Source organism: Pantoea sp. M_9, from assembly GCF_008631385.1.
Classification (GTDB): domain Bacteria; phylum Pseudomonadota; class Gammaproteobacteria; order Enterobacterales; family Enterobacteriaceae; genus Pantoea; species Pantoea eucrina.
Genome location: NZ_VWUF01000004.1, coordinates 114,831 through 227,710 on the forward strand (window position 1 = coordinate 114,831; position 112,880 = coordinate 227,710).

114 protein-coding genes, 1 other RNA gene, 1 pseudogene and 1 other annotated feature (2 of these 117 cut by a window edge) are annotated in these 112,880 nt (G+C 57.2%); of the genes and pseudogenes, 50 read left to right on the forward strand and 66 right to left on the reverse strand.

The features are described from left to right. From copA to ybaK, 3 genes are all read left to right on the forward strand, one after another. Nucleotides 1–682 carry the 3' end of a copper-exporting P-type ATPase CopA gene (copA, locus tag F3I15_RS09215; RefSeq protein WP_150017596.1) on the forward strand. It extends 1,826 nt beyond the left edge of the window, so only the last 682 of its 2,508 coding nucleotides appear in the window; its start codon lies off the left edge, out of view; its stop codon occupies nt 680–682. A 71-nt stretch (nt 683–753) separates the two neighbouring features. Continuing rightward, entirely contained in the window at nt 754–1,563 is an 810-nt protein-coding gene (locus tag F3I15_RS09220) for a TraB/GumN family protein (RefSeq protein WP_150017597.1), read from the forward strand. A 207-nt stretch (nt 1,564–1,770) separates the two neighbouring features. Then, a complete protein-coding gene (ybaK, locus tag F3I15_RS09225; RefSeq protein ID WP_150017599.1) occupies nt 1,771–2,250 on the forward strand; it encodes a Cys-tRNA(Pro)/Cys-tRNA(Cys) deacylase YbaK in 480 nt (159 codons plus the stop codon). On the opposite strand, the gene F3I15_RS09230 is transcribed toward ybaK, so the two are convergent. Next, the gene (locus F3I15_RS09230) at nt 2,247–3,119 is read right to left on the reverse strand and encodes a LysR family transcriptional regulator (protein WP_039383034.1); all 873 of its coding nucleotides are present in this window, start codon (nt 3,117–3,119) and stop codon (nt 2,247–2,249) included. The two genes, ybaK and F3I15_RS09230, sit on opposite strands and share 4 nt — an antisense overlap. 90 nt (nt 3,120–3,209) lie before the next feature. Here F3I15_RS09230 and F3I15_RS09235 point away from each other — a divergent pair, with 90 nt between their 5' ends. Then, nucleotides 3,210–3,641, forward strand: a complete 432-nt coding sequence (locus tag F3I15_RS09235; RefSeq protein WP_150017601.1) for a multidrug/biocide efflux PACE transporter — start codon at nt 3,210–3,212, stop codon at nt 3,639–3,641. A 45-nt stretch (nt 3,642–3,686) separates the two neighbouring features. Here F3I15_RS09235 and ushA read toward each other — a convergent pair whose 3' ends face one another. Beyond that, nucleotides 3,687–5,435, reverse strand: coding sequence for a bifunctional UDP-sugar hydrolase/5'-nucleotidase UshA (gene ushA, locus F3I15_RS09240; RefSeq protein ID WP_150017755.1), 1,749 nt, complete (start codon nt 5,433–5,435; stop codon nt 3,687–3,689). 354 nt (nt 5,436–5,789) lie between these two features. Between ushA and ybaL the strand changes: the two genes are divergently transcribed. Further along, nucleotides 5,790–7,478: a YbaL family putative K(+) efflux transporter gene (gene ybaL / locus F3I15_RS09245; protein WP_039383029.1), complete on the forward strand. Its 1,689-nt coding sequence runs from the start codon at nt 5,790–5,792 to the stop codon at nt 7,476–7,478. Between the two features lie 53 nt (nt 7,479–7,531). Here the strand turns inward: ybaL and F3I15_RS09250 are convergent, their stop codons facing one another. The 4 genes from F3I15_RS09250 to F3I15_RS09265 all read right to left on the reverse strand — a co-directional run bounded on the left by F3I15_RS09250 (nt 7,532) and on the right by F3I15_RS09265 (nt 11,586). Next, nucleotides 7,532–8,833, reverse strand: a complete 1,302-nt coding sequence (locus F3I15_RS09250) for an inosine/guanosine kinase (RefSeq protein ID WP_039383027.1) — start codon at nt 8,831–8,833, stop codon at nt 7,532–7,534. 61 nt (nt 8,834–8,894) lie between these two features. Beyond that, nucleotides 8,895–9,854, reverse strand: a complete 960-nt coding sequence (hemH, locus tag F3I15_RS09255; RefSeq protein ID WP_150017603.1) for a ferrochelatase — start codon at nt 9,852–9,854, stop codon at nt 8,895–8,897. Between the two features lie 114 nt (nt 9,855–9,968). Next, the gene (adk, locus tag F3I15_RS09260; RefSeq protein WP_150017605.1) at nt 9,969–10,613 is read right to left on the reverse strand and encodes an adenylate kinase; all 645 of its coding nucleotides are present in this window, start codon (nt 10,611–10,613) and stop codon (nt 9,969–9,971) included. Between the two features lie 151 nt (nt 10,614–10,764). Beyond that, nucleotides 10,765–11,586, reverse strand: a complete 822-nt coding sequence (locus F3I15_RS09265) for a DUF6024 family protein (RefSeq protein ID WP_150017607.1) — start codon at nt 11,584–11,586, stop codon at nt 10,765–10,767. Between the two features lie 185 nt (nt 11,587–11,771). On the opposite strand from F3I15_RS09265, the gene F3I15_RS09270 reads away from it, so the two are divergent. Beyond that, a complete protein-coding gene (locus F3I15_RS09270) occupies nt 11,772–12,641 on the forward strand; it encodes a LysR substrate-binding domain-containing protein (protein ID WP_150017609.1) in 870 nt (289 codons plus the stop codon). Nucleotides 12,642–12,700: 59 nt separating this feature from the next. Here F3I15_RS09270 and htpG read toward each other — a convergent pair whose 3' ends face one another. The 6 genes from htpG to F3I15_RS09300 form a co-directional block, all read right to left on the reverse strand. Next, the gene (gene htpG, locus F3I15_RS09275; RefSeq protein WP_150017611.1) at nt 12,701–14,575 is read right to left on the reverse strand and encodes a molecular chaperone HtpG; all 1,875 of its coding nucleotides are present in this window, start codon (nt 14,573–14,575) and stop codon (nt 12,701–12,703) included. 100 nt (nt 14,576–14,675) lie between these two features. Next, complete coding sequence (gene recR / locus F3I15_RS09280; RefSeq protein ID WP_039383019.1) at nt 14,676–15,281, reverse strand: recombination mediator RecR; 606 nt, start codon at nt 15,279–15,281, stop codon at nt 14,676–14,678. Next, nucleotides 15,281–15,610, reverse strand: coding sequence for a YbaB/EbfC family nucleoid-associated protein (locus F3I15_RS09285; RefSeq protein ID WP_031377860.1), 330 nt, complete (start codon nt 15,608–15,610; stop codon nt 15,281–15,283). The genes recR and F3I15_RS09285 overlap by 1 nt, the downstream gene beginning before the upstream one ends. Before the next feature lie 50 nt (nt 15,611–15,660). Further along, complete coding sequence (gene dnaX, locus F3I15_RS09290) at nt 15,661–17,664, reverse strand: DNA polymerase III subunit gamma/tau (RefSeq protein ID WP_150017613.1); 2,004 nt, start codon at nt 17,662–17,664, stop codon at nt 15,661–15,663. Then, nucleotides 16,255–16,316 (reverse strand) — a sequence feature (DnaX frameshifting element). Its footprint overlaps the gene before it by 62 nt. A 225-nt stretch (nt 17,665–17,889) precedes the next feature. Continuing rightward, nucleotides 17,890–18,441 (reverse strand): adenine phosphoribosyltransferase, encoded by a 552-nt coding sequence (gene apt / locus F3I15_RS09295; RefSeq protein ID WP_150017615.1) that lies wholly within the window; start codon nt 18,439–18,441, stop codon nt 17,890–17,892. Between the two features lie 153 nt (nt 18,442–18,594). Further along, nucleotides 18,595–18,972 (reverse strand): DUF454 family protein, encoded by a 378-nt coding sequence (locus tag F3I15_RS09300; protein ID WP_150017616.1) that lies wholly within the window; start codon nt 18,970–18,972, stop codon nt 18,595–18,597. A gap of 52 nt (nt 18,973–19,024) precedes the next feature. On the opposite strand from F3I15_RS09300, the gene priC reads away from it, so the two are divergent. Genes priC through rsmS form a run of 3 tightly spaced genes read left to right on the forward strand, consistent with a single transcriptional unit; the run spans nt 19,025 to nt 19,991 of the window. Beyond that, nucleotides 19,025–19,537, forward strand: a complete 513-nt coding sequence (gene priC / locus F3I15_RS09305) for a primosomal replication protein PriC (protein ID WP_150017757.1) — start codon at nt 19,025–19,027, stop codon at nt 19,535–19,537. Between the two features lie 44 nt (nt 19,538–19,581). Further along, nucleotides 19,582–19,827: a GlsB/YeaQ/YmgE family stress response membrane protein gene (locus F3I15_RS09310; protein WP_150017618.1), complete on the forward strand. Its 246-nt coding sequence runs from the start codon at nt 19,582–19,584 to the stop codon at nt 19,825–19,827. 8 nt (nt 19,828–19,835) lie between these two features. Continuing rightward, nucleotides 19,836–19,991, forward strand: coding sequence for a pleiotropic regulatory protein RsmS (gene rsmS, locus F3I15_RS09315; RefSeq protein ID WP_150017620.1), 156 nt, complete (start codon nt 19,836–19,838; stop codon nt 19,989–19,991). Here rsmS and acrR read toward each other — a convergent pair. Then, complete coding sequence (gene acrR / locus F3I15_RS09320) at nt 19,988–20,623, reverse strand: multidrug efflux transporter transcriptional repressor AcrR (RefSeq protein WP_094111511.1); 636 nt, start codon at nt 20,621–20,623, stop codon at nt 19,988–19,990. The two genes, rsmS and acrR, sit on opposite strands and share 4 nt — an antisense overlap. 143 nt (nt 20,624–20,766) lie before the next feature. On the opposite strand from acrR, the gene F3I15_RS09325 reads away from it, so the two are divergent. The 4 genes from F3I15_RS09325 (at nt 20,767) to ykgO (ending at nt 25,666) form a co-directional block, all read left to right on the forward strand. Beyond that, nucleotides 20,767–21,963 carry an efflux RND transporter periplasmic adaptor subunit gene (locus F3I15_RS09325; RefSeq protein ID WP_039383010.1) on the forward strand — a complete coding sequence of 399 codons (1,197 nt, stop codon included), beginning with the start codon at nt 20,767–20,769 and terminating at the stop codon, nt 21,961–21,963. Nucleotides 21,964–21,979: 16 nt separating this feature from the next. After that, nucleotides 21,980–25,132, forward strand: coding sequence for an efflux RND transporter permease subunit (locus F3I15_RS09330; RefSeq protein WP_150017622.1), 3,153 nt, complete (start codon nt 21,980–21,982; stop codon nt 25,130–25,132). 123 nt (nt 25,133–25,255) lie between these two features. Further along, nucleotides 25,256–25,513 carry a type B 50S ribosomal protein L31 gene (locus F3I15_RS09335; protein ID WP_150017624.1) on the forward strand — a complete coding sequence of 86 codons (258 nt, stop codon included), beginning with the start codon at nt 25,256–25,258 and terminating at the stop codon, nt 25,511–25,513. 12 nt (nt 25,514–25,525) lie between these two features. Further along, a complete protein-coding gene (gene ykgO / locus F3I15_RS09340) occupies nt 25,526–25,666 on the forward strand; it encodes a type B 50S ribosomal protein L36 (protein WP_071668939.1) in 141 nt (46 codons plus the stop codon). A 293-nt stretch (nt 25,667–25,959) separates the two neighbouring features. On the opposite strand, the gene F3I15_RS09345 is transcribed toward ykgO, so the two are convergent. The 3 genes from F3I15_RS09345 to F3I15_RS09355 are packed head-to-tail and all read right to left on the reverse strand — an operon-like array spanning nt 25,960 to nt 28,337. Beyond that, a complete protein-coding gene (locus tag F3I15_RS09345) occupies nt 25,960–26,838 on the reverse strand; it encodes a metal ABC transporter substrate-binding protein (protein WP_150017626.1) in 879 nt (292 codons plus the stop codon). A 21-nt stretch (nt 26,839–26,859) separates the two neighbouring features. Continuing rightward, a complete protein-coding gene (locus F3I15_RS09350; protein ID WP_150017628.1) occupies nt 26,860–27,699 on the reverse strand; it encodes a metal ABC transporter permease in 840 nt (279 codons plus the stop codon). Further along, complete coding sequence (locus F3I15_RS09355; protein ID WP_150017630.1) at nt 27,696–28,337, reverse strand: metal ABC transporter ATP-binding protein; 642 nt, start codon at nt 28,335–28,337, stop codon at nt 27,696–27,698. Before F3I15_RS09355 ends, F3I15_RS09350 begins: the two co-directional genes overlap by 4 nt. 318 nt (nt 28,338–28,655) lie before the next feature. On the opposite strand from F3I15_RS09355, the gene F3I15_RS09360 reads away from it, so the two are divergent. The 3 genes from F3I15_RS09360 to F3I15_RS09370 all read left to right on the forward strand — a co-directional run bounded on the left by F3I15_RS09360 (nt 28,656) and on the right by F3I15_RS09370 (nt 29,775). Further along, nucleotides 28,656–29,009, forward strand: a complete 354-nt coding sequence (locus tag F3I15_RS09360; protein WP_150017632.1) for a hypothetical protein — start codon at nt 28,656–28,658, stop codon at nt 29,007–29,009. A 145-nt stretch (nt 29,010–29,154) separates the two neighbouring features. Continuing rightward, nucleotides 29,155–29,532: an Hha toxicity modulator TomB gene (gene tomB, locus F3I15_RS09365; RefSeq protein ID WP_039383003.1), complete on the forward strand. Its 378-nt coding sequence runs from the start codon at nt 29,155–29,157 to the stop codon at nt 29,530–29,532. A gap of 24 nt (nt 29,533–29,556) precedes the next feature. Next, the gene (locus F3I15_RS09370) at nt 29,557–29,775 is read left to right on the forward strand and encodes an HHA domain-containing protein (RefSeq protein WP_039383002.1); all 219 of its coding nucleotides are present in this window, start codon (nt 29,557–29,559) and stop codon (nt 29,773–29,775) included. A gap of 103 nt (nt 29,776–29,878) precedes the next feature. On the opposite strand, the gene ffs is transcribed toward F3I15_RS09370, so the two are convergent. Continuing rightward, nucleotides 29,879–29,975, reverse strand: an RNA gene (gene ffs / locus F3I15_RS09375) — signal recognition particle sRNA small type. Nucleotides 29,976–30,132: 157 nt separating this feature from the next. On the opposite strand from ffs, the gene F3I15_RS09380 reads away from it, so the two are divergent. Next, nucleotides 30,133–30,444, forward strand: coding sequence for an MGMT family protein (locus F3I15_RS09380; RefSeq protein WP_150017634.1), 312 nt, complete (start codon nt 30,133–30,135; stop codon nt 30,442–30,444). 36 nt (nt 30,445–30,480) lie between these two features. On the opposite strand, the gene F3I15_RS09385 is transcribed toward F3I15_RS09380, so the two are convergent. After that, entirely contained in the window at nt 30,481–31,038 is a 558-nt protein-coding gene (locus tag F3I15_RS09385; RefSeq protein ID WP_150017636.1) for a YbaY family lipoprotein, read from the reverse strand. A gap of 203 nt (nt 31,039–31,241) precedes the next feature. On the opposite strand from F3I15_RS09385, the gene tesB reads away from it, so the two are divergent. Further along, nucleotides 31,242–32,105: an acyl-CoA thioesterase II gene (tesB, locus tag F3I15_RS09390; RefSeq protein WP_039382999.1), complete on the forward strand. Its 864-nt coding sequence runs from the start codon at nt 31,242–31,244 to the stop codon at nt 32,103–32,105. A gap of 41 nt (nt 32,106–32,146) precedes the next feature. Here tesB and amtB read toward each other — a convergent pair whose 3' ends face one another. The 5 genes from amtB to F3I15_RS09415 all read right to left on the reverse strand — a co-directional run bounded on the left by amtB (nt 32,147) and on the right by F3I15_RS09415 (nt 38,058). Continuing rightward, nucleotides 32,147–33,439 carry an ammonium transporter AmtB gene (gene amtB, locus F3I15_RS09395; RefSeq protein WP_150017638.1) on the reverse strand — a complete coding sequence of 431 codons (1,293 nt, stop codon included), beginning with the start codon at nt 33,437–33,439 and terminating at the stop codon, nt 32,147–32,149. Between the two features lie 23 nt (nt 33,440–33,462). Continuing rightward, complete coding sequence (gene glnK, locus F3I15_RS09400) at nt 33,463–33,801, reverse strand: P-II family nitrogen regulator (RefSeq protein ID WP_003850469.1); 339 nt, start codon at nt 33,799–33,801, stop codon at nt 33,463–33,465. A 232-nt stretch (nt 33,802–34,033) separates the two neighbouring features. Continuing rightward, a complete protein-coding gene (locus F3I15_RS09405; protein WP_150017640.1) occupies nt 34,034–35,797 on the reverse strand; it encodes a SmdB family multidrug efflux ABC transporter permease/ATP-binding protein in 1,764 nt (587 codons plus the stop codon). Then, nucleotides 35,790–37,574 carry a SmdA family multidrug ABC transporter permease/ATP-binding protein gene (locus F3I15_RS09410; protein ID WP_150017642.1) on the reverse strand — a complete coding sequence of 595 codons (1,785 nt, stop codon included), beginning with the start codon at nt 37,572–37,574 and terminating at the stop codon, nt 35,790–35,792. The genes F3I15_RS09405 and F3I15_RS09410 overlap by 8 nt, the downstream gene beginning before the upstream one ends. Nucleotides 37,575–37,596: 22 nt before the next feature. After that, a complete protein-coding gene (locus tag F3I15_RS09415) occupies nt 37,597–38,058 on the reverse strand; it encodes an Lrp/AsnC family transcriptional regulator (protein ID WP_108569664.1) in 462 nt (153 codons plus the stop codon). A gap of 115 nt (nt 38,059–38,173) precedes the next feature. On the opposite strand from F3I15_RS09415, the gene F3I15_RS09420 reads away from it, so the two are divergent. Then, nucleotides 38,174–39,208, forward strand: a complete 1,035-nt coding sequence (locus F3I15_RS09420) for a PLP-dependent cysteine synthase family protein (protein ID WP_150017644.1) — start codon at nt 38,174–38,176, stop codon at nt 39,206–39,208. A 35-nt stretch (nt 39,209–39,243) separates the two neighbouring features. Here F3I15_RS09420 and cof read toward each other — a convergent pair whose 3' ends face one another. Next, complete coding sequence (gene cof, locus F3I15_RS09425) at nt 39,244–40,065, reverse strand: HMP-PP phosphatase (protein ID WP_150017646.1); 822 nt, start codon at nt 40,063–40,065, stop codon at nt 39,244–39,246. A 157-nt stretch (nt 40,066–40,222) separates the two neighbouring features. Between cof and F3I15_RS09430 the strand changes: the two genes are divergently transcribed. Beyond that, nucleotides 40,223–40,453 (forward strand): hypothetical protein, encoded by a 231-nt coding sequence (locus F3I15_RS09430; RefSeq protein ID WP_150017648.1) that lies wholly within the window; start codon nt 40,223–40,225, stop codon nt 40,451–40,453. 4 nt (nt 40,454–40,457) lie between these two features. Further along, a complete protein-coding gene (gene queC / locus F3I15_RS09435) occupies nt 40,458–41,153 on the forward strand; it encodes a 7-cyano-7-deazaguanine synthase QueC (protein ID WP_039382992.1) in 696 nt (231 codons plus the stop codon). Between the two features lie 42 nt (nt 41,154–41,195). Here the strand turns inward: queC and F3I15_RS09440 are convergent, their stop codons facing one another. From F3I15_RS09440 to bolA, 9 genes are all read right to left on the reverse strand, one after another. Further along, nucleotides 41,196–41,600 (reverse strand): thioesterase family protein, encoded by a 405-nt coding sequence (locus tag F3I15_RS09440; protein WP_150017650.1) that lies wholly within the window; start codon nt 41,598–41,600, stop codon nt 41,196–41,198. A gap of 101 nt (nt 41,601–41,701) precedes the next feature. Beyond that, nucleotides 41,702–42,025 carry a helix-hairpin-helix domain-containing protein gene (locus F3I15_RS09445; protein ID WP_150017652.1) on the reverse strand — a complete coding sequence of 108 codons (324 nt, stop codon included), beginning with the start codon at nt 42,023–42,025 and terminating at the stop codon, nt 41,702–41,704. A gap of 139 nt (nt 42,026–42,164) precedes the next feature. Next, nucleotides 42,165–44,033 (reverse strand): peptidylprolyl isomerase, encoded by a 1,869-nt coding sequence (ppiD, locus tag F3I15_RS09450; protein ID WP_150017654.1) that lies wholly within the window; start codon nt 44,031–44,033, stop codon nt 42,165–42,167. 235 nt (nt 44,034–44,268) lie between these two features. Continuing rightward, nucleotides 44,269–44,541, reverse strand: a complete 273-nt coding sequence (gene hupB, locus F3I15_RS09455; RefSeq protein ID WP_039382989.1) for a nucleoid-associated protein HU-beta — start codon at nt 44,539–44,541, stop codon at nt 44,269–44,271. Nucleotides 44,542–44,752: 211 nt separating this feature from the next. Beyond that, nucleotides 44,753–47,107 carry an endopeptidase La gene (lon, locus tag F3I15_RS09460; protein WP_150017656.1) on the reverse strand — a complete coding sequence of 785 codons (2,355 nt, stop codon included), beginning with the start codon at nt 47,105–47,107 and terminating at the stop codon, nt 44,753–44,755. 189 nt (nt 47,108–47,296) lie between these two features. Further along, nucleotides 47,297–48,568, reverse strand: coding sequence for an ATP-dependent protease ATP-binding subunit ClpX (gene clpX, locus F3I15_RS09465; protein WP_039382987.1), 1,272 nt, complete (start codon nt 48,566–48,568; stop codon nt 47,297–47,299). 129 nt (nt 48,569–48,697) lie between these two features. Then, complete coding sequence (gene clpP, locus F3I15_RS09470) at nt 48,698–49,321, reverse strand: ATP-dependent Clp endopeptidase proteolytic subunit ClpP (protein ID WP_010616837.1); 624 nt, start codon at nt 49,319–49,321, stop codon at nt 48,698–48,700. Between the two features lie 335 nt (nt 49,322–49,656). Continuing rightward, nucleotides 49,657–50,961, reverse strand: a complete 1,305-nt coding sequence (tig, locus tag F3I15_RS09475) for a trigger factor (RefSeq protein ID WP_094111500.1) — start codon at nt 50,959–50,961, stop codon at nt 49,657–49,659. Nucleotides 50,962–51,262: 301 nt separating this feature from the next. Then, on the reverse strand, nt 51,263–51,577 hold the full coding sequence (gene bolA, locus F3I15_RS09485; protein ID WP_039382985.1) for a transcriptional regulator BolA: 315 nt from the start codon (nt 51,575–51,577) through the stop codon (nt 51,263–51,265). A 265-nt stretch (nt 51,578–51,842) separates the two neighbouring features. Here bolA and F3I15_RS09490 point away from each other — a divergent pair, with 265 nt between their 5' ends. From F3I15_RS09490 to F3I15_RS09525, 8 genes are all read left to right on the forward strand, one after another. Then, a complete protein-coding gene (locus tag F3I15_RS09490) occupies nt 51,843–52,421 on the forward strand; it encodes a lipoprotein (protein ID WP_039382984.1) in 579 nt (192 codons plus the stop codon). 55 nt (nt 52,422–52,476) lie between these two features. Then, entirely contained in the window at nt 52,477–53,964 is a 1,488-nt protein-coding gene (ampG, locus tag F3I15_RS09495) for a muropeptide MFS transporter AmpG (protein ID WP_150017660.1), read from the forward strand. Between the two features lie 436 nt (nt 53,965–54,400). Further along, nucleotides 54,401–55,324, forward strand: a complete 924-nt coding sequence (cyoA, locus tag F3I15_RS09500) for a cytochrome o ubiquinol oxidase subunit II (protein ID WP_150017662.1) — start codon at nt 54,401–54,403, stop codon at nt 55,322–55,324. 4 nt (nt 55,325–55,328) lie between these two features. After that, nucleotides 55,329–57,311, forward strand: a complete 1,983-nt coding sequence (gene cyoB, locus F3I15_RS09505) for a cytochrome o ubiquinol oxidase subunit I (protein WP_065649951.1) — start codon at nt 55,329–55,331, stop codon at nt 57,309–57,311. Beyond that, entirely contained in the window at nt 57,311–57,925 is a 615-nt protein-coding gene (locus F3I15_RS09510) for a cytochrome o ubiquinol oxidase subunit III (RefSeq protein WP_039382980.1), read from the forward strand. The genes cyoB and F3I15_RS09510 overlap by 1 nt, the downstream gene beginning before the upstream one ends. Next, nucleotides 57,925–58,254 carry a cytochrome o ubiquinol oxidase subunit IV gene (locus F3I15_RS09515; protein ID WP_039382979.1) on the forward strand — a complete coding sequence of 110 codons (330 nt, stop codon included), beginning with the start codon at nt 57,925–57,927 and terminating at the stop codon, nt 58,252–58,254. Before F3I15_RS09510 ends, F3I15_RS09515 begins: the two co-directional genes overlap by 1 nt. A gap of 13 nt (nt 58,255–58,267) precedes the next feature. After that, nucleotides 58,268–59,155 carry a heme o synthase gene (cyoE, locus tag F3I15_RS09520; protein ID WP_039382978.1) on the forward strand — a complete coding sequence of 296 codons (888 nt, stop codon included), beginning with the start codon at nt 58,268–58,270 and terminating at the stop codon, nt 59,153–59,155. 202 nt (nt 59,156–59,357) lie between these two features. After that, nucleotides 59,358–60,722: an MFS transporter gene (locus F3I15_RS09525; protein WP_150017664.1), complete on the forward strand. Its 1,365-nt coding sequence runs from the start codon at nt 59,358–59,360 to the stop codon at nt 60,720–60,722. A 98-nt stretch (nt 60,723–60,820) separates the two neighbouring features. On the opposite strand, the gene F3I15_RS09530 is transcribed toward F3I15_RS09525, so the two are convergent. Continuing rightward, the gene (locus F3I15_RS09530; RefSeq protein WP_150017666.1) at nt 60,821–61,312 is read right to left on the reverse strand and encodes a YajQ family cyclic di-GMP-binding protein; all 492 of its coding nucleotides are present in this window, start codon (nt 61,310–61,312) and stop codon (nt 60,821–60,823) included. 124 nt (nt 61,313–61,436) lie between these two features. Between F3I15_RS09530 and panE the strand changes: the two genes are divergently transcribed. Both panE and yajL read left to right on the forward strand, forming a co-directional pair. Continuing rightward, entirely contained in the window at nt 61,437–62,357 is a 921-nt protein-coding gene (gene panE / locus F3I15_RS09535; protein WP_150017668.1) for a 2-dehydropantoate 2-reductase, read from the forward strand. Continuing rightward, the gene (yajL, locus tag F3I15_RS09540) at nt 62,311–62,922 is read left to right on the forward strand and encodes a protein deglycase YajL (protein ID WP_150017670.1); all 612 of its coding nucleotides are present in this window, start codon (nt 62,311–62,313) and stop codon (nt 62,920–62,922) included. The genes panE and yajL overlap by 47 nt, the downstream gene beginning before the upstream one ends. 488 nt (nt 62,923–63,410) lie before the next feature. On the opposite strand, the gene thiI is transcribed toward yajL, so the two are convergent. Further along, entirely contained in the window at nt 63,411–64,859 is a 1,449-nt protein-coding gene (gene thiI / locus F3I15_RS09545) for a tRNA uracil 4-sulfurtransferase ThiI (RefSeq protein WP_150017672.1), read from the reverse strand. A 234-nt stretch (nt 64,860–65,093) separates the two neighbouring features. On the opposite strand from thiI, the gene xseB reads away from it, so the two are divergent. The 4 genes from xseB to F3I15_RS09565 all read left to right on the forward strand — a co-directional run bounded on the left by xseB (nt 65,094) and on the right by F3I15_RS09565 (nt 69,163). Then, a complete protein-coding gene (gene xseB / locus F3I15_RS09550) occupies nt 65,094–65,336 on the forward strand; it encodes an exodeoxyribonuclease VII small subunit (RefSeq protein ID WP_039382972.1) in 243 nt (80 codons plus the stop codon). Then, complete coding sequence (gene ispA, locus F3I15_RS09555; protein ID WP_150017674.1) at nt 65,336–66,235, forward strand: (2E,6E)-farnesyl diphosphate synthase; 900 nt, start codon at nt 65,336–65,338, stop codon at nt 66,233–66,235. The genes xseB and ispA overlap by 1 nt, the downstream gene beginning before the upstream one ends. Before the next feature lie 19 nt (nt 66,236–66,254). Next, nucleotides 66,255–68,120: a 1-deoxy-D-xylulose-5-phosphate synthase gene (gene dxs, locus F3I15_RS09560; protein ID WP_065649961.1), complete on the forward strand. Its 1,866-nt coding sequence runs from the start codon at nt 66,255–66,257 to the stop codon at nt 68,118–68,120. A 68-nt stretch (nt 68,121–68,188) separates the two neighbouring features. Next, nucleotides 68,189–69,163, forward strand: coding sequence for an aldo/keto reductase (locus F3I15_RS09565; protein ID WP_150017676.1), 975 nt, complete (start codon nt 68,189–68,191; stop codon nt 69,161–69,163). Between the two features lie 294 nt (nt 69,164–69,457). Here the strand turns inward: F3I15_RS09565 and F3I15_RS09570 are convergent. The 7 genes and pseudogenes from F3I15_RS09570 to nrdR all read right to left on the reverse strand — a co-directional run. Further along, a pseudogene (locus F3I15_RS09570) lies at nt 69,458–69,607 on the reverse strand (phosphatidylglycerophosphatase A); the annotation flags it as partial. A gap of 81 nt (nt 69,608–69,688) precedes the next feature. After that, nucleotides 69,689–70,180: a phosphatidylglycerophosphatase A gene (gene pgpA / locus F3I15_RS09575; RefSeq protein ID WP_065649963.1), complete on the reverse strand. Its 492-nt coding sequence runs from the start codon at nt 70,178–70,180 to the stop codon at nt 69,689–69,691. Then, entirely contained in the window at nt 70,167–71,144 is a 978-nt protein-coding gene (thiL, locus tag F3I15_RS09580; RefSeq protein WP_150017677.1) for a thiamine-phosphate kinase, read from the reverse strand. The genes pgpA and thiL overlap by 14 nt, the downstream gene beginning before the upstream one ends. Before the next feature lie 45 nt (nt 71,145–71,189). Then, nucleotides 71,190–71,609 (reverse strand): transcription antitermination factor NusB, encoded by a 420-nt coding sequence (gene nusB / locus F3I15_RS09585; RefSeq protein WP_039382966.1) that lies wholly within the window; start codon nt 71,607–71,609, stop codon nt 71,190–71,192. 19 nt (nt 71,610–71,628) lie between these two features. Then, nucleotides 71,629–72,099, reverse strand: a complete 471-nt coding sequence (gene ribE / locus F3I15_RS09590) for a 6,7-dimethyl-8-ribityllumazine synthase (RefSeq protein ID WP_039382965.1) — start codon at nt 72,097–72,099, stop codon at nt 71,629–71,631. Nucleotides 72,100–72,193: 94 nt separating this feature from the next. Further along, entirely contained in the window at nt 72,194–73,297 is a 1,104-nt protein-coding gene (gene ribD, locus F3I15_RS09595; protein ID WP_150017679.1) for a bifunctional diaminohydroxyphosphoribosylaminopyrimidine deaminase/5-amino-6-(5-phosphoribosylamino)uracil reductase RibD, read from the reverse strand. 3 nt (nt 73,298–73,300) lie between these two features. Next, on the reverse strand, nt 73,301–73,750 hold the full coding sequence (gene nrdR / locus F3I15_RS09600) for a transcriptional regulator NrdR (protein WP_039382963.1): 450 nt from the start codon (nt 73,748–73,750) through the stop codon (nt 73,301–73,303). A 172-nt stretch (nt 73,751–73,922) separates the two neighbouring features. Here nrdR and lysM point away from each other — a divergent pair, with 172 nt between their 5' ends. Both lysM and F3I15_RS09610 read left to right on the forward strand, forming a co-directional pair. Further along, the gene (gene lysM, locus F3I15_RS09605; RefSeq protein ID WP_039382962.1) at nt 73,923–74,360 is read left to right on the forward strand and encodes a peptidoglycan-binding protein LysM; all 438 of its coding nucleotides are present in this window, start codon (nt 73,923–73,925) and stop codon (nt 74,358–74,360) included. 15 nt (nt 74,361–74,375) lie between these two features. Continuing rightward, the gene (locus tag F3I15_RS09610; protein WP_150017681.1) at nt 74,376–74,927 is read left to right on the forward strand and encodes a DUF3251 domain-containing protein; all 552 of its coding nucleotides are present in this window, start codon (nt 74,376–74,378) and stop codon (nt 74,925–74,927) included. 49 nt (nt 74,928–74,976) lie between these two features. On the opposite strand, the gene secF is transcribed toward F3I15_RS09610, so the two are convergent. The 5 genes from secF to queA form a co-directional block, all read right to left on the reverse strand. After that, nucleotides 74,977–75,945, reverse strand: coding sequence for a protein translocase subunit SecF (secF, locus tag F3I15_RS09615; RefSeq protein WP_065649969.1), 969 nt, complete (start codon nt 75,943–75,945; stop codon nt 74,977–74,979). 10 nt (nt 75,946–75,955) lie between these two features. Beyond that, on the reverse strand, nt 75,956–77,803 hold the full coding sequence (gene secD, locus F3I15_RS09620; protein WP_150017683.1) for a protein translocase subunit SecD: 1,848 nt from the start codon (nt 77,801–77,803) through the stop codon (nt 75,956–75,958). A gap of 25 nt (nt 77,804–77,828) precedes the next feature. Further along, complete coding sequence (yajC, locus tag F3I15_RS09625; RefSeq protein WP_039382958.1) at nt 77,829–78,161, reverse strand: preprotein translocase subunit YajC; 333 nt, start codon at nt 78,159–78,161, stop codon at nt 77,829–77,831. Between the two features lie 25 nt (nt 78,162–78,186). Then, nucleotides 78,187–79,311, reverse strand: coding sequence for a tRNA guanosine(34) transglycosylase Tgt (tgt, locus tag F3I15_RS09630; protein WP_039385736.1), 1,125 nt, complete (start codon nt 79,309–79,311; stop codon nt 78,187–78,189). 71 nt (nt 79,312–79,382) lie between these two features. Then, on the reverse strand, nt 79,383–80,462 hold the full coding sequence (queA, locus tag F3I15_RS09635; RefSeq protein ID WP_150017685.1) for a tRNA preQ1(34) S-adenosylmethionine ribosyltransferase-isomerase QueA: 1,080 nt from the start codon (nt 80,460–80,462) through the stop codon (nt 79,383–79,385). Between the two features lie 103 nt (nt 80,463–80,565). On the opposite strand from queA, the gene F3I15_RS09640 reads away from it, so the two are divergent. The 3 genes from F3I15_RS09640 to F3I15_RS09650 all read left to right on the forward strand — a co-directional run bounded on the left by F3I15_RS09640 (nt 80,566) and on the right by F3I15_RS09650 (nt 83,342). Then, a complete protein-coding gene (locus tag F3I15_RS09640) occupies nt 80,566–81,147 on the forward strand; it encodes an ACP phosphodiesterase (protein ID WP_150017687.1) in 582 nt (193 codons plus the stop codon). Nucleotides 81,148–81,309: 162 nt separating this feature from the next. Next, nucleotides 81,310–82,116, forward strand: a complete 807-nt coding sequence (locus F3I15_RS09645) for an inositol monophosphatase (RefSeq protein WP_150017689.1) — start codon at nt 81,310–81,312, stop codon at nt 82,114–82,116. Continuing rightward, nucleotides 82,113–83,342 carry a histidine-type phosphatase gene (locus F3I15_RS09650; RefSeq protein WP_150017691.1) on the forward strand — a complete coding sequence of 410 codons (1,230 nt, stop codon included), beginning with the start codon at nt 82,113–82,115 and terminating at the stop codon, nt 83,340–83,342. The genes F3I15_RS09645 and F3I15_RS09650 overlap by 4 nt, the downstream gene beginning before the upstream one ends. 284 nt (nt 83,343–83,626) lie before the next feature. On the opposite strand, the gene proY is transcribed toward F3I15_RS09650, so the two are convergent. From proY to phoB, 6 genes are all read right to left on the reverse strand, one after another. Continuing rightward, nucleotides 83,627–84,982, reverse strand: coding sequence for a proline-specific permease ProY (gene proY / locus F3I15_RS09655; protein WP_150017693.1), 1,356 nt, complete (start codon nt 84,980–84,982; stop codon nt 83,627–83,629). A 69-nt stretch (nt 84,983–85,051) separates the two neighbouring features. Further along, the gene (brnQ, locus tag F3I15_RS09660) at nt 85,052–86,371 is read right to left on the reverse strand and encodes a branched-chain amino acid transport system II carrier protein (protein WP_145339265.1); all 1,320 of its coding nucleotides are present in this window, start codon (nt 86,369–86,371) and stop codon (nt 85,052–85,054) included. Between the two features lie 401 nt (nt 86,372–86,772). Beyond that, nucleotides 86,773–87,879, reverse strand: a complete 1,107-nt coding sequence (locus F3I15_RS09665; protein ID WP_150017695.1) for a cobalamin-independent methionine synthase II family protein — start codon at nt 87,877–87,879, stop codon at nt 86,773–86,775. Between the two features lie 169 nt (nt 87,880–88,048). Further along, nucleotides 88,049–88,969 carry a PstS family phosphate ABC transporter substrate-binding protein gene (locus tag F3I15_RS09670; protein ID WP_150017759.1) on the reverse strand — a complete coding sequence of 307 codons (921 nt, stop codon included), beginning with the start codon at nt 88,967–88,969 and terminating at the stop codon, nt 88,049–88,051. A 68-nt stretch (nt 88,970–89,037) separates the two neighbouring features. Further along, entirely contained in the window at nt 89,038–90,348 is a 1,311-nt protein-coding gene (gene phoR / locus F3I15_RS09675; RefSeq protein ID WP_150017697.1) for a phosphate regulon sensor histidine kinase PhoR, read from the reverse strand. Nucleotides 90,349–90,363: 15 nt separating this feature from the next. Beyond that, nucleotides 90,364–91,053 carry a phosphate response regulator transcription factor PhoB gene (gene phoB / locus F3I15_RS09680; RefSeq protein ID WP_039382949.1) on the reverse strand — a complete coding sequence of 230 codons (690 nt, stop codon included), beginning with the start codon at nt 91,051–91,053 and terminating at the stop codon, nt 90,364–90,366. Between the two features lie 192 nt (nt 91,054–91,245). Between phoB and sbcD the strand changes: the two genes are divergently transcribed. From sbcD to F3I15_RS09695, 3 genes are all read left to right on the forward strand, one after another. Beyond that, nucleotides 91,246–92,463: an exonuclease subunit SbcD gene (gene sbcD / locus F3I15_RS09685; RefSeq protein ID WP_150017699.1), complete on the forward strand. Its 1,218-nt coding sequence runs from the start codon at nt 91,246–91,248 to the stop codon at nt 92,461–92,463. Beyond that, nucleotides 92,460–96,137: an AAA family ATPase gene (locus F3I15_RS09690; RefSeq protein ID WP_150017701.1), complete on the forward strand. Its 3,678-nt coding sequence runs from the start codon at nt 92,460–92,462 to the stop codon at nt 96,135–96,137. The genes sbcD and F3I15_RS09690 overlap by 4 nt, the downstream gene beginning before the upstream one ends. Nucleotides 96,138–96,240: 103 nt before the next feature. Beyond that, nucleotides 96,241–96,630, forward strand: coding sequence for a cell envelope integrity TolA C-terminal domain-containing protein (locus F3I15_RS09695; RefSeq protein WP_150017703.1), 390 nt, complete (start codon nt 96,241–96,243; stop codon nt 96,628–96,630). Here F3I15_RS09695 and mak read toward each other — a convergent pair. Continuing rightward, complete coding sequence (gene mak, locus F3I15_RS09700; protein ID WP_150017705.1) at nt 96,625–97,548, reverse strand: fructokinase; 924 nt, start codon at nt 97,546–97,548, stop codon at nt 96,625–96,627. The two genes, F3I15_RS09695 and mak, sit on opposite strands and share 6 nt — an antisense overlap. Before the next feature lie 147 nt (nt 97,549–97,695). On the opposite strand from mak, the gene rdgC reads away from it, so the two are divergent. Continuing rightward, nucleotides 97,696–98,607, forward strand: coding sequence for a recombination-associated protein RdgC (rdgC, locus tag F3I15_RS09705; protein ID WP_150017707.1), 912 nt, complete (start codon nt 97,696–97,698; stop codon nt 98,605–98,607). 56 nt (nt 98,608–98,663) lie between these two features. Here rdgC and ppnP read toward each other — a convergent pair whose 3' ends face one another. From ppnP to aroL, 3 genes are all read right to left on the reverse strand, one after another. Beyond that, nucleotides 98,664–98,948 (reverse strand): pyrimidine/purine nucleoside phosphorylase, encoded by a 285-nt coding sequence (gene ppnP, locus F3I15_RS09710; RefSeq protein ID WP_039382944.1) that lies wholly within the window; start codon nt 98,946–98,948, stop codon nt 98,664–98,666. A gap of 143 nt (nt 98,949–99,091) precedes the next feature. Then, entirely contained in the window at nt 99,092–99,283 is a 192-nt protein-coding gene (locus F3I15_RS09715) for a YaiA family protein (protein WP_150017709.1), read from the reverse strand. Between the two features lie 111 nt (nt 99,284–99,394). Further along, the gene (gene aroL, locus F3I15_RS09720; protein WP_150017711.1) at nt 99,395–99,919 is read right to left on the reverse strand and encodes a shikimate kinase AroL; all 525 of its coding nucleotides are present in this window, start codon (nt 99,917–99,919) and stop codon (nt 99,395–99,397) included. A 283-nt stretch (nt 99,920–100,202) separates the two neighbouring features. Here aroL and F3I15_RS09725 point away from each other — a divergent pair, with 283 nt between their 5' ends. Continuing rightward, nucleotides 100,203–100,865 carry a DUF2076 domain-containing protein gene (locus F3I15_RS09725; RefSeq protein ID WP_150017713.1) on the forward strand — a complete coding sequence of 221 codons (663 nt, stop codon included), beginning with the start codon at nt 100,203–100,205 and terminating at the stop codon, nt 100,863–100,865. Here the strand turns inward: F3I15_RS09725 and F3I15_RS09730 are convergent, their stop codons facing one another. Next, nucleotides 100,866–101,309 carry a YaiI/YqxD family protein gene (locus tag F3I15_RS09730; protein ID WP_039382940.1) on the reverse strand — a complete coding sequence of 148 codons (444 nt, stop codon included), beginning with the start codon at nt 101,307–101,309 and terminating at the stop codon, nt 100,866–100,868. Between the two features lie 142 nt (nt 101,310–101,451). Here F3I15_RS09730 and proC point away from each other — a divergent pair, with 142 nt between their 5' ends. Continuing rightward, nucleotides 101,452–102,264 carry a pyrroline-5-carboxylate reductase gene (gene proC, locus F3I15_RS09735; RefSeq protein ID WP_113654941.1) on the forward strand — a complete coding sequence of 271 codons (813 nt, stop codon included), beginning with the start codon at nt 101,452–101,454 and terminating at the stop codon, nt 102,262–102,264. A gap of 68 nt (nt 102,265–102,332) precedes the next feature. Here proC and F3I15_RS09740 read toward each other — a convergent pair whose 3' ends face one another. The 3 genes from F3I15_RS09740 to iraP all read right to left on the reverse strand — a co-directional run bounded on the left by F3I15_RS09740 (nt 102,333) and on the right by iraP (nt 104,637). After that, nucleotides 102,333–103,859: an FAD-dependent oxidoreductase gene (locus tag F3I15_RS09740; RefSeq protein ID WP_150017715.1), complete on the reverse strand. Its 1,527-nt coding sequence runs from the start codon at nt 103,857–103,859 to the stop codon at nt 102,333–102,335. A 134-nt stretch (nt 103,860–103,993) separates the two neighbouring features. After that, complete coding sequence (locus tag F3I15_RS09745) at nt 103,994–104,302, reverse strand: PsiF family protein (RefSeq protein ID WP_150017717.1); 309 nt, start codon at nt 104,300–104,302, stop codon at nt 103,994–103,996. Nucleotides 104,303–104,382: 80 nt separating this feature from the next. Beyond that, nucleotides 104,383–104,637, reverse strand: coding sequence for an anti-adapter protein IraP (gene iraP, locus F3I15_RS09750; RefSeq protein WP_094112120.1), 255 nt, complete (start codon nt 104,635–104,637; stop codon nt 104,383–104,385). A gap of 254 nt (nt 104,638–104,891) precedes the next feature. Between iraP and F3I15_RS09755 the strand changes: the two genes are divergently transcribed. Together F3I15_RS09755 and F3I15_RS09760 are read left to right on the forward strand one after the other, a co-directional pair. Continuing rightward, nucleotides 104,892–107,984: a beta-galactosidase gene (locus F3I15_RS09755; RefSeq protein ID WP_150017719.1), complete on the forward strand. Its 3,093-nt coding sequence runs from the start codon at nt 104,892–104,894 to the stop codon at nt 107,982–107,984. Between the two features lie 152 nt (nt 107,985–108,136). Further along, entirely contained in the window at nt 108,137–108,391 is a 255-nt protein-coding gene (locus F3I15_RS09760; protein ID WP_094112121.1) for a biofilm development regulator YmgB/AriR family protein, read from the forward strand. A gap of 8 nt (nt 108,392–108,399) precedes the next feature. On the opposite strand, the gene F3I15_RS09765 is transcribed toward F3I15_RS09760, so the two are convergent. The 3 genes from F3I15_RS09765 to F3I15_RS09775 all read right to left on the reverse strand — a co-directional run bounded on the left by F3I15_RS09765 (nt 108,400) and on the right by F3I15_RS09775 (nt 109,580). Continuing rightward, nucleotides 108,400–108,714 (reverse strand): hypothetical protein, encoded by a 315-nt coding sequence (locus F3I15_RS09765; RefSeq protein WP_150017721.1) that lies wholly within the window; start codon nt 108,712–108,714, stop codon nt 108,400–108,402. A 169-nt stretch (nt 108,715–108,883) separates the two neighbouring features. Then, nucleotides 108,884–109,183 carry an I78 family peptidase inhibitor gene (locus F3I15_RS09770; protein ID WP_150017723.1) on the reverse strand — a complete coding sequence of 100 codons (300 nt, stop codon included), beginning with the start codon at nt 109,181–109,183 and terminating at the stop codon, nt 108,884–108,886. A gap of 94 nt (nt 109,184–109,277) precedes the next feature. Then, nucleotides 109,278–109,580 carry a hypothetical protein gene (locus F3I15_RS09775; protein ID WP_150017725.1) on the reverse strand — a complete coding sequence of 101 codons (303 nt, stop codon included), beginning with the start codon at nt 109,578–109,580 and terminating at the stop codon, nt 109,278–109,280. A 37-nt stretch (nt 109,581–109,617) separates the two neighbouring features. On the opposite strand from F3I15_RS09775, the gene F3I15_RS09780 reads away from it, so the two are divergent. Both F3I15_RS09780 and F3I15_RS09785 read left to right on the forward strand, forming a co-directional pair. Further along, entirely contained in the window at nt 109,618–110,265 is a 648-nt protein-coding gene (locus tag F3I15_RS09780; protein WP_150017727.1) for a CPBP family intramembrane glutamic endopeptidase, read from the forward strand. A gap of 91 nt (nt 110,266–110,356) precedes the next feature. Next, nucleotides 110,357–111,379, forward strand: a complete 1,023-nt coding sequence (locus F3I15_RS09785; RefSeq protein WP_150017729.1) for a LacI family DNA-binding transcriptional regulator — start codon at nt 110,357–110,359, stop codon at nt 111,377–111,379. Here F3I15_RS09785 and F3I15_RS09790 read toward each other — a convergent pair. Together F3I15_RS09790 and F3I15_RS09795 are read right to left on the reverse strand one after the other, a co-directional pair. After that, nucleotides 111,373–112,812 carry a glycoside hydrolase family 1 protein gene (locus F3I15_RS09790; protein ID WP_150017731.1) on the reverse strand — a complete coding sequence of 480 codons (1,440 nt, stop codon included), beginning with the start codon at nt 112,810–112,812 and terminating at the stop codon, nt 111,373–111,375. The two genes, F3I15_RS09785 and F3I15_RS09790, sit on opposite strands and share 7 nt — an antisense overlap. Before the next feature lie 9 nt (nt 112,813–112,821). Beyond that, nucleotides 112,822–112,880: the 3' portion of a PTS lactose/cellobiose transporter subunit IIA gene (locus F3I15_RS09795; protein ID WP_150017733.1), read on the reverse strand. 259 nt of this gene lie beyond the right edge of the window; the window shows 59 of its 318 coding nt (coding positions 260–318); its start codon lies beyond the right edge, outside the window; its stop codon occupies nt 112,822–112,824.

Below are 112,880 nucleotides of genomic sequence, written 5' to 3' on the forward strand. Positions count from 1 at the left end.
TGAGCAGCAGATTAATTATGACGCCGCGCGGGCGGATATCGAACGCATCGCGGCAAGCGGTGCTACGCCAGTGCTGCTGGCCAACGCGCACCAGCTGCTGGGCCTGATTGCGCTGCGCGATAATCTGCGGCCGGAGAGTAAAGCGGCGCTGCAGCGACTGCATCAGGCTGGCTACCGGCTGGTGATGCTGACGGGCGATCATCAGGTCACTGCCCGCGCTATCGCTGCTGAAGCGGGAATTGATGAAGTGATCGCCGGCGTGCTGCCAGAGGGTAAAGCAGAAGCCATAAGCCGCCTGCAGCAGCAGGGGCGCCGGGTGATGATGATAGGAGATGGCATTAACGATGCGCCGGCGTTAGCGCAGGCGGATACCGGTATTGCGATGGGCAGCGGCAGCGATGTCGCGGTCGAAACGGCGCCGCTGACGCTGATGCGTAACAACCTGCATGGGGTAGCGGATGCTCTGGCGATTTCGCAGGCCACGCTGCGCAATATGCGCCAGAATCTGCTGGGCGCATTTGTGTATAACAGCCTGGGTATTCCGATTGCGGCGGGCGTGCTCTATCCCTTTACCGGCCTGCTGCTGAGCCCGATTGTCGCGGGAGCAGCGATGGCCCTCTCTTCCATCACCGTCGTCAGCAATGCAAACCGCCTGCTGCGTTTCACTCCGCCCGACCGGTAATAACAGCCAGTGCGCTGTTTTTAACCGAAATAAATCGTTAGCATAACGGTTTAACCGTAACAGGAGCGGACATGAACAGCCCTATCTGGCAACGTCTCTGGCAGCGGATCGCCGCGCTTTTTCCGTCTGCCTACCGCTGGCCGGCAATGGATATGCGTCTGGGCGACCGGCTGCTGCATCTGACCGGCAGTATTCATATGGGCACACGCAACATGCAGCCTCTGCCAGCCGGCCTGCTGCGTCAGCTGCAGAAAGCGGATGCGCTGATTGTTGAAGCGGACATCACGCGCGGCGGCTCTCCTTTTGCGGATACCGCAGATTTGCCGCCGCTGCACACCCGGCTGGAGAGCGCCACGCTGACGCGGCTGCAGGCGCTCTGTCAGGATCTGGGGCTGGAGAGTGACCTCTTTGATACCCTGCCCTGCTGGCAGATAGCGCTGATGCTGCAGGCGCACCAGGCGCAGCGGCTCGGACTGCGTCCGGAGTATGGTATCGATTATCAGCTGCTGCAGGCCGCAAAGGCAGCGGGCAAGCCGATCATTGAGCTGGAGGGGCCGGAGACGCAAATCGCGCTGCTGAAATCCCTGCCGCAGGAGGGTCGGGCGCTGCTGGTGGATACGCTTGAGCACTGGCATACCAATGCGCGGCTGCTGCAGACGATGATCAGCTGGTGGCTTGAAGCGCCGCCCGCGCAGCAGCCGGTGGCGCTGCCCGCGACCTTTGGCAGCGAGCTGAGCGATACGCTGATGCGTAACCGTAACCAGCAATGGCGCGAACAGCTGCTGGCACTGCCATCGGGTCGCTATCTGGTGGCCGTCGGCGCGCTGCACCTCTATGGCGATGATAATCTGCCCGGCCTGCTAAAACAGAAGCAGCCGTAACGCGTCGCCTGCGCTGCTCAGGAGTGGCCGAAGGATAAGACAAAAAAAGAAGGCCGATATCACTATCGACCTGTCAAAGAGGAATTTGTTTATGATTTTGGTTATCGCCAGGGTGAGTGGCGCGGGACAATTCTCGCGCAAAGTTCAGATTTTCGCCACTGATATTAGCGCAATCTTTGAGAAGAATTTTTGTCGTAAGGATTAACGATGACCCCTGCAGTCAAACTTCTGGAAAAAAACGGCGTGGCGTTTACGCTGCACCCCTATGAGCATGACAGCCATGAAACGCATTTTGGTGATGAAGCGGTGCGCAAGCTCAACCTTGATGCGTGCCAGGTCTTTAAAACGCTGCTGGTCGCGCTGAACGGCGATGCGAAAGCGCTGGCGGTGGCGGTTACGCCGGTTGCATCCCAGCTCGATCTGAAAAAAGTGGCGAAAGCGCTGGGCGCCAGGCGAGCAGAAATGGCCGATCCGCAGCTGGCGCAGCGCGTCACCGGCTACCTGCTGGGCGGCATCAGTCCGCTGGGTCAGAAAAAGCGCCTGCCAACGGTGATCGATCGGCAGGCCGCAGAGTTTTCCACCATTTTTATCTCCGGCGGTAAACGCGGCCTCGACATTGAGCTGGCTGCAGAAGATCTGGCGCGACTGCTGAATGCCACACTGGCCGACGTGGCACGCTGCGATTAATCGGGCTGCTGCGCGCAAAGCTGATCGATCATCCAGCGCCCGGCCGGGCCGGGCGGATTGCGTCGCGACCAGACCACATCTACCGCAATATGCTGCGGCCAGCCGGGCACGCACAGCTCTTTCAGGACCTGATGACCAAACTGATCCACCAGCCAGCGCGGCAATACGCTCCAGCCAAACCCCTGCTCCGCCATCTCCAGCAGCAGCAGATACGTCGGCGCTGACCAGGTTCGTCCGGCAGCCGGCAGCGGTCCGCGCGTCTGTACCCAGGTGTTCAGCCGCAGCTGCCGCAGCTCGCTGAGCTGCGCCTCACTCACCTGAGCCAGCTGCGACAGCGCGTGATCCTGATGCAGAAAAATCGCCATCTGCGCCTCCACCTGCAGCCGGGCTACCGCCAGATCGGGCGGCAGCGCAGGCTGAGTGCGGACCACGCCCAGATGCACCCGCCCCGCCTGCAGCAGATCCAGTACATCCTCATCCTCTGCAATCATGCATTCAAAATCGATATCAGGGTAGCGGGCATCAAACCGCGTCAGCAGATGTTCATGGTGATCGGCCTGCCAGAAATCGGAAATAGCCAGACTCAGGCGCGGCTCAACGCCCTGCGACAGGCGCAGCGCCAGTTCATCCAGCCGCTGACTGGCGGCCAGGATCTGCTGCACCTGAGCCAGTGCGCGTTCACCCTGCGGTGTCAGCACCGGCTGACGGCCGCGACGGTCAAACAGCGCAAAGCCTAAATCGATTTCAAGGTTAGCGATGGCAGCACTGATGGTGGACTGGCTTTTTGCCAGCGCGCGGGCAGCAGCAGAGAAAGAGCCGCTTGCAACGGTCTGGACAAATGCCTCAAGGGATTCCGGAGAGTATTTCATGGTTTACCATCGTTTTTTTCGATAGACACTCATTTTATCTCAGATGCGTGCAGTGCGAAAATGCGCGTTATTACGTAACCGGAGGTATTTATGCGTACCCGTTCGCTGAAAGAACGCATTCTGCACGCCGTGGGCTTTGAGGGCCTGGCTATTGTGACTATCGCGCCGCTGGCAGCATGGATTATGGACAAGCCGCTGTTCCAGATGGGCACGCTGGCGATTGCCCTTTCTACCGTCGCGATGCTGTGGAACATGATCTATAACACCCTGTTCGATCGCATCTGGCCGCCGCATCAGAAGCGCGGGCTGGGGCTACGTGCTCTGCACGCGCTCTGTTTTGAAGGGGGATTTATCCTGATTGGCCTGCCGATCGCCGCCGGTATGTTGCATATTTCGCTGCTTAACGCCTTTTTATTAGAGGTAGGATTCTTTCTGTTTTTCCTGCCCTACACCATGGTTTACAACTGGGTATGGGATAAGCTGCGCCTGCGCTGGTTTGCGCAGGCATCCTGCCGCGCCTGATGCCGGGCGCGCTGCCTCCGGCCGGAAGCAGCGCGCCGGCAACGTTTAATCCTGCGCCGCGCGCGGCCAGATCCACGCCAGGAACATTCGTGGATAGCTGCGCTTACGCTGCTTTTCCAGCGCTTTGTCGCGTTCGCGTACCTGCTCGTCGGTCAGGTGCACAACGGCTGGCGGCACAAAATCAGCGATTTTTAGCGGCGAATGCTGGGTAATATAGTCGCGCAGCACATCAGCATCGCGCAAACCGCTGTTGCGGTAGCCCGCATGCGCCGTCAGCAGCGGATAGCCGTCGCCGCCGCTGGCGTTAAAGCTGTTAGTGGCAAGGCGATAGGTTTTTGCCTTCTCCAGCGGCTTACCGTTGATTTTGACATCACTCACTGAGGTGCCGTCGGCCACCAGGCTGATGCCGGCCAGCTGCGCAAAACCGCCGGAGTTAGTTTTGATATTGGCGATGCGGGCAAGATATGCCTGCAGTTCCTCTCCGCTCAGCGTAACCGATACCACCTGATTGCCAAACGGCTGCACCTGCAGCAGATCGCGCAGGCGCAGCTCGCCTGCCGGAAGCGACGTGCGGATGCCGCCGCCGCTGATTACCGCCACATCCGCTTTGGTCGCGGCCATCTGCGCACGCAGGATCAGCTGCGCCAGATTGGTCTGCTCAAAGCGGACTTTATTGCGCTCGCCCACAAACAGCCCGTCACTGCGGCCAACGGCGACATCCAGCTGTTTACCGGCGCGCAGCTGGAAAGGGGTCAGCAGCTTCATCATTGCGGTATTGGGTACAATTGGCTCCTGATAAGGCAGCCAGGTTTCGCTGCCATCCTGGTTCGTGACTTTATGCTTCAGGTTAACCGGGATAAGCTGATAATTTTCCAGCGTCAGCTCACCGTTGCGAAAGGTAAAGTCGCCGCGCCCCACATATTTGCCCCACTCTTTAGCCTGCATGATCCAGACGCCATTCTGCCGATCGGGCTGGCAGGGCTGGCCTGGCTGATAATCGGGCACGCTGCGGTTAGCCTGCGCCATACAGACGGCATCGTGCGAGTGGCCGCCCACGATAACACTCAGGGTGCCGGGCGGCAGGCTGCGCGCCAGCTCAACGTCGCCCGGTGCATTACTGCCGTGCTGACCGTCGTCATAATGCCCCATATGCGTCAGCGCAATGATCACATCAGGCTTTTCCGTGGCGCGCAGCTCCGCTACCGCTTTTAGCGTCTCTTTTACCGGATCGCGGATCTCAAGCTCTGCGACATTTTCCGGGTTGGTAATACGCAGCGTATCCGTCGTGGTCAGCCCGATAACCGCTATTTTCAGGCCCATACGGTTAAATATGGCCCAGGGCGAAAACAGCCGCCGATCGCTGCCTTTTTGATAGATATTTGCCGCGAGAAAGGGAAAACGCGCCCACTTTTGCTGCTGTTCCAGCACGCTCAGAGGCTTGTCAAATTCGTGGTTTCCCAGCGCCATAGCGTCATAACCCACCAGATTCATGCCGCGAATGTCAGGCTCTGCGTTCAGCACATCTGACTCCGGCACGCCGGTATTGATATCCCCGGCGGAAAGGATGAGGGCACCTCCTCCGCGCGCCTGGACATCATAACGCTGCTGGTCCATCAGGCTCTTTTGTGCTGCCAGCCCATACTCACCCTGCGCGTTACTCCAGAAATGGCCATGATGATCGTTGGTATGCAGGATGCTGAAGCGATAGCTGCGATCGGTTTGCCACGCCTGTGCCAGCATCGGCACCAGCAAAACCAGCAGCGCCAGCCAGCGCTTTTTCGGGGTAAGTAACAACACAACGCTCTCCTTGTTCGTTTTTTTCCACTGCATCGTGGACCTGACAGATTTCTGCCCTCTGTGTCGCACAGTTCCCTGCTTAACTCAAGTTGAAAGGCAATATTCGCTGCTATTTTCATCTGCTCTCTCCAGCTTCGCCCGCCGGGGGATGCTGCGTTTTTTAACGCTGCCGTAATGCATTATCACTATCTGCACGCCAGGATAACTGCTGAAAATAGCGCTTCGGCAGGTTTTTTATCGCATTTTTTCAGTTTATTCAGCTTTCATCCCGCAAATGTCTAAACGCTGCAGCAGGATTTGCATTACACTTGGTTGTTACAAGCGGACACATTTGCACACAAGGAGACAGGCATGCATCACACCACACCGTTGATCACCACTATTGTCGGGGGCCTGGTCCTCGCGTTTCTCCTTGGCATGCTGGCTAATCGCCTGCGCATCTCTCCGCTGGTGGGCTATCTGGTCGCCGGCGTGGTCGCGGGCCCTTTTACGCCGGGCTTTGTGGCGGATACGAATCTGGCACCTGAACTGGCAGAGCTGGGTGTCATTCTGCTGATGTTTGGCGTCGGACTGCACTTCTCACTAAAAGATCTGATGGCGGTAAAGTCGATCGCCATTCCCGGCGCCGTAGCGCAAATTGCGGTGGCGACGCTGCTGGGAATGGGGCTCTCCTGGACCATGGGCTGGTCATGGATGACTGGCCTGGTGTTTGGCCTGTGCCTCTCTACGGCCAGTACCGTAGTGCTGCTGCGGGCGCTGGAGGAGCGACAGCTGATTGACAGCCAGCGCGGCCAGATTGCGATCGGCTGGCTGATTGTGGAAGACCTGGTGATGGTGCTGACGCTGGTGCTGCTGCCTGCCATCGCCGGCATGCTGGAGCAGGGCAACGCCAGCCCGACCCTGCTGGCATGGGATCTGCTGCTGACCATCGGTAAAGTGGCCGCCTTTATGGTGCTGATGATGGTGGTAGGCCGCCGCGTTATCCCGTGGATCCTGGCAAAAAGCGCGGCTACCGGCTCGCGTGAACTCTTTACCCTGTCGGTGCTGGCGCTGGCGCTCGGTATCGCTTTTGGTGCCGTAGAGTTCTTTGATGTCTCCTTTGCCCTTGGCGCCTTCTTCGCCGGCATGGTGCTGAACGAATCTGAGCTGAGCCACCGCGCGGCGCGCGACACGCTGCCGCTGCGCGACGCCTTTGCCGTATTGTTCTTTGTATCGGTCGGCATGCTGTTCAACCCGATGATCCTGATTGAACAGCCGCTGGCGGTACTGGGCGCGCTCGCCATCGTGGTGCTGGGTAAATCAATCGCCGCTTGGGCGCTGGTCACTCTGCTGGGACACTCACGCCGTACCGCCCTGACCATTTCGGTCAGTCTGGCGCAGATTGGTGAGTTTGCTTTTATTCTCGCCGGCCTCGGCATTTCACTCGATCTGCTCAGCGAAGAGGGACGCAACCTGGTGCTGGCGGCGGCTATTCTCTCCATTATGCTGAATCCCATTCTCTTCTCGCTGCTGGAGCGCTATCTGGATAAAACTGAAACCGCTGAAGAGCAGACGCTGGAAGAGGCGATGGCGGAAGAGAAACAGATCCCGGTGGATATCTGTAATCACGCAGTGATTGTGGGTTATGGACGCGTCGGCAGCCTGCTGGGGCAGCAGCTGCTGGAAGCAGATATCCCGCTGGTGGTGGTGGAAAACTCCCGCCCGCGCGTTGAAGCGCTGCGTGAACAGGGTATCAGAGCGGTGCTGGGCAATGCAGCACGCGCAGAGACCATGGAGCTGGCGCGGCTTGACTGCGCCCGCTGGCTGCTGCTGACCATTCCGAATGGCTATGAAGCGGGTGAAGTGGTGGTGGCCGCACGTGAGAAACGCAAGGATATTGAGATTATCGCCCGTGCGCATTATGACGACGAAGTCGCCTATATCATGGATCGCGGCGCTAATCAGGTCGTGATGGGCGAGCGTGAAATTGCCAGCAGCATGCTCAATGTGCTGAAAAAGGAGATCGCCGTTGAGCCGATCTCCCGCGAATGCCCGATTTGATCGTGGAACGCTGACTGCAGGGGCGCACTGATGCGCCCCTTTTTACTGCGCCCTTATCTGTCCCAGTAGGACTCTTCCAGGCTATCTTCCCGCTCCGGCAGGCCGCGCGTCAGGCGCGGTGAATGCTGATTCAGCACCTGATAACTCACGCGGTTAGCATATTTGCACACCTGCGCCAGCGAGGAGTAGGTCAGATATTCACGCGCATGTTTGCTGGAGTTGGGGACTTTGAGGCGATGGAAGTTGTTCGCTGTGATATCGTGCAGCAGCGCTGCCAGCGCCCCGTCCCCCGCCCCGTTGGTATTCATGATCTTTTCCGGTCCGCCCATGTAAGGTGCGATATGCGAGAAGATGCGCAGCGGCTGCTGGCAATCCTGCTGGCGCATCGCCCGGCTGAACTCATACTGGTTGAATTCCGCAATCGCGCCCGGCAGCAGCGGGTGATTTGTTTTGCGCTTAAATTCATCTTCGGTAAAGCCCGCCATGTAGAGCCCGGTCGGACCGGCGGTGCAGAGCACCAGATCGACCCACTCCAGCGCCATATCGGCTGCCAGCAGCGGATCCTGTTCACCGGTCAGCGCAAACGCTTCTTCTTCGTTCATCGCGACAATAGAGACGTGATCGCGCAGGAAATCGCGCCAGAACTGCGGATTATCCTGAATGACATATTTTGTACCCAGCGTTAACACCACTGGCACATTATGCTTTTTCGCATACGCAATGGCGCGCAGCGTGGCGTCCGGCATCGGTTCACCAGGCTGGCAGCGTACCAGATAGGAGGTCAGCACCAGCGCTGACGCCCCGGCAATCACCTCTTCCGGGATACTCTCCGCCTGCAGCCGGTTCATCAGCCCCGGACTGATCGCGAAGGTCCGTTCACCGTGCTCGCCAATCAGGGTAAAGCAGCGGCCAATCGCGCCGTCCACGCCCTGCAGGAAGTTCAGATCCATACGGCTGGAGGTGTTGCAGAGATAGCGATAGGCGTAGCCGCCAATCTGGATGTTATTGCACATGACGCCCAGCAGCACGGAACGATCGTCAGCCAGCACCGAGTAGTTGTGCAACGTGTTGCCAATGGTGCCGCCGGCAAACTGGTGGCTGATCAGCTGCTCGCGCATCAGCTCGTTATAGAGCGCTTCCGCCGTCGCGTCGTCAATCACCAGCGAATGCCCGGCGCTCAGGCCGTAGCGCTGCAGGAACGCATCATCAACTTTGGCTTCGATATCCACCAGCGTCTGGTCGATACCCACCACCCAGCTGCCCTCCTCCTGCTCCTGCTGAATAGCCTGCAGCAGCGGATCGCGCGCGTTGACGGGAAAATAGTGTTTGGATTTACGTTTGCCGGGAAATTTCATGAAAAGCAGTCATCAGGGAAAATCAGGCAGAGAAGCATATCATACTCTCTGCCTGATGCGCTTAGCGGCGCGCGTTGACCAGCTGTACCATCATCTCAATGTGCTCGTCATCGGCGTTAAGCGCGGGAATATATTCAAATTTCTCGCCGCCTGCATGCAGGAAAATTTCGCAGTTTTCACCGCTGATCTCCTCCAGCGTTTCAAGACAGTCCGCCGCAAAGCCGGGGCTCATGACCTGCACGTGCTTAATGCCTTTGGCCGGCAGACTTTTCATGGTCTCATCGGTGTAGGGCATCAGCCACGGCTCACGCCCGAAGCGCGACTGGAAAGTCATCATGATTTTTTCAGGGGCAATGTTCAGCGCCGCCGCCAGCGCGGCGGTGGTATCTTTACAGCGCTGCGGATAATCATCACCTTCATTGGCGAAACGCTGCGGGATGCCGTGGTAAGAGAGTACCAGCAGATCCGGCTCGCCGTGGCGGGCAAACGAACGCTTTACGGAGGCTTTCAGCGCGGCAATATAGGCCGGATGCTCAGCATAGTCGCGAATAAAGGAGACCTGCGGCAGCGAGCGCAGCGGTTTAAAGCTGCTGGCCAGGCCATCCCACACGGCGGCAACGGTAGAACAGGAGAACTGCGGATAGAGCGGCAGCACAATCAGGTGCGTGACGCCCTGATCCAGCAGGCGATGTACCGCTCCGTCCAGGCTCGGCTGGCCATAGCTCATGCCCAGCTCGACCGGCATGTCCACGCGCTGCGCCAGCGCGGCACGCTGCCGCTTGCTGAATACCATCAGCGGCGATCCCTCGTCCATCCAGACGGAGGCGTAGAGTTTCGACACGCGCGGCGAGCGAAACGGCAGAATAATAAAATTAAGAATGGGCCACCATAGCCAGCGCGGCGTATCAACCACGCGCGGATCGCCGAGGAACTGCTTCAGATAGCGTTTCACCGCCGGGGTGGTAGGTGCTTCAGGTGTGCCTAAGTTAACCAGCAGAACACCGGGCTTATCTTGCCTCATTGTATTTCCTTGATGTCGCAACGAAGAGTGGTGAATCGGGGGAAATTGTAGCGGAAATCACGGGCGGGAAAAGCAATTGCTGTAAAAGGGCCAGGCGTCCGGCCCTTTTGGTACTTAACCGAGGATACGGCGCAGTTCTTCACTGACGTCAGCCACCGGACGGGTGCCGTCAATTTTGTGATAGGCGGTGTTACCCGCTTCCGCTTCTTTGCTGTAATAAGCGATCAGGGGCGCTGTCAGATCATGATACTCAACCAGACGCTTACGCACGGTCTCTTCCTGATCGTCTTTGCGCGTGGTCAGCTCTTCACCGGTCACATCATCTTTACCTTCCACTTTTGGTGGCTTGTTTTTGATGTGATACACGCGGCCAGAAGGCGCATGTACGCGGCGGCCCACAATGCGATCGACGATCAGCTCGTCCGGCACGGCAAATTCCAGCACATAATCGACTTTGATGCCCGCTTCTTTCATCGCGTCAGCCTGCGGGATGGTGCGTGGGAAGCCATCGAGCAGGAAGCCGTTTTTGCAGTCTTCCTGCGCGATACGCTCTTTAACCAGCGCAATCACCAGTTCATCAGTCACCAGTTTACCGGCATCCATGATGGCTTTCGCCTGCTGGCCCAGTTCAGTGCCTGCTTTTACTGCGGCGCGCAGCATGTCACCGGTAGAGATCTGCGGAATACCGTAGTTCTCCATAATATACTGAGCCTGAGTGCCTTTACCTGCGCCCGGTGCCCCGAGCAGAATAATACGCATTGCGTAATTCCCCTTGCGAATCGCATTGATCAATCTATGAAGGCCAAGAACATACCATTATGACCCGCCAGCCACAAGGCAACGGGCACGCTATCACTGGCCCGCCTACTGTGACCTGCTTTGGGATGAAGCGCCAGATGAGGGATTGATTTTAGGAATTCAGGCTACGCAGCAGCAACGCTTTCAGCTGCTTTTTCAGCGTCGCGGTGACATTTGTATGTTTGCTGCCGCTGCCGCGCAGGCTGGCCGGGATCAGCAAACGCCCGGGCAGCCGCCGGATCTCCGGCGGCAGGGTAACATTATACAGCGCCGGCGGCAGATCGATCAGGGCAAACGGCAAACCGGGCTGCTGCAGTGAGGCGACCGGTAGCGGCGTTTCGAGCGCAAACCGATCAACCATGGCGATATTAAACGGCTTCCACTCAGCGCTCTCCATCATCGTTAGCGCCTGCTGCGGCGCGCTTCCCAGCGCCAGCCCCTGCTCAATAAGCCGCAGTTTGCTGCGCACCAGGGTGCTGAATTTTGTCGTGCGCAGCGCAATCAGTACCAGATCGTCGCTCAGCGCTGCGTGGCGGTTCAGGTGCGCGACAAACAGATGAGAGCCGGCAATCAGCGTTTTGTGCAGCGCGCTGGCAAACGACCCGGAAGCGTCGATCACGCCCTGACTCTGGCAGGCGTCGAGCGCTCGCACCCGCCCCTCCGCCAGATCCACATGCTCTATCAGGGCGATATTTCCCGCCATCATCGGGACGGCGGGCAGCACGCTCAGCTCGCTGACCGGATGGTGCGAGGCGTAGCGCGTCTGATTGCGCGCCTGCTCCTGGCGTAAAAAAAGCTGAGAGAGCACCACCCGCGCAATATGCAGCGTGGGCGCAAAGAAGAGATCGTAATTTTCCAGCCGGTAGTAGCGGGATAGCTGGCTGCGCAGCCTATCGCATATCGCCGCCCTGGCAGAGGCGTATTGTGAGGCCATCGCGTAACGTTTCCCTGTATTGACTGCGAAGTGGTGCTTTCCGGCAGATAAAACGCGTGGCTGATACATAGCCAGCCCGCCTCGTCAACCTGCCAGAATCTGGAGCAAAGGTTAGGGCAATGCGGCTGGACATTAAAATGATATAAACTGACAATCCCTGTTAGGTTTTTACACAAGGGACGAGTATGACCGCGCTTCCGTCACTTCGGGCGCTGCGCTATTTTCATCAGGCAGCGCTGCACAGCAGTTTCAGTACGGCAGCGGAAACCCTGCATGTCACCCACAGTGCCGTCAGCCATCAGGTGCGCCAGCTGGAGAGCTGGATGGGCAAGCCACTGTTTGTACGCACTAACGGACGCGTCAAACTCACCTCGCATGGCGAACGCCTGCTGGTCAGCTGTCAGAAAGCGTTCAGCGAACTTGCCACCAGCTGCGAAAGCATACGTACCGGTATGCGGCATCATCTCTCTGTTTCCTGTGCGCCCAGCTTTCTCTCTCAGTGGCTGATCCCGCGTATCAGCAGTTTCTATCAGCGCTACCCGGATATTGACGTGCAGTTTCAGTCACTGGTTGAGATCGACCAGCTGCGCAGCGAACACACCGATGTGCTGATCCTGAGCTATGAGCAGCAGCCCGATGATGATATTGAAGCCACGCTTATCAGCGATGACGCGATTGGGCCGCTCTGCGCGCCCCACTACGCCGAACGCCTGCAGAGCGCGCGCGATCTGCACACGCTGCCGCTGCTGCATGCGGATACCCGGCTGCACGCCTGGGCAGAGTGGGCAAAAAACAGCGGGGTACGCGGTGATTTCTGGCGAGGCAAACACTTTGATAATCTGATGCTGGCTATTCAGGCCGCCAGAAGCGGTCTGGGGATCATTATGGCACCGCGACTGCTGGTGCAGCAGGAGCTGGAAGCGGGCGCGCTGATTGCGCCGCTGGGCTTTGTGCGCATCGATCGCGCGACCTGGATGATGGCCAAACGCTCGCGCGAGCAGAATACAGAGATCCGTCTGTTTCGCACATGGCTTAGCGAGCAGGCGCAGTGCTGACGCCATAAGAAAGGGCGCCATCGATGGCGCCCTTTTTATTCGCTTCGCGCTGCGCGGCGTTATGCCGTCAGCAGCTGGTTCATGCGGCGGATAAACTGGTTAGGATCGTCCAGCGTACCGCGCTCAGCCAGCAGCGCCTGATCCAGCAGCAGCTCAACCCACTCGGCAAAGCGCGCTTCATCCTGGGTCTCCGCTACGCGTTTCACCAGGCCATGCTCCGGATTGATCTCAAAGATATATTTCACTTCCGGAACATCCTGACCGGCGGCGGCAAACAGTTTCGCCATCTGGGTGGTCATTTCGTTAGCGTCAGTGGTGACGATGGCAGGCGTATCGGTCAGACGATGCGTCAGTCGCACCTCTTTTACGCGCTCGCCCAGCAGCGTTTTCACGCGCTCAACAAACGGCTCCAGCGCTTTTTCCGCTTCTTTCTGCTCTTCGGTCTCTTCATCCGCCAGCTTGCTCAGCGACTCATCGGCTTTGCTTACTGACTGGAACGTTTTACCGTCGAACTCGGTGAGATAGCTCATCATCCACTCATCGATGCGATCGGAGAGCAGCAGTACCTCAATGCCTTTTTTGCGGAACAGCTCCAGATGCGGGCTGCTTTTCGCCGCGGCGTAGCTGTCCGCCGTGATGTAGTAGATCTTCTCCTGCCCTTCAACCATGCGGCTCAGGTAGTCATCCAGCGATACGCTCTGCTCGCTGCCTTCGCTCTGCGTGGTGGCAAAACGCAGCAGTTTAGCAATCGCCTGCTGATTGGCGCTATCTTCCGCCGGACCCTCTTTCAGTACCAGACCAAACTCTTTCCAGAACTGCTGATACTTCTCTGCATCATCTTTTGCCAGTTTTTCCAGCATCTGCAGGCTGCGCTTGGTCAGCGCGGCGCGCAGGCTCTGGGTTACACGGCTATCCTGCAGAATTTCACGTGAGACGTTGAGCGGCAGATCGTTAGAGTCAATCAGGCCGCGCACAAAGCGCAGGTAGTTCGGCATGAACTGCTCAGCGTCATCCATGATAAACACGCGCTGTACATAAAGCTTGAGGCCATGCTTGCTGTCGCGGTTCCACATATCGAACGGAGCACGCTGCGGGATGTAGAGCAGGCTGGTGTACTCCTGCTTGCCTTCCACGCGATTATGGCTCCAGATAGCCGGATCGCTGAAGTCATGCGCAATGTGCTTGTAGAACTCGTTGTACTCGTCGTCGCTGATCTCCGCTTTGTTACGCGTCCACAGCGCCTGAGCTTTGTTGACCTTCTCCCAGGTTACGGTGTCGTTCTCTTCATCTTTGGTTTCGATCTCTACCGGCAGTGCGATGTGATCGGAATATTTGCTGATGACGTTACGCACGCGCCAGGCGTCGAGGAAATCATCTTCACCGGCGCGGAAATGCAGCGTGATCTCGGTACCGCGATCGGCTTTTTCAATTTCTGCCAGGGTATATTCGCCCTCGCCTTCTGACTCCCAGAACACGCCCTCACTGGCCTGTGCGCCGGCAGCGCGGGTGCGCACGGTCACTTTGTCAGCAACGATAAAGGCGGAGTAGAAACCCACACCAAACTGGCCAATCAGCTGGCTGTCTTTCGCCTGGTCAGAGCCCATAGACTCCAGAAACGCTTTGGTGCCTGATTTAGCGATAGTGCCGAGGTTTTCAATCACCTCATCGCGACGCATACCGATACCGTTGTCGCTCAGCGTCAGCGTCCGTTTCTCCTTGTCGACCGAGATACGTACGCGCAGGTCGCCGTCGCCTTCATAGAGATCCGGCGTCGAAAGCGCGCGGAAGCGCAGCTTATCAGCGGCATCAGAGGCGTTGGAGATCAGTTCACGCAGGAAAATCTCTTTGTTTGAATAGAGGGAATGGATCATCAGGTGCAGAAGTTGTTTTACCTCTGACTGGAAGCCACGCGTCTCTTGTCCTTTCATGGTCATTGCTACCTCAACAGAATCGGGGTTGATCGAACGTTGAGGAAGAGATGGGGATGGCGGGAAAATTTTCAAGCCGGTTTCAGTGAATGAAACCGGCGAGTGCTTAGAATTTAATCTTATGACGCCCGGCAAGAGAGTGCGACAGCGTGGTGCCATCAACCATCTCCAGCTCGCCACCTACCGGCACACCGTGCGCGATACGGCTGGCGTCAACGCCATACTGACCGCACAGCTCAGCGATATAGTTGGCGGTCGCTTCACCCTCTACCGTGGGGTTGGTCGCCAGGATTACCTCCTGCAGCGTCTCATGTTCCAGACGCTGCTCCAGGCGATCGAGCCCGATATCCTGCGGACCAATCCCATCCAGCGGCGACAGATGTCCCATCAGCACAAAGTAGCGCCCGCCAAACTGGCCGGTCTGCTCAATGGCGTGAATATCTGCCGGGCTTTCCACCACGCAAATCTGCCCGTTCTGCTGCCGACGGGCGTTAGCGCAGATGGTGCAGATCTCCTGTTCGGTGAAGGTACGGCAATCGGCACAGTGGCCGATTTCCGACATCGCGCGCGTCAGCGCCTGAGCCAGACGCATGCCACCGCTGCGATCGCGTTGCAACAGGTGAAACGCCATGCGCTGCGCTGACTTCGGGCCTACACCCGGCAGACAGCGCAGTGACTCCATTAAGGTTTCAAGCAGTGGACTGGTCTGCATCAGAACGGCATCTTGAAGCCGGGCGGCAGCTGCATACCGGAAGAGACAGAAGCCATCTTCTCTTTCTGCGTCTCATCGATGCGACGCGCCGCATCGTTAAAGGCTGCAGCAATCAGATCTTCCAGCATATCTTTGTCATCTTCCAGCAGGCTGGGATCGACTTCCACGCGACGGCAGTTGTGCGCGCCGTTGATGGTGACTTTAACCAGACCCGCACCCGATTCGCCCGTAACTTCCAGCGCGGCGATCTCTTCCTGGACCTTGGCCATTTTATCCTGCATCTGCTGGGCCTGTTTCATCAGGTTGCCCAATCCGCCTTTACCAAACATAGTTTTCTCTCTCTGCTGGGGCTGCGCGCAACCTCTGCGCGACAGCGTGATCATACGGGTCGGATACTCTCTTCATCCAGATCGGCATCAAAAAACTGCTGCAGCATCTGAATGTGGGTATCACTCGCGAGCGACTGGCGCGCCTGCGCCAGCTTCTCTTCATAGATGGCCTGTCGCCACTCCAGCGGCGTCAGCACCGCCGGATTATCATCTTCCACGATGGTCAGTTCAACTTCCTGACCCGCCGCCTGGCTTAGCGCAGCCTGAATGGCCTGCCGGGCTGCCGCAGAATTGAGGTGTCGCTGGCTGCTGCGCAGATGCAGCGTCACGCTCTGTTCATGCTGCTCTTTCCACGCGTTGAGTGCCACCTGCTGCACCAGCTTTGGCAGCGTCAGCCGGGCAATTTCAGCGGTCCAGGCATCACGCTGCTGTGCTTCCTCGGCCAGCCGCGCAGCCAGCTCCGGCGTTTTCTCATGCTCCAGCGCTGAACGCAAGGCTTTTGGCGTTGCGACCGGCTCCGCTTTCTCCTCACTCTGCTGCTGCGCTTTCCAGCGGTACGCCTCCGGTTTTACCGGCGCGCTCACGGCTTCGGGTGCGCGCTGCTGAACGCGCTCCGTCACCGTAGCCAGACGCTCCAGCGCCTGATTTGCCGGCCGCGCGGGACGCGCTGCCGGCTCACTCTTTTTTACTTTACCTGCCCCCTGACGCAGCAGTTGCGTACGCGCCTGCAGCAGCTGGCTGGTGGTGTCCGGCAGATTGCCGGCAGGCGGTGCCTGCGGTTCTGCCGGAGCCGGCGCAGCGGGCGGCGCCATCTGCGGTTGCGTAGCCGGCGCCATCTGCGGTTGCGTAGCCGGTGCCATCTGCGGTTGTGTAGCCGCAGCGGGCTGCTCAGCCGGGGCGGCGGCAGGTACCTGCGGCGCCGCCTGCGGTGCCAGCGACGGACGCGCCACCGGTTCAGCAAGTGTAGCCTGTGGATGGAAAGCCAGCGCGCGCAGCAGCGTCATTTCCACGCCCAGGCGCCGATCGGGCGCCAGCGGCAGATCTTTGCGTCCCATCAGCAGCGTCTGATAGTAGAGCTGCACGTCAGCGGGCGGCAGGGTACGCGCCAGCTCACGCAGGCGCTGCGCTTCACTGAACTCTTCATCATTCAGGGAGCCAGGCAGCAGCTGCACCATTGCGATGCGATGCAGCAGCCGCAGCATCTCAACCAGCAGCGCTTCCCACTCTACACCGCGCGAAGCGGCCTGATTCAGGCGCGCCATTACCTGTTCGCCGCTGCCTTCTGCCAGCGCTTCAATCAGCGCCAGCGGCTGTTCGTCATCCAGCGTACCGAGCATCTGCGCGACGGTGTCGCGCGTGACGCTGCCCAGCCCGCTGGCGATCGCCTGATCGGTCAGGCTCAGCGCATCACGCATACTGCCATCGGCAGCACGCGCCAGCAGATGCAGCGCACGTGGCTCTGCGGCAATCTGCTCCTGCTCCAGCACATAGCTCAGCTGCTGCTGAATCTGTTCAACGTCCAGCGCCTTCAGATGGAACTGCAGGCAGCGCGACAGGATAGTGATCGGCAGCTTCTGCGGATCGGTAGTGGCCAGCAAAAACTTAACGTGGGACGGCGGCTCTTCCAGCGTTTTCAGCAATGCGTTAAAGCTGTGGCGCGACAGCATGTGCACTTCATCAATCAGATAGACCTTGAAGCGACCACGCGCTGGCGCGTACTGCACGTTATCCAGCAGATCGCGCGTATCTTCCACTTTGGTACGGGAAGCCGCATCGATCTCAATTAAGTCAACAAAGCGGCCCTGCTCAATTTCCCGGCAGTTGTCGCACTTGCCACAGGGCGTAGCGGTAATACCGGTTTCGCAGTTCAACCCTTTCGCCAGCAGGCGGGCAATAGAGGTTTTCCCTACGCCACGGGTGCCGGAGAAAAGATAGGCATGATGAATACGTCCCAGTGATAACCCGTTGGCGAGCGCAGTCAGCACATGTTCCTGACCCACTACGTCTGCGAAGGCCTGGGGACGCCATTTTCGCGCAAGTACCTGATAGCTCATGTGGATGTGGTCACTGGATTGTATTGAGTTGGCACAGCAGCGCGGCAATCAGCCGGCAGCCACCGTCAGAAAAAGGGAAAAAATGCAGCTTCGCAAACCCTGTGTATTTGGGCAGTAGTTTACCAGCCACAGCGAAATATGCCTATACCCGTCTCGGGCAGGCGCAGGCAGAGTAACGTAAGGGGTAAGCACTGCGCTCCGCAAAACAGCAGAGCGCAGCAGGCCTTAGTGGCCGGGGAAGCTGACGAGGCTGTAGCAGTTAACGCCCAGCGCGGTCAGGCGCGCTTCGCCGCTGAGATCAAACAGATTAATCACAAAAGCGGCATCATTGACTTCGCCACCCGCGCGGCGGATCAGTTTTACCGTCGCCTCAATGGTGCCACCGGTTGCCAGCAGATCGTCGATGACCAGCACGATATCGCCAGGTTTAATCGCATCTTTATGCAGCTCCAGCGCATCCGTACCGTACTCCAGCTCATAGCGCTCCTGCCAGGTTTCACGCGGCAGCTTGCCCGGTTTACGCACCGGTACAAACCCTACGCCCAGCCCCAGCGCTACGGGTGCACCAAACAGGAAGCCGCGCGCTTCTGTACCCACTACTTTGGTGATGCCTTTGTCACGATAGCGCTCAACCAGAATGGAGATTGCCGCCGCATAGGCCTGCGGATCTTCCATAAGGCTGGTTACGTCGCGGAACAGAATGCCCGGCTTCGGATAGTCGTGAATACTTTTGATGCTGTTTTTGATCAGTTCAAGCTGCTGCGCAGTTGCGGTCATAAAGGTTACGCCTGGAAAAATATCTAAAACGCGCAGCTTCAACAGCGCCAATACCCGGAGACCGGGTTAAGCGAAGTCGTTTCACAGAGGGAAGCCACGCACGAAGATGCCCAAATCTAAGCAAACAGCAGCCTAAATGCAACCCTGACGCGGTTAATGTTGCGTTGTCTCTTCTTCTACTACCGGAATACGCCACATAAAGAGCAGCAGTATTGCTAACAACACCAGCAGCAGCAGACGCAGCCAGAACAGCTTCACCAGCCAGAGCGAAAACGCAAAGGTGATGATAATCAGCACTATTGCCCGCCCCTTAGCGCCTGGCGGCATGGCCCGATGACGCTGCCAGTGACGCAGATAGCGGCCAAACGGCGAGCGCCACAGCAGCCAGTGGTGAAAGCGCGGCGATGAACGGGCAAAACACCAGGCGGCCAGCAACACAAATGGCGTTGTCGGGAGTAAAGGTAATACAATGCCCAGCGTGCCCAGCACTATCGCCAGCCAGCCAAGGCTCAACAGTAAAAAACGCTGCATGCCAGATGCCTGAATACTGAATATGCTCTTACGTTAACATGGAACCGAAGTGATGCCTCTCCTTTCCGCGCCTGAGCGGCTGCAAAAAATCGTTGAAACGCTGCGCCAGCGTATAGCACAGCAGCCGGACGGCGCCTGCAGAGTGCCGCGCTTTGATGCCGCCCTGTTTCAGACTAAAGGCACCCGCCTGAGCGACTATTTGCAGGAGCTGGAGCGAAATCTGCACCATCTGCAGCAAAAACAGCACAGCGCCGTGCAGCAGCAGTGGCTGGCGCAGCGGGTGCTGGATCAGCTGGCGGCGCTTCAGCGCGAATGCGAAAGCCAGCAGCTGCGGCCGTGGCGGGAGCAGCCGCGGCGTGATATCCGCCAGCAGAAGCGTGTTGAGTATCAGGGGTATGAGACGCGGCTACTCGCTATGCTGCGCCAGCGTGAGGCGCATCTTGCGCAGGCAGAAACGCTGAGCGTGCAGCAGCAGCTGATGCGGGAAGTAGAACAGCTGCAGGCGCGATTAAGCCGCTGTCGCGCGGCGCTTTATCAGCTCGAACTGCCCGCCGCGCAGGCGTAGCGCCGCACTTCTATACTCAACGCATAAGCCAGAAGGAGGAAACGGTGACGCTGATTGTCTGGATAGTAACGGGCCTGGCCGCGGGCTGGCTCAGGCGCCTGCTGCTGCCCGGCAGGCCCGGCGGGATGATCCCCGGGCTGGTACTGGCCGCGATTGGCGCGTTGATTGGCGGCTATATTGCCACCTACTTTATGAATGGCGAAATCGGCACGCTGCATATCGCCGGCGTGGCTGCCGCCCTGGCGGGCGCAGTGCTGATGCTGCTGGTTGCAATAAAACTACGGATTTAGGAGAGAGTATGTCGCTTGAAAGCGCACCGGATGAGATTAAGCTGGCGGTAGACTTGATTCAGCTGCTGGAGGAGAACCGGGTGCCGCCCGCGACGGTGCTGGCCGCGCTGGCGATCGTCCGGCGCGACTATGAACAGAAGCTGGCCGCCGCGCATGCAGATTAACGCGCGCTCAGGGTCGGGCTCAGCCGCAGCATATCGAGAAACGCATCAACGATCTGCGGCGCTTCCGCTGCCAGGTCAAAACTGTGCGGATTAAACAGCCAGCTCTCCATCATGCCATTGATATAGCCGCGCATCAGCAGCGCCGCCTGGCGGGTATTCAGCGCACCGGGCAGCTGCCCCGCCTCAATACAGCTGCGCAGCACGGTTTCAATGCGGTCATAACACGCCTGCAGTAAACCCTGCTGCATTGCTACCAGCGTCGACATTTCGCCCACAAACTCACATTTATGGAAGATAATCTCCATAAGTGCGCGTCTTTGCGCATCCTTTGCCGTGGCGTCAAGGATATAGATCAGCATCGAACGCATTACAGAAAGTGGATCGTCCGGATATTTTGTCTGATACTCAAGTTCCACATCGTCCAGCCCGGCGTCGCAGCGCAGCCAGATTTCCTGTAACAGATCGGCTTTATTTTTAAAGTGCCAGTAAATGGCACCGCGCGTGACACCAGCCGCTGCGGCGATATCAGCCAGCGACGTGGCGGCCACACCCTGTTCAGAAAAGTGTGCTAATGCGGCATCAAGAATTTGATTACGCGTTTCAAGTGCTTGCGCTTTGGTTTTTCGTGCCATAGGGAGCTGTTTTTACAAACTGGCAAGTTTACATACATTTGTGAATGTATGTACCATAGCATGACCCGTGTTTTAACGCAGCAATGGGTTTATCGGTTTGTGATCCATTGATCATTTGATATCGGACACTAGAGGTTTTATTTATGAATAAAAACAGAGGGTTAGTGCCTCTGGCGGCCGCCGTGATGCTTTCAGGCAGCTTTTTGTTAACAGGATGTGATGATGATAAATCTCAGCAAGCCGGCCAGCAGCAGCAGCAACCGCCGGAAGTCGGGGTGGTCACATTAAAAGCTGAACCCCTGAAGGTCACGACTGAACTGCCCGGTCGCACTTCCGCGTTTCGCGTAGCAGAAGTCCGCCCTCAGGTGTCGGGTATCATTCTGAAGCGTAATTTTGTTGAAGGCAGTGATATTAAAGCGGGTCAGTCGCTTTATCAGATCGATCCTGCCACCTATCAGGCAGCTTACGACAGTGCTAAAGGGGATTTAGCGCAGGCGCAGGCTAATGCCCGCGTAGCGCAGCTCACCATCAAACGTTATAAACCGCTGCTCGGCACCAAATATATCAGTCAGCAGGATTACGACAACGCAGCGGCCACTGCGGCTCAGACCGCGGCTGCTGTACAGGCCGCCCAGGCTAACGTTGAAACTGCCCGTATCAATCTCGCCTACACCAAAGTTACCTCGCCTATCAGCGGCCGTATCGGCAAATCCTCTGTGACAGAAGGTGCCCTGGTCTCCAATGGTCAGACTAACGCGCTCGCGACCGTGCAGCAGCTGGATCCTATGTACGTCGATGTAACGCAGTCCAGTGACGATTTTCTGCGCCTGCGCGCCGAGCTGGAAGCGGGTCAGCTGAAACAGACCGATGGTAAAGCTAACGTTACGCTGCTGATGCAGGATGGTAGCCCTTACAAGCAGTCGGGAACACTGGAATTTTCCGATGTCACCGTTGATGAAACCACCGGTTCGATTACGCTGCGCGCTATCTTCCCAAACCCGGATAACCGTCTGCTGCCAGGTATGTTTGTGCGTGCGCGTCTGGATGAAGGCGTGAACCCAACCGCGCTGCTGGTGCCGCAAACCGGTGTGACCCGTACGCCAACCGGCGATGCCAGCGCGATGGTTGTTGGCGCAGATAACAAAGTAGAAGTACGTAAGATCACTGCAAATCAGGCGTTTGGTGACAAATGGCTGGTTACCGATGGTCTGAAAGAGGGCGACCGCGTGATTACCGTCGGTATTCAGCGCGCGAAAGCGGGTGCGCAGGTTACGCCAAAAGAGGTCTCAGATGATGCTAAAGCAGCCCAGGAATCTCAGTCTGCTAAATCGTCGTCATAACAGGAGCCGTTGATACATGGCTAAGTTCTTTATCGATCGCCCCATTTTTGCATGGGTGCTTGCCATCATCATTATGATGGCGGGTGCGCTGTCGATCATCAGCCTGCCGATTGAGCAATATCCCAATGTTGCGCCACCGGCGGTTGAGATCCAGGCATCTTATCCGGGTGCGGATGCAAAAACGCTGCAGGATTCTGTTACGCAGGTTATTGAACAGAATATGAACGGCATCGACGGGCTGATGTATATGTCCTCGAGCAGTGACTCATCCGGTACGCTGACGCTGACGCTGACCTTCCAGTCCGGTACCGACGCGGATATCGCGCAGGTGCAGGTGCAGAACAAGCTGCAGCTGGCGATGCCGCTGCTGCCGCAGGAAGTACAGCAGCAGGGGATTCAGGTTAAAAAATCCTCCAGCAGCTTCCTGATGGTAGCCGGTTTTGTCAGTGATGATGGCAGCATGACGCAGAACGACATTGCGGACTATGTCGCCTCTAATATCAAAGATCCTATCAGCCGTACCACAGGCGTAGGTGATACTCAGGTGTTTGGTGCACAGTATGCGATGCGTATCTGGCTCGATCCGCACAAGCTGAACAACTATCAGCTGACGCCGGTTGACGTGATCAGTGCGCTGCAGACGCAGAATACCCAGGTCGCCGCCGGTCAGCTAGGCGGTACACCGCCGGTGCCAGGCCAGCAGCTTAACGCCTCTATTATTGCTCAGACCCGCCTGACCTCAACCGATGAGTTTGGCAACATCATGCTCAAGGTGAACCAGGATGGCTCGCAGGTGCGTCTGCGCGACGTGGCAAAAATTGAACTGGGTGGTGAAAACTACGAAGTTATTGCCCGTTACAACGGCAAGCCTGCATCCGGTATCGGTATCAAGCTGGCGACCGGGGCTAACGCACTGGATACCGCAGAAGCGGTTAAAGCAGAGCTGGGTAAACTGGAGCCGTTCTTCCCGTCAGGCATGAAGACCGTCTACCCGTATGACACGACTCCGTTTGTAAAAATCTCCATTTTCGAAGTGGTTAAAACGCTGTTCGAAGCGATTGTGCTGGTGTTCCTGGTTATGTATCTGTTCCTGCAGAACTTCCGCGCCACGCTGATCCCCACCATCGCCGTACCGGTGGTGCTGCTGGGTACCTTCGCTATCATCAATGGTTTTGGCTACTCCATTAACACGCTTACGATGTTTGGTATGGTGCTCGCCATCGGCCTGCTGGTTGATGACGCCATCGTGGTCGTCGAGAACGTTGAGCGCGTTATGGCAGAAGAGGGACTGCCGCCGAAAGAGGCGACCAAACGCTCCATGGAGCAGATTCAGGGCGCGCTGGTCGGTATTGCGCTGGTGCTCTCTGCGGTATTTATTCCCATGGCGTTCTTTGGCGGCTCAACCGGGGTTATCTACCGTCAGTTCTCGATCACCATCGTTTCAGCGATGGCGCTGTCGGTGCTGGTCGCGCTAATCCTCACCCCTGCCCTCTGTGCCACCATGCTCAAACCGATTAAAAAAGGTGAGCATGGTAAAACCACCGGCTTCTTTGGCTGGTTCAACCGCATGTTCGACAAAAGCACCAATCACTATGTCGACAGCGTCAGCCATATTATCCGCAGTACCGGCCGCTATCTGGTGATCTATCTGGTCATTGTTCTCGGCATGGCGTGGCTGTTCCTGAAGCTGCCGACCTCCTTCCTGCCGGAAGAAGATCAGGGGCTGTTACTGGCACAGGCGCAGCTGCCAGCCGGTGCGACCCAGGAACGTACTCAGAAAGTGCTGGATCAGGTAACGGATTACTTCCTGACCAAAGAGAAAGATAGCGTCAATTCCGTGTTCACCGTTAACGGCTTTGGCTTTGCCGGCCGTGGTCAGAACACCGGTATCGCGTTTGTCAGCCTGAAGCCGTGGGATGAGCGTGGCAGCGCCGATCTGAAAGTACCCGCTATCGCCGGACGCGCCATGGGCGCACTGGGTCAGATTAAAGATGCCATGGTCTTCCCGTTCAACCTGCCGGCTATTATCGAACTGGGTAACGCCACCGGTTTTGACTTCCAGCTGATTGATCAGGGCAACCTGGGCCATGAAAAGCTGACCGAAGCGCGAAATCAGCTGTTTGGCATGATCGCCCAGCATTCAGATACGCTGGTTGGCGTACGTCCGAACGGCCTGGAAGATACGCCGCAGTACAAGCTAATTATCGATCAGGAAAAAGCGCAGGCGCTGGGGGTATCGCTCTCTGATATCAACACTACGCTGGGCGCCGCCTGGGGTGGCTCCTACGTCAACGACTTTATCGATCGCGGTCGCGTGAAGAAAGTGTACGTTATGGGTAAAGCGGATGCGCGCATGCTGCCGGATGACATTGGCAAATGGTATGTGCGTAACAGCGCCGGCAATATGGTGCCCTTCTCCGCCTTCTCCTCTGCGAAATGGCAGTATGGCTCACCGCGCCTGGAGCGTTACAACGGTCTGCCTTCCATGGAGATCCTCGGTCAGGCTGCACCGGGCAAAAGCTCGGGTGATGCGATGGATATGATGGAGGAGCTGGCGTCGAAACTGCCAACCGGTATTGGCTACGACTGGACCGGCATGTCCTATCAGGAACGTCTGTCAGGTAACCAGGCCCCGGCGCTCTATGCGATCTCGCTGATTGTCGTCTTCCTCTGCCTGGCGGCACTCTATGAGAGCTGGTCTATTCCGTTCTCGGTGATGCTGGTCGTGCCGCTCGGCGTTATTGGCGCGCTGATCTTCACCACCCTGCGCGGGCTCAGTAACGACGTCTACTTTGTAGTCGGGCTGCTGACCACGATTGGTCTTTCCGCTAAGAACGCCATTCTGATCGTCGAATTTGCGAAAGATTTGATGGATAAAGAGGGCAAAGGCCTGGTGGAAGCGACGCTGGAAGCGGTACGTATGCGTCTGCGCCCGATTCTGATGACCTCACTGGCGTTTATCCTCGGCGTACTGCCGCTGGCGATCAGCAGCGGTGCCGGCTCCGGCGCTCAGAACGCAGTAGGCACCGGCGTAATGGGAGGAATGGTCACCGCTACCGCGCTGGCGATCTTCTTTGTACCGGTCTTCTTCGTCGTGGTGCGTCGCCGCTTCAGTAAGCATAAAGCGGAGCTTGAAGGCAGCCATCCGGCTGAACACGCGAAACACTAATTGACTCCTTAATGAAAAAGGCCGCAGATGCGGCCTTTTTTTATGGTGCCTGATGACAGTTGCAATCGCGCCAAAACGGGCGCATAATAATGTAATATTATAACATTACATAGGAGCCTTCATATGAAGCCTGATATCCACCCGCACTATCGTCCGGTTCTGTTCCATGACACCACCGCTGATGAGTATTTTAAAGTGGGATCAACCATTAAGACTGAACGCACCATCGAGTTTGAAGGCGAGGTTCTGCCTTACGTGACGCTGGATGTCTCCTCCAAATCGCACGTTTATTATACCGGCAAACAAAAAGAGTTTGCCAAAGAGGGCAGCGCGGCGCGCTTCAACAAGCGCTTTGGCAGCTTCCTGACGCGCACCAGATAAAGGAGCAGTACGATGCAGGTCGTGAGTTCACTTCGGTCGGCTAAAACCCGCCACCGGGATTGCAAAGTGGTACGACGTAAAGGCCGTATTTATGTGATTTGCAAATCCAATCCACGTTTCAAAGCGGTTCAGGGAAGAAAGAAAAAGCGTTAATGCGTTGTGAGAGTCTGGCCGGGATGCTCCCCGGCCTTTTTTATCAATTTGCGCGTAAGACCTCGCCCAATCGGGCGGGGATATAAGCGCGGTAACATATAAAAGCGGCCGGGCTGACCGCGTTAGCCCACGGAGCGACTGTAAACCCTAAANGATATAAGCGCGGTAACATATAAAAGCGGCCGGGCTGACCGCGTTAGCCCACGGAGCGACTGTAAACCCTAAAGCCGCGTAATGCGGCTCAGGTAGGTTGCGTTGAAGTGGGAATCCTCGCCCTTTAGGGCGGGGAGCAGTCAATGCATGCTTTTCAGCATCGCTTCCGCGTTATGCCGGAATGCTGCCGTATAGGTCGCAGCCGGACCGCCAGCAGCGGAGAGCGCCTCCGGATAGAGTTCGCCGCCGGGCTGCGCGCCCGATTCACTGGCTATCTGTTTAACCAGGCGCGGGTCGGTCTGATTTTCAATAAAGTAGCGGTGAATATGCTCACGCCTGAGCTGCTTGATAATCTGCGCAACGTCACTGGCGCTGGCTTCTGCTTCGGTAGAAAAGCCGACCGGAGCCAGGAAGGTAACGCCATAACGCTGTCCGAAGTAGCCAAAAGCATCGTGGCTGGTCAGCACTTTGCGTGCGCTGCGCGGCACGGCGTTAAATGCAGATTTAGCCCAGCTGTCGAGCTGCTGCAGCTGCTGAATATAACGCTCGCCGCTGCGCCGGATGTCGGCGGCGTCCTGCGGATCGGCTTTTATCAACGCCTGCATTACGTTACGCGCATAAATTTCACCGTTCTGCAGATTGTTCCAGGCGTGCGGATCGGTGACGGTACTGCCCTCCTCTTCCATAGTACGCGTGCTGATGCCGCTGGACGCCACCACCACATCGCCGCGATAGCCTGAAGCCGTAATCAGCCGATCCATCCACCCTTCCAGACCGAGACCGCTGACAAACACCACGCTGGCCTGCGCCAGCGCCTGGCTGTCCTGTGGCGTAGGCTCAAAGGTATGCGGATCGCCATCCGGCCCGACCAGCGAGGTGACACGCACATGATCGCCGCCAACCTGTTTTACGATATCGGCCAGCACGGTAAAACTGGCTACGGTATTGATAGTACTGGCCTGCGTAAACGGGCTGACCAGCATCGCGCTGGTTATCAGGCTCAGTGCAATAAACTTCATTTGTATCCCCTTATCAGTATATTAACGACGACGCAGCACGCCGCCGCATGGCCCTGTCAGAACAGAGAGCAGAAACAGCCCGGCAGCACTCAGCACCACGGCGGGTCCGGCAGGCAGTGAGTAGTACCAGGAGAGCAACAGACCGCTTAGCGCAGCAGCGATCGCCAGCAGCATAGCGATAAACAGCAATGGGGTGAGCCGACGGCTCCAGAAGCGGGCGCTGGTAGCGGGCAGCATCATCAGCCCGACGGACATCAGCGTTCCCAGAATCTGAAAGCCAGCAACCAGGTTCAGTACGATCAGCAGCAGAAAAAGCCCCTGTACCAGCGGTGCGCTCCAGCGGTTCTGCACCCGCAAAAAGTCGGGATCGAAGGCGTCAATGACCAGCGGGCGGAAAATCAGCGCCAGCGTTAGCAGCGTAAACGCGGCGATAGCGGCAACCAGAACCAGCGCAAGAGTGTCGACTGCCAGCAGCGAACCAAACAGCACGTGCAGCAAATCCACACTGGAGCCGCGCAGCGAAACCAGCGTGACCCCCAGCGCCAGCGAGCCAAGATAAAATCCGGAAAAGCTGGCATCCTCTTTTAACGGGGTATAGCGACTGACAGCACCGGAGAGCAGCGCTACCACCAGCCCCGCCAGCAGTCCGCCTGCCCCCATTGCCACCAGCGACAGACCTGAGAGCAGATAGCCAACCGCTGCACCCGGTAATATCGCATGCGATAGCGCGTCGCCTATCAGGCTCATCCGGCGCAGTGACAGAAATACGCCCAGCGGAGTGGCGCTTAGCGCCAGCGCAATACAGGCCACCAGCGCGCGGCGCATAAAGCCAAATTCGATAAAAGGCTGCAGCAGCGTCATGACGTCACCTGCACGCTCTCTGGTGAGTGATCCAGCGATAATTCTGTGCTGAAGTAGCGGCTGACCAACGGCCTGTCGTGCAGGACCACCAGCAGCGTCGTGCCCTGCTGATGCTGCTGCCGGAGCAGCGCCATCAGCAGAGTAGTGGTGGATGCATCGATAGCGCTGAAAGGTTCATCCAGCAGCCAGACCCGGCTCTGCTGCATCAGAAGCCGGGCAAAAAGGACCCGCTGCAGCTGGCCACCAGAGAGCGTGGCGGGCTGCGCATCAGCAAATGCCCGCATCTGTACGGCGTCCAGTGCGGCGTCGATCTCTCTGTGCAGCGCCCGGTTAATGCCGCCAAACCAGCCGCAGCGCGGCCAGCAGCCGGTGGCAACCAGCTCATATACCGTAAGCGGAAAACGCGTCTCCAGTTCGCTACGCTGTGGCAGCCAGCCAATAGCACGGGCGGGCACGCCGATCGGGCAGGAGCCGGAGACCGGTGCAATCACGCCAGCCAGCGTTTTCAGCAGCGTTGACTTGCCGCTGCCGTTTGCGCCGGTCAGCGCGGTCATACTGCCGGCAGCCAGTTTTCCGTCGGGGATCGCGGTTATCGCCTGCCCGCGATAGCCGACCTGGAGCTGATTAAAGTGGATCATGCCGAGGTGCCCCAGAAGACGCAGAGCATCAGCAGAGTAATAAGTATCATGACAACCATCAGACGACTGCCGACGGAAAGTAACAGACCGCTGTTGCGCATCGCATTCCCCATTATGTTATAACATAACAATACACTAACGAATTTAACGGCAAAGCGCGTGCAGAGAAGTGTTTCAAAAATTGATCGTCCGTGCCCCCGGGCAGATCGCCAGTGGCATTACCCATCGCAATAATCGCTGGTAGCGTCAATCACCTGCTTGCATTACAACCAGCAAGACTCAATGATAGCGGTACGATCTTTTTTTACGGAATACGCTATGCAGGCTATTATTAATGTGGACGTTGCGGCAGATGAACATGACTGTGACAAACTTCGCAGCGTCATCCAGGGGAATATTCTTAAAATAGCTGAAGCGCTGGCCGGAGAGTTAGATTGGTATTCGCAGAGTGCTCAATTAGTTCCTGAAAGTTTTCAGGTACTATCTATTAAAACCATTAATCCAGATAGTTTTAAAATGCTTTATGAATTTTCCTGGGATTTATTTAATCCCTGCCTCGATTTGAACGAAACATTTACCCGACATGAAGAAGTTATGTTCCACGTAAAGCCCGGCGCGCTGGTGTTTGATGTGATTGACAATACGCGCCTCTCCCCTGCTGATGAATTGTAATATTTGGTAATTGAGGTGAGCAAAACTAATGATTGTGGATTACATTTAACAGGTCGCTGAATTATTTTTATTCGTGATCGCTCCCTGGTAGCTCTTTTAAATCTCGCCGCGCTGCGGCTCCTGTGCTCGCTATGGAGGGAAAAAGATGGACGAATACTCACCGAAACGGCATGATATTGCCCAGCTTAAATTCTTATGTGAAAACCTGTACGACGAGAGTATGGCTACCCTGAGTGAAAATCATCGCGACTGGGTTAATGACCCTGCCTCCTCTGCTAATTTACAGCTCAACGATTTTATTGAGCATATAGCCTCTTTCACAATGAATTACAAAATTAAGCATACGGAAGATGAGTCGCTGATTTCTCAAATCGATGAATATCTTGATGATACCTTTATGCTTTTTAGCAGTTACAGTATCAATGCAAAGGATCTTCAGCGCTGGCAGCGATCCGCTAAACGCTTATTTAATATTTTCGCCGAAGAGTGTGCTTATCTTCAGCAACCGAGCCATTCCTTTTAGCATCAGAGTGAGAAAATTTTTTTCATGAGCAATCAAACCCTGACCAAGACCGACTATTTGATGCGTCTGCGTCGTTGTCGTTCAATTGATACCCTTGAACGGGTCATCGAAAAAAATAAGTATGAATTACCGGATAGCGAACTGGCAGTATTCTATTCAGCAGCAGATCATCGCCTTGCTGAACTGACCATGAACAAGCTTTACGATAAAGTGCCAGGCTCTGTGTGGAAATATGTTCGCTGATACAGCGTGCAGTGCTGTTGAGTGATTAAAGCGGAATAAGGCAAGGGAGTGCCGTAAAACTCTGAAGAGGCGCGGCTGGTTGCTGGCCCGAAATGGGTGGAGGCCCTGCCAGCTACATCCCGGCACACGCGTCGCCTGCTGCGGCTGCTTCCTTCCGGACCTGACCGAGTTCACAAGTTAGCGTTGCGGGAGAACCAACAGGGCCTCCATTGAGTGCTCTCTTATCAAAGAGCGGGGGCATTATCAGCGAACGCCTGTGCAATTGCAAGGGTGAGCCAGACAACCGTTGTTTTCTTGAACAGGCGTACTCTGTCAGCTACCCTGCTTCAGGTTTCCCTCTGTTTCTTACTCCCGATAATGAATGATTCTCTGAATTTTGCCGCACGCGTCTGGCACATTGTAGCCGCAATACCGCGCGGTCAGGTAACCACCTACGGTGATATCGCTTTACTCGCCGGTTCACCGCGCGCTGCGCGTCAGGTAGGCGGTGTACTGCGTCGCCTGCCGCCGGAAAGCACGCTGCCCTGGCATCGCGTTGTTAACCGTTACGGGCATATTTCCCTGCAGGGTGACGATCTGCTGCGTCAGCGTGATGCGCTGGAGGCTGAAGGGGTCATTGTCAGTGAGGAAGGCGGGATTGATATGGCACGCTATCGCTGGGAGATTTAATCAGCAGGCCCGCAACGGGCCTGCTGATGCTGCAGATTACAGGCTGGTCGGCGCCGGTACGGAAGCCGATGGCGTTACCTGAGTAGGTGACGTCGACGGAACCGTGGTCGCGGCACCTGTCTGCGTCGGCATTGCGCGATTGGCAACCGGCACCAGCAGCAATTCAGCTTTGGTGCCACCCTGATTGATCACTGGCTTCACCGTGTCCGTAACAAACGCCAGTTTGCCATCCATAGTGATGGCTGCGCTCAGCAGAATGCGCGCGTCTGGCTTAATGTCTGCCGGATTAAAGGGCAGAATAAACTGGAACGGTGACTGTTTGCCTTCGGTACGCACGGCACGCTGTGCCAGCACTTTAGAAGGCGCGTCCGCCAGCGACGCATCTGCCAGCGTAACGGTCAGTACCGCATCCGGCGGCAGCGCGATGCGCTGACGGATATAAACAGAACCGCTTACGTTAGGCTGCTTGATGGCCGACTGCTGGCCGGCAACCGCCGAGCCAAGCGTAGGCGTCGGAACCGGTTTGCTGTGGTCAGCACACCCTGTAATCGCCGCCGCCAGTGTCATACCGCTAATAACCTGCCAGAGTTTCATCGATGTCGTCTCCTTATGAACACTATGATTGTCGGCGGTTAATTTTTTAGCTGGCATTTCAACCGCCGATTGCTCTTAATTCTGGCACAGAAATCCGCATTGCGCCTGGAGCCTCACCCGTCATCAGAAATCAGCGCAAATCCGTTGCGCAAACTGGTCGGATCTTTCACACTTGCGCCATATCTGCTGATGAGGACATGATTATGAGCCAGGCGCTGACTAACCTGCTTACGCTATTAAATCTGGAAAAACTGGAAGAAGGCCTGTTCCGCGGGCAGAGTGAAGATCTCGGTCTGCGTCAGGTGTTTGGCGGTCAGGTGGTGGGCCAGGCGCTCTATGCCGCTAAACAGACGGTGCCGGAAGATCGCATTATTCATTCATTTCATAGCTATTTTCTGCGTCCCGGCGACAGCCATAAAGCGATTATTTACGATGTCGAAACGCTGCGCGACGGCAAAAGCTTCAGCGCGCGCCGCGTCAGCGCTGTCCAGAATGGCCAGCCTATTTTCTATATGACCGCCTCCTTTCAGGCGCCTGAAACCGGGTTTGAGCATCAGAACAGTATGCCCCCGGTGCCGGGGCCGGATGAGCTGCCTTCTGAACGCGATCTGGCGCAAAAACTCGCCGCGCATCTGCCGCTGAAGCTTAAAGAGAAGTTTCTCGCTGAGCGGCCGCTGGATATCCGTCCGGTTCAGATCCACAACCCGCTTAAGGGCCACGTGGCTGAGCCAGTTCGCCAGGTCTGGGTGCGCGCCAATGGCCAGATGCCTGCCGATCGCCGCATCCATCAATATGTGCTGGGCTACGCCTCCGACCTTAACTTTTTGCCGGTGGCGCTGCAGCCGCACGGTAAAGGGTTTCTGGAAGCGGATATGCAGGTGGCCACGATCGATCACTCGATGTGGTTTCACCGCCCGTTTGATCTCTCAGAATGGCTGCTTTACAGCGTGGTGAGTACGTCTGCCTCTGGTGCGCGCGGCTTTGTACGCGGCGAGTTCTATACGCAGGAGGGTACGCTGGTAGCGACCACGGTACAGGAAGGTGTTATGCGTCAGCGCGACGCATAAAAAAAGGGGCGATCCGATCGCCCCTTCTCTTCGTTTTTAGCTTACTGGTTATACGCGTTTTCGCCGTGGCTGTTTACATCCAGGCCTTCACGCTCCTGCTCTTCCGGTACGCGCAGGCCGACAATCACATCCGCCAGCTTGAAGCCGATAAAGGCCACCACACCGGACCAGACCACGGTGACGATACAGCTGAATATCTGGATCCAGACCTGATGCCCCATAGTGACGCCTTCCGCATAGCCAACGCCACCCAGCGAGCTGGAGGCGAAGACGCCGGTCAGGATGCAGCCGAGGATACCGCACACGCCGTGCACGCCAAACACATCACAGGGGTCATCGACGCGCAGCCATCTTTTCAGCGTCGTAACGCCCCAGATGCCCGCGAGTCCGCCCGCCAGACCGATGATCAGTGCGCCGCCAACGCCCACGTAGCCACAGGCTGGCGTAATGGCGACCAGGCCGGCGATAAAGCCGGAGCAGGCACCCAGCAGCGAAGGCTTACCGCGCAGCGCCCACTCACCAAAGACCCAGGAGAGCACTGCACCTGCGGTAGCGACAACGGTGTTTACAAACGCCAGCGCAGCAATTTCGTTCGCCGATGACGCTGAACCGGCGTTAAAGCCAAACCAGCCGACGTAGAGAATGGCCGTGCCGAGAAACACCATCGGCAGGTTATGCGGTTTAAACGCCTCTTTGCCAAAACCGGCACGCTTTCCGACCAGATACGCGCCTACCAGCCCCGCGACAGCGGCGTTGATATGCACCACGGTACCGCCGGCAAAGTCCAGCGCGCCATCCTGCGCCAGATAACCGCCGCCCCACACCATATGCGCAATCGGCAGATAGGAGAGTGTCAGCCAGACGCCGACGAAAATCAGCACCGCTGAGAAGCGAATACGTTCAGCCAACGCGCCTACGATCAATCCGACGGTAATACAGGCAAACGACGCCTGGAACGCGACGTGAATATATTGATAGAAGCTGCCCATGACGGCTTTCAGCTCAATGTTTTTCAGCATCACCCACTGGAAGTTGCCGAAAAAGGCGTTGCCTTCGCTGAAGGCCAGCGAGTAGCCATATACAACCCACAATACGCAGACCAGGGCAAAGGTTACGGCAACCTGTGTGAGCATGGACAAGACATTTTTACCGCGGATCAGGCCGCCATAAAACAGCGCGATGCCGGGAATTGTCATAAAAAGTACCAGTGCGGTACAAATCATCATAAAGGCGTTGTCCGCTTTATCTGCGACCGCAGGGGCAGCAGCCAGCGTCAGAGTGGGTAACAGCGCCAGGCTGGCAAGGCCCAGTTTCATCATCATTTTTTTNTTCATCCCATCTCAAGTCAGAACCCGGATCAGAGCGCCGCTTCGTCAGTTTCACCGGTACGGATACGGATCACCCGCTGCAGCTCAGCAACGAAGATTTTGCCGTCGCCGATTTTGCCGGTGTAAGCCGCTTTACTGATGACATCAACCACTTCATCCAGCTGGTCATCTGCAATCGCGATATCAATTTTTACTTTTGGCAGGAAGTTAACGCTGTACTCGGCCCCGCGATAGAGTTCGGCATGTCCTTTCTGACGGCCAAACCCTTTAACTTCAGATACCGTCAGCCCCTGAATGCCAATGGAGGATAGTGCCTCACGGACATCCTCCAGCTTGAATGGTTTGATTACCACGGTAACCAGCTTCATACGTCCCCTCCGGATTAAACACAACTGCGCGATGTATACGCAGTGGCTGAAGCAAAGGGTGTGCCAGAAGTGCAAAACGCGTTTTAACGCGGCGGCGGTACAGGCTCAGCGCGGGGCGGCATCGCCGGAGAGAAAGAACGGTGCGGAGGTCTGCACCTCTTTGGTGCTCAGGGCGTCAAAGAGGTGCAGAAGTGAGAAAGGAACGGGTCAGCATGAACAAAAAAGGTGCACCTCAGGCGGATGCGCCGGCCGCCAGCTGCTCGCCAGCCTGCTGCAGCTGATACATCTGCCAGTAGCGCCCCTGCTGCGCCAGTAGCTCTGCATGCGTACCACGCTCGGCAATATGGCCGCGATGTAACACCAGGATCTGTTCCGCCTCCATAATCGTCGAGAGCCGGTGCGCAATGACCACCAGCGTGCTGTGCTGGCGCAGGGTGCGCAGCGCCTGCTGAATCGCCTGCTCGGTGCCGGAATCGATGTTTGCGGTAGCTTCATCGAGGATCAGGATCTGCGGCGGCGCGACCAGCACACGAGCCAGCGCCAGCAGCTGTTTCTGCCCGACCGACAGCGTATTGCCCTGCTCTCCCAGCCGCGTATGAATACCCTCCGGCAGCGCACGGGCCAGCGTAGCGAGCTGCACGCTATCCAGCGCCTGCCACACCCGCTCTTCAGGGATCGCCCGTCCCAGCTGTACGTTAGCCAGCAGCGTATCGGCCAGCACCACTGGATCCTGCTGCACCATGGCAATGCCGGTGCGCAGCGCATCGTGCGAGAGCGAAGAGACCGGACGCCCGTCCAGCACAATCGACCCGTGCTTTACCGGATAGTAACCCATCAGCAGGTTTGCCAGCGTGCTCTTGCCGCTGCCGGTATGCCCGACCAGCGCAACGAAGCCCCGTGACGGCACGGTAAAGGAGATATTGCTCAGCACGTCGCGATCGTCGCGATAGGCGAAACTGACGTCGTGCAGCGCGATTTCGCCGGAACGCAGCGGAGCACTTTCGCTGCCATACCCCTGCTGATGCGCATCAACCAGTTCAAAGATGCGTTCACCCGATACCACCGCCTGCTGCAGCATCGACTGCTGCGTCGTCAGTTCGATCAGCGGCTCATTCAGCCGGCCCAGGTAGGTGATAAAGGCATAAAGCACGCCGACTTCAAATGCGCCGGGTGAAGCAAAACTGAATAGCAGTAACAGGCCGCACAAAATCAGTGCAGAAAAGAGGCTAAGCAGCGGGCGCAGCAGAAATCCGTCCAGCCGCAGCGTCTGCATGCGCGCCATATAGTGGGCGCGACTCGCTTCGCTCATGCGGGCCCCGAAACGCGCCTGCTGCCTGAACTGCTGGATCACGCTCATGCCGTTGATCACTTCGTTAAAGCCGTTGTTGATATCCGCCAGATAGCTGCGAACCCGGCGGGCAATCGGGGTACTGTAGCGCTGATAAATCAGCATCACGGTCAGCACCAGCGGGAAAATAACCAGCGCCACCAGCGCCATACGCCAGTCGAGCGAAAACATGGCGACCAGCATCGCGCCAATCAGCGCGGCGCTGCGCAGCACGGTGGCGACTACGGTGACATAGAGATCTTTAATAACCTCGGTGTCATTAGTGACGCGCGAAATAATCTGCCCTACCGGCTGGGTGTCGAACGCGCTCAGCGGCTGGCGCAGCGCCGCGTTCATGACATCAACGCGCAGCTGCTGCACCACTCCGATTGCCGCACGGTTAAACAGCAGCGCCTGAAAATAGTGCAGCGCCGCCGCCATGAGCTGCAGCAGGATAAAACTCACCAGTAATCCCGCCACGATGCCCCACGGCATCTGATGTCTGGCGATCAGGCGATCGATAAAATAGCTGACCAGCACCGGGCCGGTCACCTCGGCCGCCGCCGCCAGCCAGAGCATACCGGTTGCTAGCCACAGCGAGCGGCGCCAGGGTTTTCCGTATGCCAGCAGCCGTTTCAGCGTCGGCCACAGCCGCTGCGACTTAGCCATGCTGCGCTCCTGTTGCGGTTTCATCTTTGTTTTCACTCTCATCATCCAGCGCCGCTTCCAGCTGCTGATAGCGGTACATATCGCGATACCAGCCCGGCTGCGCCGCCAGCTGGTCATGCTCGCCACGCTGCGCAACGCGCCCCTGCTGCAGCACCAGAATTTCACTCGCTTCCGTTAACGCCGAGAGACGGTGCGCGCTGATAATCAGCGTACGGTTCTGCCCCCAGATGCGCAGGTTATGCAGGATGTCATGTTCGGTACGTCCATCTACCGCGGAGAGCGCATCGTCCAGAATCAGGATCTCCGCCTCCAGCAGCAGCGCGCGGGCAATCGCGATGCGCTGCTTCTGCCCGCCCGAAAGCATGACCCCACGCTCTCCAACCTCTGTCTTATAGCCCTGCGGCAGGCGCAGAATATCCTCATGCACGCAGGCCATTCTTGCCGCCTGCTCAATCTGCTGCTGCGTGGCGTCGGGACGTCCCAGCGCCAGATTGTTTGCCACGCTGTCAGAAAACAGAAACGGCGTCTGACTCACTACCGCCAGGCGGCTGCGCCAGCTGTCCAGCTGCAGCTGCGCCAGCGGCAGCTCGCCGTAGCGGATCTCTCCCCGATCGATATCGAAGTGGCGCTGGATGAGACTGAGCAGCGTGCTTTTACCACAGCCGGTCGGGCCACATAATCCCAGCATCTGCCCTGGCTGCAGCTTCGCATGGATATCCTGCAGTACGGCATTTTCTGTCCCCGGGTAGTGAAAGGCGTCGATGGCGAGCTGCAGCACAGCCGGCTCAGGCGGTAACGTCAGGGTGCCGTCAGCCACTGCCGGCGCTTCAGCCAGCAGCGCGCGAATACGGCTCCAGGCCGCACTGCCGCGCTCCACGATGTTGATCATCCACGCCAGCGCCAGCATCGGCCAGATCATCAGCCCCAGATACATCACAAAGCTGGTAAGCTGGCCCAGCGTCAGGATACCGTGCCATACCATCCAGCCGCCGCCTGCGATCGCCAGCAGGTTGGAGAAGCCAACGGCGACGTAAATAATGGGATCAAATCGCGCATCTACCCGCGCAACATGCAGATTTTTACGTCCGGTATCGCTGGCGATGTCAGCAAACTGCTGCGACTGGTGATCTTCCAGTCCAAATGCTTTGATCATACGGATGCTGGTCAGGCTCTCCTGCGTCTGATCGTTAAGACTGGAGAACGCCGCCTGCGCAACTTTAAAACGCTGATGCAGCCGGGAACCATCCCGCTGGATCGCCAGCGCCATAAAGGGCATCGGGATCAGCGCCAGCAGCGTCAGCTGCCAGCTTATCTGCGTACTCATGACCGCCAGGACCACCAGCCCCATGACCAGGGAGTCCACCAGCGTCAGCACTCCCTCGCCCGCCGCAAACACAACGCGGTCGACATCATTCGTTGCGCGTGCGATGAGATCGCCGGTGCGATGGCGCAGATAGAACGCAGGATGCTGTCGGCTCAGCTGACGATAAAAGTCCTCGCGCAGTTCTACCGCCAGCTGATACGAGGCGCCAAACAGCAGCACGCGCCAGACATAGCGCAGCAGATAAACGATAATGGCGGTCAGCAACATAACGCCGATCCACATCATAATCTGTCCGGCAGAGAGCCGCTGCTGCGTGACGCCATCGACAATTACGCCGACCAGATGCGGCGGGATCAGCTGCAGCAAGGCGATGATAATAAGCAGGCAGACAGCACCGGCATAGCGGCGCCACTCACGCAGGAAATACCAACTAAGCTGGCTGAATAATCGCACAATCTCTCTCTTTATTTACGCTTCAGGGCACAACGGGCAGCGCGGTTGAATATTTAATCTCTTCCATCGCAAAGCTGGAGGTGACATCTATCAGACCCGGCACGCCATTAACCAGCCGCTTATAAAACGCGTCGTAGCTCTTCATATCCGCAACCTGTATTCGCAGCAGATAGTCATACTCACCGGCCATACGGTAGAACGCCATAACTTCCGGCATTGGTTCAACCACGGCGACAAACTGCCTGAACCATTCGCTGCTGTGCTGCTGCGTTTTGATCAGCATAAACGCGGTCAGGGACAGACCGAGTTTTTCACCATCCAGTAGCGCTACGCGCGCCCGGATGATGCCATCATCTTCAAGCTTTTTCAGGCGCTTCCAGCAGGGCGTGGTGGTCAGATTGACCGCCTCTGCCAGCGCCTGCAGCGATAGCGTGCAATCCTTCTGCAGAAGGGCGAGCAGCTTGCGGTCAATTTTATCTATCATCACGCCTCACCGGAGAATATTTTTCTCTGAACAATCGATTATACCCTGGTTTTAGCAACCTCTTTTTCCTGCCCGTGCCGTACACTGGCGACAATGAAAACCGGAGAGAATCGCCATGCAAACCCCCTGGATCCGCCACGCCATTAATGAGATCAACGCTGATATCCAGCGCTCGGCTGACACACACCTGATCCGCTTTACGCTGGACGATTTTCCGGGCATCTTTTTTTATCTCAAGGATGAGAGCACGCACCCCAGCGGCAGCCTGAAACATCGCCTCGCACGTTCGCTGTTTCTGTATGGGCTGGCTAATGGCTGGATCGGTGAAAAGACCCCAATTATCGAAGCGTCATCTGGCAGTACCGCCGTGTCGGAAGCCTACTTTGCCCGGCTGCTCGGCCTGCCGTTTATTGCGGTTATGCCGGTCAGCACCGCAAAGCGCAAAATTGAGATGATCCGTTTTTACGGCGGAGAGTGCCATTTTGTGGCTGACCCGTGCCAGCTCTACGCGGAGTCTGAGCGCCTGGCGCGTGAACTCAATGGCCACTTTATGGATCAGTTTACCTATGCCGAGCGCGCGACGGACTGGCGAGGCAATAATAATATTGCGGAAAGCATTTTCCGGCAGATGGCACATGAGCCGTTTCCGGTGCCGCATACGCTGATCATGAGCGCCGGCACCGGCGGCACTTCCGCCACGCTGGGCCGCTATATCCGCTATCAGGGCTACTCCACCCGCCTGCTGGTTACTGACCCGCAGCATTCGGTATTTTTTGACTACTGGCACAGCCGGGACAGCAGTTTGCGCAATGCACGCGGCAGCCTGATTGAAGGAATCGGCCGCCCGCGCGTCGAACCCTCTTTTATGCCCGACGTGATTGATGAGATGATCAAAGTCCCCGATGGCGCCACGCTGGCGGCTATGCTGCGGCTGGAGCAGATCCTCGGGCGGCGCCCCGGCGCTTCAACCGGCACCAACTTCTGGGGCATGATACAGGTGGCGAAACGCATGCGTGCCAGCGGTGAACGGGGCGCGCTGGTTACGCTACTCTGTGACAGCGGCGAACGCTATCCTGACACTTATTACAACCCGGCGTGGGTTGCGGCGCAGATTGGCGATATTCAGCCCTGGCTGCAGGCGCTGCAATAAAAAAACCGGACATCCGGTCCGGCTCACGGCAAGACTCAGCCCCGGGGGGAGTAATCAAGGTGGGGCGTGGTCAGCCAGTGATTTAAATAGTGAGACACCGCCTGTGTCTCGCAATGGCCGATAACCGGCAAATGCGGCAGCGCGGCTTTAAGCTGATGCATCGCGTTGCCCATAACAAAGCCTTTACCTACCTGCTCCAGCATCTCGCGATCGTTCATCGCATCGCCAAAGGCCATACACTCCGCCAGCGGCAGATCGAGATGTTCGCACAGTCGCGCCAGCGCCGCGCCTTTATGGCAACCTGTCGGCAGAACCTCAAGACAGTCCCAGGCGGAAAAACAGATAGTGGCACGCGCGCCCAGCGCCTGCTGCAGCTCTTCCTGCAGCGCCAGCAGCATCTCGTGGGGTGCGATAAAACAGATTTTGGTGATGTTATTTCCTGACATCCGCTGCAAATCGCACAGCTGATAGCTAAACCCGCTGAGCGAGTGCGCCTCCAGCGCGCCAGGCAGCGGCTTATCAGTGAACCAGCCCTCGTCGGTAAACAGATGAATGGAGGCTGGCGTTTCCCAGCGGGTTCGCATGACCTGCTCTGCGACGTCCGCCGGCAGATCGCAGCCATACAGCTGGTTGCCCTGCGGGTCGTGAATCCGCGTGCCGTTACCGGTTATCAGCCACGCAGGCAGCGTGATCTGTGTACGGATCACCTGCATATCCAGCAGATGGCGGCCGGTGGCAAAGGCCAGAATCACATTGCGCTGCTGCAGCGCGTGCAGGGTTTCCAGCGTCTCTTTACCTAACTGATGCGTGGGCAGCAGCAGCGTGCCGTCCATATCAAATGCTGCAAGACGAGCCATGCCTGTTCTCCTGTCGGGGGATGCCTTTTACTATCGCCTGGTCATTGCGGAACAAAAAGTGAATACTTTTTGAAAACGGTTCCCGGTTTAACTATGCGTGAACTTCATCGTGTCAGCCAGTTTTAGCGGCTGCGCGGCAGCTTTCAGCAGATCGCCCGTGAGCGTAGGATCGTCCGCCGCTCAGCAACTTTTCCATACGCCAGTGAGCAAAAGTTATCTGCTGCCACTGTTCCACTGGCGTTATCAGGTATGGGCGCCCGCGGGCGTTGAAGGTGTGCGGCTGACTTCACCGGGCTGGTCTGGCTTTACCCGGGCATGGATCCCGCCACCTGCCCTGTTCACTCTGGCGCTGACGCAGTACCATAAGGCACCACACCAGGAGAGATAAGTTAATGAAACGCGCCGTTGTCGTTTTCAGTGGTGGACAAGACTCCACCACCTGCCTGATTCAGGCTCTGCAGCACTATGATGAAGTTCACTGCGTCACCTTCGATTATGGCCAGCGCCACCGTGAAGAGATCGAAGTGGCGGCGGAGCTGGCGCACAAACTGGGCGCGCGCGCGCATAAAGTACTGGATGTTACCCTGCTTAACGAACTGGCGATAAGCAGCCTGACGCGCGATAACATCCCGGTACCGGCCTATGAGGCTGATGCCAGCGGATTACCCAGCACCTTTGTTCCGGGCCGTAATATTCTGTTTCTGACGCTCGCCTCTGTCTACGCGTATCAGGTAGAAGCTGAAGCCGTTATCACCGGCGTCTGCGAGACCGACTTCTCCGGCTATCCCGACTGCCGCGATGAGTTTGTTAAAGCGTTAAATCACGCGGTCAGCCTTGGCATGGCTCGCGAAATTCGCTTTGAGACGCCGCTGATGTGGCTGAATAAAGCAGAGACCTGGGCGCTCGCGGATTACTGGCAGCAGCTGCCGCTGGTGCGGACGGAAACGCTGACCTGCTATAACGGCATCAAAGGGGATGGCTGCGGAACCTGCGCCGCCTGTCATTTACGTGCCCGCGGGCTGGCGGAGTATCAGGACAATGCCGCCGCGATAATGACGGCAATGAAGCAAAAAAGCGGCCTGCGCTAAGTCAGCATGCCGCTGGCGTGGCGTCAGCGGTGACGCCACGGTTTACCGTCCGGTCATGAGAGCGGCCAGACGTTCGCGCAGTTCTCCCTCCAGCGGCACCGCTTTTTGCGTCCGTAAGTCGATACAGACAAACGTCAGCAGAGCGTCAGCCACCACAGTGCGATCGTCTGCAAGCAGCACACGCTGTGCGATGATCCCGCTGCGGCTGCTGAGCTGTGACACATCGCTCTCAATGACCAGACAATCGCCCAGAACCGCAGGCCGGCGATAGTTGATATTGATGTTTACCACCACGAACGCCAGTTTTTGCGCCATCAGCCAGTTAAAGGCGTCCGCTTCTTCCAGCCATTGCCAGCGCGCCTCCTCCAGAAATTCGAGATAGCGCGCGTTGTTAACGTGCTGATAAACATCCAGATGATAACCGCGCACTTTTATTGTGGTTTGCATCAACGCTCCTGAACAGGCTGAAATCACTAACTGGTTGGACCTGTTGAGCATAGCACAGCCTGTTGCCGGTCTTCACGGATTCTTCAGCGTCGCGAAGTGCTTCACAGTTTGAGCCGATCGCTGTTGCGTTCTACCAGCGCGCTGCCAATACCCGGCACCTCTTTGAGCTGATCCAGCGCGGTAAAGCGCCCGTACTCTTCGCGATAGCTGACAATCGCCTGCGCTTTTTTCAGCCCGATGCCATTCATGGCGCTCGCCAGCTGCTCCGCAGTAGCGTCGTTGATGCTGACCGGCCCGGCCGTCAGCGATAGCGGCTTCGACTGCGCTTCCGCAGGCTCTGCCGCCGCAAGCGCAAGGCTGCTGCTGCAGAGTGCGCCGCCCAGCGCCAGTGTCAGACAAAATGCGTGAAAAGTAGATTTGTTCATGCTGTTTTTCTCCTTGTGTTTGACAGCATCAGCAGCGTGTCACAGCAGGGGATGTCCAGCAAAAGGCGAAGCGCAGAGATGGAAAAGGCCGCAGAAGCGGCCTTTGATTGTTGCAGAATATTACCTGATTTTGTGAGGCTTACTGGGTTTGTGCCGCTGCCCCGTATTTGATCTTCGCCTCTTTGCGCAGATTCTCCAGCAGCGCTTCAAACGCGATCTGCGCATTATTCTGCGTCACGCCTTTGATCATCTCATCGACCTGGTTCTGCGGCAGGCTGCCGGCAGAGACTTTATCCAGTGCGACCAGCACAACGTTGCCCTGCATATCTTCGCTTACGCCCCAGGACGATTTATTCTCTGCCGGCTGCGGCAGTGAAAATGCGGTCCGGGCGACCGGATCCTGTGCGTTACGATCAACCACTTTGCTGCTGCTCAGCGTCAGTCCTGCCGCGCTAAGCGCCTCACTCTTGCCCGCTTTCAGCTCGGCCAGCAGTTTATCTGCCTGCGCTTTAGCCTGCTGCGTCGCCTTATCGTGTTTGACGCGATCGGTAACCTGTGCTTTCACCTGGTCAAGCGGTTTTACCGCTTCCGGTTTGTGTGCGCTGATGCGCAGTACAAATGCGCGATCGCCATCCACGCTGATAATATCGGAGTTGCTACCCGGAGCGCCGTTCTGCCCGATTAAGCTACCGCTGAAGACCGCCTGTTTAACCGCGTCAAAGTCGAGGTCGGCAGGCATATCATCGCGGGTAAACCAGCCTGTTTCACTGACCTTAAGACCCGATGCCTGGGCTGCACCCGCCAGCGACTCATTGTCGTTGCTGGCGGCCTCGCTGACTTTCTGCTGCAGCTTGTAGAACGCGTCGAGCGCTTTCTCCTGCTTAACTTTATCCGCGATAACGTCGTGCACCTGCGCCAGCGGCTTCACCTGCTCCGGCTGGATATCGTCCAGACGTACCACCAGGAAACCTACGGAGGATTTGATGACGTCTGAAAGCTGGCCCTTCTGCGTCAGGCCGGCATTTTTCAGCTCATCCGGCGTGGTTGCAGGCTCCAGCCAGCCCATATCACCGCCTTTACGCGCGGAGATAGGATCGGCAGATTTGCTTTTCGCCAGGCTGGCAAAATCGCCGCCCTGCTTCAGCGCATCCAGTACTGACCGGGCTTCCGCCTCGGTTTTGGTCTGAATGATGCTGTAACGGCTGCGCTGCGGCTGTGAATAGTCCGCTTTGTGTTGATCATACCAGCTCTGAATGTCCGCTTCGCTGACCGGCTGCTGCATCGCTGCTGCATCCATTTTGATGTAGCTGACGCGGAACTGCTCCGGGGCCATAAAGCTGTTCTGATGCTGCTGATAATACTGCGCGATCTCGTCGTCATTAACCGTCTGCTTCGCTGCCAGCGCATCCACGTTAATCACCGCCTGACGAATTTCCCGCTGCTGTGAGACTAAATCTGTCAGCTTTGTGGTCTCATCTTTCAGCATAAAATCAGTGTTAGCGATGGCGTTGATCAGCTGCTGATTAAGCAACTGCTTGCGCAGCGCTTCTGCATATTGATCGGCTGAGAAGCCCATGCTGGTGATCAGACCGTTATATTTGGCATTATCAAATTTGCCGTTGGTCTGAAACGCTTTCTGGTTGAAAATGGCCTGCTTTACCTGCTCATCACTGATGCCGAGATGCAGCTCGCTGATGTACTGATCCAGCAGCGCCTGATCCACCAGCTGTGACAGCGCCTGCTGGCGCATCTGCTGGATATATCCATCATTGCTCGCCAGCTGCGAGAACTGATCGCCCAGCATCTGCTGCTGACGGTTGCGCTCGCTGTTAAACGCCTGCTCCAGCTCAGCCCGGCTGATTTCGTGGCCGTTAACTTTCGCAGCGTAATCGCCATTGCCACCTATCAGGTAGTTGCCCACCCCGGTAAGCACAAAGGACAGGATAATCAATCCCAGAATAACCTTGAGCACGACATGATTCGACGCCGCGCGTAAATTGTCCATCATGGTATGACAACACTCCGCTGTAGTGTGAATGTAAAGCTCAGACACGATGCCATCATCGTGCAGCTGCAGTTCAGGCTGGCAGCTGGCAACCATGCGGAGACTGAAGCCACTGGCTTAAGCTACGCATCAAATAAAAAAGGCACATCAGTAATGATGTGCCCGTATGTTACATGAGAACGGCTTTTTCGTCCTCAATCCAGAGAAGAAAATGCTTCACTGGTTAATCCTGACTGGCTTAATTAACGGCGTCTTTCAGCGCTTTACCCGCGCGGAATCCCGGTACTTTGCCAGCCGGGATAGTGATCTCTTTACCGGTTTGTGGATTACGGCCGGCACGCTCAGCGCGCTCGCGCACAGAGAAAGTACCGAAACCCACCAGGGCTACTTCATCGCCCTCTTTCAGCGCGCCAGAAACAGATTCGGTAAATGCTTCCAGTACACGTCCGGCTGCTGCTTTTGAAATATCCGCTTCTGCAGCGATTTTGTCGATCAACTGTGACTTATTCACTCTCTTCATCCCCTCTTTTATTATTCACTTTGCCCGGTCTCTTGATGCCGGAGCAAACGCGCTGCCAGTTATAACAAGCCTGTGGTGCTGAAACAACGGTATTCATCTTAATCGCAGATCCAGCAGCCCTCTAACTTAACAGGCAAAAAAAAGCTGGCAAGCCTGATTTGACCTGCCAGCTTCGCTTTTTAGCCGCGTTTGCTGCTTAGCGCTATTTTACCGTCACAACCTGCACACCGGATGGCGCATTTTCCAGGGCCAGATTCAGCACCTCTTCAATGCGTTTAACCGGATGAATGCTGAGATCGGCAATCACGTTTGCCGGGATCTCTTCCAGATCGCGTTTGTTTTCATCCGGGATCAGTACAGTTTTAATCCCGCCACGGTGTGCTGCCAGCAGTTTCTCTTTCAGACCGCCGATAGGCAGTACCTGACCACGCAGCGTGATCTCGCCGGTCATCGCCACATCGGAACGGACCGGGTTACCGGTCAGACAGGAGACCAGCGCCGTACACATCGCAATACCGGCACTCGGACCATCCTTCGGTGTAGCCCCTTCCGGCACATGCACGTGGATATCACGCTTCTCATAGAAATCGCCGTTAATACCCAGTTTCTCTGCCCGGGCGCGAACCACGGTTAATGCAGCCTGAATCGACTCCTGCATGACCTCGCCGAGAGAACCGGTATAGGTCAGCTTACCTTTACCCGGTACACATGCGGTTTCGATGGTCAGCAGATCGCCGCCCACTTCGGTCCACGCCAGGCCGGTCACCTGTCCTACGCGATTTTCGCTGTCAGCGCGACCGTAATCAAAACGCTGTACGCCGAGGAAATCTTTCAGGTTGTCGCCATTAATTGTGATGCTCTTCTGAGTTTTATCCATCAGCAGCGCTTTAACCGCTTTACGGCATAACTTAGAGAGTTCACGTTCCAGGCTACGTACGCCTGCTTCACGCGTGTAATAGCGGATGATGCCGATGATTGCGCTATCGTCAACGCTGATCTCTTTCTCTTTCAGCGCATTGCGCTCAATCTGTTTTGGCAGCAGATGCTGCTTTGCAATATTGAGTTTTTCATCTTCGGTATAGCCCGACAGGCGGATCACTTCCATACGATCCAGCAGCGGTGCCGGAATATTCATGGAGTTGGAGGTCGCGACAAACATTACGTCAGACAGATCGTAGTCGACTTCCAGGTAGTGATCGTTAAACGCGATGTTCTGTTCCGGATCCAGCACTTCCAGCAGTGCCGAAGCGGGATCGCCGCGCATATCAGACGACATTTTATCAATCTCATCCAGCAGGAACAGCGGGTTTTTCACGCCCACTTTCGCCATTTTCTGGATCAGTTTGCCCGGCATTGAACCGATATAGGTGCGACGATGTCCGCGGATTTCTGCTTCATCACGCACGCCACCCAGCGCCATACGCACATATTTACGTCCGGTCGCTTTCGCAATTGACTGTCCCAGAGAGGTTTTACCCACACCCGGCGGGCCAACCAGACAGAGGATTGGGCCTTTGATTTTGCTGACGCGACTCTGCACCGCAAGATACTCAAGGATGCGATCTTTGACACGCTCAAGACCAAAGTGATCGGTATCAAGCGTCTCCTGCGCTTTGCGCAGATCTTTCTTCACCTTACTGCGCGCGTTCCATGGAACCTGCACCATCCAGTCGATATAGCCGCGCACCACCGTCGCTTCTGCCGACATCGGCGACATCATCTTCAGTTTCTGCAGCTCAGCTTCCGCTTTTTCACGCGCTTCAGCCGGCATTTTAGCCGCGTCGATTTTACGCTTCAGCGCTTCATACTCGTCTGGTGCGTCATCCATCTCGCCCAGCTCTTTCTGAATCGCCTTCATCTGTTCGTTCAGATAATATTCGCGCTGGCTTTTTTCCATCTGCTTTTTGACGCGATTGCGAATACGTTTTTCAACCTGCAGCAGGTCAATTTCCGATTCCATCATCGCCATCAGATATTCCAGACGCTCGTTAACGTCGGACATCTCCAGCACGGACTGTTTATCCGCCAGCTTCAGAGGCATATGCGCCGCCACGGTATCGGCCAGGCGCGCCGCATCATCAATGCTGTTCAGCGACGTCAGCACTTCAGGCGGGATCTTTTTGTTCAGCTTGATATAGCCTTCAAACTGATTAATCGCGGTGCGCACCAGCACTTCCTGCTCGCGCTCTTCAATTTCTGGCGAAGTCAGATATTCAGCCTGAGCGACAAAGTGATCGCCATTGTCAGATAGCGTGGTAATGCGGGCACGCTGCAGGCCCTCCACCAGCACCTTAACTGTGCCATCAGGCAGCTTCAGCATCTGCAGTACGGACGCCACTGTCCCTACGGCAAAGAGATCGTTAATTCCAGGTTCATCCGTTGAAGCCTCTTTCTGGGCAACCAGCATGATCTTCTTGTCATGATCCATTGCTGCTTCCAGGCAACGAATCGATTTTTCCCGACCAACAAACAACGGAATTACCATGTGCGGATAAACCACCACGTCGCGCAGCGGCAACACGGGGATTTCAATGCGTTCAGAACGCTCAGGATTCATAGAGCTCTCTCTTAGTTTAATGTCCGCCAGGTGATGGGTACCGCGTAATACAGGCTGTATGCAGTTAAACCCACAGGATTATGAGTATATGGGGATGCTTGTCCGACATTCAATGTCACAGGAGTGAGAAAAGTAAAAGGGGAATAGAATTCCCCTTTTTTAAGATAACAACGTGATTTGGCTGCTTATTTATTCGCCAGAAGCTTGTGCTTCATGCTTTCCGTAAATCAGCATTGGATCGGACTCGCCATCAATCACCGAATCATCGATAACCACTTTCTCAACATCTTCCATTGAAGGCAGGTCATACATGGTTTCCAGCAGGGCTGCCTCAACGATAGAACGCAGACCGCGCGCACCGGTTTTGCGCGACATCGCCTTTTTAGCGATAGCCGTCAGCGCTTCGTCGCGGAACTCCAGCTCAACGCCTTCCAGGTTGAACAGCGCCTGATACTGCTTGGTGAGCGCATTTTTCGGCTCGCGCAGGATCTGGATCAGGGCTTCTTCGCTCAGCTCGTTCAGCGTGGCGACCACTGGCAGACGACCGATAAATTCCGGAATCAGACCAAACTTGATCAAATCTTCCGGCTCTACCTGTGACAGCAGTTCGCCTTCGCTGGCTTTTTGCGATTTGCCTTTTACTGTCGCGCCAAAGCCGATACCCGATCCGGTTTCTACACGCTGCGAAATCACCTTATCAAGGCCGGCAAATGCACCGCCGCAGATAAACAGGATTTTCGATGTATCAACCTGCAGAAACTCCTGCTGCGGATGTTTGCGACCACCCTGAGGCGGGACAGCGGCAACGGTGCCTTCGATCAGCTTCAGCAGCGCCTGCTGCACGCCTTCGCCTGACACATCACGCGTAATAGAAGGGTTATCAGACTTACGGGAGATTTTATCAATCTCATCGATGTAGACAATCCCGCGCTGCGCCTTCTGCACATCATAGTCGCACTTCTGCAGCAGCTTCTGAATGATGTTTTCCACATCTTCGCCCACATAACCCGCTTCGGTCAGCGTGGTGGCGTCCGCCATGGTAAAAGGCACATCCAGCAGGCGCGCCAGCGTTTCTGCCAGCAGTGTCTTACCGCTACCGGTTGGGCCGATCAGCAGAATGTTACTTTTGCCCAGCTCGATACCGTTGCTGGTATCGCCATTGCGCAGGCGTTTGTAGTGGTTGTAAACAGCAACCGCCAGCACTTTTTTCGCCTTTTCCTGACCAATAACATAGTCATCGAGATGGTGACGAATTTCATGTGGCGTTGGCAGAGCGCTACGCTCGCGATGGGGCGCAACCTCTTTAATCTCTTCACGAATGATGTCATTACATAAATCGACACATTCGTCGCAAATATAGACTGACGGCCCGGCAATCAGCTTACGGACTTCATGCTGGCTTTTGCCGCAGAAAGAGCAGTACAGCAACTTACCTGAACCGTCTTTGCGCTTATCTGTCATCAGCTAACCTCTTTTCGTTCTCAGACCTACTCTGGTGTACGGCACTGGCCGTACAACAACGGCCGGTATGCATGCAACTCACCTGCCTGCCCCCCGTTAACTATAGCGTAAGGGCCAGGCAGGTGCGTCTTATTGACGGTGTGTCAGGATAGAGTCAACCAGACCATACTCTACCGCTTCGCTGGCAGAGAGGAAACGATCGCGTTCGGTATCGCGCTCAATCTGCTCCAGTGATTTGCCGGTATGCTCAGCCATCAGCTCATTCATGCGCTGTTTTACTTTCAGAATTTCACGCGCGTGAATTTCAATATCCGTTGCCTGTCCCTGATAGCCGCCCAGCGGCTGGTGAATCATCACGCGGGAGTTAGGCAGGCAGAAACGTTTACCTTTGGTTCCTGCCGTCAGCAAAAACGCGCCCATTGAGCACGCCTGACCCATACAGATGGTGCTGACGTCCGGCTTGATGAATTTCATGGTGTCATAGATCGACATACCAGCCGTAATCACGCCACCCGGTGAGTTGATGTAGAGATAGATATCTTTTTCCGGATTCTCTGCTTCCAGAAACAGCATCTGCGCCACAATCAGGTTCGCCATGTGATCTTCAACCTGACCGGTCAGAAAGATAACGCGCTCTTTAAGCAGGCGGGAATAGATGTCGTAAGAACGCTCGCCGCGCGAGGTTTGTTCGACCACCATTGGCACCAGCGCATTAGTTGGTGCAGTAAATTCACGATCGCCACTGTATGACATTACCGTCTCCTGATAAATTTCATTGGCAACATTCTGTACCGATTCTACGTGAGACGCGCTGCGAAAACTATGCACAGCCGCCTCGTTCCGACATTTCAGGACGGTTAATCAGCCAGCCTCACGGTTCTCTCGCATTCTTCCTCTATCTGGGGATGCTGCCCGGTTGTTTCAAGCATAACAACCTTTTCTCTATTCGCTAACCTGGAAAAAGAGCATAACGGATAATTTGCCGCTTAATTAGTCAAATAGCGGTGCAGGAAGGGGGGTTTTATCATAACTATAAAAAAGCCCGCGACAGGAGGTCGCGGGCTGAGCACATTCCGTTAAGTGATTAATCAGGCCGCAGAGGTCTGGTTCATCAGCTCCTGGAAAGAGGTCGCTTTGTCGGCGACTTTGGCTTTCGCCAGCAGAGCCTCGACCGCCTGCTCTTCCAGTGCAACGTTGCGCATGTTGTTCATCAGCTCGCTGTTCTTGCTGTAGAACTCGATAACTTCCTGCGGATCTTCATACGCAGAAGCCATCTCTTCGATCAGCGTCTTAACGCGATCTTCGTCAGCTTTCAGCTCGTTGATGCGGATCACTTCGCCCAGCAGCAGACCGACAACCACGCGACGTTTTGCCTGCTCTTCGAACAGCTCACGTGGCAGTTCCAGCGCCTGCTTCTCATTGCCACCAAAGCGCTGAGCAGCCTGACGACGCAGCACGTCGATTTCGCCATCAATCAGAGCGGCCGGTACGTCGATGTTGTTCGCTTCAACCAGACCATCCAGAACCTGAGACTTCACGCGGTTACGGATAGCGCCTTTGAGCTCGCGCTCCATGTTTTTACGCACTTCTGCACGCAGGCCATCAACTGAACCATCTTCTACGCCGAAACGCTTGATGAAATCAGCGGTCAGTTCTGGCAGCTCACGGGTTTCAACTTTCTTCAGAACGATATCAAACTTCGCATCTTTCCCTTTCAGGTTTTCTGCGTGGTAATCGTCCGGGAATTTAACGTCGATAGTGAAGGTGTCACCCGCTTTCTTACCGGTGATGCCCTCTTCAAAACCAGGGATCATACGACCCTGACCCATCGCCAGAACGAAGTCAGATGCTTTACCGCCTTCAAACTCTTCGCCATCAACAGAACCGTTGAAATCGATGGTAGCGCGATCTTCAGCGGTAGCCGCTGCGTCAGTCTCTTTCCAGGTAGCCTGCTGCTTCTGCAGAGTATCCAGCATCGCATCAACGTCTGCATCGGTCACTTCAACAACCGGTTTTTCAACTTCGATTGCGTCCAGACCCTGCAATTCCACTTCCGGATAGACTTCAAACTCAACCGCATAGGTAAAGTCTTCGCCTTCTTTGTACTCACCCGGCACATAGTCAGGCGCGCCCGCTGGATTGATTTTCTCTTTGATGATGGCGTCAACGAAGTTACGCGTCATCAGCTCACCCAGCACATCCTGGCGAACAGAGGCGCCGTAGCGCTGATTGATGATATGCGATGGCACTTTCCCTTTACGGAAACCATCGATACGGACTTTCTTAGCCACTTCAATCAGTTCTTTCTTAACTGCAGCGTCAATGCTGTCAGCTGGAATAGTAATCGAAATGCGGCGGCCCAGACCCTGGGTGGTTTCTACTGAAACTGTCATTTTGTTACCTCAAAAAATCACGTGCTCGGTCAACTTCAGACACCACACAATTAATGCGCCGTATCCAATAACCGGGACGGCCTCTGCGGGCAGAATCACATCCCTGTCACCAGAAGCGTCCCGAAGACATTCCGGAAAAATAGACGCCGCATTATAGCGGCATCGCCGGAATGAGTCGAGGCTGCAAACTCACCACTTTTTAACGACTTTGCTGCTTTTTTGCGCCGCAGATCGCGTTTAGCGTCTGAGAAACGAAAAAACGGCCCGCAGGCCGTTTCAGGAAAGGTTAAAGATGCCAGCATCAGGCAAGCGTACCGGCACCCCGGCAGTTAGGCGAAGCCAGGACCGTATCCTGCAGCCCGTGCCACTCTTTTTGCGTGTAGGTATGCAGCGCCAGCGCGTGTACGCTGCCTGCCAGTTCCGCAGACAGTTCGCCATAGATGGCGCGATGCCGCTGTAAAAAACGCTGGCCGGTAAAGTGATCGCTGACAATCACCACTTTAAAGTGACTTTCAGAACCGGCAGGCACGTTATGACGATAGCTTTCATCATGCACTTCGAGGTGTGCAGGTGTGAAAGCGTTGCGCAGCTTTTCTTCTATTTGTTCGCGAATCATTGTTTACACCCTCTCCGGCGAGCGCTGTGCCCCATCTGTTTAAATATTAGTAGGTTTTGCATTACTGCCCGGTAAAAATCAGAAAATATTCCCGCTCTGCAGCGCATCATAACCGGCAATCCGGGCGGGTCAACCTGCGGGTTTTCCTCCGGGCTGAAAAAAGCCTTTACAATCAATTTCCCGATGGCTGGGGCTTTTTTCACCTCGCTGCAATGCTATGATGATGCCGGATTTATCTCCTAACCTAACGCTAACGAGAATGAGTATGTTGAAGAAACTGTTATTCCCTCTGCTGGCTGCTTTTGTTTTAGCCGGCTGTGCCAGCAACAGTACAACCCTGAACATTCAGCCAAAAATCCAGCTGCCACAGCAGGATCCGAGCCTGATGGGCGTTACCGTCAGCGTAAACGGTGCCGATCAGCGCAGCGATCAGGCACTGGCGAAGGTGAACCGCGATGGACAGCTGGTTACGCTGACGCCGTCACGCGACCTGCGTTTCCTGCTGCAGGAAGTGCTGGAGAAGCAGATGACCTCCCGCGGGTATATGATCGGCCCGAACGGCGCCGTGGATCTGCAGATTGTGGTGAACGGCCTTTACGCTGACGTTACGCAGGGCAACGTGCGCTACAGCATCACCACAAAAGCGGATATCTCTATTATTGCCACGGCGAAAAACGGCAATAAGCAGGTGAAAAACTACCGTCAGACCTACAGCATTGAAGGCGCTTTCAATGCCACTAACGACAAAATCACCAACGCTGTGAATGCGACGCTGAGCGATGTGATCGCCGATATGGCGCAGGACACCAGCGTAAACAACTTCATTAAACAGAACGCACGCTAACCGCTCCGCTGTCATCTGCCCGGCCATCTGTGCCGGGCACTACCTCAGGCTGGCTATGACCTCTCACTATCTGCGAATATTTACCCAACGTAACGCGGCGGTACTGCTGCTGCTTGGCTTCGCTTCCGGCTTGCCGCTGGCGCTGACCGCGGGCACGCTGCAGGCATGGATGACCGTAGAGAATGTCGATCTCAAAACCATTGGTTTCTTTTCTCTGGTAGGACAGGCTTACGTTTTCAAGTTTCTCTGGTCGCCGGTAATGGACCGCTATACGCCGCCGTTTCTGGGACGTCGCCGGGGCTGGTTACTGCTGACTCAGCTGGCGCTGATTGCCGGTATTGTCGCGCTCGGTTTTATGCATCCGGCTCAGGATTTAACGCTGCTGGCGGCCATCGCCGTGCTGGTCGCCTTCTGCTCCGCCTCTCAGGATATCGTCTTTGATGCGTGGAAAACGGATATCCTGCCGCCGGAAGAGCGCGGCAGCGGCGCAGCGATTACGGTGCTGGGCTATCGTCTGGCAATGCTTATCTCCGGCGGGCTGGCACTCTGGCTTGCCGATCGCTATCTGGGCTGGCGCGCAACCTACTGGCTGATGGCGCTGCTGATGATTCCGGGGCTGATCGCCACGCTGCTGGCTCGCGAGCCCGCTGCGGCTAAACGCGAGCCGCATACGCTGCGCCAGGCCGTTACGTTTCCTCTGGCGGACTTTTTTCAGCGTAACAATGCCTGGCTACTCATTACCCTGATCATCCTTTATAAGCTGGGAGATGCCTTCGCGGCGTCGCTGACGACAACCTTTCTTATCCGCGGCGTCGGCTTCAGCGCGGGCGATGTTGGCCTGGTGAATAAAACGCTGGGGCTACTGGCGACAATTATCGGCGCACTCTATGGCGGCGTGCTGATGCAGCGTCTGAGCCTGTTTCGCGCCCTGATGCTGTTTGGCATTCTGCAGGCCGTGTCTAACGCCGCTTACTGGCTGCTGGCGGTCACCCCGCCCCACCTCTGGAGCATGGCCAGCGCGGTGTTTATTGAAAATCTGTGTGGTGGCATGGGAACAGCGGCCTTTGTGGCGCTGCTGATGACCATGTGTAATAAAGCGTTCTCGGCCACCCAGTTCGCTCTGCTCTCAGCGCTGGCTGCTGTTGGCCGCGTTTACGTGGGCCCGGCCGCCGGCTGGCTGGTTGAACTATGGGGCTGGTCCGCTTTCTATGCGTTTACCGTTGTGGCTGCGCTGCCGGGACTGCTGCTGCTGTGGCTTAGCCGCAACACGCTTCTTCAGATGCAGCAGAGCGGCACGTTTATTACGCGCACCAGCTGGCCTGTGGGCTATCGCTGGATTGTCCGCCTGTTTACCGCAGGCTGTGCGTTACTGGCCTGCTGGCTGCTGACGCTGGCGCTAACGGCTGCAGGCGCAGAATCGCTGACTGCACTGCTGACGCCGCTGTTTAAGGCGGGCATCAGCGTTGCCGTTCTGGCCGTTACGCTGGGCGTGGTACTCGACTGCCTGGCGCTGAGGAAAACCCACCGGCTCGCTGAACGATAGCCAGACACTATTTGCAGGCGCTATTTATTTTGTTTAAAAATAGCGCCTGCGAATTCGCGCAAATAGCATTTTTTTCATCGCGAAATAAAAACATTAATTTAACAACATCGGGCGATATTTAAATCCGGTGAGCAATCAGTTTGTGGAAAAATTATCGCTCAAATGATGCATAATTGTTAAATAAGTGAGCATTAAAAGTACGGTTTATGCTTTCCCTGTTTTTTCTGCGGTTTCTGTCATTGCTTTTTGTTATATTGCCGCCAACTGCTTGTCGCGGTTAATAATTTGTCACTCTGCGTAACATCTGTGACTCCCTTAGCAAAAGGTGTCAACACCCTTCTGACACATCCTTAAGCTGGTTTACACTGCATAAACCTTACCGTAAAATGCGCGCACACTTAAACGACAATAGAGCCCTTGTCATTGAGGTCGTTAAATGAGACTCATGAAATACAATAAATGTTTGGGGATTTTGTCATTAATCGCAGGCGCTGTATTACTCAGCGGCTGCGATAGTGCGTTGTTAAATCCCAAGGGACAGATTGCAATGGAGCAACGTTCACTGATTCTGACAGCCTTTGGCTTGATGATGATTGTCGTTATTCCGGCAGTCTTAATGGCTGTTGTGTTTGCCTGGAAATATCGGGCGACCAATACCGAAGCGAAGTACAGCCCTAACTGGTCACACTCTAACAAAGTGGAAGCCGTGGTCTGGACCATTCCGATCCTGATCATCATCTTCCTTGGCGTGCTGACCTGGAAATCAACGCATGCGCTGGAGCCGGCTAAGCCGCTGGTCTCTGACGTCAAGCCTGTTGAGATCGATGTGGTTGCACTGGACTGGAAATGGCTGTTCATTTACCCGGAACAGGGTATTGCCACCGTTAACCAGATTGCCTTCCCGGCAAATACGCCAGTTAACTTCAAAATCACCTCTAACTCCGTGATGAACTCGTTCTTCATTCCTACGCTCGGCAGCCAGATCTACGCCATGGCGGGCATGCAGACCAAACTGCACCTGATCGCCAATGAGCCAGGAACGTTTGACGGTATCTCATCAAACTTCAGTGGTCGCGGTTTCTCTGGCATGAAGTTCAAGGCCATTGCAACTAAAGATGATGCGGAATTCCAGCAGTGGGTTGCCAAAGTTAAAGCGGCACCTAACACGCTGACCACCATGGATGAGTTTGAGAAACTGGCTTCGCCAAGTGAGAATCATCCGGTGGAATATTTCTCAACTGCGAATCCTGAACTCTTCAAGCAGGTTATTGATAAGTTCAAGATGAGCCACGGGAAAATGGACATGTCACACGAAGGCATGGACATGAATCACGCCGCTGCTGCGGGAACCGGGGAATAATACGATGTTCGGAAAATTAACACTGGATGCAGTGCCGTACCATGAGCCTATTATCATGGTTACGGTCGCCGCTATCATCATTGGTGGTCTGGCGCTGGTTGCCGCCCTCACCTATTTTGGTAAGTGGAAGTATCTGTGGTCAGAATGGCTTACCTCCGTTGACCACAAAAAACTGGGTATCATGTATATCATCATGGCATTCGTCATGCTGCTGCGCGGCTTTGCCGATGCAGTAATGATGCGTACCCAACAGGTTATGGCTTCTGCCGGTGAGGCGGGTATTCTGCCTCCGCACCACTACGATCAGATCTTCACCGCTCACGGCGTGATTATGATCTTCTTCGTGGCAATGCCATTTGTTGTAGGTCTGATGAACATCGCGGTTCCGCTGCAAATCGGTGCCCGTGACGTTGCGTTCCCGTTCCTGAACAACCTGAGCTTCTGGTTTACCGCGGTCGGTGTGATCCTGGTGAACATCTCTCTGGGTGTGGGCGAGTTCGCGCAGACTGGCTGGCTGGCTTATCCGCCGCTTTCTGGCGCGGAATATAGTCCTGGCGTCGGGGTCGACTACTGGATCTGGAGTCTCCAGCTTTCAGGGATCGGGACCACGCTGACCGGTATCAACTTCTTCGTGACCATTCTGAAGATGCGTGCGCCGGGCATGGACCTGTTCAAAATGCCGGTCTTTACCTGGGCATCACTCTGCACCAACGTCCTGATCATCGCTGCGTTCCCGGTTCTGACCGTGACGCTGGCACTGTTGACGCTTGATCGTTACCTCGACTTCCATTTCTTTACTAATGATATGGGCGGTAACATGATGATGTACGTCAACCTGATCTGGGTCTGGGGTCACCCGGAAGTGTACATCCTCGTTCTGCCGGTCTTTGGTGTCTTCTCTGAAGTTACCGCGACGTTCTCGAAAAAGCGTCTCTTTGGTTACACCTCACTGGTGTGGGCGACCATCGCCATTACCGTACTGTCGTTCATCGTCTGGCTGCACCACTTCTTCACCATGGGTGCGGGCGCTAACGTTAACGCCTTCTTCGGTATCATGACGATGATCATCGCGATTCCGACCGGGGTGAAAATCTTTAACTGGCTGTTCACCATGTATCAGGGTCGTATTGAGTTTAACTCAGCGATGCTGTGGACCATCGGCTTCCTGGTGACCTTCTCAGTCGGTGGTATGACCGGCGTACTGCTGGCCGTACCGGGCGCAGACTTTGTCCTGCACAACAGCCTGTTCCTGATTGCACACTTCCATAACGTTATTATCGGTGGTGTTGTCTTCGGTTGCATGGCCGGTGTGACCTACTGGTTCCCGAAAGCATTTGGCTTCACGCTGAACGAAACCTGGGGTAAACGCGCCTTCTGGTTCTGGATCATCGGCTTCTTTGTTGCCTTTATGCCGCTGTACGCACTGGGCTTCATGGGTATGACCCGTCGTCTGAGCCAGGATATCGATCCACAGTTCCACTCGCTGCTGGTTGTTGCAGCTGGCGGTGCGGCGCTGATTGCCTGCGGTATTCTGTGCCAGCTGGTTCAGTTCTGGGTATCGGTACGTGACCGCGATCAGAACCGCGATCTGACTGGTGACCCGTGGGGCGGTCGTACGCTGGAGTGGGCAACCTCTTCACCACCACCGTTCTACAACTTTGCTGTTATCCCTCATATCCACGAGCGTGATGCGTTCTGGGAAATGAAAGAGAAAGGCGAAGCGTACAAGCAGCCAGAAAAATATGAAGAAATTCATATGCCGAAAAACAGCGGCGCGGCCATTGTTATCGCTGCATTCGTAACAGTCTTCGGTTTCGCCATGATCTGGCATATCTGGTGGCTGGCGGGTCTCACTTTCCTGGGCACCATCGTGACCTGGATCGTGAAGAGCTTCGATGAGGACGTGGATTACTACGTTCCGGTTGCTGAAATCGAGCAGATCGAGAAGAAGCATTTTGATGACATCAGCAAAGCAGGTCTGAAATAATGTCGACTCAAACCGTAAAACACCACCACGACGCCCATGCGGAGCATGGGCATCACGATGCAGGAGCCAATAAAGTCTTTGGCTTCTGGATCTACCTGATGAGTGACTGCATTATCTTCGCAACGCTGTTTGCGACCTATGCAGTAATGGTCAACAACACTGCCGGTGGCCCGGCAGGTAAAGATATTTTCGAACTGCCGTTTGTGCTGGTTGAAACCGCGCTGCTGCTGCTGAGCTCCATCACTTATGGAATGGCAGTGATTGCGATGAACAACCAGAACAAAGGTTCGGTCATTGGCTGGCTGGCCCTGACCTTCCTGTTCGGTGCCGGATTTATCGGGATGGAAATCTATGAATTCCATCACCTGATCGCGGAAGGCTTCGGTCCAAACCGTAGCGGCTTCCTTTCTGGCTTCTTTACTCTGGTTGGTACGCACGGTCTGCACGTTACCTCTGGTCTGATCTGGATGGCGGTTCTGATGTTCCAGATCGCTAAACGTGGTCTGACTGAGAGCAACCGTACCCGTATCATGTGCCTGAGCCTGTTCTGGCACTTCCTGGATGTGGTGTGGATCTGCGTATTCACCGTTGTCTATCTGATGGGGGCCATGTAATGAGTCATTCTGTAAACGAACATGGTGCATCACACGGTAGCGTGAAGTCTTACATGATCGGCTTCATCCTCTCTATCATCCTGACGGCAATCCCGTTCTGGATGGTAATGGATGGCAGTGCCTCACACGGCACCATCCTGGGTGTGGTTCTGGTGTGTGCAGTGGTTCAGGTGCTGGTGCACCTGGTTTACTTCCTGCATCTGGACAGCAAATCAGAGGGTGGCTGGAACATGGTGGCCATTGTCTTCTCAGCAATCATCATTCTGATTGTTGTGATCGGTTCACTGTGGATTATGTGGAACCTCAACTACAACATGATGGCCCACTAAAGAGTCACGCGTAATGATTAAGCAATACCTGCAAGTAACAAAACCAGGAATTATTTTCGGAAATTTAATTTCTGTCATCGGTGGATTTCTGCTGGCCTCTAAAGGCAGCATCGATTATCCCCTGTTTCTCACCGCGCTGGCTGGCGTGTCGCTGGTGGTCGCATCGGGTTGTGTATTCAACAATGTGATTGACCGCGATATCGACATCAAAATGGAGAGAACGCGGAACCGGGTTCTGGTCAAAGGCCTGATCTCGGCGAAAGTAAGCCTGGTTTATGCCACTGCGTTGGGTATTGCTGGCTTTGCGTTGCTGTATTTCGGCGCCAACCCGCTGGCCATGTGGCTGGCGGTCATGGGCTTCGTGGTCTATGTTGGCGTTTACAGCCTCTATATGAAGCGTCATTCGGTCTATGGAACGCTGATCGGCAGCCTCTCCGGTGCTGCGCCACCGGTGATTGGCTACTGCGCAGTCACCAATGAGTTTGATGCTGGCGCATTAATTTTGCTGGCTATCTTTAGCCTGTGGCAGATGCCGCACTCCTACGCGATTGCCATCTTCCGCTTTAAAGATTACCAGGCCGCCAACATTCCGGTTCTGCCGGTGGTGAAAGGCATCTCTGTGGCGAAAAATCATATTACGCTCTACATTCTGGCGTTTATGATTGCCACGCTGATGCTCTCGCTGGGTGGTTATGCGGGCTACAAATATCTGATCGTGGCTGCGGCGGTCAGCGTCTGGTGGCTGGGTATGGCACTCTCAGGTTACAAAACCTCAAACGATAAAGTCTGGGCGCGTAAACTGTTTGTGTTCTCTATCATCGCCATCACCGCGCTGAGCGTCATGATGTCAGTTGACTTCATGGCTCCCGCATCCAAAGACCTGCTCACTTACGTCTGGTAAGCGGGCACCGTCACTCTGAGAAAGGGCGCGATTTTCGCGCCCTTTCTTTTTGTTACCACTGCTTAAAAACAAATGTTTTACCCGCCCTCCCCTGCTCCCTAAAATGGGCGCTAAATGCCCGAAATAAATCAGTTTGCAGCAACAGAGTGTTACTGGCTGCTGCAGCATGGTGCATGACAGGCAGACACTTACAGAGGTTGGAATGAACGACAATAAAATGACGCCGGTAGAGCTGCGCGCTACATGGGGTTTAGGTACCGTTTTTTCCCTGCGTATGCTCGGAATGTTTATGGTTCTGCCGGTACTTACCACTTACGGCATGGCGTTGCAGGGTGCCAGCGAAACCCTGATTGGTCTGGCAATTGGTATTTATGGTCTGGCACAGGCCATTTTTCAGATCCCGTTCGGGCTGCTCTCCGATCGCATCGGACGCAAGCCGCTGATCGTCGGCGGCCTGCTGCTGTTTGTCCTTGGCAGCGTGATTGCCGCCACGACCACCTCAATCTGGGGCATTATTCTTGGTCGCGCGTTACAGGGCTCCGGCGCTATTGCCGCTGCCGTAATGGCGCTGCTGTCCGATCTCACCCGTGAGCAGAACCGTACTAAAGCGATGGCGTTTATCGGTATCAGTTTTGGCGTGACCTTTGCGATTGCCATGGTGGCCGGGCCCATTGTGACGCACGCGCTGGGGCTGCATGCGCTGTTCTGGATGATTGCGCTGCTGGCAACGCTGGGTATCGTTATTACGCTGCTGGTCGTGCCGAACGCGCGCGGTCACGTGCTGAACCGCGAGTCCGGGATGGTAAAAGGCAGCATTCGCGCCGTGTTGGCCAATCCCAGACTGCTGAAGCTTAATACCGGCATTCTCTGTCTGCACGTGCTGCTGATGTCGAGCTTTGTCGCCCTGCCCGGCCAGTTTGAACTGGCAGGCCTCCCGGCAGCGGAGCACTGGAAAATCTATCTGGTGACCATGCTGGTTGCCTTTGTCGCCGTAGTGCCGGTCATTATCTATGCCGAAGTAAAGCGTCGTATGAAGCGGGTTTTTGTCAGCTGCGTGGCGCTGATTATCATTGCGGAAATCGTTCTCTGGGGAGCAGAGGGTCACTTCTGGACGCTGGTGGCTGGCGTTCAGCTCTTTTTCCTCGCGTTTAACGTAATGGAGGCCATTCTGCCCTCGCTGATCAGCAAAGAGTCACCGGCTGGTTATAAGGGCACCGCCATGGGTATCTACTCCACCAGCCAGTTTCTTGGGGTGGCGATTGGCGGCAGTCTTGGCGGCTGGATTTTTGGTCATATTGATGCGCAGACGGTATTTCTCGTCGGAGCAATTATCGCTGCGGCCTGGCTGTTTGTCGCCATGTCAATGCAGGAACCGCCTTACGTCAGCAGCCTGCGGCTGGTACTGAGCGACGCCGTACTGGCCGTGCCGAATCTGGAAAAACGTCTGAAGGCTCAGCCTGGCGTGGCATCGGTATTTATCGTGCCGGAAGAGAAAAGCGCGTATATCAAAATCGATAGCAAAGTCACGAGCCGCGTTGAGATAGAGGCGCTGCTCGCCAGCTGCTGAATCAGAAGCCCGACCGCTGCGTCGGGCTTTTTTTTACAGCGATCTATCCGGCATGAGGCGCTGACGATCTATCGCTGTACGGCGTGCGCCAGAGAGGATTAATCGCGGAAGTTTTTGAATTGGAATGGCTGTCCGAGGTTGCCACCGCGCACCAGCGCCATCGCGCCCTGCAGATCATCGCGCGATTTGCCGGTCACGCGCAGTTCGTCGCCCTGAATCTGCGTCTGCACCTTAAGCTTGCTGTCTTTAATCAGCTTCACCAGCTTTTTGGCAATGTCGCTTTCAATGCCTTTCTTCAGTTTGGCTTCTACGCTCCAGCTTTTACCGCTGTGTTCAATCTCTTCCGGTACTTCAATCGCAGCGTTTTCAATACCGCGCTTCAGCAGCTTTTCACGCAGAATATCGACAATCTGCTTCACCTGAAAATCGGACTCGGTGGTGATTTTAATTGTCTCGTTCTTCTCATTCAGCTCAACGCTGGCGGTGACATTACGAAAGTCGAAGCGGGTTGAGAGTTCACGGTTGGTGTTTTCTACCGCGTTGCGGACTTCCTGCAGCTCGACTTCGGAAACGATATCGAAAGATGGCATCTTTTCTTCTCCTGATACTAAAGTGACATGCATAATACGCGTCTTGCTGCGCTAATAAAACACGCGGCAGCTCAAAGCTATACTGAGTATGTGATGTGAAAATACCCCGCCAGCAGGAGGCAGAATGAAAATTACCGTGCTGGGTTGCGGCGCGCTGGGGCAGGTCTGGCTGACTGCGCTGGCCCGTCAGGGTCACGACGTACAGGGCTGGCTGCGCGTGCCGCAGCCCTACTGTTCCGTTAACGTCACCGATCTGCAGGGCGAAGTGAGCAATCACACTTTTATCGCCAACGATCCGCTGTTTCTGGCGCGCAGCGACCTGTTACTGGTTACCCTGAAAGCGCCGCAGGTTTCGCCGGCGATTAAAAATCTTCAGAGCGTGCTGCGCGCGGAGATGCCGGTTTTGCTGCTGCACAACGGTATGGGAACGCTGGAGGAGCTGCGCGATTTGACGCAGCCGCTGCTGCGCGGCATCACCACCCATGCGGCGATGCATGACGGGACGGTGATCCGCCACGTGGCGGCTGGCATTACGCATATCGGACCAGTCAGCCGTGACGCCGCGCCGTTGAGCCATCTCGCGGATCTGCTGCACCGGGCATTACCTGACGTTGCCTGGCATGATGATATCGCCTCCGCCTGCTGGCGCAAGCTGGCGGTGAACTGCGTTATTAATCCGCTAACGGTAGAGCATGAGTGCCTGAACGGCGCGCTGCGCGCCTGGCCGGAGCAGATTAATACGCTGTGCGACGAGCTGGCGCTGCTGCTGACGCGTGAAGGTCAGCATATGGACGCAGAGACGTTACGTGCCATCATTTATGACGTTATCGACACGACTGCCGCCAACGTCTCTTCTATGCTGCAGGATATCCGTACGCAGCGACAAACTGAAATCGATTATATTACCGGCTATCTGCTGCGCCGCGCGCGCAGTCAGGGCATTACGCTGCCGGAGAATAGCCGCCTTTATGATCTGGTAAAACGCAAGGAGTCACAATATGAACGCCAGCCCATCCGTACTGGTATGCCTCGCTCATGGCAGTGAAGAGACCGAAGCGGTCACCACCATCGACGTGCTGGTGCGCGGCGGCATTACTGTTACCACTGCCAGCGCAGAGAGTGACGGCACGCGGGAAATTATATGCTCGCGCGGCGTGCGCCTGCTGGCTGATGCCCCCCTGGCAGAAGTGGCAGATAACGATTTCGACGCCGTTGTTCTGCCGGGTGGTCTGAAAGGTGCAGAGACGTTCCGCGACAGTCCGCTGCTGGTGGAAACGGTGCGCCAGTTTCATCTGACAGGAAAAATTGTGGCGGCCATTTGTGCAGCGCCAGGCACGGTACTGGTGCCGCACGATCTCTTTCCGGTCGGGAATATGACCGGCTTTCCGGGTCTGAAAGAGACAATCCCGGATGCGAAATGGATGGAGCGCCGCGTGGTATGGGATCCGCGCGTAAACCTGCTCACCAGCCAGGGGCCGGGTACAGCGTTTGATTTTGCATTAAAGCTGGTGGACCTGCTGCAGGATAGAGAGACCGCACGCGAAGTCGCTTCACAGCTGGTGCTGGCGGCAGGCATTTATAATTATCAGGAGTTCGATGAGCGCGAATAAAGTGCGCCCCTGCGAATTCCGTTGCGCGAAATTAATCCCGGTGTCACCGCAGGGGGCGCATCAATGCGCCCCTCAGTCAAATCAGGTACCGCGCATAAACCCGGACGCCATAAATGGCGCCCCTGGGTCGAATCGGATACCGCACATAAACCAGGGCGCCATAAATGGCGCCCCTACGGAACCAGACGTAGGGGGCGCATTAATGTGCCCCTCAGTCAAATCAGGTACCGCGCATAAACCAGGGCGCCATTAATGGCGCCCCTGCGGAACCAGACGTAGGGGGCGCATTAATGCGCCCCTGGTCGAATCGGGCACCGCGCATAAACCTGGACACCATAAATGGCGCCCCTGCGGAGCCAGACGTAGGGGGCGCATTAATGCGCCCCTGAGCCGAATCGGGCACCGCATATAAATCGGGCGCCATGTATGGCGCCCCAATAAATTCCGGTGATATTCCTGCGGATAATCCCGGTGGCGCCCCTGACGTACTATGGGCGATAAACTTTTACGTTTGTAAAACCCTGCTCATGCAGATAGAGCGCCTGCAGTTTGCTCATCACGCCACGATCGCAATAGAGCAGCCAGGTCCGGTTCTGATCCAGATCGCCAAACTGCGTGCTGAGCTTATAGAACGGCAGCGATTTCACTTCCACGCCGCTGAGATCCAGCGGGGAGGCATCCTGCTCGTCAGCGGCACGGATATCGAGCACCACATCATTAGCGCCAAAAGAGTCCACGGTCTCAACTTCCACCACTTCCTCTTCGGTCTGTTCAGCAATCTCACGGATATCGAGATTAGTCGCTTCCTGCACCACGCGATGGAGAATATCGAAGTTGAAATTCTGCTCTTCCGCTTCAATTTTGCCTTTCACCGCTTTAACCGTCGGGCTCTTTGAGATCACGCCGCAGTATTCCGGCATGGTGCGGGCGAAATCTTCCGTACCGATCTGCCGCGCCACGTTAATAATGTGCTCTTTATCGTGTGAAATCAGCGGACGCAGGATCAGCGTATCGGATGCATTATCGATCAGGCGCAGGTTGGTCAGCGTCTGGCTCGATACCTGGCCCAGCGCTTCGCCGGTCACCAGCGCCTGTACACCGTAGCGCTCAGCAATCATTGACGCGGCGCGAACCATCATGCGCTTCAGCACTACGCCCATCTGTCCGTCATCAACGTTTTCCAGAATCTCACCGACGACCGGCTCAAAATTGATGGCAACAAAGCGCACGCGGTGTGAGCGGCCAAAACGATTCCACAGATAGTGTGCCACCTGACGCACGCCAATCTCATGTGCCGCACCGCCAAGATTAAAGAAGCAGTAGTGCACGCGGCAGCCGCGTCGCATCAGCATGTAACTGGAAACACCGGAATCAAAACCACCGGAGATCAGCGACATCACATCTTCCTGCGTGCCGATTGGAAAGCCACCCAGCCCCTCAAAACGACCGGTAATCAGCAGCAGACGGTCGTCTTCAATCTCCAGATTAACCGTCTCATCCGGCTGCTTCAGTTGTACGCGCGCGCTGGCGATATGCTGATTCAGGCCGCCGCCTACATAGCGTTCCACATCCTGCGAACTGAAGCTGTGGGTGCCGCGACGTTTTACGCGCACGCTAAAGCTTTTATTTTCCAGGCGCTCACGATTCAGCGCCAGCGTCTGCTCAAAGATATCGTGCATATCGGTGTAAGCACGATCTTCAACGGCGAGCACATGATGAATACCGGGAATACGCGTCAGCTCATCCACAATGATTTCACGCAGCGCTTCATTTTTAGCGCGCACTTCAATGTGATCCCAGTGACGCACCACCTTGATATCCTCATTCAGAGAACGCAGGGTATTGCGGATATTGCCGGTAAGAATTTTGATAAAGCGCAGCCGCACCGACTGACTTTTGATGGTGATTTCAGGGAAGAGCTTGATGATAAACTTCATGGCGACACAGCTTCGTTGGGCAAATAAGTGCTAAAATCATCAGCACTTAGCTGGTAAGATCATAATATTGCGGGGATCGCGAGAGCGTCCGCATCCGAGGCGCAAAAGTATACCACCTTTACCGCGTGACTGCTTCTGCTACCGCAATCACATTCAACATTTTGCTTATTATTCCCTGTCGGCTACCATGACCGATTGCACGAAGATGTCCCAAACTGTGAGTCGACACTGATTATGCCGAAAAAAGCCGAAGCGCCTGTGAGTTTTGAAACCGCCCTGCAGCAGCTGGAACAGATTGTGAGCCGGCTGGAAAGCGGCGAACTGCCGCTGGAAGAGGCGCTGAATGAGTTTGAGCGCGGTGTGCAGCTGGCGCGCAGTGGTCAGCAGACGCTGCAGCAGGCTGAACAGCGCGTACAGATCCTGCTGAGCGATGATAAAACGGCCGACCTTACCCCTTTTACGCCGGATAACGACTAATGGATTTTGTCCAGCTACAGCAAACCTATTATGAGCGCGTAAATCAGGCGCTGACACGTTTAATAGATCCACTGCCTTTTCAGAGTTCCCCGCTGGTGAATGCCATGCATTATGGGGCACTATTAGGAGGTAAGCGTCTGCGTCCTTTTCTGGTCTATGCCACCGGTGAAATGCTTAACGCCGACGCAGCCAGCCTTGATGCGCCTGCCGCCGCGACAGAGTGTATTCACGCCTATTCGCTGATTCATGACGATCTGCCGGCGATGGATGATGACGCGCTGCGCCGCGGACAGCCTACCTGTCATATTCGTTATGGTGAAGATACGGCCATTCTGGCGGGCGATGCGCTGCAAACGCTGGCCTTCTCTATCCTGGCTGATGAACCAATGCCGGGCGTCAGTGCGGCAACGCGCGTGAGAATGATCTCTGAACTGGCTCAGGCCAGCGGCGTTGCCGGTATGTGCGGCGGCCAGGCGCTGGATTTAGCGGCCGAAGGCAGACAGATCGATCTGGCGCAGCTTGAGCAGATCCATCGCCATAAAACCGGCGCGCTGATCCGTCTTGCCGTGCGTCTGGGCGCGCTGGCTGCAGGCGAGCCGGCTCGCCTGGCGCTGCCGCTGCTGGACACCTATGCTGATGCTATCGGCCTGGCGTTTCAGGTGCAGGATGACATTCTGGATGTCACCGGCGACACCGCCGTGCTGGGCAAAACCCAGGGCGCCGATCAGGCGCTGGGCAAAAGTACCTACCCGGCCCTGTTAGGGCTTGAGGGCGCGCGTACAAAAGCGCAGGCGCTCTATCAGGAAGCTTTGGGGGCGCTGGAGATCCTCGCCGGTCAGGGCTATGACACAAGCGTATTACAAGCGCTGGCAAGCTTCATAATTGAACGCGATAAATAACTTTCATAATGAGTCTCTGATGAGTTTTGATATTGCAAAATACCCGACACTGGCGTTAGCAGGCACGGTGCAGGAATTACGTTTACTGCCGAAAGAGAAACTTCCGGCCCTGTGCGACGAGCTGCGTCAGTATCTGCTGGATAGCGTCAGCCGCTCATCCGGCCACTTTGCGTCGGGTCTGGGCGTTGTCGAGCTGACCGTCGCATTGCATTACGTCTACAACACCCCGTTTGACCATCTGGTCTGGGACGTAGGCCATCAGGCTTATCCGCATAAAATTCTGACCGGACGCCGCGATCGCATCGGCACCATCCGGCAGAAAAACGGCCTGCATCCGTTTCCATGGCGCGGTGAGAGCGAATATGACGTCCTGAGCGTTGGACACTCTTCTACCTCTATCAGCGCCGGTCTCGGCATGGCGGTGGCCGCCGAACGGGAAGGCAAAGGTCGCCGCACCGCCTGTATCATCGGCGACGGCGCCATTACCGCCGGAATGGCGTTTGAGGCGATGAACCATGCCGGCGATATCAAGCCCGATATGCTGGTGATCCTCAACGACAATGAGATGTCGATCTCGGAGAACGTTGGCGCGCTGAATAACCGCCTGGCGCAGATCCTCTCCGGTAAAACCTATTCGCGCCTGCGCGAAGGCAGCAAGCGCGTGCTGGACGGTCTGCCGCCTATCAAAGAGCTGGTGAAGCGCACCGAAGAGCATCTGAAAGGCATGGTGGTACCCGGCACGCTGTTCGAGGAGCTGGGCTTTAACTACATCGGTCCGGTTGATGGACATGATGTGCTGACGCTGGTCAGCACGCTAAAGAATATGCGCGATCTTAAAGGTCCGCAGTTCCTGCATATCATGACCAAAAAAGGCAAAGGCTATGCCCCTGCCGAGCAGGATCCCATCGCCTGGCATGCCGTACCGAAGTTTGATCCGGCCAGCGGTGCGCTGCCAAAAAGCGTGCCCGGTCTGCCGAGCTACTCGAAGATTTTTGGTGACTGGCTGAGTGAGATCGCCGCTGACGATCCGCGCATGATGGCGGTCACGCCGGCAATGCGTGAAGGATCCGGCATGGTGAGCTACTCGCGCGCCTATCCGCAGCAATATTTTGACGTGGCGATTGCTGAACAGCACGCTGTGACTTTTGCTGCTGGCATGGCGATTGGCGGCTACAAGCCGGTCGTAGCGATTTACTCCACCTTCCTGCAGCGCGCTTACGATCAGGTAATCCACGATGTGGCGATTCAGCAGCTGCCGGTGCTGTTTGCTATCGACCGCGGCGGTATTGTCGGCGCGGATGGTCAGACGCATCAGGGCGCATTTGATATCGCCTATCTGCGCTGCGTGCCCGGCATGGTGATTATGACGCCAAGCGACGAGAATGAGTGTCGCCTGATGCTCTATACCGGTTATCACTATCAGGCGGGCCCGAGCGCGGTGCGCTATCCGCGCGGTACCGGTACCGGTGCCACGCTTGAGCCGCTCACCAGTCTGCCACTGGGCAAAGGGGTGGTGAAGCGTCAGGGTGAAAAGCTGGCGATCCTCAACTTCGGCACGCTGCTGCCGGATGCGCAGGCCGCGGCCGAAGCACTGAACGCCACGCTGGTAGATATGCGCTTTGTGAAACCGCTGGATGAAACCCTGATTCGCGAGCTGGCGCAGAGCCATGAGGCGCTGGTAACGCTGGAAGAAGGTGCCATCATGGGTGGGGCCGGCAGCGGCGTAAATGAGTTTGTGATGGCGAAACGCCTGGCCGTGCCGGTGCTCAACCTTGGCCTGCCGGATGAGTTTATTCCGCAGGGTACTCAGGAAGAGGTGCGTCACGACTATCAGCTGGATGCTGCCGGCATTCAGCAGCAAATCGCGGCCTGGCTCGCGCAGTAACTCCCCTCTTCGCTCCTGCTGCTATGCTTACGGAATCATTTTCCCACGCATAAGAGCAGGAGCTCTCAATGAAAACCGTTCGTTTAGGCCAGACCGATCTCCAGGTATCCCGACTCTGCTTAGGCTGCATGACTTATGGCGATCCGATGCGCGGCAACCACGCCTGGACGCTGCCGGAAGAGAGCAGCCGGCCGCTGATCAAACAGGCGCTGGACGCGGGGATCAACTTTTTTGATACCGCCAACAGCTATTCTGACGGCAGCAGCGAAGAGATCCTCGGACGCGCGCTGAAAGATTTCGCGCGGCGCGATGACGTGGTGGTCGCGACCAAAGTTTACTTCCCGCTCAGCAACCTGTCGCAGGGCCTGTCGCGGCAGAATATTCTGCAGTCGATCGATGACAGCCTGATGCGACTCGGCATGGATCATGTGGATCTGCTGCAGATCCACCGCTGGGACTATGCCACGCCCGTTGAAGAGACGCTGCAGGCGCTGGATGAGGTCGTGAAAGCGGGTAAGGCGCGCTATATCGGCGCCTCTTCCATGCACGCCTCTCAGTTTGCTCAGGCACTGCAGCTGCAGCAAGATCATGGCTGGGCGCGCTTTGTCAGCATGCAGGATCAGTACAATCTGATCCAGCGCGAAGAGGAGAAAGAGATGCACCCGCTCTGTCAGCGTGAGGGCATCGCCGTGCTGCCGTGGAGCCCGCTGGCGCGCGGCAAACTGACGCGCCCCTGGGGGGAAACCACCGCGCGATCGGTCTCTGATAATGTGATGGAGAAGCTTTATACCGGCACCGAAGAGAACGACGCCGCGATTGCAGAGCGACTGGCTACCATTGCTGCGGAGAAAAAGGTGACGCGCGCGCAGGTCGCGCTGGCATGGCTGCTGCATAAACCCGTCGTGACTGCCCCTATCATCGGCGCTTCACGTGAGCAGCAGTTTGCCGAGCTGGTCAAAGCAGTTGACGTTGAATTGAGTGCGGAAGATATCGCCGAGCTGGAGATGGTCTATCAGCCGCATCCGGCTGTAGGGTATGAGTAAGCAATTGATATCCGCATAAACCAGGGCGGCACAAATGCCGCCCCTACATCATAATTTGTAGGGGGCGCATTCATGCGCCCCTGGCCGCGTCATATACCGTATCGATGCACCTGAACCCAGGGCGGCATAAATGCCGCCCCTGCAAAAACATAACGTAGGGGGCGCATTCATGCGTCCCTGGCCGAATCATGTATCGCAGTTATACGTATCGATGCGCCTGAAACCAGGGCGGCATAAATGCCGCCCCTACAAAAACATAACGTAGGGGGCGCATTCATGCGCCCCTGGCCACCCCTACAGCAGCAGGCCGGCGCCGTATAATACGGCTGCGGAGACCACGCCGGCGATGATATCGTCGACCATAATGCCCATTCCGCCATGAACGTTCTTGTCGAACCAGCGAATAGGCCACGGTTTCCAGATATCAAAAATCCGGAAGATGACAAGGCCAGCNCCAGGGCGGCATAAATGCCGCCCCTACAAAAACATAACGTAGGGGGCGCATTCATGCGCCCCTGGCCACCCCTACAGCAGCAGGCCGGCGCCGTATAATACGGCTGCGGAGACCACGCCGGCGATGATATCGTCGACCATAATGCCCATTCCGCCATGAACGTTCTTGTCGAACCAGCGAATAGGCCACGGTTTCCAGATATCAAAAATCCGGAAGATGACAAAGCCAGCCAGCACCCACCAGCCGTTGAGCACCGGGATCGCCATGAGCGTGATCCACATGCCGATAAACTCATCCCAGACGATGCTGCCGTGATCGTGTACGCCCATGTCACGCGCGGTGCGATGACAGAGATAGACGCCCACGCTGATACCCACCAGCACCACCAGTGAATAGAGCTGCAGCGGCAGAAACGTCATCAGCCACCAGAACGGGATCGCGGCCACCGAGCCTACGGTGCCAGGCATAAAAGGGCTTAATCCGCTGCCAAAACCGGTTGCCAGCAGATGCCAGGGATTGCGCATCCGCAGACGACTTTTCGCTACATCTTTATCGCGCGTCAAAATGGTCAAATCCTTTATGGTTAAAGCGGCGCGGCTTACCGTGCTCCAGCAGCGTTAACCCTTCCGCTTCCGGGGCAATCTGCCCGATACAGGTATAAGGTGCGCCAAGCCGGCCCAGCGCCACATCCAGCGCGCCGCGGTTTACTTCAGGCACTGTGAAGCAGAGTTCATAATCTTCACCGCCGCTCAGCGCCCAGCGCAGCACCTGCTCTGGCGCAAAGTGATCGCGCAGCGTAGCGGAGAGCGGCAGCGCGTCGAGATTCAGGCGTGCGCCAACCCGGCTGGCCGTCAGAATATGGCCAAGATCGGAAATCAGGCCATCAGAGATATCGATTGCCGATGTAGCAAGGTTGCGCAGCGCCTGGCCCTGCAGCACGCGCGGCATTGGACGCAGATGACGCTTGATCAGCACCTCATGCACCGCCGGATCGTCAAGACGATGATGATGCTGCAGCAGCGACAGTCCCGCCGCGCTGTCACCCAGCGTGCCGGTAACGTAGATCCAGTCACCCGGCTTTGCACCGGAGCGCTTCAGCGCGCGCCCGACAGGCACCAGCCCGTGAATACCCAGCGTCAGGCTGAGCGGACCACGCGTGGTGTCGCCCCCAATCAGCTGCATATCGTAGTAGTCGAGCAGCTCAAACAGGCTGTTGCTGAAGCCCGCCAGCCAGGTCTCATCGACCTCAGGCAGCGTCAGCGCCAGCGTCAGCCATGCCGGATCGGCGCCCATCGCAGCTAAATCGCTGAGGTTTACCGCCAGCGCCTTATAGCCGAGGTCGGCCGGATGGATATCGCATAAGAAATGGACGCCCGCTACCAGCGTATCGGTGCTGATAGCGAGGGTCTGTTTGTCAGGAACGTTCAGTAACGCACAGTCATCACCAATGCCCTTCTCCACGTCGCGACGGGAGCTGGTTACACGGTTGAAATAGCGTGCGATCAGTTCAAATTCACCACAGGACATAAATCAGGTCTCAATGAAAAAAGGCCGGTCACCCGGCCTTCTGCACTACTTTCTGTTTGGTCGTATTTGCGGAGCGGCTTTATCCAGCACGCCGTTGACAAACTTATGGCTGTCTTCAGCGCCAAACACTTTTGCCAGCTCAATACCTTCGTTGATGGCGACTTTATAAGGCACATCCGCACGCTTGCTCAGCTCATAGAGCGAAAGGCGCAGGATCGCTTTTTCTACCTGACCCAGCTCTTCAAGCTGGCGCGACAGCCAGGGTTTCATCAGGCCATCCAGGTACGCGCTGTTGGTCGCCACACCGGCCAGCAGTTCGCGGAAATAGCTAATATCGACGTCTTTGACGTCTTGTTCCGCCAGAAACTGGTATTCCACATCGGCAATGTCGTTGTTGGACAACTGCCAGGAGTAGAGCGCCTGGACAGCGCACTCACGGGCGCGACGACGAGCAGCAGGTTTCACAAAATTCCCCTTACAAAAATCAGGCTTTAATGGCTTTCAATACGTTGATCATTTCAAGTGCGGTCAGCGCGGCTTCTGCGCCTTTGTTACCCGCTTTCGTGCCGGCGCGTTCAATCGCCTGCTCGATATTTTCGGTGGTCAGAACGCCGAAGGTGACCGGGATTTCGCAGCTCATTGCCACGTTAGCGATACCGGAGCTCGCTTCACCTGCCACATATTCGAAGTGGGCAGTGCCGCCACGGATCACCGTGCCCAGCGCAACAATCGCGTCGTGCTTACCGGTATTCGCCAGCGCGCGTGCGGCCAGCGGCAGCTCATAGGCGCCCGGCACCCAGACCACGGTAATGTTTTCAGCTTTAACCTGACCGATACGCTTCAGCGCATCTACCGCGCCATCCAGCAGACTGTCATTGATAAAGTTGTTAAAACGCGCAATCACGATGGCAATTTTAGCATCAGGCGTGGCAACAGCAGCTTCGATAACGTTCATACATATCCTTTGGGTGTGTGTTTTATAGCCCCCGCAGAAGGGGGCGGATTCTATCATACTCTTTAGCCCGGCGCTCAGGCTTTTCCGTGCATGCTTAACGCAGGGTCAGGGTAAGACGCAGATCGTCACCCACTTTGCGCACATCACGAAAATCGAGGCGCGGCGCAGCGCTCAGCGCCTCCAGCCCGGGCAGCGTACAGAGCCCGCGTCCGGCGTCGCCAAGCAGCACCGGTGCGATATAAACAATCAGTTCATCTACCAGTCCGGCCTGAATCAGCGCGCCCGCCAGGCCCGCTCCTGCCTCGACCCAGACACTGTTAATCTGGCGCTGACCAAGCAGCATCATCATGGCAACCAGATCAAGCTGTTTGCCGCGCGGCGGCACCGCAATCTGCGTTACGCCCTCCGGCCACGCGGCGTCATCAGGAGCGGTACGCATCAGCCAGCTCTCACCCGGCTGATGAATCAGCCGGTGCTGCGGCGTCACGCGCTGCTGGCTGTCAACCACCACCCGCACCGGCTGCCGCAGAGTCTGCGTATCCAGCTGCTGGCGAACGCTGTCGCTGAGTTCATCTGCGCGTACCGTGAGTGACGGATCGTCAGCCAGCACGGTAGCGCTGCTGGTAAGAATGGCGGAACTCTGCGCGCGGAACTGCTGCACATCCCGGCGGGCGGCCGCCGAGGTGATCCACTTGCTCTCACCGCTCGCCATCGCTGTGCGCCCATCCAGTGAAGCGCCAAGCTTGAGCTGAATCCAGGGAAACCCGGTGCGCATACGCTTGAGAAAACCGCGATTGAGCGCTTCTGCTTCCGCCATCATCAGCCCGTGACTCACCTCAATTCCCGCCTGCTGCAGGCGCCAGAGACCGCGTCCTGCAACCTGCGGGTTAGGATCCTGCATGGCGGCTACCACGCGGCTGACGCCAGCGGCAATCAGCGCATCGCAGCAGGGTGGCGTCCGGCCATGATGGCTGCACGGCTCCAGCGTAACGTAGGCGGTTGCGCCGCGCGCCTGCTCTCCGGCCATGCGCAGCGCATGCACTTCAGCATGCGGTTCACCCGCGCGCTGATGCCAGCCTTCGCCGACAATTGTGCCGTCACGCACGATCACGCAGCCGACATTGGGGTTTGGCGTGGTAGTGAAACGACCGCGTCGCGCCAGTTCCAGCGCGCGCGCCATATAGCGAGCATCGGTCATGATTCAGTCCTGTAAGCGGGCGATCTCTTCGCCAAAGTCGCGAATATCTTCAAAGCTGCGGTAGACCGAGGCGAAGCGGATATAGGCGACCTTATCCAGTTTTTTTAGCTCTTCCATCACCAGGTTGCCAATCAGCTTGCTGGCAATCTCACGTTCGCCGGTCGCACGCAGCTGGGTTTTAATGTGATTGACTGCGCTATCGACCGCATCAGCACTGACGGGACGCTTCTCCAGCGCCTTCATCATACCGCTGGTCAGCTTATCTTCGTTAAAAGGCTCACGCACGTCGTTGCTTTTTACCACACGCGGCATCACCAGCTCCGCCATCTCAAATGTGGTAAAGCGCTCATGGCAAACCAGACACTGACGGCGGCGGCGCACCGAGGAACCTTCACTGACCAGGCGTGAGTCGATCACTTTGGTATCCACAGCGGAACAGAATGGGCAATGCATGACGTTTCCTGTCGCGAGATTTTGGGCCACACAGTGTAACGCGAACTCACATTTAACAAAACAGAGGCCGCCTGCCTGGCGATTTTTTCAGCGCTCATAACCGCTTCTGCCGGAAAATTTTAAAAACGCACTACGCTTAAAGAGCCAATCCGGCACAATCACAGGAGGAACTATGGGTCTGTTTAACTTCGTCAAAGAAGCAGGAGAGAAACTGTGGGACAGCGTGACAGGCGGTGATGACTCCAGCAAAAAGCTGCAGGACCACATTAACAAGCTCGGCCTGCCAGACAGCGATAAAGTCAACGTAAATGTGCAGGGTGATACCGTGACCGTCAGCGGCGACGGCATTTCACAGGAGCTTAAAGAGAAGATTCTGGTGGCAGCGGGTAACGTTGCCGGCATCACTAAAGTGGATGATAAAGTTACCGTCAGCGATACCGCACGCGAAGCCAACCTCTACACAGTGAAGAAAGGCGACACCCTGAGCGCTATTTCCAAACAGGTCTACGGCGATCCGAATCAGTACAACAAAATCTTTGAAGCTAACAAGCCGATGCTGAGCCATCCGGACAAAATCTATCCGGGCCAGGTACTGCGAATTCCGGAATAAGGTGCGGGAGAGAGCATGATACTCAGGAGCTTACCGGTTCCGGCAGTGCTGTCGCTGCTGCTGCTGAGCGGCTGCAGCACCCCGCCTCCTGCCCCGCAGGTCAGAGAGCTGCATCAGGAGGTGAGCCAGCTCAATCAGCAGATGCGTCATCTCACCCGCCGCGCCAGCGCGCTGGAGCAGCAGGGCCAGCTTAACAGCCGCTCCACTCAGGGCGCATGGCTGGTGCCCGGTTCCGCAACGCCGGTTGATCTGGAGACGCAGCTGGGTACGCTGCGTCTCTCACTGCTGAAGGTGAGTGCAGAAGCTAATGGCAGCCAGGCCAGCCTGGTTATCCGCTCTGCTGATGACAAGTCGCTACCGGCGCTGAGCGCGACCGTGGTGTGGGGTGAAAGCGATCCCGCCAGCGGTCAGCCGCTGGCCGCCGACAGCCTGAGTCAGCGCATCAGCGTGCCCGCCAGCCTGATGCCGCGCAGCACGGTAACGGTGCCGCTGCGCCTGAGTGATCTGACACCGGATCGGCTCGGCTATGTGCGCGTACATGAGGTAACGGCAGACGCCGTGCCATAAAAAAAGGCCCTTCCGGAGAAGGGCCTTTTTGCATGGGTCAGCGCCGGGCTTACGGCAGAATAGAAGGCTGATCGGCGCCCTCTTTTTCCACTTTCTGCACCAGCATGTGCTCACGCTTCATCCCCAGCTTCAACGCCAGCGCTGAAGAGACGTAGATGGATGAGATCGTACCGATGGTCACACCAATCAGCATCGTGAGCGAGAAGCCTTTCAGCAGCGCGCCGCCAAAGATGAACAGGATCAGGATCATCGCCAGCGTGGTGATAGAGGTGATCAGGGTACGGCTCAGCGTCTGGGTCAGCGACACGTTGGTGATATCGTAAGAAGAACCGCGACGGATCTTACGGAAGTTCTCACGAATACGGTCAGAAACCACAATCTTATCGTTAAGCGAGTAACCAATTACCGACATCAGCGAGGCAACGATGGTCAGATCGATTTCGATGCTGAACAGCGCCAGCAGGCCGCAGGTGATGATAACGTCATGCGCCAGCGCCAGTACGGTGCCCAGCGCCAGACGCCATTCAAAGCGAAACCCGATGTAGATCAGAATGGCGATCAGCGCAGAGAGCAGCGCCATCGCCCCCGCCTGCGCCAGGTCGCTACCTACGCTTGGTCCGACAAACTCAATGCGTTTTACCGTCGCGTTCTGCTGCGTGGTCTGGTTGATAGAGGACAACACCTTGTTGCCCAGCTCCTGACCCGCATTGCCGGTCGCAGGTGGCATCCGCACCATCACGTCGCGGCTGCTGCCAAAGTTCTGCACCAGCGGCTCGTCAAAGCCCGCTTTTACCAGCCCTTCGCGCAGCGCATCGAGGTCTGCAGGCTTCTCCAGGTTAATCTCAATCACCGTACCGCCGGTGAAATCGAGTCCCCAGTTAAACCCGCGCACGCCGATAATGGCGATTGACGCCACGATCAGCAGACCCGAGATGATAAACGCCAGCGTATCCCAGCGCATAAAGTCTACGACCTTACGCCCGTGGTTCAGCTGTTCAATACTATATTCCTGTGCCACAACGCACTCCTCAGATAGACAGCTTGTTGATGCGTTTGCCGCCGTACACCAGGTTAACGATGGCACGGGTGCCGACGATAGCGGTAAACATCGAGGTTGCAATACCGATAGCGGTGGTGATTGCAAAGCCTTTGATGGAGCCGGTACCAACCGCATAAAGAATGATGACTTTAATCAGCGTGGTGACGTTGGCGTCGACGATACTGGAGAAGGCGCCTTTGTAGCCCTCATGAATCGCCTGCTGTACCGAGCGTCCGTTACGCAGCTCTTCTTTAATACGTTCGTTAATCAACACGTTGGCATCTACGGCAACCGCCAGCGTCAGCACGATACCGGCAATACCCGGCATGGTGAGCGTGGCGCCTGGCAGCAGCGACATGATGCCGACAATCAGCACCAGGTTACACAGCAGCGCGCTGGTCGCGATCAGACCAAACTTTTTGTAGAACACCACCATAAAGATGATTGAGGCGATCAGACCCCACAGGCAGGCTTCCAGACCCTGGGTGATGTTCTGCTGACCCATAGTCGGGCCAATGGTACGCTCTTCGACAATCTGAATCGGCGCAATCAGCGCACCGGCACGCAGCAGCAGCGACAGCTGACGCGCTTCGTTCGGGTTGCTGATACCGGTGATGCGGAAGCTGTTACCCAGCCGTGACTGAATGTTCGCCACGTTGATCACTTCTTCCTGCTTCGCCAGAATCGCTCTGCCGTTGGCATCTTTCTTACCGCTGTCCTTGTACTCCACAAACAGGGTCGCCATCGGCTTGCCGATGTTGTCCTTGGTGAAGTTCGACATGATGTTACCGCCCGCGCCATCCAGTGAAATATTCACCTGCGGCTGGTTGTACTCATCCATGCTGGACGTGGAATCGGTGATGTGATCGCCGGTAAGAATGACGCGCTTATAGAGCACAACCGGCTGCCCTTCCCGCGTTTTCTTCACTTCTGAGTCACCCGGTACGCGTCCATTTGCCGCAGCACCCGGATCCACGCTGGTGTTAACCAGACGGAACTCCAGCGTCGCGGTGGCACCAAGGATCTCTTTCGCACGCGCGGTATCCTGGATCCCTGGCAGCTCAACCACGATGCGGTCGGCACCCTGACGCTGCACCAGCGGCTCGGCAACGCCCAGCTGGTTAACACGGTTACGCAGGATATTAATATTCTGCTGTACCGCATATTCCCGCGCTTCGCTCAGGCGCGCATCGGTCATCACCGCGCGCATTGCATCGCTGCCCGCACTGGTGAATACCATATCGCGGTGGCGTGGCGTCAGGTAGCCGATCGCGTCATCGCGGCTTTTAGCGTCGCGGAAACGCACTTCCACACCGTAGTTAGCGAGTTTGCTGACATTGGTATAAGGAATATTCTTTTCACGCAGATCGCTGCGCAGGCCGTCTGCATTCTGCTCCTGCAGCTTGCCCAGTGCGGTATCCATATCCACTTCCATCAGGAAGTGCACCCCGCCCCGCAGGTCCAGGCCGAGTTTCATCGGTTCCGCTGCCAGCAGAGTGAGCCAGCGCGGCGTGGCCGGAGCGAGGTTGAGGGCTACCACGAAATCGTCACCCAGCGCAGTTGTAAGCGCTTCGCGCGCGCGCAGCTGCACATCGGTGTTATCGAAACGCGCCAGAATAGCGCCATTTTCCAGTGCGAGGGATTTGCTCTGAATGTTGTCTTGTTTGAGTACGTTCTGGATCTGATCCAACGTCTGCTCACTGGCGGCGCTTCCGCGCGCACCAGTGATCTGAACGGCCGGATCCTCACCATAAAGGTTAGGAAGCGCATACAGCAGGCCGATGAGAATAACGACGACCAGCATGATGTACTTCCACAAAGGATAACGGTTTAACACGGCAGTTCCCTTCGGGAAGATAAAATTACAGCGCCTTCATCGACCCTTTCGGCAGGACGGCGGCCACGAAATCACGTTTAATCACTACTTCAGTGGTGTCGTTCAGGGCGATAGCGATATAACCGGTATCAGCAACTTTAGTGACACGACCCACCAGGCCGCCGTTGGTCAGCACTTCATCCCCTTTCGAGATGGAGTCCATCAGCTTTTTATGATCTTTGGCGCGCTTCTGCTGCGGACGCAGGATCATGAAGTAGAAAATCAGACCAAAAACCACCAGCATGATCACCAGAGAATACGGACTTCCCTGTGACGGAGCGCCCGCTGCTGCGACGGCGTCAGAAATGAAAAAGCTCATTTAATTTCCCTCATTGATAGAATAATCAGACGTTTAACGGTGGAACCGCTTTGCCCGTCCGTAGGTAGAACTCGCTAACAAAGTGCTCTAATTTACCCTCTTCGATGGCCTGGCGTAAACCCGCCATCAGACGCTGGTAATAGCGCAGATTGTGAATCGTATTCAGGCGTGCGCCCAGTATTTCGTTACAGCGATCAAGATGATGCAAGTAGGCGCGGCTGTAATTGCGACAGGTGTAACAATCACACTCCGCATCCAGCGGTGCGGTGTCATCTTTATACTTCGCGTTGCGGATTTTCACCACGCCGTCGGTAACAAACAGATGACCGTTGCGCGCGTTGCGGGTAGGCATGACGCAGTCAAACATATCGATACCGCGGCGTACGCCTTCCACCAGATCTTCTGGCTTTCCGACGCCCATCAGATAGCGCGGTTTATCCTGCGGAATTTGCGGGCAGACATGTTCCAGAATACGGTGCATATCCTCTTTAGGCTCACCCACCGCGAGGCCGCCCACAGCGTACCCATCAAAGCCAATCTCTACCAGACCTTTGACGGAGACATCTCGTAAATCTTCGTAAACACCGCCCTGGATAATCCCGAACAGCGCATTTTTATTACCGAGCGAATCAAAGCGATCGCGGCTGCGTTGTGCCCAGCGCAGCGACATCTCCATCGAACGTTTTGCATAATCCCAGTCAGCCGGATATGGCGTGCACTCGTCGAAAATCATCACGATATCGGAGCCGAGATCGTACTGGATCTCCATCGATTTTTCCGGATCGAGGAAGATCGGATCGCCGTTGATGGGGTTGCGGAAATGCACGCCCGCTTCGGTGATTTTACGGATATCACCCAGGCTAAATACCTGGAAGCCGCCCGAATCGGTCAGAATCGGTCCCTGCCAGTTCATAAAGTCATGCAGATCGCCGTGCAGCTTCATGATCTCCTGACCCGGACGCAGCCAGAGATGGAAGGTGTTGCCCAGCAGGATCTGCGCACCGGTCTCTTTCACCTCTTCCGGCGTCATGCCTTTAACGGTGCCATACGTGCCCACCGGCATAAATGCCGGGGTTTCAACCACGCCGCGATCGAAAACCAGACGTCCGCGACGCGCGCGTCCGTCTGTGGTATCTAATTCAAATTTCACATTAACCTCATCAGAGAAACAGTCTGATTTACCCGGCTGAACCCGCGCCACCCGCAGGCGGCACCGGAACATTAAGGGTGTGTGCTTCCGACAGGTTCGTCAGGAGCGTGCGGATTACGGGTGATGTACATTGCATCCCCGTAGCTAAAGAAACGGTACTGCTCGGCCACCGCGCTCTGGTACGCCGCCATGGTGTTTTTATAACCGGCAAACGCAGAAACCAGCATGATCAGCGTCGATTCCGGCAGATGGAAGTTGGTAATGAGCGCATCGATAATCTGGTAGCGATAGCCCGGATAGATAAAGATCTGCGTATCATCAAAGAAAGGCGCCAGTGGCGCATCCTGACTCGTCTGCGCGGCGCTCTCCAGCGAGCGTACCGACGTGGTCCCCACCGCGACAACTTTATTACCGCGTGCTTTACAGGCCAGCACCGCGTCAACCACATCCTGCGGCACCTCTGCATATTCCGAGTGCATGATATGGTCATTGATATTTTCAACGCGCACCGGCTGGAAGGTCCCCGCCCCAACGTGCAGCGTCACAAACGCCATCTCCACCCCTTTGGCTTTCAGCGCCTCCAGCAGCGGTTCATCAAAGTGCAGCCCGGCGGTTGGCGCAGCCACCGCGCCAGGACGGGCGCTGTATACCGTCTGGTAAAGCTCGCGATCGGCCTCTTCATCCGGGCGATCGATATAGGGCGGCAGCGGCATATGGCCTACGCTATTGAGAATATCGAGCACCGCGCGTTCATCGGTAAAGGCGATCTCAAACAGCGCGTCGTGCCGCGCCACCATGGTCGCTTTTACGCTCTCATCATCGCCCAGCAGCAGCTCAGCGCCCGGCTTTGGCGCCTTTGAGGCGCGCACGTGCGCCAGCACCCGCTTGTCATCCAGCATACGCTCTACCAGCATCTCAATCCGGCCGCCGCTGGCTTTACGTCCATAGACGCGCGCCGGGATCACCCGCGTATTATTGAACACCAGCAGATCGCCGGGATTAAGCTTCTCCAGCACATCGGTAAAGACACCGTGCGTCAGGGCGCCGCTCGGGCCATCAAGGGATAGCAGACGGCATCCGCTGCGCTGCGCCTGGGGATAGTGGGCAATCAGGGATTCGGGCAACTCAAAGCTAAAATCGGCGACACGCATGTATAACTTTTTCCGGACTCAAAAACAGGCGGCATAGTTTAGCGGAAAAGTGGGAAATTCTGAACAACTGGCTGCAGAGACGCGATTCTGCCTATAATAGCGCATGAATTTTCTTGCTCACCTTCATCTTGCCACGCTGGCAGAAAGCTCGCTGCTGGGCAACCTGCTGGCCGACTTTGTGCGCGGCAACGTTCAGGCGCAGTGGCCGGCACCGGTCGCAGCGGGGATCGCTCTGCACCGCCGTATCGATGTGCTGACGGACAACCTGCCTGAAGTGCGTACCGCCCGGCAGTGGTTTCGTCCGGAAACGCGGCGCGTAGCCCCGATTACGCTTGATGTGATCTGGGATCATTTTCTTGCGCGCCACTGGCAGCAGTTTCAGCCCGATATCTCACTCGCCGCCTTTAGCGAGGCCGCGCAGCAGCACATTGTGCCGCAGCTGGCGGGAACGCCAGAAAGCTTTATTGAGCTCAACGCGGTGATGTGGCGCGAACGCTGGTTTGAACACTACGCAGAACCGGCGCGGCTGGAGCGGGTGCTGCGCGGCATGGCATATCGCCGTCCCCGTCTTGCGGCACTGCGCGACTCCTATCAGGATTTTGTTGAACACTACGACGCGCTGGAAGCGCTGTTTTTTGCTTTCTATCCGCGTCTGATAGCGGATGCTCGCGCGCAGCGCCTCTGAATCCGTAATCCGCGCCAATACCTCTTCTCCCCTCTTGCCAGCCGCATATATCTGCGGCTTAATGAAGCCTTTCTTAACTTTACCAGACCCGGCCACACCACCATTCCGCCTGTTCAGGCACGTCTGGTTACTACACCAGCCAGAAAATGATAAGAGGGAAACATGTCATCAGCTACGTTAACTGAATTAGAGGCGCGCTATCAGTTTGCCTGCGAGGTCGCCAGAGCCGCTGGCAGTCGCGCCATGTCGTGGTATCAGCAGCGTAACCAGCTGGTTGCAGAATATAAGAAGGATTTACAGGATCTGGTCAGTGAAGCTGACCGCAACGTTGAGGAGTTAATCCGGCACCTTATCCTTGAACGCTTTCCTGAAGACGCGGTTATCGGTGAGGAGAGCGGCGGAGACGCCGGACAGGCACGCTTTATCTGGGTTGTTGACCCGATTGATGGCACCAGCAACTTTCTCAGCGGGCTGCACAACTGGTGCGTGGCGCTGGCGATTGTGTGTGAAGGCGAACCGGTTATTGGCGTGGTCTGCGATCCCAATCATCAGGAGATCTTTCACGCCTGCCGGGGCAAAGGCGCATGGATGAATGAGCAGCGTATCCGGGCACACAGCGCCAGCCAGCTGAGCCAGGGGCTGTTTGGTCTGGGCTGCTCCACCAGTCAGCCTGCGGCTCCGCTGCTCGACTTTATCAGCGCGCTGCTGCAGCAGGGCGGCATGTTTATCCGCAACGGTTCCGGTGCGCTGATGAGCGCGTGGGCGGCGGCCGGGCGGCTGACCGGCTATTACGAAGCGCGTATGCAGCCGTGGGACGGTCTGCCCGGCATCATACTGATGCGGGAGGCAGGTGGAGAGACCAACCGTTATGAGCAGAACAATGGCCTGACGCAGGGCAATCCGGTACTGCTGGCTAACGCCACGCTCTGGCCGCAGATCAATGCGCTGCTGGCGGAGTCGCTGACGTGAAATCGCTGCTGATATTGCTGCTGCTGCCGCTGCTCGCCACCGCAGCCGATCCCTGGCAGCTGGAAAAGGTGGTGGAGATCGGCCGGCACGGCGTACGTCCTCCGACGGCGGCTAACCGGGCAGAGATTGAAGCGGCCACGCAGCGCCCCTGGCCGCGCTGGAGCACGGCAGATGGTGAACTTACCGGTCACGGCTACAGCGCGGTAGTGAATAAAGGACGCTGGCAGGGTAACTATTACCGTCAGGCGGGCCTGCTCCACGCGGGCTGCCCTGACAGCCGGCAAATTTATGTGCGCGCCAGCCCGCTGCAGCGCACGCGGGCCACGGCTCAGGCGCTGACTGACGGCGCGTTTCCCGGCTGCGGTGTGCCGGTGCACGTTGTCGCTGATGGGCCGGACCCTCTGTTTCAGAGCGATAAATTTCCGTTTGCCCGGACCGATCCTGCCCGCGAGCAGGCAGCGATTGCCGCACGGGCTGGCGACCTTGCTGCGCTGCAGCAGCGACTGCAGCCGGCGATCCGGCAGCTGAATGCGGCGGTCTGCGACGGCGATTGCCGCTTTTTTTCGCGCCCGTGGCAGCTGAAGCAGACCCGGAGCGGCCACAGCTATATTCAGGGATTAAGCGTGATGGCGAGCATGGTGGAAACGCTGCGTCTCGGCTGGAGTGAAAATCTGCCGCCGGAGGCGCTGGCGCAGGGGCGCCTGAACAGCGCGCAGCAGATTACGGCGCTGCTGCCGCTGCTCACCGCCAATTACGATCTGAGTAACGATGTCCCTTATCTGGCACAAAAGCGCGGCTCACTATTGCTCGATGCGGCGATTGCGGCGCTCGAAGATCGCCCCGGCTCGCCCGATACCCGCTGGCTGCTGCTGGTGGCCCACGATACCAATATCGCGATGGTGCGCACCCTGATGCATTTCAGCTGGCAGCTGCCGGGCTACGCGCGCGGTAATATCCCGCCGGGCAGCAGCCTGGTGTTTGAGCGATGGCGCAATACGCGTGATAACAGCCGCCGGCTGCGCATTTATTTTCAGGCGCAGAGCCTGGATGCGCTGCGCCAGCTCGCGCCGGTGGATCGCCAGCACCCTTTACTGCAGGCAGAGTGGCATCAGCCAGACTGTCACGACAGCGCTATCGGCACGCTCTGTCCTTATCAATCGACGCTGGCTCAGCTCAGAAAAGAAATCGACAGCAGCGCCCTCGCCCCCGTCACGTGGGCTCCCTGAATCAGTTGCACCTTTGTTCAGCCCGCCATGCGGGCTTATCAGTTTCCCGGCCGCCTCTTCGTTCTGCTGAAGCGTTTTTAGGGCTGAACTGCGATAATTCTATATTTGTCCGCTGTGACATAACGCTATGAAATTTAGCGTATTCTGAGTGCGTCAATCATCCCTTAGTTTTGACCTATTTTTCCGTTTTGGTTCTATTTTTCGGCGACAGGATGCGCCGAATACTTTTTTTCCCATAAAAAAAGTCGCCACACAGGGCGACTCTTTTCTTTTTAGCCTGACGCTCAGCGTTTCTGCCTTTTCACCAGCGGCCACGCCAGCAGCAGCAGCACAATCCAGGCAAAGCCCACGTAGAGTGAAATTCGCGTATCAGGGAAATAGCCAATCAGCGCAATGATAAAGGCGAGAAACAGCACGCCTGCCCAGGTGGTGGCACTGCCGCCCGGTACGGCAAACTGCAGCTGCGCCGCCTGCGCCTTGCCAATTTTGCGCCGGAATGCAATCTGCGACAGCAGGATCATGATCCATACCCAGACCGTGGCAAAGGTCGCCAGCGAGGCGATCACCAGGAAGACTTTTTCCGGCATCAGGTAGTTCAGATAGACGGCGATAAGCATCGCAAACATCATCACCACCACCGTCACCCACGGGATGCCGCGCGAAGAGACTTTCTGGAACACTTTAGGCGCATGGCCCTGTTGCGCCATACCGTGCAGCATACGCCCCACGCCAAAGACATCGCTGTTGATGGCAGATAGCGAAGCGGTCAGCACGACAAAGTTAAGAATTGACGCCGCCGCTGCAATACCCAGGTGCTGGAACGTCAGCACAAAGGGGCTGCCCTCGGTACCGACCTGATTCCACGGATAGATCGACATAATGACAAACAGCGTACCCACATAAAACACCAGGATACGCAGCGGCACCGAATTGATCGCGCGCGGAATCGATTTGGCGGGCTCATCCGCTTCACCGGCGGTGATACCGATGATTTCGATACCGCCATAGGCAAACATCACCATCTGCAGCGAGAGCAGCATACCCACAATACCGTGAGCGAAGAAGCCACCGTTGCTCCAGAGATTATGGATCCCGGTCGGCGTTCCGCCGTTGCCGATGCCCCAGAAAATCATGCCAAAGCCCGCCACAATCATGATGATAATGGTGGCGACCTTAAAGAAGGAGAACCAGAACTCTACTTCGCCAAACACCTTCACGCTCATCAGGTTGATGGCGCCGATAATCAGCACTACCGACAGCACCCAGATCCAGTGCGGCACATCCGGAAACCAGACGCCCATATAGATGCCAAACGCGGTGACGTCCGCGATCGCCACAATCAGGATCTCAAAGCAGTAGGTCCAGCCGGTGATGTAGCCCGCCAGCGGACCGAGATAATCCTGCGCATAGCGCGAAAAGGAGCTGGATTGCGGATTGTTAACCGACATCTCCCCCAGCGCGCGCATGATGATATAGGCCACCGCGCCACCAATAATATAGGCCAGCAAAACGCTGGGTCCCGCCATCCTGATAGCATCCGCCGAGCCGTAAAACAGCCCGGTGCCGATTGCCGATCCCAGCGCCATAAAGCGAATATGGCGCGTGCTCAGTCCGCGTTTGAGCGTGTTGGTTTCTTGCATAACAAACAGGTCCTGTGAAAATGAAAAAACCACGGGCAAGCCCGTGGTCGGAATGAACAGCCGTGTCGTTTACTGCCGGACAACTACCTGCTGTGGTCCTTTAACGCGATCTACCACGGCAGCAATCACCATCATTGCCAGCGAAGGCGGCAGCCAGGCGAGTCCCTGGTCGGCCAGCGGCAGATGCTGGCTGAACAGCGGCAGTATCTCTTTAAAGCTGGTGGTTTTGATTGCATCCACAATGCCAAACAGCAGGCTGACCAGCATGGTTGGCGCAATAATACGCGAGCTGCGGTTCCACCAGTTGAGGGTGAAGCTTAGCACTATCAGCACGATACAGGGCGGATAAATTGCTGTCAGCACCGGGATGGAGATCTGAATCAGATGGCTCAGCCCCAGATTTGACACCACCATCGAGAACAGGCCCAGAATAAACACCAGCGCTTTGTACGAGAGCGGCAGATACTGTGCAAAGAACTCAGCGCAGGCGCAGGTCAGGCCAACGGCCGTTACCATGCAGGCGATAAAGATCAGCGCAGCGAGGAAGAAGCTGCCCATGCTGCCAAACGTCTGCTGTACGTAAGCGTGCAGAATGGCGGCGCCGTTGGCATTCTGGTCAACCAGGCCGGCACTGCCGGAGCCGAGCTTGAACAGGCTGAGATAGACCAGCGTCAGTCCGACACCGGCGATCAGGCCAGCCAGCATGGTGTAGCGCGTCAGCAGTTTCGCATCTTCAACGCCGCGGGAACGCGCCGCATTCACAATCACGATACCAAACACCAGTGCGCCCAGCGTATCCATGGTGAGATAGCCATTTACAAAACCGGTAGAGAACGCCGCGCGCTGATAGTCTGCCGTCGCAGGCGCAATACCGCCCGCCGGCCAGACCAGCGCGGCAACGCCGAGTATGGTCAGCGCGACAATTTTCAGCGGCGCCAGCACGTGTCCGACGGTATCCAGCAGCTTGCCCGGATAGAGGGAGATCCCGATCACCAGCGCAAAGTAGATGAGGCTATAGATAAACAGCGGCAGCGGGCCGTCACCGGTCAGCGGAGCGATACCGACTTCAAACGAAACGGTCGCAGTACGCGGCGTCGCAAACAGTGGGCCCACGGCCAGATAGCAGACCGTTGCCAGCAGCAGACCCGCTGCTTTACCGATTGGCGAACTGAGCGCATCGATGCCGCCGCCAACGCGCGCCAGCGCGATCACGGTCATGACCGGCAGGCCGACCGCGGTCGCGAGGAAGCCGAGTGCGGCGACCCAGACGTGTTCACCAGACTGAATTCCCACCATTGGTGGAAAGATAATGTTGCCTGCGCCAACGAACAGGGCAAAGGTCATAAAGCCCAGCGCAAGGATGTCCCTCGAGGTTAAACGGTATGTCATAACTTCTGTCGTGCCTGTAGCTGATGTTGCGGTGGAAGTTGAGTTTGTGTTGTCCCCTGATTGCGCGATAACAATGGCTTAGCTGGATTACCCAGTGCGAAATGCGGGCCGAATCGAGACAGCGCAGGTGATTTAATCTGCTTTTCTTCTGTTCACAGAGGGATGAATCGACAACGGCGCAAATTAAAACGTTTATAGCGGAGAAAGACAATACAGGATCGAAAAACCAGAAGGATATCGCGCATAAGCGTATGCAGGCAGTGAATATGGGCGAAATAGCCGCTAAACGCCTCAGATGATTTGTTTAAAATTCAGACAAAGCGAAAGTTGTTCTTGCATAAGTGCGGTTCCGGATGCACAAAAGGCGCGATTTACGCGCCTGTCTGCACAACTTTACACTCTCACCACACCTGTTTAGCAATATCCACCACCAGACGGATCTTCTGCCACTGCTCCGCTTCGCTCAGGCTATTACCCTCTTCGGTGGAAGCAAAGCCGCACTGTGGGCTGAGGCAGATCTGATCGAGGCTGACATACTGCGCCGCTTCCTGCAGCCGCGCTTTGACCTGTTCAGGATCTTCCAGCGCGCCGGTTTTGGTCGTGATAAGACCCAGTACCGCTTTCTGATGACCTGGCTTAATAAAGCGCAGCGGCTCAAATCCGCCGGAGCGTTCGTTGTCATACTCCAGGAAAAAGGCGTCGATATTCACGCCGCCAAACAGGATCTCCGCTACCGGCTCATAGCCGCCTTCTGATATCCAGGTAGAACGGAAGTTACCGCGGCACACGTGCAGCCCGACGGTGAGATCGGCCGGTTTATCTGCCAGCGCCGCGTTCAGCACCTGCGCATAAGTGCGGGCCAGCGCCTGCGGATCGTCGCCGCGTGCGCGGATCTGTTCCTGCTGCTCCCCGGAGCAGAGATAGGCCCAGACGGTATCGTCGAGCTGCAGATAGCGGCAGCCGGCAGCATAAAATGCGGCAATGGCGTCTTTATAGGTCTGCGCCAGATCGGCAAAGTAGGCATCCAGATCGGGGTAAACCGTGGCGTCGATAACCTTGCGACCGCCGCGGAAATGCAGCACGCTCGGGCTGGGAATCGTCATTTTAGCGACCGCGTCGCCGGCGATACTCTGCAGAAAGCGGAAGTGGTCCAGCATCGGATGCGCCGGATTAAACGAGACTTTACCGGTGACTTTTACACCGTGCGCTTTGGTCTGCACGCCGTTGAACTGGATCCCCTGCTCCGCTTCAAACAGCTCTACGCCATTCAAATCGCCAAAGAAATCGAAGTGCCACCAGGCGCGACGGAACTCGCCGTCGGTGACAACCTGCAGGCCATTGGCACGCTGCTGCGCGACAACATCGCGAATAGCCTGGTCTTCCACTTCGCGCAGCTGCTCAGCGCCAATCTCACCACGGGCGTGCTGTTCGCGCGCCTGTTTGATCGCAGCGGGACGCAGAAAACTGCCGACGGTATCGGCGCGGAACGGGGCGTGCTGAGCGGGCATAGATTCTCCTTGCAGACCGGTAGTTGCGGTCAGGTATAATTTCTTCTGGTTATTTCAGCCATCTGGATGGCTATATGTCCAAAGAGTGCCACGCTTCCGCGCCCGGGGCAACGGAAGAATTTTCAGCAGACATGAAGAAAATTCATTTTCCTGTGCACGCGCTTTCTGCTTACTCAATGGCCGCCCGTGCAGCGGAGATTTGCGCATCGGAGAGAGGTAAATAGCCCGCTTCCGCCACTCGCCGCTGGCCCTGCGACGACAGTACCTGATGCAGAAACGCCGCCACCAGCGGCGGCAGCGGCTTGCCCGGCGGTTTATTCACGTAGATATAGAGTGGCCGGGACCAGGGATAGCGGCCGCTGCGGATGGTATCGGCATCGGGCATAATGCTTTCGCCGGTTCGCGTCACAATCGGCACTATCTTCACGCCGCTGAGATGAAAGCCAAAGCTGGCGTAGCCGATACTCTCTGGCGTGGTCGCAACCGCCTGCACCACGGCAGCTGAACCGGGAAACTCCGCCACGTCAGCGCGAAAATCGCCGCGACAGAGCGCCTGCTGTTTGAAGAACCCCCAGGTGCCGGAGGCGGAGTTGCGGCCAAAGCGCTGAATGCGCCGCTGCGCCCAGTTATCGTCTGTCACGCCCGTATCGCCCCAGCGCTGCGGAACCTGCGTGCCGCCGCACAGGCGGGTAACAGAATAGAGCGCATCAAGCTGCGGCTGGCTGATACGCTGCAGCGGATTAGCCTGGTTCACCACCACGACCAGCGCATCCATGGCGACCGGTACGGCGAGCGGCGGATAGCCGTAGCGGGCAATGAACAGCTGTCGTTCATCGTTCTGCATCGGCCGGCTCATCGCGCCCAGCTGTGCGGCACCCGCAGCCAGCGCCGTTGGCGCGGTTGAAGAGCCCGCCGCCTGTACCTGAACGTTGACGCCGGGCGCCTGCAGGCTGAAATCTTCCCCCCACAGCGTCATCAGGTAGCCCAGCGTATCTGACCCGGCGCTGCTGAGGTTGCCGGTCAGCATCGCTTTTTGCGCCTGCGCCAGCACAGAGAAGAGCAGCAGAAGTGTGAACAGCAGAGATTTCAGCATGGAGCCGCCGTCAGAGAGAAGAAGAGCGCTATTGTGGCAAGCCTGCGAAAACGGCGCAACGCAGATTACCCCGCCCGCTCCTGCGCGGCCTCTTCCACAATCAGACGCGACGGCAGCAGAAAGCGAAAGCAGGTCTCCTGATGCGGCCGGCTGCTGATCTCCAGCCGTGCACCGTGATGGCTCAGCGCATGCTTGACGATCGCCAGCCCCAGTCCGCTGCCCCCGGTGGCACGCGACCGCGCTTTATCAACGCGGTAAAAGCGCTCCGTCAGGCGCGGCAGATGCTCTTCGCTGATGCCGGGACCGTTATCGCAGACTTTAAGCTCCGCTCCCTGCCGCGTGCGCAGCCAGCTGATATGAATATGTGTGCCTTCCGGCGTGTGGTTAACCGCGTTATAGACCAGGTTAGAGATAGCGCTGCGCAGCTGCTCGTCGTTACCCAGTACGCGCAGATGAGGATCGGTATGGAAGTGAATAACATGGCGCCCCTGGCTCAGCGTTTCCGCCTCGCGCTGCAGCAGATGCAGCATGGCCGGTACATCAACCCGCTCTTTGAGATCGAGCGCCGGAGCCGCTTCGATGCGCGACAGCGTCAGCAGCTGCCTCACCAGGCTGTCCATGCGCCGGGTCTGCTCCTGCATTGTACCCAGCGCTTTGCTGCGCGTGCGCGCATTCATCGCCTCATCGTCCATCATCTCCAGATAGCCCTGCAGCACCGTGAGCGGCGTACGCAGTTCATGACTGACGTTGGCAAAAAAGTTGCGGCGGGCGCCCTCCAGCTGATGCATCTGGGTCACATCGCGCGCCACCATCAGCCACTGCCCCTCGCTGTAAGGCATCACGCGGAACTCCATGTGCCGCTGATTATTCAGCACTACCGTCAGCGGCCGGGCAAAGTCGCGCTGGCGGATATAGCGGGAGAATTCGGGATAGCGCAGCAGGTTGAGAATATTCTGGCCGTTATCCTCCGGCCAGCGCAGCCCCAGATGCTGCTGGGCGAGGCCGTTGCACCAGAAAATGGTTCCCTCTTCAGTGGTCAGCACCACGGCATCCGGCAGCGACTCCGCGCCGCTGCGAAAGCGCCTGATCAGGTTTCCCAGCTCGCGGCGGCGGCGGCGGTTACGCAGCTGCATCTGGTAGAGGCCATAAAACAGCGGTTCCCAGCTGCCGCGCCCGGTGGGCGGCGTCATTGATCGGTCGACCCACAGCCAGTGGGAGAGCCGCATCAGATTAGTAAAGTGCCAGGCCAGAACGCCTGAGACGGCTGCCAGCAGCCACCACGACAGATAACCAAACAGCAGGCCGAGCAGCAGCGCAGGCAGACAGGCCAGCGCCAGCTCGGTCAGTAATCGCTTCCAGGAGAGGCGTTCCAGCACGGTAGCAGGCTCCGTTTAGTAGCGGGCAGAGAAACGATACCCTGTTCCGCGTACGGTTTGCACCATACGATCGTGGCCGGAGATTTCCAGTGCTTTACGCAGGCGACGAATATGCACATCCACGGTGCGATCTTCGACATAGACGTTGGTGCCCCAGACGTGGTTCAGCAGCTGTTCGCGGCTGTAGACCCGCTCCGGATGCGTCATAAAGAAATGCAGCAGCTTATATTCGGTTGGTCCCATCTCCAGCGGCGTGGTCTCCGACATCACGCGATGTGAGGAGGGATCGAGACTCAGCCCCTGCATCTCAATCACCTCTTCGACCGCCATCGGGGAGATGCGCCGCATGACGGCTTTGATACGCGCCATCAGCTCTTTCGGTGAGAACGGCTTGGTGATGTAATCATCTGCGCCCACTTCCAGCCCGCGCACGCGATCCTCTTCCTCACCGCGCGCGGTCAGCATCATGACCGGGATATCGCGCGTCATGGCCTCGCGCTTCAGATGTTTAATAAACTGAATGCCGCTGCCGCCAGGCAGCATCCAGTCCAGCAGGATCAGATCGGGCCAGGGTTCAATCAGCCGGCTAATCGCGCTGTCATAATCTTCCGCTTCAATGGGCTGGTAGTCGTTCTGTTCCAGCACAAAACATAACATTTCCCGGATGGGCGCTTCATCTTCCACAACCAAAATGCGCTTGGCCATTATTGCTCCTGCGAGTGTGACGGGATGTCACTGGGATATGCGGCGTCATTATGCGTCAGTTTTATGACACTTTTATGAAAAACCCGGCGGGTAAGCAAGAGATAAAAACCACCCCCGCACCGGCAAAAACGTCTTTTTTCCTTTATGCCCGAAGCCGTTATACTGGCCGTCAGCTTTCAGGCAGGACACCCCATGCGCATTATTCATACCGCAGACTGGCACCTCGGTCAGTTTTTTTACAGCAAGAGTCGCGCCGCCGAACACCAGGCTTTTCTTGACTGGCTGCTCCGGCAAATTGCTGAGCATCAGGTTGATGCACTGATCGTGGCAGGCGATCTGTTTGATACCGGTTCGCCCCCCAGTTACGCCCGTGAAATGTTTAACCGGTTCGTGGTCGCGCTGCAGCCCAGCGGCTGTCAGCTGGTTGTGCTGGCGGGCAATCACGATTCGGTCGCCACGCTGAATGAGTCGCGCGAACTGCTGGCCTGCCTTAACACCCGGGTGATCACCAGCGCCACCCCCGGCGGCGAACAGCAGGTGCTGACGCTGACGCAGCGTGACGGATCGCCGGGCGCGCTGCTGTGCGCCATTCCCTATCTGCGCCCGCGCGATATTCTGCGCAGCCGGGCCGGTCAGTCCGGGCGCGACAAGCAGTTATCGCTGCTGCAGGCGATTGAGCAGCATTATCAGCACTGCTATAGCGCCGCCATGGCAGAAAGAGAGCGGCTGGATAAGCCGCTGCCAATCGTCGCTACCGGCCACCTCACTACCGTGGGCGTGACCAAAAGCGACGCGGTACGTGATATCTATATCGGCACGCTGGATGCGTTTCCGGCGCAGGCGTTTCCGCCCGCAGACTACATTGCACTCGGCCATATTCACCGCGCGCAGCGGATTGCCGGCACGGAACATATTCGCTACAGCGGCTCACCGATCCCGCTCAGTTTTGATGAGAGCGGACGTGATAAAAGCGTCTGGCTGCTCGATTTTGGCCGCACGCTGGAGAGCGTAACCGCGCTGACCATACCCGCCTTTCAGCCGATGCAGATGCTAAAAGGATCGATGGCAGAGATTGAGGCGCAGCTGGCACAGTTTGCCCGCTATGAGGGATCGCTGCCGGTATGGCTGGATATCGAGATCACCACGCAGGAGTACCTCACCGATCTGCAGCGGCGTATTGAACAGCTCACGGCCACGCTGCCGGTAGAGGTGCTGCTGGTACGCCGCAGCCGCGCGCTGCGTCAGCGCAGCCTGGAGCGGCTGACAAATGAGACGCTGAGCGAACTAAAAGTCGAAGAGGTTTTTGCCCGTCGCCTGGCACAGGAGTCAGAGCTGGACGCGCAGCAGAGTGACGGACTGACCCGTCTGTTTCGCAGCGCGCTGGCCGCTCTGGAGGATCCGTCCGCATGAAAATTCTGACGCTACGTTTTAAAAATCTCAACGCGCTGCGCGGTGAATGGCTGATTGACTTCCGCCAGGAGCCGTTCGCCAGCAACGGCCTGTTTGCCATCACGGGCGCTACCGGCGCCGGCAAAACCACGCTGCTGGATGCGATCTGCCTGGCGCTCTATCACCAGACGCCGCGCCTTGGCGGGCTGTCGCAGAGTGAGAATCAGCTGATGACGCGCGACACCGCCGAGTGTCTGGCTGAAGTTGAGTTTGAAATTAAAGGTGAAGCCTGGCGCGCCTTCTGGAGCCAGAACCGGGCGCGCGGTCAGGCTGACGGCAAGCTGCAGGCGCCGCGCGTGGAGCTGGCGCGGGTCGCTGATAATCAGATCGTGGCGGATAAAGTCGGCGATAAGCTGAAAGCCATAGAGTCGCTCTCCGGGCTCGATTTTGCCCGCTTCACCCGCTCAATGATGCTGTCACAGGGTCAGTTTGCCGCATTTCTGAACGCCCGCCCCGGCGAGCGCGCCGAACTGCTGGAGGAGCTGACCGGTACCGAGATTTATGGCGATATCTCCATTCATATTTTTGAACGCTGGCGCGCGGCGCGCGGCGCGCTTGAGACGCTGCGCGCCCGCGCCGGCGGCATTACGCTGCTGGATGAGACGCAGCGGGCATCGCTCACAGAGCAGCTGGAGACTTTAAGCGCGGAGGAGCGCGCGCTGAATGCACAGCTTACGCAGGCGCAGACGCAGCAGCAGTGGCTGGCGCAGGCGCAGCAGCTGACGCAGGAGCAGCAGCACGCTGACGCGGCGCGCCAGGCAGCGGAACAGGCGTGGCAGCAGGCGTCCGCAGAGCGCCAGCAGCTGGCGCGCGCCGAGCCGGCAGAGAAGCTGCGCGCCGGACTGCAGCTGCGTGAACAGCTGCAGCGCGACAGTGATGCACAGCAGCAGCTGGTCCGGCAGCTGCAGGCGCAGCAGCAGCAGGCTGAAACCACGCTGCAGCAGGCGGAACGCGATTATCAGCAGGCGCTGCAGAGGCGTGATGAGGCGGTGGAAGCCGGACAGCAGCTCGAAACGCTGCTGACGGAGCAGGTGCTGCCGCTCGATCAGCAGATAGCGCGCACCGCGCAGCAGCTGAGTGAACAGCAGCAGCAGCTGACGCAGCAGCAGCAGGCGGTCGGCCGCAGCGAACAGGCGCTACAGCAGCAGCAACAGGTGAGTGAACGCTTACAGCTGCAGCTGGCTGAACAGCAGGCGTGGCGCACGCGCGAAGCGGCGACCGCCGGCTGGGGACCGGAGCTGGCGCGCTGGCAGGCTGATATCGGGCACCTTGAGGAGCGTGAACAGGCGGCGACGCAGCTTGCCGGACAGCAGCAGCGACAACAGCAGCAGCTGGCGCTGCTGCAGCAGACGCTGGCAGCGCGTGAACAGGCGGCTAAGCCATTAGCGCAGGCGGAAGCGGAGAGCCGCCAGCAGCGCGAACAGGCTGAGCAGGCGCTGACCTCTCTGGAAAATCAGCAGCGCAGCGCCGATCTGCGCAATGCCCTTGCCCGCTACCAGCAGCAGCGCGCCCCGCGTCAGCAGCTGACGCTGCTGGCCGCGCAGTGGCAATCGCTGCAACCGCAGCGCGTACAGCGGGCTGCCAGGCTGACGCAGCTGCAGCAGAGTTACCGGCAGGGTGAAGAGACGCTGCAGAAGCTGCGCGACAGCTGGAAGCGTGAGCATCAGGCGCTGCTCGATCTGCGTCGCCTGTGCGAACTGGAGCGGACCATTGCCCGGCTGGCTGATGAGCGCGCCAGATTACAGCCTGACACCCCCTGCCCGCTGTGTGGTTCCTGTCAGCACCCGGCGGTAGCGGACTATCAGCAGCTCCGGCCGGATGAGAATCAGCAGCGGCTGACCGCGCTGGAGACGGCAGTGGCGCAGCTGAAAGAGGCAGGCACGGCACAGGGCGAACAGCAGAAACTCTCTCTGCAGCAGCAGCAGGCGCTGGAAGAGGAGCTGGCTGACCTGGATCGCCAGCTGGCCACCATTGATACCCGGTGGCAGGCGCTGTGCACTCCGCTGGGACTGAACTTTACGCCGGCGCAGCATGCAGAGTTCACTGCCTGGCAGCAGCAGCTGGAGGCGCAGGAGCTGACGGAGCAACAGCAGCTGCAGGCGCGTGAAGAGGCAGCAGCAGTGCTGCAGCAGGCTAAAGATGCCTATCTGCAGCAGCAGCAGCGGTGGCAGCAGCATCTGCAGGAGCAGCAGCTTGCACAGCAGCAGCGGGAGAGCGCACAGCAGCAGCTGGCCGATCTGGAGAAGCGGCTCAGAGATGAGCAGCAGGCGCTGCAGCACGCTGCGGCGCGCCTGACGGAGCAGCTCGCGGCCCATCAGCTTCGCCTGCCGGAACCCGCCGCACGCGCCAGCTGGTTTGCCGCACAGCAGCAGCGCTGGCAGCGCTGGCAAGAGAGTGAGCAGTTACTGACTTCTCTGCAGCCGCAGATCGCCAGAGCGGGAAGTGAACAGCATAACCTGCAGCAGACGCTGCAGCGTGAACGGCAGCAACAGGAGAGCCTGCAGCACGCTCTGACGCTGATGCAGCAGCAGCAGCAGGATCTGCAGCAGCAGCGCAGCCAGCTGTTTGGCACGCGCAGCGTAACGGAGGCGCGCCGGCAACAGCACACGCTACTGCAGCAGCTGGACCAGGCGCTGGCAGGGGGGCTGCAGCAGTGGCAGCAGGCGCAAAGCGGACTGCATAGCCTGCAGGGTCAGCTGGCGCAGACGTACAGCCAGCAGGCCGCGCTGACGGAGCGCCTGCAGCAGGCGCAACAGCAGTTCAGCCAGGCACTGCGACAGAGCGAGTTTGCTGATGAAGCGGCACTGCACGCGGCGCTGCTGCCGGAAGAGGCGCTGCTGCAGCTGCGCGCCCGGCTGCAGCAGCTGGAGCAGCAGCGTTTACAGCAGATTGCCCGCTATGAACAGCTGGACCAGCGGCTGGCGCAGCATCAGCAGCAGCGCCCCGCCGGCTTCAGCAATGAACAGGCTGCCGCCCTCAGCCAGCAGCTGGAGACATTACGCCTGGCGCTGCGTGATAACGCGCGCCAGCAGGGAGAGGCGCAGCAGCAGCTGCAGAGTGATGCGCTTCTGCGCCAGCAGCAGCAGGCGCTGCTGGCAGAGATCGCCGCCGATGAGGCTGAGCTGGTGCAGCTGAGCCGCCTCAACGATCTGATCGGTTCAGCCAAAGGTGACAAGTTCCGCCGGTTTGCGCAGGGGTTAACGCTGGATCATCTGGTCTGGCTGGCGAATCGTCAGTTCGATCGCCTGCATGGACGCTATCTGCTGCAGCGACGCCTCAGCGATGAGCTGGAGCTTGAGGTGGTGGATACCTGGCAGGCGGACGCAACCCGCGATACCCGGACGCTTTCAGGCGGTGAGAGTTTTCTGGTGAGTCTGGCGCTGGCGCTGGCGCTCTCCGATCTGGTCAGTCACAAAACCCGCATCGAATCTCTGTTCCTTGATGAGGGGTTTGGCACGCTGGATGCTGAGACGCTCGATACCGCGCTCGACGCGCTGGATGCGCTTAACGCCAGCGGGAAAACCATTGGCGTGATCAGCCACGTAGAGGCGATGAAAGAGCGTATTCCGGTCCAGATCCGGGTACGGAAAATGAATGGCCTGGGATACAGCAAGCTGCAGCTGCCGGGAGCGTAACCTGCGACTGATTCTGGTTCTGCAGAGAGTCAGAGGAATGCCATAGCTTTCCGCCCGGCGCGCGGTAGACTCAGCGGCTGGCTCCCGTTTTTCAGGCTCTGTTATGAGAATAGATTTTATCGCCGCCGCAGCGGGTCTGCTGCTGGCAGCACTGACGCTGACTGGCTGCGCCCGTACGCCTGCCGCCCCGCCAGCCGCATTAAGCAACCTGTGCGAGCCGGACGTGGCACCGGAAAGCGCCTCCTGCCACTGGACGCGCAGCGTTCAGCATCAGCTTAACCAGCAGTTTCGCGATGCGGCGCACTACGCCGGACAGCAGTGCTGGCTGCGGCTGGAGTGGCAGGCCAGCGGGCGCTTTGCCGTTACCCAGACGCAGGGTGATGAGGCGCTGTGCCTGCGCGCCTGGCAGCTGGTTGGCCAGTCCGCCGCGCTGCCGCCGCCGCCCGATCGCACCCAGCCGGCGTGGTTTGGCTTTGCGCCGCATAAGTCATAACGTCGCCTGTCCCTCCAGCGGCCAGAGCCACGCTGCGCCGCGAACGCCGCTGGAGTCGCCGTGCAGCGCTTTACGCACTGGCGTTTCACACTCGCGGCCAAACACCCAGGGTTGCATCAGGCCGGGCAGCGTCTGGTACAGACGGTCCACATTGCTCATTCCGCCGCCCAGCACAATCACGTCGGGATCGAGCAGATTCACCACCTGCGCCAGCGCTTTCGCCAGCCGCTGTTCGTAGCGGCTCATCGCCTGCTCCGCCAGCGGATCCTGCTGCGCAATCAGCTGCATAATCTCCGCACCGCTGAGCGTCTGCCCGCTTAACCGCTGGTAATCAGTGGCAAAACCGGTTCCGGAAACAAAGGTTTCAATACATCCCCGTAAGCCGCAGTAGCACGGCACCTCCTGCTGAAAGCGCTGCTCATCGGCATCCATCCACGGCAGCGGATTGTGCCCCCACTCGCCGGCGTTGCCATTGAGCCCGATGCGCGACACGCCGTTCATGGCGATCCCCGCGCCGGATCCGGTGCCGATGATCACCGCAAACACCAGCGGCTGACCGGCGCCGGCGCCGTCGGTGGCTTCAGAGACCGCCAGACAGTTTGCATCATTGGCAATACGCACCTCCCGGCTCAGCGCCTGCGCCAGATCTTTATCCAGCGGCTGTCCGTTCAGCCAGGTGGAGTTGGCATTTTTCACCCGCTGCGCATAGGGCGAAATCGAGCCGGGAATACCGACCCCGACGCTGCCCCGCTCTCCGGTCTGCGCTTCGGCCAGACGTACCAGATCCGCCATCACGCCGACCGTAGCAGCGTAGTCGTTGCGCGGGGTATTCACGCGATGACGGAACAGCTGCGTGCCGTCATCCGATAAAGCAATAACCTCTGTCTTGGTGCCGCCTAAATCGATACCGATACGCACGGGTTATTCCTCATTATTCACATGGGGTGGAGATACAGTAGAGGGGCGATTCGGGAAAGGCAATGAAACCCGGCGCAGGTTTCGCTATCATGCGCGCTCCCTGTTTGAGACTTGTGCGCCCGATCGCACCCACGGTAAGGAATCCCGATGTTGTGGTTTAAAAATATGATGGTTTATCGTCTGAATCGTGACCTTCCGCTGTCCGCAGACGATCTGGAAAAACAGCTTGATGCATTTACGTTCTCACCGTGCGGAAGTCAGGATATGGCTCAGACCGGCTGGGTATCGCCGATGGGTAACCGCGGGGAAGCGCTGGCCCATGAGGTCAACGGACAGATAGTGATCTGCGCCCGCACCGAACAGAAAATTCTGCCTTCACCGGTCGTGAAGCAGGCGCTGGATGCCAAAATTGAGAAGCTGGAGGCGGAGCAGAGCCGCAAGCTGAAGAAAACTGAAAAAGATTCGCTGAAAGATGAAGTGCTGCACAGCCTGCTGCCCCGCGCTTTCAGCCGTTTCAGCCAGACCTTTATGTGGATCGATACGGTCAATAACCTGATCGCTGTTGACTGCGCCAGCGCCAAAAAAGCGGAAGATACGCTGGCGCTGCTGCGCAAAAGTCTCGGCTCGCTGCCGGTCGTGCCGCTGACCATGGAGAAGCCGATTGAGCTGACGCTGACGGAGTGGGTGCGCGGCGGCGACCTGCCTGCAGGCTACGCCCTGATGGATGAGGCGGAGCTGAAAGCGCTGCTGGAGGATGGCGGTGTGATCCGCTGCAAAAAGCAGGATCTGATCTCCGATGAGATCGCCAACCACATTGAAGCGGGCAAAGTGGTGACCAGACTGGCGCTCGACTGGCAGGAGCGAATTCAGTTTGTGATTGCTGATGATGGTTCAGTAAAGCGCCTGAAATTCAGCGATACGCTGCGTGAACAGAATGATGATATCGATCGCGAGGATTTCGCTCTGCGCTTTGACGCTGACTTTACGCTGATGACCGGCGAACTCGCGGCGCTGATCGCCAGCCTGACCGACGCGCTCGGCGGCGAAGCACCGCGTTAATCAGGCATAAAAAAAGCTGCAGCCTGAAGGTTGCAGCTCTGTCTCTCTTGCGCCGTTTACAGGTAGCGGCAGAGATAGGAGGTAGGCTCAGCTACCTGCAGATGAAACTCACTGTGGCCGGGGACATTAAATGTGCTGCCCGCCTCATACCACTTCCACTCCGCCTCACCCGGCAGCAGCACTTTCAGTGCGCCGCTCACCACCGTCATCTCTTCCGGCTGGCCGGTGCCAAAGGTGTACTCGCCTTCAGCCATAACGCCTACGCTGGCGCGGCCGATGGTCACGCTGTCGAACCCGATCGATTTCACTTTTCCGTCGAAATAATCACTGACATTGAGCATGCTTTTTCCTCGCAGCACATGAAGGTTATCAGCAGATTACAAGGGGAGCCCTCAGGGTGTCACGCAAATAAATCGCTGCTGGCGCAGCGGCAGGAAAATTCAGGAGAGTGCGGAGAATTCACTGGCGTCCCTGCCAGTGCGGCTTATTCTTTTTCCACATCTTCGTAGCGATCTTTCGCGTCCAGTGCTTCCTGCTCAGATTCATGCTCGCTGATCAGGGAGTTCTCTTTAGGATGATCGGCACGCAGTTCATACCAGGTAACTTTTTTACCTTCTGGCCCTTTTTCGACGGCCACGACACGGGCTTCACGCGGATAGGGTGGTCTGGATGGCATCGTTTTCCCTCTCTTATCAGTGTTCCACACGGCAGTGGCGATCCGCTGCCTGTAACTGAGTATAGACCAGCATGCATTGATGCCAGCAAAGCGGGAGTTTTCTGATAAAAATCAGCTGGCGCGGGCCAGCGCGAGCGAACGTATGATCTGTTCTGCAACCTGCTCCGGCGGCTGCATGGCATCAACCTGATAGTGGGCCGCCTGCTGATAGAGCGGCGCGCGCAGGCGCAGGATCTCATCCATCTCCTCGGCAATTGGCTGGCCGGTAAGCGTGGGCCGCTGCGCGGTTTCAGGCTGCTGCTGCAGCCGGTTCGCCAGCGCTTCCGCCGGTGCGCTGAGCCAGATCACATGTCCCTGCTCGCGCATAAAGCGGCGGTTTACTTCAGCCAGCACCATCCCGCCGCCGGTGGCAATCACCGCTGCCGGCGTGGTGACGGCGCGCAGCGCCTCGGTTTCGCGCGCGCGGAAGCTCTCCCAGCCTTCGCTGGCAACAATTTCAGCCACGCTGCGCTGCGCGGCCTGCTGCAGGTAGTGATCGGTATCGCAGAAGGTGTAATTCAGCATGCGCGCCAGCACCTGGCCGATAGTGGTTTTGCCGCATCCGCGTGCGCCGATAAGATAGATGGGTAATGACATCCGGGCTTATTCTCCGCCGTGCTCTGCCGCGCCGGCAGGCGATCAGGTCAATAATGCGTCGCATAATATCCGGATTTTATTTCAGCAGCCAGTTTCGAAGCACAAATTACGCGCACTCTGGCGGCTGCTATAATTAGCTCACTGAATTTAAAGCGAAAAAGCATGCGCATTTTGTGCATCACCCGGGCGGTGTACGCGGGCAACATTTGCTTACCACGTCAGTGATTTACTTTCGCGCGCCCTGCCCGCATATAGATAGCCTTAACGCCAACGGAGGTTCACCATGCAAAATCAGGAACAGCAACTCATTGAAAATCTCTTTAGCCGGTTAAAACAGGCCGGTGAGCAGAGTGGCCCGCGCGATGCGGGTGCGGAACAGCTTATCCGTCAGCATCTGCAGAACCAGCCCGACGCGCCCTACTACATGGCCCAGGCGATTCTGATTCAGGAGGCTGCACTGAAAAAGCTGAATGCCCGCATCACCGAGCTGGAAAACAACCAGGCACAGCAGCAGGCTCCGCAGCAGAGCGGCGGCTTTCTTTCCGGTTTATTTGGCGGCGGTTCGCGTCAGCAGCAACCGCAGCAGCAGCAGTCTGGCTGGAACAGCCCGCCCCCGCAATATGCGCAGCAGCCGGCCGCACCGGCCCGCGGCACTGGCTTTCTCGGCGGCGCGCTGCAGACGGCTGTAGGCGTGGCAGGTGGCGTGGTGATGGCGGATATGCTCACCAGCCTGTTTCATCATTCGCAGCCGGAAGAGATCGTGAATATTATCAACGAACCGGCGCTGCCGCAGGTGGATGAGAACCTGGATACGTTCAACGGCAACGACAGCAGCAGTGCGTTTCTCAATGACAACAGCAGCTGGAATGACAACAGCTTTGCCGACAACAGCGATCTGAATGATTTTGACAACGGCGGCTTTGATGATGATGACAGCTTTGTCTGATCAGCGCTGACGCAGCCACTTGTCGAGTTCGTTGGCAAACAGCTGGCGGTCACGCGGGCTCAGCGCCGCCGGGCCGCCGCTCTGAATGCCGCTGGCGCGCATCGTCTCCATAAAATCGCGCATGGTCAGGCGCTGCCGGATAGTATCAGGCGAGTAACGCTCACCACGCGGATTCAGCGCAGCAGCCCCTTTTTCCAGCACTTCCGCCGCCAGCGGAATGTCGCCGGTGATCACCAGCTCGCCGGGCTGCACGCGCTTCACAATTTCATTGTCCGCCACGTCAAAACCGGCCGCGACCTGCAGCGTCTTCAGAAAGGGTGAAGGCGGCACGCGCAGCGGCTGGTTAGCGACAAAGGTCACCGTCACTTTTGTCCGTTCGGCAGCGCGGTAAAGTACCTCTTTAATGACTACCGGACAGGCGTCAGCATCGACCCAGATTGACATAATGGTTTCCCTGTAATGAATAACAGGCGCAATCTTGCCGCGCTGGTCAGGAAAGGCAATCGATATTTTACCGGCACTTGTTATTCACGACCGCTGACGTAAGCTAACCCGCAGCGAAATCAATATGATTAAGGAGAGAGCGATGCTGGAGAAAAAAATCGGCTTTATCGGCTGCGGCAATATGGCCCGGGCGATCATCAGCGGCCTGGTCAACAGCGGGCTTATCGCCCCCGCCAATATTCTGGTATGGGACCGCAAAGCGGAAACCAACCAGCAGATGGCGCAGCAGTACGGGATCAGCGCGGCGGAGAGCGCAGAAGCACTGGCGCGCGAGGCGGATATCCTGTTTGGCGCGGTCAAACCTAATGTGATTCTGAAAGTGCTCAGCGATCTGGCGGGCGTGATGAAAAAGGATGCGCTGGTAGTTTCAATTGCCGCAGGCGTGACGCTGGATTCGCTGGCTGGCGTACTGGGTCACGATCGCAAAATTGTGCGGGTGATGCCCAATACGCCGGCGCTGGTCAATGAGGGCATGACCTCGGTGACACCTAACGTGCTGGTGGAGCCGCAGGAAGTGGACGATATCGTCGCTATTTTTGAAAGCTTCGGGAAAGCCGCCGTGGTCAATGAGTATCTGATCCACGCGGTTGTGGGCGTCAGCGGCTCTGCTCCGGCATATGTATTTATGTTTATTGAAGCGATGGCCGACGCGGCCGTGCTGGGCGGCATGCCGCGCGCGCAGGCGTATGAGTTTGCCGCGCAGGCGGTGAAAGGTGCTGCGCAGATGGTCATCGAGACGGGCACACATCCTGCTGAGCTGAAAGATCAGGTCTGCTCGCCCGGTGGCACGACGATTGAGGCGGTAAAAGCGCTGGAAGAGAATGGTTTTCGCGCGGCGGTGATGAACGCCATGCAGCGCTGTATGGCGAAGTCAGAGGCGCTGAGCAAAGCGTAATCGCAGTCCTCTTCTGCCGTCGTCCCGGTCCTCTTTTCTGAACTGAGGACCGGAATTAAGCCGGGCAGTTACGCGGTATACTGCTCATAGAGCGCCACGCCCTGCGCCAGCGTCAGCGGCTGCTGCATCTGTTCGATTAGCGCAGCGGTAAGCGTGTATAATCCGGCCGAGCAGACCGCTGCAATTCTCCCCTGCTGGCAGTAGAATGCAATAAACCTCTGGTCATCCAGCGAACCCAGCAGACGATATTCATCCCACTCTTCAGCATGCCCGAGATATTCGTAACGGGTGCCGTAGTGCGCCGTCCAGAAAAAAGGTACGCGGTCGTACTCAATCTGCTTATCCAGCATATTCAGCGCGGCAATCCGCCCCTGCTGGTGAGCCACACGATAGTGCTCGATGCGCTGTTCGCCATCAGCGGTGGGATAGGTGGCAATATCGCCGGCGACCCAGACGCTATCCGTCACCCGCAGCTGGCGATCGGTCAGCAGGCTGCCATCCTCCTGCAGCGTTAAGTCATGCACAAACCCGGTTGCGGGGCTGACGCCGGTACCGAGCAGCACCCGCCGCGCGGGCAATGTTTTGCCTCCTTTCAGGCGTAGCGCAGTGACTTCACGCTCCCCCTCCAGCGCCTCCGGCTCGCCCTGCTCAAAGATAACGCCGTTACTGCGGTGCAGCGCATAAAAATGCTCCGCTATCTCTTCGCCAAACTGTTTTACAAACGGCAGACGCTGGCGGGCGACCACGGTGACCTTTACGTCACGACTGCGCAGCGCTCCGGCAACTTCCATACCGATAAAACTGTTGCCGACAATCACCAGCTCCTGCGTTTCATCAACATCGTTCAGCAGCGCCTCAGCCTGATCGCGCGAACGCAGCAGGTGAACGCCGGCCAGATCCCGGCCGGGAATATCCGGCGCCTGCGGCACGCCACCGGTCGCCACCAGCAGCCGGTCAAACCTCACCTGCTCTCCGCTTTTCAGCGTGAGCGTTTTTGCACGCGCCTGCAGCTGCACCACCTCATCCTGCAGCAGTTCGACCGGCCCCAGCACATCCTGCTGCAGCAGCGCAGGGACATCATCGATAGCCATTTTGCCCGACGGCACAAACTTGCTGAGCGCGGTACGGTCATACGGGGCCGCGGCCTCTCGCTCAATACGAATAATCTGTCCGCTGAATCCCTCATCGCGCAGCGTCCAGATCGCCGCGGCGCCCGCCGCTCCGCTGCCGAGAATGACATAGACCGGCTCGCTATCTGCCGCAGCGGGTGCGGATGCCTCAGGAAGCGGCTGCTCACTGACCAGCACCTTGCCCTGCTCGATCCGCACCGGATAACGCGTCAGGTTGGCCAGCGCCAGCGGTTCACACATTTTGCCATCCTGCAGCTGAAATACCGCTTTGTGCCACGGGCAGATCAGTTTGCCGTCACAGACCGCCCCTTCCGCCAGCGGCGCGCCGGCGTGCGGGCATTTGGCCTGAAACGCCTGCACCTGATCGCCATCGCGGATCAAAATAATGTCGGTCTCGCCCACGCTGAACGGCACGGGCTGCTGCTGCGCCAGCGCGTTAAGCTCTGTGATAGATTGATAGCTCACACCTTGCTCCTTTATTATTTTCGGATGCGGGATGACAAACCCCTGCAAAGAGTAAGTGTGGCAAAGCGTGGGAAACTGGCAGGAAAAATAAAGCAAGCGGCAGCTAAGTCATTAATCAGATGCCGCTTTTATTATCAGGCGCTTTTTTTCAGGCAGCTACTCATAAAGGTTTTGCGCGCATCACCCGAGAGATCTTTTTCCCCGGCTGCGCTGTTGCAGCTTTTCATTTTCAGCTGCTGCGGCGTCATATTGCCGAGCTTACTCTCTTTTTTCAGGCAGTCGCTCATAAAGGTTTTGCGCTCATCGCCTTTCAGATTTTGCGTGGCGGCGAGCTGATTACAGCGCGTCATCTTTTCCTGCTGCGGCGTTTTTTCAGCGGCGCCTGCGCTGCTAACGGTAAACAGCAGAGCAGCGCCAGTCAGAGTCAGTAACGAATATTTCATTGCCGGGATCTCCGTGTAGGGGGGACTTTATCAGTCTGGCACGAAAATCAGCGAAACAGCGGCAAATCGCTTACGCAGGCTCACTGGCGAGGATATTTGAGTAATTTTTCGATGTAATTTCGCAGCAGTACCGCATCAGCGCTCTCAGCAACCGGCGCGGCGGGCGGCATCGCATTTTTAATCGCGCTGGCGATTTGATGGTGCTGTTCCGCATCCAGCTGGCGCAGCATGGCAGTCAGCACGATCTCCAGCGCCTCGATCTGTACCACCAGATCTTTGGACGCCTCTTCTTTCTCCGCCAGCCTGAGCAGGAGTTCTGCAATCAGATTTTTCATGCAATGAACTCGATAAGGAAAGGAGTGCTGACGTTAGCACTGAGCAGAAGAAAACAACAAGCGCTTTTCCTCACTTTTGTGAATAAATAAGCCTTAAAAAAGCGTAACAATTCAACGTCTAATGGCGAAACGTTTTGCTGCTGCCGGCAGCCTGCTGCAGATTCTGCTTTTTTGTCACGGTTTCAGCAACCAACGCTTTACAGCTGATGCTATTTGCATCAATGTGAGCGCATTACAATTTCAGAGATATCATCATGACTTCTGCGCTCTCTTTAGCGGCTATCCTGGCGCGTCGCGACTGGGAAAATCCGGTTATCACCAGCCTGCACCGTCTCGATACCCATCCGCCCTTTGCCAGCTGGCGCGATGAAGAGGCCGCCCGCGATGATCGCCCGTCGCCCTCCCTGCAGTCGCTGAACGGTGACTGGCAATTCAGCTATTTTACCCAGCCTGAAGCGGTGCCGGAGAGCTGGCTGCAGCAGGATCTGCCGGATGCTGCGGCGCTTCCGGTACCGGCTAACTGGCAGCTGTACGGCTATGATGCGCCAGTTTATACCAACGTGCAGTACCCTATTCCGGTTAATCCGCCGTTTGTGCCGCAGGCCAACCCTACTGGCTGCTATTCGCTCACATTTACCGTTGATGAGCAGTGGCTGCAGCGGGGCCAGACGCGCATTATTTTTGACGGTGTTAATTCGGCCTGCTTTGTGTGGTGTAACGGACACTGGCTTGGCTACTCTCAGGACAGCCGTCTGCCGGCGGAGTTTGACCTCAGCGCTGCGCTGCAGGCAGGCGAAAATCGCCTGGCGGTGATGGTGCTGCGCTGGTGTGACGGCAGCTATCTGGAAGATCAGGATATGTGGCGCATGAGCGGCATTTTCCGCGATGTGACGCTGCTGCATAAACCTGACGTCCGCTTCGCGGATATCCAGCTTGAAACCGCGCTCAGCCCGGAGTATTCGCAGGGCGATTTGCGCGTCAGCGTCAAGCTTGATGCCAGTCAGACCGCGCTGGCAGGCTGCCATATTCGCGTCTCGCTGTGGCTGGGCGATACCTGCGTCGGCACGCAGGAGCAGGCGCCCGGCAGCGCCATCATCGATGAGCGCGGACGCTATCCGGAGCGGGCCACGCTACGGCTGCCGGTGAGTCAGCCACGGCTCTGGAGCGCGGAGACGCCCCACCTTTACCGCGCGGTGGTCACCCTGCTGGATGCGCAGCATCAGGTGCTGGAAGCGGAAGCGTATGATATCGGGTTCCGGCGCGTCAGCATTGAGCAGGGCCAGCTCTGCCTGAATGGTCAGCCGCTGCTGATTCGCGGCGTTAACCGCCATGAACACCATCCGGAACGCGGTCAGGTGGTGGATGAGGCCAGCATGCGCCGCGATATCGTGCTGATGAAGCGGCATAACTTCAATGCGGTGCGCTGCGCCCACTACCCTAACCATCCGCTCTGGTATCGCCTGTGCGATCGCTACGGCCTCTATGTGGTGGATGAAGCAAATATTGAAACGCACGGTATGCAGCCGATGAACCGGCTCTCTGACGATCCGCGCTGGTTTGCCGCCTTCAGCGAGCGGGTGACGCGCATGGTACAGCGCGACCGCAACCATGCCTGCATTATTATCTGGTCGCTGGGTAACGAATCCGGACATGGCAGCACGCATGACGCCCTCTACCGCTGGGTTAAAAGCAGCGACACAACGCGTCCGGTGCAGTATGAGGGAGGCGGCGCAGACAGCAATGCAACCGATATTATCTGCCCGATGTATGCGCGGGTCGATCAGGATCAGCCCTTCCCGGCCGTGCCCAAGTGGTCGCTGAAAAAATGGATTGGCCTGCCGGGTGAACAGCGCCCGCTGATTCTGTGTGAGTATGCGCACGCGATGGGGAACAGCTTTGGCGGCTTTGCCAGATACTGGCAGGCGTTTCGTGAATTTCCGCGTCTGCAGGGCGGCTTTGTCTGGGACTGGGCCGATCAGAGCCTGACGCGCTACGACAGCAGCGGTAATGCCTGGCAGGCGTACGGCGGCGATTTTGGCGACACCCCTAACGATCGTCAGTTCTGCATGAATGGTCTGGTCTATGCTGACCGCTCGCCGCACCCCGCCCTGTTTGAGGCGCAGCGCGCGCAGCAGTTTTTCCGCTTTGAGCACGACGTCACGCAGCCGGGCCGCATCACCGTTACCAGTGAATATCTGTTCCGGCACAGCGATAACGAGCAGCTGCGCTGGTGCATTGAGCAGGATGGCGTGCCGGTCGCGACCGGCACGGTGCCGCTCGATATTGCGCCGCAGGGCAGTCAGCAGATTGAGATTGCGCTGCCGTCAGGCCTGCAGGGTGCCGCGTGGCTGAATGTTACGGTGCACCAGCCGGAAGCTACCGCCTGGTCCGACGCTGATGCCCGCGTGGCGTGGGATCAGTGGCAGCTGCCTGCCGCGCTGCCGCTGCGCCTGCCGGCGATCGGCGACAGTGCGCCGCAGCTGCTTATGCAGCCGGAGGAGATTGAAGTGGCGATCGCGCAGCAGCGCTGGCGCTTCTCGCGCCTGAGCGGTGAACTGACTGCGTGGCTGGTGGGTGAGCAGCAGACCCTGCTGACACCGCTGCAGCCCTGCTTTGTCCGCGCGCCAATTGACAACGATATCGGCACCAGTGAAGCAGCCAGCGTGGATCCCAACGCCTGGGTCGAGCGCTGGCGGCGCGCCGGCTACGAAGAGCTTGAACCGGAGCTGCTGGCGATGCAGGCCGACAGCCTGGCGCACGGGGTACAGATTGAAAGCTGGCATCAGTGGCGCGCGCAGGAGCAGGTCTGCTTTACCACGCACCAGCGCTACTTTATCAGCGCCCGCGGTGAGGTTACGCTTTCCCTGACGGTGGAGCAGGCCGCCGGATTACCACCGCCGGCGCGTATCGGCTGGCGCTGCCAGCTGGCGCACTCGCCGGAGCAGGTCAGCTGGCTGGGTCTGGGTCCTCACGAAAACTATCCGGATCGCCAGCTGGCAGCGCAGTTCTCCCGCTGGCAGCTGCCGCTTGCCGATCTCACCACCAATTATGTTTTCCCCGGGGAAAATGGTTTGCGCTGCGGCACCCGTCAGCTCGACAGCGGCAGCTGGCAGATCGGCGGTGATTTTGCCTTTTCACTCAGCCGCTACAGTCTTGAGCAGCTGCGCGATACGTCACATCGTCATCTGCTGCAACCGGAGGCGGGCTGCTGGCTGCATCTTGATGGTTTTCATATGGGAGTCGGCGGCGATGACTCCTGGAGCCCCAGCGTCAGTCCGGAGTTTCTGCTGACGCAGCAGCGCTGGCAGATGACGCTGACGCTGCATCAGGACAATCAACAATTGTGAAAAAATATGACGAAGCGTTACTGACAAGCTTAAGGGGCGCAACTATGTTTAAAAAATAACCAGACGCGCGGCCACGTTTGCGGGCATGCCGTTCAGGTTCTGTTGCTGCCGCCTTCTGGCGGCACGCCATGTTGTCTCTGCGGAGGTCAGCCATGAGAACCTATCCTGACAGCGCCAGTCGGGCGATTACCGACTATTTCAACACGCCTGCCTGGCACCTGCCGCATGAGAGCGATCTGCTGGCAGCTATTATGCGGGAACTGATGGCCGAAGGGCAGCCTGCGACCAGTAAAGCGGTTGTGGCGCGGGTCATTGAGAAGCTGGAGTTTGAGGGCGATGAGCAGCGTCTGCAGAGCTACCGGACGCTGCTGGCACAGCTACTGGGCAGCAGCGAGCCAGGCGCCTGAGCCACTGTTTATTTTGCTATCCGCAGCTGATCGGCCTCACTGACCACGGCTCTGCCACTCTGACGATGATAGAGGCAGAGCTCACGTCCGGTGCGATTTTTCATGTGTTTTTGCGGATAGCGCCCCTGCAGCAGCAGAGCGTCATAACCGGCGCGGTCATCAAACTGTACCGGCTTACCCACAATTTTCGCCTGCGCCAGCGTACTGGCCAGCAGACACGCCTGGCGGCCCTGCTGCTCATTTTGCTGCCAGGCGGCTTCGCCGGATGCATGCGCCAGCGGGGAGAGCAGCGCAGCCAGCAGAAAACCTGAAACTTTTCTCATTATCACCTCTCGTTGCCGTCGTGCGTTTGCCCGTTAAAAAAATTCCCGCCGCAGCGGGAAGAAACAAGACGAACAGTGCATGTCTGATATGACGAGGCGATCTCTGTTTGTCAGAGTATCCTCGCCGTCGGGCATGACAACCCGATGACAGTCATGTGTCCGTCTGGTGTCAGCCGCAGTAGACGCGGGTGATATTTCCTTCTTTATCGCCCATAAAATTGAGCCGGTGCAGATTGAAGTCCATGGTGACGGCACCGTTCCAGGGGATTGCGCGTACCGGACCCGCAAATTTCTGGCTACCGATCGCAGTCAGCGGCTGGCCGATAAAGTGCTGATACTGCGATGCACGGCACTGATCGGTTTCCGGGTCCACGCTGGCCGCAGCCTGGCTACGGGTTTTTCCGGCAGACTGACAGGCGCTCAAGGCCATGACAGCCGTTAGCAACAGGACTTTTCCACAATGCGTCACAACTCTCTCCTTCTGAACAGATAACAACGTCGCCTCTGAGAGTAGCAAAGCACGGCGCGTAAACGAACGCTACCGGCCGAAAAAAATGCCCGTTTCAGCGCCGGAAACGGCTATTTTCCGCGGCCAGTTTAGGATTAATCGCACTAAATGACTCACTTTTGCTCAGAAAAAAACTATCATTTCTAAGAATCATCTGAGGAGGCTTACTATGGAACTCATGATTTTTATCGGCTGCGCCATTCTGATGACGTTTGTCGCCGTGCGCGTTCGCTAACGCGCTGGCCGGTGACGGCCAGGCACACCCGTCGGGTATCTGCCCGCCGTGCCTGGTTTTCACTGTAAAGCTCAGGTGGTACTGAAATCTGAGATCGCGCACCTCGACAGCACCCAGCGCCATTGCTACTATGCCATTCCCCCTGCCCGCTGAGTCGCCTATGGATACTCAATCCGACAAAGTTACCTTAACCCTGTTTTACGCGGGCTGCTTTGTTGTCTACTACCTCGTAACGATGCTGATTACGCTCTTTCCTAACTATAGTGCGTTGCGTAATGATGGCCTGCTGGTGCCGGTGCTCTGCCTGTTTGAATTCGCCGTGATCTATCCGCTCTACCGCTTTTATTGTCAGCGGCGCAACGATATTCCGCTGGGAGCCCTGCGCCCTCTGCAGACGCTGCTGTTTATTGGTGCCCTGTTTCTGCTGATGGTGGCTCAGACGCAGTTTTTACAGCCGGAAGGCTGGCTGATTGAGCAGAGCCAGCAGGGGCGCAACTCAATGCTGATCCTGCTGCTGACGGCAGTCCTGCTGGCGCCGGTATTTGAAGAAGTGCTGTTTCGCGGCTTCCTGCTGCAGGCGTTTCTGCTGTGGGCGCCCCGCAGCCGCTTCGCCTGCATGCTGCTGACGTCGCTGCTGTTTGCGGCGCTGCATACGCAATATGTACACTGGGAAACGCTAGTGGCGCTGACGCTCTTTTCGCTGCTGCTCTGCTATGCACGCCTGCGCAGTAATAACCTGGCCCTGCCTATCTTCCTGCATACGCTGAATAATCTGATTGCGATACTGCCCGCCTGGTTCTTTGCCTGATCGGCTTCACTGTTTACCTGAGCGCTCCTCTGCCGCCGCGCATTTTCAGTTACTATCACGCTTACACGTAAAGGGATGATGGGACGGAAAAATGATTACAATGCTGGATGTGGCCCGGAAAGCCGGCGTCTCTAAAGCCACCGTATCGCGCGTGCTGGCGGGGACGCGCTACGTCAGTAAAGCGACGCAGCAGAAAGTGTTTCAGGCGATCGAAGAGACCGGCTATCGTCCTAACCTGCTGGCACGCAGCCTGGCAACGCAGAAGTCACAGAATATTGGTCTGATTGTCACCCACTCCCTGTTCAACGGCCCCTACTTCAGCGAGCTGCTTTACCAGACCGCCACCCTGACCAATAACTACGGGCGGCAGCTGATTCTGGCTGACGGTAAGACCAGCGCCGACGATGAGCGGGCGGCCATTGAATTTCTGCTCGATCTGCGCTGCGACGCGATCATTATCTATCCACGCTTTCTGGATACGGCCGCGCTGGAAGCGCTGATTGAGCAGCACGCCATTCCGTTTATGGTGGTGAACCGGCAGCTGACGCAGCATGCAGAACACTGCGTCTGGGCCACCCATCAGCAGAATACCTTTGATGCCGTGCGGTATCTGATCCAGCGCGGGCATCAGGATATCGCGTTTATTACTGGCCTGCCGGGCTCGCCCACCGCGGCCGCGCGGCTGGCTGGCTATCAGCAGGCGCTGGCAGCCCATCAGCTGCCTTTTGAGCCTGGCCGGGTCATCCAGGGCGCATGGACCTCGCTCAGCGGTCAGCTGGCCACGCAGCAGCTGCTGGCGTCGCAGATCGCGTTCAGCGCGCTGATGGCGAGTAATGACGATATGGCGATGGGCGCAGCACTGGCGCTGCACGAGGCTGGAAAACGGCTGCCGCAGGATGTCTCTCTGGTGGGTTTCGATGACATCAATATGGCCGCCTTTTTTCTGCCGCCGCTGACCACGGTACATGTGCCGGTTGCTGAAATGATCCAGCACACGCTGGCGCAGCTGGTCGCCATGCTGGAGGGGAAACCGGTCAGCGTGTTGCCGCCCTTTAGCGGGCGGCTGATTGAACGCGCGTCGGTTGCTGACGGACCCGCGCGGCGCGATCAGTAGCTGACCGCGTCGTCGAGCGTAGCGCCGTTGCTGGCAATAAGCTGCTGATACCAGAAAAAGCTCTTTTTACGATAGCGCGCCAGATCTTTCAGGTCATGCTCATCGCGGTTTACATAGATAAAGCCGTAGCGTTTACCGATCCCCTGATGGGTACTGACCAGATCGATCGCTGACCAGGGGCAGTAGCCAAACAGCACCACGCCATCCGCAATCGCCAGCCGCAGCTGCCGCAGATGATCGCGCAGGTAGGCGATACGATAATCGTCATGTACTTTGTTGCCCGCCTCCAGCGTATCAAAGGCGCCCAGGCCATTTTCCGTGACAATCAGCGGCAGCGCATAGCGCGCGTAGATCTCGCGGGCGGTGATGCGAAAGCCGACCGGATCGATATACCAGCCAAACTGATTCTGCGCCAGATGCGGATTATTGCAGCCGACATACACCGTGCTGTCGATGCCCGCCATCTGCTGATCCGCTTTCTGCTTACTGTTGAGTTCACCGCGTGCCGCATCCGGCAGGTCAGCGCTGACGGTAGCGGAGGCGTAGTAGTTGAACGCGATAAAATCGGGTTTGCCCGCTGCAATGATCGCCATATCATCCGCCGCAATCTCCGGCAGCCAGCCACGCTGCTGCAAAAAGGCCCACACTACCGCGTTGTAACGTCCGTGCACCGCAAGATCGAGATAGAGCCAGTTACGAATGGCTGAAAAATTATCGGCGGCCAGTACATCCTCCGGCCGTGAGCTGGCGGCGTAAACGCAGGAGATATTCGGTGCCGGACCAATTTTAGCGCCCGGCAGACGCTGATGACAGGCGATCATCGCCTGCGCCTGCGCCAGCATCATATGGTGATTCTGCTGATAAAGGGTGCGCTGCACATCTTCGGTGCCTTCTGCCAGCGTGCCGATGACCTCGCCCTTGAGGATCATCATGTTCTGCTCATTGATGGTCAGCCAGTATTTTACCTGCTTGCCATAGTGTTCAAAACAGGTGACGGCAAAGCGCTCAAACGCTGCGACGGTGCGACGGTTTGACCAGCCGCCCGCCTGCTGCAGCGCCCACGGCAGGTCAAAATGGTAGAGCGTGACCAGCGGTTCAATGCCGTGCCGGCAGATTTCATCAATCAGCTGCTGGTAAAACGCCACGCCAGCCGGATTAAGCTCGCCGTCGCCGTCGGGATAAAGACGACTCCAGGCTATCGAAAACCGATAGGTTTTTAGTCCCATTTCAGCCAGCAGCGCAATATCCTCTTTAAAGCGGTGATAGTGATCGCTGCAGACGGTAAAGTCAGTGACGTTATCGCTGAAGCGCGCGTGGTCGATGACTGACGGCCCTTTGCCATCCGTATTCCATGCGCCTTCAACCTGATACGCCGACGTTGATGCGCCCCAGAGAAATCCATCCGGAAACGCACCGGGATTATGATGCTGCATAGCTGCTCCTTACTGTTGCGCCGCCAGTTCACGACGCAGCTGAATGATCTCTTCTGCCAGTTCGCGAC

Bases quoted from the DNA above. Each gene is read 5' to 3' on its own strand.
- F3I15_RS09220 (WP_150017597.1), top strand. From the start codon at position 754: ATGAACAGCCCTATCTGGCAACGTCTCTGGCAGCGGATCGCCGCGCTT.
- ybaK (WP_150017599.1), top strand. From the start codon at position 1,771: ATGACCCCTGCAGTCAAACTTCTGGAAAAAAACGGCGTGGCGTTTACG.
- F3I15_RS09230 (WP_039383034.1), bottom strand. From the start codon at position 3,119: ATGAAATACTCTCCGGAATCCCTTGAGGCATTTGTCCAGACCGTTGCA.
- F3I15_RS09235 (WP_150017601.1), top strand. From the start codon at position 3,210: ATGCGTACCCGTTCGCTGAAAGAACGCATTCTGCACGCCGTGGGCTTT.
- ybaL (WP_039383029.1), top strand. From the start codon at position 5,790: ATGCATCACACCACACCGTTGATCACCACTATTGTCGGGGGCCTGGTC.
- F3I15_RS09250 (WP_039383027.1), bottom strand. From the start codon at position 8,833: ATGAAATTTCCCGGCAAACGTAAATCCAAACACTATTTTCCCGTCAAC.
- hemH (WP_150017603.1), bottom strand. From the start codon at position 9,854: ATGAGGCAAGATAAGCCCGGTGTTCTGCTGGTTAACTTAGGCACACCT.
- adk (WP_150017605.1), bottom strand. From the start codon at position 10,613: ATGCGTATTATTCTGCTCGGGGCACCGGGCGCAGGTAAAGGCACTCAG.
- F3I15_RS09265 (WP_150017607.1), bottom strand. From the start codon at position 11,586: ATGGCCTCACAATACGCCTCTGCCAGGGCGGCGATATGCGATAGGCTG.
- F3I15_RS09270 (WP_150017609.1), top strand. From the start codon at position 11,772: ATGACCGCGCTTCCGTCACTTCGGGCGCTGCGCTATTTTCATCAGGCA.
- htpG (WP_150017611.1), bottom strand. From the start codon at position 14,575: ATGACCATGAAAGGACAAGAGACGCGTGGCTTCCAGTCAGAGGTAAAA.
- recR (WP_039383019.1), bottom strand. From the start codon at position 15,281: ATGCAGACCAGTCCACTGCTTGAAACCTTAATGGAGTCACTGCGCTGT.
- F3I15_RS09285 (WP_031377860.1), bottom strand. From the start codon at position 15,610: ATGTTTGGTAAAGGCGGATTGGGCAACCTGATGAAACAGGCCCAGCAG.
- dnaX (WP_150017613.1), bottom strand. From the start codon at position 17,664: ATGAGCTATCAGGTACTTGCGCGAAAATGGCGTCCCCAGGCCTTCGCA.
- apt (WP_150017615.1), bottom strand. From the start codon at position 18,441: ATGACCGCAACTGCGCAGCAGCTTGAACTGATCAAAAACAGCATCAAA.
- F3I15_RS09300 (WP_150017616.1), bottom strand. From the start codon at position 18,972: ATGCAGCGTTTTTTACTGTTGAGCCTTGGCTGGCTGGCGATAGTGCTG.
- priC (WP_150017757.1), top strand. From the start codon at position 19,025: ATGCCTCTCCTTTCCGCGCCTGAGCGGCTGCAAAAAATCGTTGAAACG.
- rsmS (WP_150017620.1), top strand. From the start codon at position 19,836: ATGTCGCTTGAAAGCGCACCGGATGAGATTAAGCTGGCGGTAGACTTG.
- acrR (WP_094111511.1), bottom strand. From the start codon at position 20,623: ATGGCACGAAAAACCAAAGCGCAAGCACTTGAAACGCGTAATCAAATT.
- F3I15_RS09325 (WP_039383010.1), top strand. From the start codon at position 20,767: ATGAATAAAAACAGAGGGTTAGTGCCTCTGGCGGCCGCCGTGATGCTT.
- F3I15_RS09330 (WP_150017622.1), top strand. From the start codon at position 21,980: ATGGCTAAGTTCTTTATCGATCGCCCCATTTTTGCATGGGTGCTTGCC.
- F3I15_RS09335 (WP_150017624.1), top strand. From the start codon at position 25,256: ATGAAGCCTGATATCCACCCGCACTATCGTCCGGTTCTGTTCCATGAC.
- ykgO (WP_071668939.1), top strand. From the start codon at position 25,526: ATGCAGGTCGTGAGTTCACTTCGGTCGGCTAAAACCCGCCACCGGGAT.
- F3I15_RS09345 (WP_150017626.1), bottom strand. From the start codon at position 26,838: ATGAAGTTTATTGCACTGAGCCTGATAACCAGCGCGATGCTGGTCAGC.
- F3I15_RS09350 (WP_150017628.1), bottom strand. From the start codon at position 27,699: ATGACGCTGCTGCAGCCTTTTATCGAATTTGGCTTTATGCGCCGCGCG.
- F3I15_RS09355 (WP_150017630.1), bottom strand. From the start codon at position 28,337: ATGATCCACTTTAATCAGCTCCAGGTCGGCTATCGCGGGCAGGCGATA.
- F3I15_RS09360 (WP_150017632.1), top strand. From the start codon at position 28,656: ATGCAGGCTATTATTAATGTGGACGTTGCGGCAGATGAACATGACTGT.
- tomB (WP_039383003.1), top strand. From the start codon at position 29,155: ATGGACGAATACTCACCGAAACGGCATGATATTGCCCAGCTTAAATTC.
- F3I15_RS09370 (WP_039383002.1), top strand. From the start codon at position 29,557: ATGAGCAATCAAACCCTGACCAAGACCGACTATTTGATGCGTCTGCGT.
- F3I15_RS09380 (WP_150017634.1), top strand. From the start codon at position 30,133: ATGAATGATTCTCTGAATTTTGCCGCACGCGTCTGGCACATTGTAGCC.
- F3I15_RS09385 (WP_150017636.1), bottom strand. From the start codon at position 31,038: ATGAAACTCTGGCAGGTTATTAGCGGTATGACACTGGCGGCGGCGATT.
- tesB (WP_039382999.1), top strand. From the start codon at position 31,242: ATGAGCCAGGCGCTGACTAACCTGCTTACGCTATTAAATCTGGAAAAA.
- glnK (WP_003850469.1), bottom strand. From the start codon at position 33,801: ATGAAGCTGGTTACCGTGGTAATCAAACCATTCAAGCTGGAGGATGTC.
- F3I15_RS09405 (WP_150017640.1), bottom strand. From the start codon at position 35,797: ATGGCTAAGTCGCAGCGGCTGTGGCCGACGCTGAAACGGCTGCTGGCA.
- F3I15_RS09415 (WP_108569664.1), bottom strand. From the start codon at position 38,058: ATGATAGATAAAATTGACCGCAAGCTGCTCGCCCTTCTGCAGAAGGAT.
- F3I15_RS09420 (WP_150017644.1), top strand. From the start codon at position 38,174: ATGCAAACCCCCTGGATCCGCCACGCCATTAATGAGATCAACGCTGAT.
- cof (WP_150017646.1), bottom strand. From the start codon at position 40,065: ATGGCTCGTCTTGCAGCATTTGATATGGACGGCACGCTGCTGCTGCCC.
- queC (WP_039382992.1), top strand. From the start codon at position 40,458: ATGAAACGCGCCGTTGTCGTTTTCAGTGGTGGACAAGACTCCACCACC.
- F3I15_RS09440 (WP_150017650.1), bottom strand. From the start codon at position 41,600: ATGCAAACCACAATAAAAGTGCGCGGTTATCATCTGGATGTTTATCAG.
- F3I15_RS09445 (WP_150017652.1), bottom strand. From the start codon at position 42,025: ATGAACAAATCTACTTTTCACGCATTTTGTCTGACACTGGCGCTGGGC.
- ppiD (WP_150017654.1), bottom strand. From the start codon at position 44,033: ATGATGGACAATTTACGCGCGGCGTCGAATCATGTCGTGCTCAAGGTT.
- lon (WP_150017656.1), bottom strand. From the start codon at position 47,107: ATGAATCCTGAGCGTTCTGAACGCATTGAAATCCCCGTGTTGCCGCTG.
- clpX (WP_039382987.1), bottom strand. From the start codon at position 48,568: ATGACAGATAAGCGCAAAGACGGTTCAGGTAAGTTGCTGTACTGCTCT.
- clpP (WP_010616837.1), bottom strand. From the start codon at position 49,321: ATGTCATACAGTGGCGATCGTGAATTTACTGCACCAACTAATGCGCTG.
- tig (WP_094111500.1), bottom strand. From the start codon at position 50,961: ATGACAGTTTCAGTAGAAACCACCCAGGGTCTGGGCCGCCGCATTTCG.
- bolA (WP_039382985.1), bottom strand. From the start codon at position 51,577: ATGATTCGCGAACAAATAGAAGAAAAGCTGCGCAACGCTTTCACACCT.
- F3I15_RS09490 (WP_039382984.1), top strand. From the start codon at position 51,843: ATGTTGAAGAAACTGTTATTCCCTCTGCTGGCTGCTTTTGTTTTAGCC.
- ampG (WP_150017660.1), top strand. From the start codon at position 52,477: ATGACCTCTCACTATCTGCGAATATTTACCCAACGTAACGCGGCGGTA.
- cyoA (WP_150017662.1), top strand. From the start codon at position 54,401: ATGAGACTCATGAAATACAATAAATGTTTGGGGATTTTGTCATTAATC.
- cyoB (WP_065649951.1), top strand. From the start codon at position 55,329: ATGTTCGGAAAATTAACACTGGATGCAGTGCCGTACCATGAGCCTATT.
- F3I15_RS09510 (WP_039382980.1), top strand. From the start codon at position 57,311: ATGTCGACTCAAACCGTAAAACACCACCACGACGCCCATGCGGAGCAT.
- F3I15_RS09515 (WP_039382979.1), top strand. From the start codon at position 57,925: ATGAGTCATTCTGTAAACGAACATGGTGCATCACACGGTAGCGTGAAG.
- cyoE (WP_039382978.1), top strand. From the start codon at position 58,268: ATGATTAAGCAATACCTGCAAGTAACAAAACCAGGAATTATTTTCGGA.
- F3I15_RS09525 (WP_150017664.1), top strand. From the start codon at position 59,358: ATGAACGACAATAAAATGACGCCGGTAGAGCTGCGCGCTACATGGGGT.
- F3I15_RS09530 (WP_150017666.1), bottom strand. From the start codon at position 61,312: ATGCCATCTTTCGATATCGTTTCCGAAGTCGAGCTGCAGGAAGTCCGC.
- panE (WP_150017668.1), top strand. From the start codon at position 61,437: ATGAAAATTACCGTGCTGGGTTGCGGCGCGCTGGGGCAGGTCTGGCTG.
- yajL (WP_150017670.1), top strand. From the start codon at position 62,311: ATGAACGCCAGCCCATCCGTACTGGTATGCCTCGCTCATGGCAGTGAA.
- thiI (WP_150017672.1), bottom strand. From the start codon at position 64,859: ATGAAGTTTATCATCAAGCTCTTCCCTGAAATCACCATCAAAAGTCAG.
- xseB (WP_039382972.1), top strand. From the start codon at position 65,094: ATGCCGAAAAAAGCCGAAGCGCCTGTGAGTTTTGAAACCGCCCTGCAG.
- ispA (WP_150017674.1), top strand. From the start codon at position 65,336: ATGGATTTTGTCCAGCTACAGCAAACCTATTATGAGCGCGTAAATCAG.
- dxs (WP_065649961.1), top strand. From the start codon at position 66,255: ATGAGTTTTGATATTGCAAAATACCCGACACTGGCGTTAGCAGGCACG.
- F3I15_RS09565 (WP_150017676.1), top strand. From the start codon at position 68,189: ATGAAAACCGTTCGTTTAGGCCAGACCGATCTCCAGGTATCCCGACTC.
- thiL (WP_150017677.1), bottom strand. From the start codon at position 71,144: ATGTCCTGTGGTGAATTTGAACTGATCGCACGCTATTTCAACCGTGTA.
- ribE (WP_039382965.1), bottom strand. From the start codon at position 72,099: ATGAACGTTATCGAAGCTGCTGTTGCCACGCCTGATGCTAAAATTGCC.
- ribD (WP_150017679.1), bottom strand. From the start codon at position 73,297: ATGACCGATGCTCGCTATATGGCGCGCGCGCTGGAACTGGCGCGACGC.
- nrdR (WP_039382963.1), bottom strand. From the start codon at position 73,750: ATGCATTGCCCATTCTGTTCCGCTGTGGATACCAAAGTGATCGACTCA.
- lysM (WP_039382962.1), top strand. From the start codon at position 73,923: ATGGGTCTGTTTAACTTCGTCAAAGAAGCAGGAGAGAAACTGTGGGAC.
- F3I15_RS09610 (WP_150017681.1), top strand. From the start codon at position 74,376: ATGATACTCAGGAGCTTACCGGTTCCGGCAGTGCTGTCGCTGCTGCTG.
- yajC (WP_039382958.1), bottom strand. From the start codon at position 78,161: ATGAGCTTTTTCATTTCTGACGCCGTCGCAGCAGCGGGCGCTCCGTCA.
- queA (WP_150017685.1), bottom strand. From the start codon at position 80,462: ATGCGTGTCGCCGATTTTAGCTTTGAGTTGCCCGAATCCCTGATTGCC.
- F3I15_RS09640 (WP_150017687.1), top strand. From the start codon at position 80,566: ATGAATTTTCTTGCTCACCTTCATCTTGCCACGCTGGCAGAAAGCTCG.
- F3I15_RS09645 (WP_150017689.1), top strand. From the start codon at position 81,310: ATGTCATCAGCTACGTTAACTGAATTAGAGGCGCGCTATCAGTTTGCC.
- proY (WP_150017693.1), bottom strand. From the start codon at position 84,982: ATGCAAGAAACCAACACGCTCAAACGCGGACTGAGCACGCGCCATATT.
- brnQ (WP_145339265.1), bottom strand. From the start codon at position 86,371: ATGACATACCGTTTAACCTCGAGGGACATCCTTGCGCTGGGCTTTATG.
- F3I15_RS09665 (WP_150017695.1), bottom strand. From the start codon at position 87,879: ATGCCCGCTCAGCACGCCCCGTTCCGCGCCGATACCGTCGGCAGTTTT.
- phoB (WP_039382949.1), bottom strand. From the start codon at position 91,053: ATGGCCAAGCGCATTTTGGTTGTGGAAGATGAAGCGCCCATCCGGGAA.
- sbcD (WP_150017699.1), top strand. From the start codon at position 91,246: ATGCGCATTATTCATACCGCAGACTGGCACCTCGGTCAGTTTTTTTAC.
- F3I15_RS09690 (WP_150017701.1), top strand. From the start codon at position 92,460: ATGAAAATTCTGACGCTACGTTTTAAAAATCTCAACGCGCTGCGCGGT.
- F3I15_RS09695 (WP_150017703.1), top strand. From the start codon at position 96,241: ATGAGAATAGATTTTATCGCCGCCGCAGCGGGTCTGCTGCTGGCAGCA.
- rdgC (WP_150017707.1), top strand. From the start codon at position 97,696: ATGTTGTGGTTTAAAAATATGATGGTTTATCGTCTGAATCGTGACCTT.
- ppnP (WP_039382944.1), bottom strand. From the start codon at position 98,948: ATGCTCAATGTCAGTGATTATTTCGACGGAAAAGTGAAATCGATCGGG.
- F3I15_RS09715 (WP_150017709.1), bottom strand. From the start codon at position 99,283: ATGCCATCCAGACCACCCTATCCGCGTGAAGCCCGTGTCGTGGCCGTC.
- aroL (WP_150017711.1), bottom strand. From the start codon at position 99,919: ATGTCATTACCCATCTATCTTATCGGCGCACGCGGATGCGGCAAAACC.
- F3I15_RS09725 (WP_150017713.1), top strand. From the start codon at position 100,203: ATGCAAAATCAGGAACAGCAACTCATTGAAAATCTCTTTAGCCGGTTA.
- F3I15_RS09730 (WP_039382940.1), bottom strand. From the start codon at position 101,309: ATGTCAATCTGGGTCGATGCTGACGCCTGTCCGGTAGTCATTAAAGAG.
- proC (WP_113654941.1), top strand. From the start codon at position 101,452: ATGCTGGAGAAAAAAATCGGCTTTATCGGCTGCGGCAATATGGCCCGG.
- F3I15_RS09745 (WP_150017717.1), bottom strand. From the start codon at position 104,302: ATGAAATATTCGTTACTGACTCTGACTGGCGCTGCTCTGCTGTTTACC.
- iraP (WP_094112120.1), bottom strand. From the start codon at position 104,637: ATGAAAAATCTGATTGCAGAACTCCTGCTCAGGCTGGCGGAGAAAGAA.
- F3I15_RS09755 (WP_150017719.1), top strand. From the start codon at position 104,892: ATGACTTCTGCGCTCTCTTTAGCGGCTATCCTGGCGCGTCGCGACTGG.
- F3I15_RS09760 (WP_094112121.1), top strand. From the start codon at position 108,137: ATGAGAACCTATCCTGACAGCGCCAGTCGGGCGATTACCGACTATTTC.
- F3I15_RS09765 (WP_150017721.1), bottom strand. From the start codon at position 108,714: ATGAGAAAAGTTTCAGGTTTTCTGCTGGCTGCGCTGCTCTCCCCGCTG.
- F3I15_RS09775 (WP_150017725.1), bottom strand. From the start codon at position 109,580: ATGGCGCTGGGTGCTGTCGAGGTGCGCGATCTCAGATTTCAGTACCAC.
- F3I15_RS09780 (WP_150017727.1), top strand. From the start codon at position 109,618: ATGGATACTCAATCCGACAAAGTTACCTTAACCCTGTTTTACGCGGGC.
- F3I15_RS09785 (WP_150017729.1), top strand. From the start codon at position 110,357: ATGATTACAATGCTGGATGTGGCCCGGAAAGCCGGCGTCTCTAAAGCC.
- F3I15_RS09790 (WP_150017731.1), bottom strand. From the start codon at position 112,812: ATGCAGCATCATAATCCCGGTGCGTTTCCGGATGGATTTCTCTGGGGC.